This window comes from Pseudomonas sp. NFX15 (assembly GCF_049132105.1).
GTDB lineage: Bacteria > Pseudomonadota > Gammaproteobacteria > Pseudomonadales > Pseudomonadaceae > Aquipseudomonas.
Map to the genome: position 1 here is coordinate 57,672 of NZ_JAFMPV010000004.1, position 114,846 is coordinate 172,517.

The 114,846-nt window shown below is 61.8% G+C and carries 106 protein-coding genes and 1 riboswitch (1 of these 107 cut by a window edge); of the genes, 56 read left to right on the plus strand and 50 right to left on the minus strand.

What is annotated here, in order from left to right; genetic code table 11:
* Positions 1-289 precede the first annotated feature (289 nt).
* Entirely contained in the window at positions 290-1,666 is a 1,377-nt protein-coding gene (locus tag J1D76_RS05630) for an L-serine ammonia-lyase (protein ID WP_421137416.1), read from the minus strand.
* Positions 1,667-2,101: 435 nt separating this feature from the next.
* Between J1D76_RS05630 and J1D76_RS05635 the strand changes: the two genes are divergently transcribed.
* From J1D76_RS05635 to choV, 3 genes are all read left to right on the plus strand, one after another.
* Positions 2,102-3,049: a choline ABC transporter substrate-binding protein gene (locus J1D76_RS05635; protein ID WP_421137417.1), complete on the plus strand. Its 948-nt coding sequence runs from the start codon at positions 2,102-2,104 to the stop codon at positions 3,047-3,049.
* A gap of 64 nt (positions 3,050-3,113) precedes the next feature.
* A complete protein-coding gene (gene choW, locus J1D76_RS05640; protein WP_421137418.1) occupies positions 3,114-3,959 on the plus strand; it encodes a choline ABC transporter permease subunit in 846 nt (281 codons plus the stop codon).
* Entirely contained in the window at positions 3,956-5,134 is a 1,179-nt protein-coding gene (gene choV / locus J1D76_RS05645; protein ID WP_421137419.1) for a choline ABC transporter ATP-binding protein, read from the plus strand. Before choW ends, choV begins: the two co-directional genes overlap by 4 nt.
* Before the next feature lie 307 nt (positions 5,135-5,441).
* On the opposite strand, the gene J1D76_RS05650 is transcribed toward choV, so the two are convergent.
* The gene (locus tag J1D76_RS05650; RefSeq protein WP_421137638.1) at positions 5,442-7,382 is read right to left on the minus strand and encodes a BCCT family transporter; all 1,941 of its coding nucleotides are present in this window, start codon (positions 7,380-7,382) and stop codon (positions 5,442-5,444) included.
* 381 nt (positions 7,383-7,763) lie between these two features.
* On the opposite strand from J1D76_RS05650, the gene betI reads away from it, so the two are divergent.
* From betI to yccS, 9 genes are all read left to right on the plus strand, one after another.
* Entirely contained in the window at positions 7,764-8,357 is a 594-nt protein-coding gene (betI, locus tag J1D76_RS05655) for a transcriptional regulator BetI (protein WP_421137420.1), read from the plus strand.
* 62 nt (positions 8,358-8,419) lie between these two features.
* A complete protein-coding gene (gene betB, locus J1D76_RS05660) occupies positions 8,420-9,892 on the plus strand; it encodes a betaine-aldehyde dehydrogenase (RefSeq protein ID WP_421137421.1) in 1,473 nt (490 codons plus the stop codon).
* Positions 9,893-9,977: 85 nt separating this feature from the next.
* On the plus strand, positions 9,978-11,678 hold the full coding sequence (betA, locus tag J1D76_RS05665; protein WP_421137422.1) for a choline dehydrogenase: 1,701 nt from the start codon (positions 9,978-9,980) through the stop codon (positions 11,676-11,678).
* 266 nt (positions 11,679-11,944) lie between these two features.
* On the plus strand, positions 11,945-13,387 hold the full coding sequence (locus tag J1D76_RS05670; protein WP_421137423.1) for a TldD/PmbA family protein: 1,443 nt from the start codon (positions 11,945-11,947) through the stop codon (positions 13,385-13,387).
* The gene (locus J1D76_RS05675; protein ID WP_421137424.1) at positions 13,387-14,724 is read left to right on the plus strand and encodes a TldD/PmbA family protein; all 1,338 of its coding nucleotides are present in this window, start codon (positions 13,387-13,389) and stop codon (positions 14,722-14,724) included. Before J1D76_RS05670 ends, J1D76_RS05675 begins: the two co-directional genes overlap by 1 nt.
* Before the next feature lie 115 nt (positions 14,725-14,839).
* Complete coding sequence (gene mdtD, locus J1D76_RS05680) at positions 14,840-16,267, plus strand: multidrug transporter subunit MdtD (RefSeq protein ID WP_421137425.1); 1,428 nt, start codon at positions 14,840-14,842, stop codon at positions 16,265-16,267.
* Positions 16,268-16,372: 105 nt separating this feature from the next.
* On the plus strand, positions 16,373-17,710 hold the full coding sequence (dbpA, locus tag J1D76_RS05685; RefSeq protein ID WP_421137639.1) for an ATP-dependent RNA helicase DbpA: 1,338 nt from the start codon (positions 16,373-16,375) through the stop codon (positions 17,708-17,710).
* A 129-nt stretch (positions 17,711-17,839) separates the two neighbouring features.
* Complete coding sequence (locus tag J1D76_RS05690; RefSeq protein ID WP_421137426.1) at positions 17,840-19,018, plus strand: NAD(P)/FAD-dependent oxidoreductase; 1,179 nt, start codon at positions 17,840-17,842, stop codon at positions 19,016-19,018.
* Between the two features lie 220 nt (positions 19,019-19,238).
* A complete protein-coding gene (gene yccS / locus J1D76_RS05695; protein WP_421137427.1) occupies positions 19,239-21,422 on the plus strand; it encodes a YccS family putative transporter in 2,184 nt (727 codons plus the stop codon).
* 127 nt (positions 21,423-21,549) lie between these two features.
* Here the strand turns inward: yccS and J1D76_RS05700 are convergent, their stop codons facing one another.
* Positions 21,550-22,287 (minus strand): substrate-binding periplasmic protein, encoded by a 738-nt coding sequence (locus J1D76_RS05700; RefSeq protein WP_421137428.1) that lies wholly within the window; start codon positions 22,285-22,287, stop codon positions 21,550-21,552.
* Between the two features lie 257 nt (positions 22,288-22,544).
* On the opposite strand from J1D76_RS05700, the gene J1D76_RS05705 reads away from it, so the two are divergent.
* On the plus strand, positions 22,545-22,997 hold the full coding sequence (locus tag J1D76_RS05705; RefSeq protein ID WP_421137429.1) for a GNAT family N-acetyltransferase: 453 nt from the start codon (positions 22,545-22,547) through the stop codon (positions 22,995-22,997).
* Positions 22,998-23,092: 95 nt separating this feature from the next.
* Here the strand turns inward: J1D76_RS05705 and J1D76_RS05710 are convergent, their stop codons facing one another.
* The 3 genes from J1D76_RS05710 to J1D76_RS05720 are packed head-to-tail and all read right to left on the minus strand — an operon-like array spanning position 23,093 to position 26,064.
* Positions 23,093-23,392: a winged helix-turn-helix domain-containing protein gene (locus J1D76_RS05710; RefSeq protein WP_421137430.1), complete on the minus strand. Its 300-nt coding sequence runs from the start codon at positions 23,390-23,392 to the stop codon at positions 23,093-23,095.
* On the minus strand, positions 23,389-23,895 hold the full coding sequence (locus J1D76_RS05715) for a YgjP-like metallopeptidase domain-containing protein (RefSeq protein ID WP_421137431.1): 507 nt from the start codon (positions 23,893-23,895) through the stop codon (positions 23,389-23,391). The genes J1D76_RS05710 and J1D76_RS05715 overlap by 4 nt, the downstream gene beginning before the upstream one ends.
* 45 nt (positions 23,896-23,940) lie before the next feature.
* Positions 23,941-26,064 carry a putative bifunctional diguanylate cyclase/phosphodiesterase gene (locus J1D76_RS05720; protein WP_421137432.1) on the minus strand — a complete coding sequence of 708 codons (2,124 nt, stop codon included), beginning with the start codon at positions 26,062-26,064 and terminating at the stop codon, positions 23,941-23,943.
* A 322-nt stretch (positions 26,065-26,386) separates the two neighbouring features.
* Here J1D76_RS05720 and J1D76_RS05725 point away from each other — a divergent pair, with 322 nt between their 5' ends.
* The gene (locus tag J1D76_RS05725) at positions 26,387-27,055 is read left to right on the plus strand and encodes a polysaccharide lyase family 7 protein (protein ID WP_421137433.1); all 669 of its coding nucleotides are present in this window, start codon (positions 26,387-26,389) and stop codon (positions 27,053-27,055) included.
* A gap of 190 nt (positions 27,056-27,245) precedes the next feature.
* On the opposite strand, the gene fba is transcribed toward J1D76_RS05725, so the two are convergent.
* The 6 genes from fba to tkt form a co-directional block, all read right to left on the minus strand.
* On the minus strand, positions 27,246-28,310 hold the full coding sequence (gene fba, locus J1D76_RS05730) for a class II fructose-bisphosphate aldolase (protein WP_019694035.1): 1,065 nt from the start codon (positions 28,308-28,310) through the stop codon (positions 27,246-27,248).
* Positions 28,311-28,534: 224 nt separating this feature from the next.
* The gene (locus J1D76_RS05735) at positions 28,535-28,876 is read right to left on the minus strand and encodes an MliC family protein (RefSeq protein ID WP_421137434.1); all 342 of its coding nucleotides are present in this window, start codon (positions 28,874-28,876) and stop codon (positions 28,535-28,537) included.
* A 56-nt stretch (positions 28,877-28,932) separates the two neighbouring features.
* Positions 28,933-29,154 (minus strand): hypothetical protein, encoded by a 222-nt coding sequence (locus J1D76_RS05740; RefSeq protein ID WP_110658732.1) that lies wholly within the window; start codon positions 29,152-29,154, stop codon positions 28,933-28,935.
* A gap of 35 nt (positions 29,155-29,189) precedes the next feature.
* Complete coding sequence (locus tag J1D76_RS05745) at positions 29,190-30,353, minus strand: phosphoglycerate kinase (protein ID WP_421137435.1); 1,164 nt, start codon at positions 30,351-30,353, stop codon at positions 29,190-29,192.
* A gap of 24 nt (positions 30,354-30,377) precedes the next feature.
* Positions 30,378-31,436: an erythrose-4-phosphate dehydrogenase gene (epd, locus tag J1D76_RS05750; RefSeq protein ID WP_421137436.1), complete on the minus strand. Its 1,059-nt coding sequence runs from the start codon at positions 31,434-31,436 to the stop codon at positions 30,378-30,380.
* Positions 31,437-31,600: 164 nt separating this feature from the next.
* Positions 31,601-33,598 carry a transketolase gene (gene tkt / locus J1D76_RS05755; RefSeq protein ID WP_421137437.1) on the minus strand — a complete coding sequence of 666 codons (1,998 nt, stop codon included), beginning with the start codon at positions 33,596-33,598 and terminating at the stop codon, positions 31,601-31,603.
* 273 nt (positions 33,599-33,871) lie between these two features.
* On the opposite strand from tkt, the gene J1D76_RS05760 reads away from it, so the two are divergent.
* The 4 genes from J1D76_RS05760 to J1D76_RS05775 all read left to right on the plus strand — a co-directional run bounded on the left by J1D76_RS05760 (position 33,872) and on the right by J1D76_RS05775 (position 38,516).
* Positions 33,872-34,867 (plus strand): ArsR/SmtB family transcription factor, encoded by a 996-nt coding sequence (locus J1D76_RS05760; RefSeq protein ID WP_421137438.1) that lies wholly within the window; start codon positions 33,872-33,874, stop codon positions 34,865-34,867.
* A gap of 18 nt (positions 34,868-34,885) precedes the next feature.
* Positions 34,886-36,076: a methionine adenosyltransferase gene (gene metK / locus J1D76_RS05765; RefSeq protein WP_421137439.1), complete on the plus strand. Its 1,191-nt coding sequence runs from the start codon at positions 34,886-34,888 to the stop codon at positions 36,074-36,076.
* Between the two features lie 268 nt (positions 36,077-36,344).
* Complete coding sequence (ligB, locus tag J1D76_RS05770) at positions 36,345-38,024, plus strand: NAD-dependent DNA ligase LigB (protein ID WP_421137440.1); 1,680 nt, start codon at positions 36,345-36,347, stop codon at positions 38,022-38,024.
* Positions 38,025-38,120: 96 nt separating this feature from the next.
* The gene (locus J1D76_RS05775; RefSeq protein WP_421137441.1) at positions 38,121-38,516 is read left to right on the plus strand and encodes a DUF1090 domain-containing protein; all 396 of its coding nucleotides are present in this window, start codon (positions 38,121-38,123) and stop codon (positions 38,514-38,516) included.
* 90 nt (positions 38,517-38,606) lie between these two features.
* Here the strand turns inward: J1D76_RS05775 and J1D76_RS05780 are convergent, their stop codons facing one another.
* The gene (locus J1D76_RS05780) at positions 38,607-39,056 is read right to left on the minus strand and encodes a c-type cytochrome (protein WP_421137442.1); all 450 of its coding nucleotides are present in this window, start codon (positions 39,054-39,056) and stop codon (positions 38,607-38,609) included.
* 127 nt (positions 39,057-39,183) lie between these two features.
* On the opposite strand from J1D76_RS05780, the gene J1D76_RS05785 reads away from it, so the two are divergent.
* Positions 39,184-40,362: a murein transglycosylase A gene (locus tag J1D76_RS05785; RefSeq protein WP_421137443.1), complete on the plus strand. Its 1,179-nt coding sequence runs from the start codon at positions 39,184-39,186 to the stop codon at positions 40,360-40,362.
* A gap of 146 nt (positions 40,363-40,508) precedes the next feature.
* Here the strand turns inward: J1D76_RS05785 and J1D76_RS05790 are convergent, their stop codons facing one another.
* Together J1D76_RS05790 and J1D76_RS05795 are read right to left on the minus strand one after the other, a co-directional pair.
* On the minus strand, positions 40,509-40,892 hold the full coding sequence (locus J1D76_RS05790) for an MAPEG family protein (RefSeq protein ID WP_421137444.1): 384 nt from the start codon (positions 40,890-40,892) through the stop codon (positions 40,509-40,511).
* 50 nt (positions 40,893-40,942) lie between these two features.
* On the minus strand, positions 40,943-41,776 hold the full coding sequence (locus tag J1D76_RS05795; RefSeq protein WP_421137445.1) for an EamA family transporter: 834 nt from the start codon (positions 41,774-41,776) through the stop codon (positions 40,943-40,945).
* Between the two features lie 314 nt (positions 41,777-42,090).
* Here J1D76_RS05795 and J1D76_RS05800 point away from each other — a divergent pair, with 314 nt between their 5' ends.
* Positions 42,091-43,260, plus strand: a complete 1,170-nt coding sequence (locus J1D76_RS05800) for an MFS transporter (RefSeq protein WP_421137446.1) — start codon at positions 42,091-42,093, stop codon at positions 43,258-43,260.
* A 3-nt stretch (positions 43,261-43,263) separates the two neighbouring features.
* Here the strand turns inward: J1D76_RS05800 and J1D76_RS05805 are convergent, their stop codons facing one another.
* Positions 43,264-44,160: a formate/nitrite transporter family protein gene (locus J1D76_RS05805; RefSeq protein ID WP_421137447.1), complete on the minus strand. Its 897-nt coding sequence runs from the start codon at positions 44,158-44,160 to the stop codon at positions 43,264-43,266.
* 223 nt (positions 44,161-44,383) lie between these two features.
* Positions 44,384-44,773, minus strand: coding sequence for an acyl-CoA thioesterase (locus tag J1D76_RS05810; RefSeq protein ID WP_317851657.1), 390 nt, complete (start codon positions 44,771-44,773; stop codon positions 44,384-44,386).
* 198 nt (positions 44,774-44,971) lie between these two features.
* Positions 44,972-45,071: riboswitch (S-adenosyl-L-homocysteine riboswitch) on the plus strand.
* Positions 45,072-45,094: 23 nt separating this feature from the next.
* Here J1D76_RS05810 and ahcY point away from each other — a divergent pair.
* The 4 genes from ahcY (at position 45,095) to J1D76_RS05830 (ending at position 50,633) form a co-directional block, all read left to right on the plus strand.
* Positions 45,095-46,504, plus strand: a complete 1,410-nt coding sequence (gene ahcY, locus J1D76_RS05815; RefSeq protein WP_421137448.1) for an adenosylhomocysteinase — start codon at positions 45,095-45,097, stop codon at positions 46,502-46,504.
* Positions 46,505-46,687: 183 nt separating this feature from the next.
* Complete coding sequence (metF, locus tag J1D76_RS05820; protein WP_421137449.1) at positions 46,688-47,533, plus strand: methylenetetrahydrofolate reductase [NAD(P)H]; 846 nt, start codon at positions 46,688-46,690, stop codon at positions 47,531-47,533.
* A gap of 193 nt (positions 47,534-47,726) precedes the next feature.
* Positions 47,727-48,542, plus strand: coding sequence for a substrate-binding periplasmic protein (locus J1D76_RS05825; protein WP_421137450.1), 816 nt, complete (start codon positions 47,727-47,729; stop codon positions 48,540-48,542).
* A gap of 222 nt (positions 48,543-48,764) precedes the next feature.
* Positions 48,765-50,633: a DEAD/DEAH box helicase gene (locus tag J1D76_RS05830; protein WP_421137451.1), complete on the plus strand. Its 1,869-nt coding sequence runs from the start codon at positions 48,765-48,767 to the stop codon at positions 50,631-50,633.
* A 627-nt stretch (positions 50,634-51,260) separates the two neighbouring features.
* Here J1D76_RS05830 and J1D76_RS05835 read toward each other — a convergent pair.
* From J1D76_RS05835 to J1D76_RS05845, 3 genes are all read right to left on the minus strand, one after another.
* On the minus strand, positions 51,261-51,854 hold the full coding sequence (locus J1D76_RS05835; RefSeq protein WP_421137452.1) for a YceI family protein: 594 nt from the start codon (positions 51,852-51,854) through the stop codon (positions 51,261-51,263).
* 32 nt (positions 51,855-51,886) lie between these two features.
* Positions 51,887-52,438, minus strand: coding sequence for a cytochrome b (locus tag J1D76_RS05840; RefSeq protein WP_421137453.1), 552 nt, complete (start codon positions 52,436-52,438; stop codon positions 51,887-51,889).
* A gap of 264 nt (positions 52,439-52,702) precedes the next feature.
* On the minus strand, positions 52,703-54,457 hold the full coding sequence (locus J1D76_RS05845; protein WP_421137454.1) for a flavin monoamine oxidase family protein: 1,755 nt from the start codon (positions 54,455-54,457) through the stop codon (positions 52,703-52,705).
* Between the two features lie 224 nt (positions 54,458-54,681).
* Here J1D76_RS05845 and J1D76_RS05850 point away from each other — a divergent pair, with 224 nt between their 5' ends.
* Together J1D76_RS05850 and J1D76_RS05855 are read left to right on the plus strand one after the other, a co-directional pair.
* A complete protein-coding gene (locus J1D76_RS05850; RefSeq protein ID WP_421137455.1) occupies positions 54,682-56,088 on the plus strand; it encodes an adenosylmethionine--8-amino-7-oxononanoate transaminase in 1,407 nt (468 codons plus the stop codon).
* Between the two features lie 169 nt (positions 56,089-56,257).
* Complete coding sequence (locus J1D76_RS05855; RefSeq protein ID WP_421137456.1) at positions 56,258-56,977, plus strand: 16S rRNA (uracil(1498)-N(3))-methyltransferase; 720 nt, start codon at positions 56,258-56,260, stop codon at positions 56,975-56,977.
* A 75-nt stretch (positions 56,978-57,052) separates the two neighbouring features.
* On the opposite strand, the gene trhA is transcribed toward J1D76_RS05855, so the two are convergent.
* Complete coding sequence (trhA, locus tag J1D76_RS05860) at positions 57,053-57,670, minus strand: PAQR family membrane homeostasis protein TrhA (protein WP_421137457.1); 618 nt, start codon at positions 57,668-57,670, stop codon at positions 57,053-57,055.
* Positions 57,671-57,853: 183 nt separating this feature from the next.
* Between trhA and J1D76_RS05865 the strand changes: the two genes are divergently transcribed.
* Positions 57,854-58,768 carry a LysR substrate-binding domain-containing protein gene (locus tag J1D76_RS05865; RefSeq protein WP_421137458.1) on the plus strand — a complete coding sequence of 305 codons (915 nt, stop codon included), beginning with the start codon at positions 57,854-57,856 and terminating at the stop codon, positions 58,766-58,768.
* 102 nt (positions 58,769-58,870) lie between these two features.
* Here the strand turns inward: J1D76_RS05865 and madM are convergent, their stop codons facing one another.
* The 15 genes from madM to pilG form a co-directional block, all read right to left on the minus strand.
* On the minus strand, positions 58,871-59,635 hold the full coding sequence (madM, locus tag J1D76_RS05870; protein WP_421137459.1) for a malonate transporter subunit MadM: 765 nt from the start codon (positions 59,633-59,635) through the stop codon (positions 58,871-58,873).
* Positions 59,636-59,640: 5 nt separating this feature from the next.
* On the minus strand, positions 59,641-60,033 hold the full coding sequence (gene madL / locus J1D76_RS05875; RefSeq protein WP_421137460.1) for a malonate transporter subunit MadL: 393 nt from the start codon (positions 60,031-60,033) through the stop codon (positions 59,641-59,643).
* A 63-nt stretch (positions 60,034-60,096) separates the two neighbouring features.
* Complete coding sequence (mdcH, locus tag J1D76_RS05880; protein WP_421137461.1) at positions 60,097-61,008, minus strand: malonate decarboxylase subunit epsilon; 912 nt, start codon at positions 61,006-61,008, stop codon at positions 60,097-60,099.
* A complete protein-coding gene (locus J1D76_RS05885; protein ID WP_421137462.1) occupies positions 61,005-61,625 on the minus strand; it encodes a malonate decarboxylase holo-ACP synthase in 621 nt (206 codons plus the stop codon). The genes mdcH and J1D76_RS05885 overlap by 4 nt, the downstream gene beginning before the upstream one ends.
* Entirely contained in the window at positions 61,619-62,422 is an 804-nt protein-coding gene (gene mdcE / locus J1D76_RS05890) for a biotin-independent malonate decarboxylase subunit gamma (protein WP_421137463.1), read from the minus strand. The genes J1D76_RS05885 and mdcE overlap by 7 nt, the downstream gene beginning before the upstream one ends.
* Positions 62,419-63,270, minus strand: coding sequence for a biotin-independent malonate decarboxylase subunit beta (locus J1D76_RS05895; protein WP_421137464.1), 852 nt, complete (start codon positions 63,268-63,270; stop codon positions 62,419-62,421). Before J1D76_RS05895 ends, mdcE begins: the two co-directional genes overlap by 4 nt.
* Entirely contained in the window at positions 63,263-63,562 is a 300-nt protein-coding gene (locus J1D76_RS05900) for a malonate decarboxylase subunit delta (RefSeq protein ID WP_421137465.1), read from the minus strand. Before J1D76_RS05900 ends, J1D76_RS05895 begins: the two co-directional genes overlap by 8 nt.
* A complete protein-coding gene (locus J1D76_RS05905; protein WP_421137466.1) occupies positions 63,562-64,434 on the minus strand; it encodes a triphosphoribosyl-dephospho-CoA synthase in 873 nt (290 codons plus the stop codon). Before J1D76_RS05905 ends, J1D76_RS05900 begins: the two co-directional genes overlap by 1 nt.
* Positions 64,434-66,104 carry a malonate decarboxylase subunit alpha gene (gene mdcA, locus J1D76_RS05910; RefSeq protein ID WP_421137467.1) on the minus strand — a complete coding sequence of 557 codons (1,671 nt, stop codon included), beginning with the start codon at positions 66,102-66,104 and terminating at the stop codon, positions 64,434-64,436. Before mdcA ends, J1D76_RS05905 begins: the two co-directional genes overlap by 1 nt.
* A gap of 221 nt (positions 66,105-66,325) precedes the next feature.
* Complete coding sequence (locus J1D76_RS05915) at positions 66,326-66,787, minus strand: chemotaxis protein CheW (protein WP_421137468.1); 462 nt, start codon at positions 66,785-66,787, stop codon at positions 66,326-66,328.
* Entirely contained in the window at positions 66,780-72,797 is a 6,018-nt protein-coding gene (locus J1D76_RS05920) for an Hpt domain-containing protein (protein WP_421137469.1), read from the minus strand. The genes J1D76_RS05915 and J1D76_RS05920 overlap by 8 nt, the downstream gene beginning before the upstream one ends.
* Before the next feature lie 37 nt (positions 72,798-72,834).
* Positions 72,835-74,895 (minus strand): methyl-accepting chemotaxis protein, encoded by a 2,061-nt coding sequence (locus tag J1D76_RS05925; protein ID WP_421137470.1) that lies wholly within the window; start codon positions 74,893-74,895, stop codon positions 72,835-72,837.
* Positions 74,896-75,044: 149 nt separating this feature from the next.
* On the minus strand, positions 75,045-75,584 hold the full coding sequence (locus tag J1D76_RS05930) for a chemotaxis protein CheW (RefSeq protein ID WP_421137471.1): 540 nt from the start codon (positions 75,582-75,584) through the stop codon (positions 75,045-75,047).
* Between the two features lie 10 nt (positions 75,585-75,594).
* Positions 75,595-75,960 (minus strand): twitching motility response regulator PilH, encoded by a 366-nt coding sequence (gene pilH / locus J1D76_RS05935; protein ID WP_008068134.1) that lies wholly within the window; start codon positions 75,958-75,960, stop codon positions 75,595-75,597.
* Between the two features lie 57 nt (positions 75,961-76,017).
* Complete coding sequence (gene pilG, locus J1D76_RS05940; protein ID WP_421137472.1) at positions 76,018-76,422, minus strand: twitching motility response regulator PilG; 405 nt, start codon at positions 76,420-76,422, stop codon at positions 76,018-76,020.
* Positions 76,423-76,714: 292 nt separating this feature from the next.
* Here pilG and gshB point away from each other — a divergent pair, with 292 nt between their 5' ends.
* From gshB to J1D76_RS05975, 7 genes are all read left to right on the plus strand, one after another.
* A complete protein-coding gene (gene gshB, locus J1D76_RS05945; RefSeq protein ID WP_421137473.1) occupies positions 76,715-77,668 on the plus strand; it encodes a glutathione synthase in 954 nt (317 codons plus the stop codon).
* 64 nt (positions 77,669-77,732) lie between these two features.
* Positions 77,733-78,632 (plus strand): energy transducer TonB, encoded by a 900-nt coding sequence (locus J1D76_RS05950; protein WP_421137474.1) that lies wholly within the window; start codon positions 77,733-77,735, stop codon positions 78,630-78,632.
* 151 nt (positions 78,633-78,783) lie between these two features.
* Positions 78,784-79,356 (plus strand): YqgE/AlgH family protein, encoded by a 573-nt coding sequence (locus tag J1D76_RS05955; RefSeq protein WP_421137475.1) that lies wholly within the window; start codon positions 78,784-78,786, stop codon positions 79,354-79,356.
* Positions 79,356-79,793 (plus strand): Holliday junction resolvase RuvX, encoded by a 438-nt coding sequence (ruvX, locus tag J1D76_RS05960; protein ID WP_421137476.1) that lies wholly within the window; start codon positions 79,356-79,358, stop codon positions 79,791-79,793. Before J1D76_RS05955 ends, ruvX begins: the two co-directional genes overlap by 1 nt.
* Before the next feature lie 80 nt (positions 79,794-79,873).
* The gene (gene pyrR, locus J1D76_RS05965) at positions 79,874-80,377 is read left to right on the plus strand and encodes a bifunctional pyr operon transcriptional regulator/uracil phosphoribosyltransferase PyrR (protein ID WP_421137477.1); all 504 of its coding nucleotides are present in this window, start codon (positions 79,874-79,876) and stop codon (positions 80,375-80,377) included.
* 27 nt (positions 80,378-80,404) lie between these two features.
* The gene (locus J1D76_RS05970; protein WP_007913665.1) at positions 80,405-81,409 is read left to right on the plus strand and encodes an aspartate carbamoyltransferase catalytic subunit; all 1,005 of its coding nucleotides are present in this window, start codon (positions 80,405-80,407) and stop codon (positions 81,407-81,409) included.
* Complete coding sequence (locus tag J1D76_RS05975) at positions 81,406-82,677, plus strand: dihydroorotase (RefSeq protein ID WP_421137478.1); 1,272 nt, start codon at positions 81,406-81,408, stop codon at positions 82,675-82,677. The genes J1D76_RS05970 and J1D76_RS05975 overlap by 4 nt, the downstream gene beginning before the upstream one ends.
* A 74-nt stretch (positions 82,678-82,751) precedes the next feature.
* Here J1D76_RS05975 and J1D76_RS05980 read toward each other — a convergent pair whose 3' ends face one another.
* Positions 82,752-83,183 carry an NINE protein gene (locus J1D76_RS05980; RefSeq protein WP_421137479.1) on the minus strand — a complete coding sequence of 144 codons (432 nt, stop codon included), beginning with the start codon at positions 83,181-83,183 and terminating at the stop codon, positions 82,752-82,754.
* Positions 83,184-83,434: 251 nt separating this feature from the next.
* On the opposite strand from J1D76_RS05980, the gene J1D76_RS05985 reads away from it, so the two are divergent.
* Positions 83,435-84,055, plus strand: a complete 621-nt coding sequence (locus tag J1D76_RS05985; RefSeq protein ID WP_421137480.1) for a C40 family peptidase — start codon at positions 83,435-83,437, stop codon at positions 84,053-84,055.
* Positions 84,056-84,214: 159 nt separating this feature from the next.
* Here the strand turns inward: J1D76_RS05985 and J1D76_RS05990 are convergent, their stop codons facing one another.
* Entirely contained in the window at positions 84,215-85,249 is a 1,035-nt protein-coding gene (locus tag J1D76_RS05990) for a type IV pilus twitching motility protein PilT (protein ID WP_421137481.1), read from the minus strand.
* Positions 85,250-85,305: 56 nt separating this feature from the next.
* Between J1D76_RS05990 and J1D76_RS05995 the strand changes: the two genes are divergently transcribed.
* The 9 genes from J1D76_RS05995 (at position 85,306) to J1D76_RS06035 (ending at position 92,003) form a co-directional block, all read left to right on the plus strand.
* Positions 85,306-86,004 (plus strand): YggS family pyridoxal phosphate-dependent enzyme, encoded by a 699-nt coding sequence (locus J1D76_RS05995; RefSeq protein WP_421137482.1) that lies wholly within the window; start codon positions 85,306-85,308, stop codon positions 86,002-86,004.
* A 35-nt stretch (positions 86,005-86,039) separates the two neighbouring features.
* Positions 86,040-86,858 carry a pyrroline-5-carboxylate reductase gene (proC, locus tag J1D76_RS06000; RefSeq protein ID WP_421137483.1) on the plus strand — a complete coding sequence of 273 codons (819 nt, stop codon included), beginning with the start codon at positions 86,040-86,042 and terminating at the stop codon, positions 86,856-86,858.
* 10 nt (positions 86,859-86,868) lie between these two features.
* Positions 86,869-87,459, plus strand: coding sequence for a YggT family protein (locus tag J1D76_RS06005; protein WP_421137484.1), 591 nt, complete (start codon positions 86,869-86,871; stop codon positions 87,457-87,459).
* A gap of 187 nt (positions 87,460-87,646) precedes the next feature.
* A complete protein-coding gene (gene metX / locus J1D76_RS06010; protein WP_421137485.1) occupies positions 87,647-88,786 on the plus strand; it encodes a homoserine O-succinyltransferase MetX in 1,140 nt (379 codons plus the stop codon).
* A gap of 7 nt (positions 88,787-88,793) precedes the next feature.
* Positions 88,794-89,414, plus strand: coding sequence for a methionine biosynthesis protein MetW (gene metW, locus J1D76_RS06015; protein ID WP_007987819.1), 621 nt, complete (start codon positions 88,794-88,796; stop codon positions 89,412-89,414).
* Between the two features lie 26 nt (positions 89,415-89,440).
* Positions 89,441-89,875 (plus strand): DUF4426 domain-containing protein, encoded by a 435-nt coding sequence (locus J1D76_RS06020; RefSeq protein ID WP_421137486.1) that lies wholly within the window; start codon positions 89,441-89,443, stop codon positions 89,873-89,875.
* Positions 89,872-90,468: an RdgB/HAM1 family non-canonical purine NTP pyrophosphatase gene (rdgB, locus tag J1D76_RS06025; protein WP_421137487.1), complete on the plus strand. Its 597-nt coding sequence runs from the start codon at positions 89,872-89,874 to the stop codon at positions 90,466-90,468. The genes J1D76_RS06020 and rdgB overlap by 4 nt, the downstream gene beginning before the upstream one ends.
* Positions 90,465-91,670 carry a radical SAM family heme chaperone HemW gene (hemW, locus tag J1D76_RS06030; RefSeq protein WP_421137488.1) on the plus strand — a complete coding sequence of 402 codons (1,206 nt, stop codon included), beginning with the start codon at positions 90,465-90,467 and terminating at the stop codon, positions 91,668-91,670. The genes rdgB and hemW overlap by 4 nt, the downstream gene beginning before the upstream one ends.
* A 9-nt stretch (positions 91,671-91,679) precedes the next feature.
* A complete protein-coding gene (locus tag J1D76_RS06035; protein WP_104450143.1) occupies positions 91,680-92,003 on the plus strand; it encodes a DUF3392 domain-containing protein in 324 nt (107 codons plus the stop codon).
* Between the two features lie 124 nt (positions 92,004-92,127).
* On the opposite strand, the gene trmB is transcribed toward J1D76_RS06035, so the two are convergent.
* From trmB to J1D76_RS06055, 4 genes are all read right to left on the minus strand, one after another.
* A complete protein-coding gene (gene trmB, locus J1D76_RS06040; RefSeq protein ID WP_421137489.1) occupies positions 92,128-92,853 on the minus strand; it encodes a tRNA (guanosine(46)-N7)-methyltransferase TrmB in 726 nt (241 codons plus the stop codon).
* Between the two features lie 9 nt (positions 92,854-92,862).
* The gene (locus tag J1D76_RS06045) at positions 92,863-93,657 is read right to left on the minus strand and encodes a thiazole synthase (RefSeq protein WP_421137490.1); all 795 of its coding nucleotides are present in this window, start codon (positions 93,655-93,657) and stop codon (positions 92,863-92,865) included.
* Positions 93,658-93,717: 60 nt separating this feature from the next.
* Positions 93,718-93,918: a sulfur carrier protein ThiS gene (gene thiS, locus J1D76_RS06050; RefSeq protein ID WP_160386128.1), complete on the minus strand. Its 201-nt coding sequence runs from the start codon at positions 93,916-93,918 to the stop codon at positions 93,718-93,720.
* A 71-nt stretch (positions 93,919-93,989) separates the two neighbouring features.
* Positions 93,990-94,370 carry a DUF423 domain-containing protein gene (locus tag J1D76_RS06055; protein ID WP_421137491.1) on the minus strand — a complete coding sequence of 127 codons (381 nt, stop codon included), beginning with the start codon at positions 94,368-94,370 and terminating at the stop codon, positions 93,990-93,992.
* A gap of 72 nt (positions 94,371-94,442) precedes the next feature.
* Between J1D76_RS06055 and mtgA the strand changes: the two genes are divergently transcribed.
* On the plus strand, positions 94,443-95,165 hold the full coding sequence (gene mtgA / locus J1D76_RS06060) for a monofunctional biosynthetic peptidoglycan transglycosylase (RefSeq protein WP_421137640.1): 723 nt from the start codon (positions 94,443-94,445) through the stop codon (positions 95,163-95,165).
* A gap of 169 nt (positions 95,166-95,334) precedes the next feature.
* Here the strand turns inward: mtgA and rpoH are convergent, their stop codons facing one another.
* The 4 genes from rpoH to ftsY form a co-directional block, all read right to left on the minus strand.
* Positions 95,335-96,189, minus strand: a complete 855-nt coding sequence (gene rpoH, locus J1D76_RS06065) for an RNA polymerase sigma factor RpoH (protein ID WP_007975386.1) — start codon at positions 96,187-96,189, stop codon at positions 95,335-95,337.
* 120 nt (positions 96,190-96,309) lie between these two features.
* On the minus strand, positions 96,310-97,332 hold the full coding sequence (ftsX, locus tag J1D76_RS06070; RefSeq protein WP_421137492.1) for a permease-like cell division protein FtsX: 1,023 nt from the start codon (positions 97,330-97,332) through the stop codon (positions 96,310-96,312).
* A complete protein-coding gene (ftsE, locus tag J1D76_RS06075; protein WP_095057385.1) occupies positions 97,329-98,000 on the minus strand; it encodes a cell division ATP-binding protein FtsE in 672 nt (223 codons plus the stop codon). Before ftsE ends, ftsX begins: the two co-directional genes overlap by 4 nt.
* Complete coding sequence (ftsY, locus tag J1D76_RS06080) at positions 97,997-99,481, minus strand: signal recognition particle-docking protein FtsY (protein WP_421137493.1); 1,485 nt, start codon at positions 99,479-99,481, stop codon at positions 97,997-97,999. The genes ftsE and ftsY overlap by 4 nt, the downstream gene beginning before the upstream one ends.
* A gap of 343 nt (positions 99,482-99,824) precedes the next feature.
* Between ftsY and J1D76_RS06085 the strand changes: the two genes are divergently transcribed.
* From J1D76_RS06085 to J1D76_RS06105, 5 genes are read left to right on the plus strand one after another with little or no spacing between them, the layout of a single operon-like run.
* Positions 99,825-101,180 (plus strand): M16 family metallopeptidase, encoded by a 1,356-nt coding sequence (locus tag J1D76_RS06085; RefSeq protein ID WP_421137494.1) that lies wholly within the window; start codon positions 99,825-99,827, stop codon positions 101,178-101,180.
* Positions 101,173-102,663 (plus strand): M16 family metallopeptidase, encoded by a 1,491-nt coding sequence (locus tag J1D76_RS06090; protein ID WP_421137495.1) that lies wholly within the window; start codon positions 101,173-101,175, stop codon positions 102,661-102,663. Before J1D76_RS06085 ends, J1D76_RS06090 begins: the two co-directional genes overlap by 8 nt.
* Positions 102,663-103,271 carry a 16S rRNA (guanine(966)-N(2))-methyltransferase RsmD gene (gene rsmD, locus J1D76_RS06095; RefSeq protein WP_421137496.1) on the plus strand — a complete coding sequence of 203 codons (609 nt, stop codon included), beginning with the start codon at positions 102,663-102,665 and terminating at the stop codon, positions 103,269-103,271. The genes J1D76_RS06090 and rsmD overlap by 1 nt, the downstream gene beginning before the upstream one ends.
* Positions 103,272-103,327: 56 nt before the next feature.
* Positions 103,328-104,326 (plus strand): hydrolase, encoded by a 999-nt coding sequence (locus J1D76_RS06100; protein ID WP_421137497.1) that lies wholly within the window; start codon positions 103,328-103,330, stop codon positions 104,324-104,326.
* Between the two features lie 3 nt (positions 104,327-104,329).
* Complete coding sequence (locus tag J1D76_RS06105) at positions 104,330-105,169, plus strand: AraC family ligand binding domain-containing protein (protein ID WP_421137498.1); 840 nt, start codon at positions 104,330-104,332, stop codon at positions 105,167-105,169.
* 114 nt (positions 105,170-105,283) lie between these two features.
* Here the strand turns inward: J1D76_RS06105 and J1D76_RS06110 are convergent, their stop codons facing one another.
* Positions 105,284-106,138: a sulfurtransferase gene (locus J1D76_RS06110; RefSeq protein ID WP_421137499.1), complete on the minus strand. Its 855-nt coding sequence runs from the start codon at positions 106,136-106,138 to the stop codon at positions 105,284-105,286.
* A 33-nt stretch (positions 106,139-106,171) separates the two neighbouring features.
* Positions 106,172-106,843, minus strand: coding sequence for a TetR/AcrR family transcriptional regulator (locus tag J1D76_RS06115; RefSeq protein WP_421137500.1), 672 nt, complete (start codon positions 106,841-106,843; stop codon positions 106,172-106,174).
* 145 nt (positions 106,844-106,988) lie between these two features.
* Here J1D76_RS06115 and J1D76_RS06120 point away from each other — a divergent pair, with 145 nt between their 5' ends.
* From J1D76_RS06120 to J1D76_RS06140, 5 genes are all read left to right on the plus strand, one after another.
* Positions 106,989-108,419: a coniferyl aldehyde dehydrogenase gene (locus J1D76_RS06120; protein WP_421137501.1), complete on the plus strand. Its 1,431-nt coding sequence runs from the start codon at positions 106,989-106,991 to the stop codon at positions 108,417-108,419.
* 28 nt (positions 108,420-108,447) lie between these two features.
* Positions 108,448-108,993 (plus strand): twin-arginine translocation pathway signal protein, encoded by a 546-nt coding sequence (locus tag J1D76_RS06125; RefSeq protein ID WP_421137502.1) that lies wholly within the window; start codon positions 108,448-108,450, stop codon positions 108,991-108,993.
* Between the two features lie 150 nt (positions 108,994-109,143).
* Entirely contained in the window at positions 109,144-110,739 is a 1,596-nt protein-coding gene (locus tag J1D76_RS06130) for a GMC family oxidoreductase N-terminal domain-containing protein (protein WP_421137503.1), read from the plus strand.
* Between the two features lie 115 nt (positions 110,740-110,854).
* Positions 110,855-111,334 (plus strand): pantetheine-phosphate adenylyltransferase, encoded by a 480-nt coding sequence (gene coaD / locus J1D76_RS06135; protein WP_007975368.1) that lies wholly within the window; start codon positions 110,855-110,857, stop codon positions 111,332-111,334.
* 180 nt (positions 111,335-111,514) lie between these two features.
* A complete protein-coding gene (locus tag J1D76_RS06140; RefSeq protein WP_003195146.1) occupies positions 111,515-111,766 on the plus strand; it encodes a YfhL family 4Fe-4S dicluster ferredoxin in 252 nt (83 codons plus the stop codon).
* A gap of 93 nt (positions 111,767-111,859) precedes the next feature.
* On the opposite strand, the gene mutM is transcribed toward J1D76_RS06140, so the two are convergent.
* Together mutM and J1D76_RS06150 are read right to left on the minus strand one after the other, a co-directional pair.
* Positions 111,860-112,672 (minus strand): bifunctional DNA-formamidopyrimidine glycosylase/DNA-(apurinic or apyrimidinic site) lyase, encoded by an 813-nt coding sequence (gene mutM / locus J1D76_RS06145; protein WP_421137504.1) that lies wholly within the window; start codon positions 112,670-112,672, stop codon positions 111,860-111,862.
* Between the two features lie 42 nt (positions 112,673-112,714).
* On the minus strand, positions 112,715-113,584 hold the full coding sequence (locus J1D76_RS06150) for an HDOD domain-containing protein (protein ID WP_421137505.1): 870 nt from the start codon (positions 113,582-113,584) through the stop codon (positions 112,715-112,717).
* Positions 113,585-113,824: 240 nt separating this feature from the next.
* Here J1D76_RS06150 and J1D76_RS06155 point away from each other — a divergent pair, with 240 nt between their 5' ends.
* Positions 113,825-114,846, plus strand: partial view of a class I SAM-dependent rRNA methyltransferase gene (locus tag J1D76_RS06155; protein WP_421137506.1) — the 5' portion only. It continues 175 nt past the right edge of the window; the window shows 1,022 of its 1,197 coding nt (coding positions 1-1,022); it begins with the start codon at positions 113,825-113,827; its stop codon lies beyond the right edge, outside the window.

Consider the following 114,846-nt stretch of genomic DNA (forward strand, 5'->3'; position numbering starts at 1 on the left):
TGGGAACGGCGTTGCGCGGTGCTGGAAAGGAGTGTCACCGCAGGCACGGGTGACGGGTGGTCGAAGGCGGGTTTTCAGCCGATCACTGGTCAGGCGAGTTATCTGAGAGCGACGCTCTAAAAGGTGGCGCGTATTGAACCGGGTGTGCACTTAGCGCGCAGTTTTGACTGGTCCCGCACCCTGTAGGAGCTGGCTTGCCAGCGAAGAGGCCAGTTCATCCGGCACATCTTCAGCGGTAGAACCATCGCTTTCGCTGGCAAGCCAGCTCCTACAAAGATGTGTGTGGGTGTCAGCATTCAACCGCGCTGACCGCCAACCCACCCCGCGATGTTTCCTTATATTTGTCATGCATGTCGGCACCGGTATCGCGCATGGTGCGAATCACCCGGTCCAGCGAAATGAAGTGCTGGCCATCACCGCGCAACGCCATTTGCGCGGCATTGATCGCCTTCACCGCGGCAATCGCGTTGCGCTCGATGCACGGCACTTGTACCAGCCCGCCCACCGGGTCGCAGGTCAGGCCAAGGTTGTGTTCCAGGCCGATCTCCGCCGCATTGCACAACTGCTCGGGCGTGGCGCCGAGGATTTGCGCGAGCCCGGCCGCTGCCATGGCGCAGGCTGAACCGACTTCGCCTTGGCAGCCAACTTCGGCACCGGAGATCGAGGCGTTCTTCTTGCACAGGATGCCCACCGCCGCCGCCCCGAGGAAATAATCGACGACATTGGCGTCGGTCACCGCCTCGCTGAATTTCATGAAGTAATGAAGCACCGCCGGAATGATCCCCGCCGCACCGTTGGTCGGTGCCGTGACCATGCGCCCACCGGCGGCGTTTTCTTCGTTGACCGCCAGGGCGAACAGGTTGACCCACTCCATGGCGCTCAGGGTCGAGCCGATGACATTGGGTTTGTTCAGTTCCTGCAAGCTGCGATGCAGTTTGGCCGCACGACGACGCACATTCAGGCCACCGGGCAAGATGCCTTCGTGCTTTAGGCCTTGCTCGACGCAATCCTGCATGGCGCGCCAGAGCTTCATCAGGCCGCCGCGGATTTCCTCTTCGCTGCGCCAGACCTTTTCGTTGGCCATCATTAACTGCGCGACGCTAAGGTCGTGGCGCTTGCACAACGCCAGCAACTCCACGGCACTGGAAAAATCGTAGGGCAACACCGTGCGATCCAGGTCCATCACGCCGCTGGAGGCCTGCGCCTGATCGACGACAAAACCGCCGCCGACCGAATAGTAGGTGTCGCGATGAAACTCGCCGCGCTCGTCTTCGACGATCAGGGTCATGGCATTGGGGTGGTACGCCAGGTTTTCGTCGATCAGTTGCATGTCCCGGGCCCAGATGAACGGTACCGACAGGCGACCGTCGAGCAGCAAGGTGTGGGTTTCGCGCAAGGTGGCGATACGGATGCCGATTTGCGACGGATCAATTGCGTCGGGCCACTCGCCCATCAGGCCCATGATCACCGCATTGTCGCTGCCGTGGCCGATGCCGGTGGCGGACAACGAACCGAACAGCTGGACCTCGACACGTCGCACCTGCTCAAGCTGACCCCGCTCACGCAGGCCCTGCACGAACAGCGCCGCCGCCCGCATGGGCCCCACGGTGTGCGAACTGGAAGGGCCGATGCCGATTTTGAACAGGTCGAAAACGCTGATAGCCATGACTGCCGAACTCCTGGATAGGCCAACTCCAGGCGCAAAAGCGCCCGGCGACGGAGCTGCTACGCTCAAGCTGCAATCCGTCGAGGTGGCCGCATCATCAAGCTTTTATCCCGTTGTTCGACGTCTCTAACCGACGCATTCATGCCCACGAACGCCGCGTGTCTTTTACGCAGCGTTTTCGCCGTTTTCTTGCGGTCCTGACGGCCAAAACAGGCTGAAAAAATCTGTAAACGACGTCACCGACACTGGATGCGACCATCCCTGTACTGGATACGACGCGCCCTGTAGGCGTCAGATTTTCACTGGTACATGATCGTATCGACTCGATTGCAAGGCGCCGTGGTAGAGCTGTCTTAAAAACGCCATCCAACCGCAACCTATAAGTGCGGTGGTCCAGTCGGAACACTGCCAAAAAAAACACCAAGGAGTCCATCCATGAAAGGTTCCCCGTCGTTGTTGTTGGCCGCCATGCTTAGTCTGCCGGTTCTGGCGCAAGCCGCAGAACCGGCCCAATGCAGTACCGTAAACTTCTCCGATGTCGGCTGGACCGACATCACCGCGACAACCGCGACCACCAGCGTCGTGCTCGATGCCCTCGGCTACAAGACCAAGACCACCATGATTTCCGTGCCCGTGACCTACAAGTCGCTGGCCGACGGCAAGAACATGGACGTGTTCCTTGGCAACTGGATGCCGACCATGGAAAACGACATCAAGGCCTATCGCGACGCGGGCACCGTGGAAGTCGTGCGCACCAACCTCAAGGGCGCCAAGTACACCCTCGCCGTTCCGCAGGCGCTGTACGACAAGGGCCTGCATGACTTCTCCGACATCGCCAAATTCAAGAAGGAACTCGATGGCAAGATTTACGGCATCGAGCCCGGCAACGACGGCAACCGCCTGATCCAGACGATGATCGACAAGAACGCCTTCGGCCTCAAGGACGCCGGCTTCAAGGTCGTCGAGTCCAGCGAAGCCGGCATGTTGTCGCAGGTCGACCGCGCACAGAAACGCGACACCGCCGTGGTGTTCCTCGGCTGGGCGCCGCACCCGATGAACAAGCGCTTCAAGATTCAATACCTGACCGGTGGTGATGATTTCTTCGGCCCGGATTTCGGTGCCGCCACCGTGGCGACCAACACTCGCAAGGGCTACACGCAGGAGTGCAGCAACGTCGGCCAGTTGCTGAAAAACCTGGAGTTCACCGTCGACATGGAAAGCACCCTGATGGGCAACATCCTGGACGACAAGATGAAGCCTGACGCGGCCGCCAAGGCCTGGCTGAAAAAGAATCCACAGGTACTCGATACCTGGCTCGCTGGCGTGACCACCATTGACGGTAAACCTGGCCTGGAAGCCGTGAAAGCCAAGCTCGCGCAGTAATGTTTACGCCGGGCGGGTTCGCTCGCCCGGGCTGTTTTTTCCTTGCATGCGGACGTTCACTACCATGCTGATTGATCAGAAAATCCCTTTAGGCCAGTACATCGCAGGCTTCGTTGAATGGTTGACGCAACACGGCGCCAGCACCTTCGACGCAATCGCTGTGACACTGGAAACGATGATCCACGGCGTGACGTTTGCGCTGACCTGGTTCAACCCGCTGGCATTGATCGGCCTAATCGCACTCCTTGCACACTTCATCCAACGCAAATGGGGCCTGACCGTTTTCGTCATCGCCTCCTTCCTGCTGATCCTCAACCTGGGGTACTGGCAGGAAACCATGGAAACCCTCGCCCAGGTGCTGTTCGCCACCCTGGTCTGCGTGGTCATCGGCGTGCCGCTGGGCATCGTCGCGGCGCATAAGCCGATGTTCTACACTTTAATGCGTCCGGTACTCGATCTGATGCAGACCGTACCGACCTTCGTTTACCTCATTCCTACCCTGACCCTCTTCGGGCTGGGCGTGGTCCCGGGCCTGATCTCCACGGTGGTGTTCGCGATTGCCGCGCCCATCCGCCTGACCTACCTGGGTATCCGCGATGTTCCGGAAGAATTGATGGACGCCGGCAAAGCCTTTGGCTGCTCGCGACGTCAGTTGCTCTCACGAATCGAACTGCCCCACGCCATGCCAAGCATCGCGGCCGGCATCACCCAGTGCATCATGCTGTCGCTGTCGATGGTGGTGATCGCGGCACTGGTGGGCGCCGATGGCCTGGGCAAACCGGTGGTCAACGCACTGAACACTGCTGATATCGCCCTGGGCTTCGAAGCAGGCCTGGCGATCGTACTGCTGGCGATCATGCTCGACCGTATCTGCAAACAACCCGACGCCAAAGCAGGGGGTGACGCATGAGCATTATTCGCTTCGAAAACGTTGACGTTATCTTCTCCAGGGATCCACGCGAGGCGCTCAAGCTGCTGGATCAGGGCATGACCCGCAACGAAATCCTGAAGAAAACCGGGCAGATCGTAGGCGTTGAAAAAGCCAGCCTGGACATCGAAAAAGGTGAAATCTGCGTACTGATGGGCTTGTCCGGCTCCGGCAAGTCCAGCCTGTTGCGCTGCATCAACGGCCTCAATACCGTCAGTCGTGGCAAGTTGTTCGTCGAGCACGAAGGCAAGCAGATCGACATTGCTTCGTGCACACCGGCCGAACTGAAAATGATGCGCACCAAGCGCATTGCGATGGTGTTCCAGAAGTTCGCCCTGATGCCCTGGCTGACCGTTCGCGAGAACATCAGCTTTGGCCTGGAAATGCAGGGTCGCCCGGAAAAGGAACGTCGCAAACTGGTAGACGACAAGCTTGAGCTGGTGGGCCTGACCCAGTGGCGCAACAAGAAACCCAACGAGCTGTCCGGCGGCATGCAGCAGCGTGTGGGCCTGGCCCGTGCGCTGGCGATGGACGCCGACATCCTGCTGATGGACGAACCGTTCTCGGCCCTCGACCCGCTGATCCGCCAGGGTCTGCAGGACGAACTGCTGGAGCTGCAACGCAAGCTGAGCAAGACCATCGTGTTCGTCAGTCACGACCTCGACGAGGCCCTGAAACTGGGCAGCCGCATCGCGATCATGAAAGACGGCCGGATCATCCAGTACAGCAAGCCTGAAGAGATCGTCCTCAACCCGGCGGATGACTATGTGCGCACCTTCGTCGCCCACACCAACCCGCTGAACGTATTGTGTGGCCGCAGCCTGATGCGCACCTTGGACAACTGCAAGCGCATCAACGGTTCGGTGTGCCTCGATCCGGGCGGCGATTCGTGGCTGGACCTGGCCGAAGGCAACACCATCAAGGGTGCGCGCCAGAACGGTTCGGTGCTGGACCTGCAGAACTGGGTGCCAGGGCAAGCTGTCGAAGGCCTGGGCCGTCGCCCGACCCTGGTGGACTCCAACATCGGCATGCGCGACGCGCTGCAGATTCGTTATCAGACCGGCAACAAACTGGTGCTGCACGACAACAACCATGTGGTGGGGATTCTCGGCGACAGCGAGCTGTATCACGCACTGCTCGGCAAGAACCTGGGGTAAGACGCCAGACACGAAAACGCCGCGAGAAGATCGCGGCGTTTTTTGTTCAGCAGAGTCGACGCATACCCTGTAGGAGCTGGCTTGCCAGCGAAGGCGACGCATCAGGTACACCGTGGTGAATCATTCGCTGGCAAGCCAGCTCCTACAAAGATTCGGTGCATCAGGTACACCGAGGTGAATCATTCGCTGGCAAGCCAGCTCCTACAAAGATTGCGGCGCATCAGGTACACCGCGGTGAATCATTCGCTGGCAAGCCAGCTCCTACAAAGGCTGTGCGGTGCATTCGATGCACCGCAGGCCTCACACCTCAGCTGTAAACCCGGCCAAGGAGCTGCCGATGGCTTTCAAACTGGTCGAGCACGTCACGGGTGATCTGATCCTGGGTGAAACCCATCAAGTCGTAGTCCTGGCTGCCGTTGTGCAGGTACACCTCGGCACGGTAGTAACGCTGGCGGGCCTCGTCGGACTGGGCCGATTCGGTCGGCGTGGCGAGGTAACCGTCCAGGCTCACTTCGTAGACAAACGGGTTGCCCTCTTCCATCTCGGTGCGCAGGCCCATGCAGCGCTTGGACTTGCCCAGCAGCGTTTGCACCTCCAGGCCTTGTGCGCGCATTTGCACGGCGGCATCTTCCAGCGCCGGGCTGACGTGCTTGTCCATGAAGCGCTGAACCACCGACTGGCTCGGTTGCAGGTCCAGCTGGGTCAGGCGCTCGGTGAAGCCACGACGACCGCGTGCGGCCAGCTCCGCTTGCTCCTGTTCGATCTGCACATCCTGGCGCATGGCCTTGTGCAAGCCGAACATGAAGAACACCAGCACCACCGAGAACGGCAGGCCGGCCAGCACCACCATGGTTTGCATGGCTTCGAAGTTGCCGGCAAACAACAGGCCGATGGTCACCAGGGTGATCACCGCCGACCAGAAGATTCGCAGCCAGTGCGGCGCATCTTCATCGACAGTGCCGCCCTTGCACGACAGGTTGGCCATCATCACCGCGCCGGAGTCGGCCGGGGTCAGGAACAGCACGAAACCGACGAAAATCGACACGCCGATGACAACTTTCGACGCCGGGTAGTGCTCAAGCAATTGGTAGATCGCCATGGACGGCTGTTCCAGCGCCGTCTTCCCAAGCGCCACCGCCCCATGGTTCATCACCAGGTCCAGGGCCGAGTTACCGAAGATCGACAGCCACGCCAGGGTGAAACCCAGCGGAATCAGCAACACGCCAGCCACCAGTTCACGCACCGTGCGGCCACGGGAAATACGCGCGATAAACATGCCCACGAATGGTGCCCAGGAAATCCACCAGGCCCAGTAGAACAGGGTCCACAGGCCCAACCAGCGGTCGGACTTCTCACTGTCGCCTTCGTACACGTACAGGTCGAAGGTCTTCAGCACCACACCGTTCAGGTAGTCGCCAACGTTCTGCACGAAGCTGTTGAGCAGGTGCAGGGTCGGGCCGAACAACAGCACGAAAATCAACAGGCCGCTGAACAGCACGATGTTCAGGTTGGACAGGCGGCGAATGCCGTTTTCCACGCCCGACACCGCGGCGATGGTTGCCACCGTGCTCATCACGATGATCACGATCAGCAGGTTGGTGTTGCTGTGCTCCATGCCGAACAGGTTTTCCAACCCCGACGACACTTGCAGCGAACCAATCCCCAGGTTGGTCACCAGCCCCAGCAGGGTCACGAACATGCCGAAGCCGTCCACCGCATGCCCGGCCGCGCCTTTTACCCAACGCTCACCCACCAGCGGGTACAGCGCCGAACGCAACGCCAGCGGCTGGTTGTGCCGGTAGGCAAAGTAAGCCACGGCCAAGCCGACCAAGGCGTAGATCGCCCAGCCATGCAGGCCCCAATGCAGGAAAGTCAACTGCACCGCCTGACGTGCCGCCAGGTTGCTGCCAGCCACGCCTTCCGGCGGGTTGAAGTAATGGTCCAGCGGCTCGGACGCGCCGAAATACAGCAGCGAGATGCCGATGCCCGAGGAGAACAGCATCCCCGCCCAGGCGCCGTAGCTGAAGTCCGGGGTATCGTCCTTGCTGCCCAGTTTCAATTTGCCGTAGGACGAGAACGCCAGGCCGACGACGAAAATCAGGTAGGCGGCAATCACCACCATGTAGTACCAGCCGAAGCTGCGGGACAACCAGGCTTGCGCCATACCGAGCAGTCTGCCGGCCTCTTGCGGGGCGATGATCAGAATGGCGGTCAACAACAGAATCAACGCGGTAGAGGTGTAGAACACCCAACCGTTGACCGTCACCTTCTCCGGTGGGGTCTTTATTAGCGAGGCAGAACTCATGGCACAGATGCTCCGGGCAGTGCGAGAGAAGAACGCAAGGCAAACGCGTTACCCGACCAATCGGTTAGTGGGCAGCCGACCGGCGGGTGATATAAAGACACCCCGAAAAAAGCCCGAAACCCCAGGAACGCCGTGGCGCGTAGGTTTCGAGCAGTTTGTGATGTCGTTTTTCCGCCAACTACAAGTAGGAAAAACCTGTAGGCAGCGACGATTTGTCGCAGATCTTATTCTTTGTTGATTGAACGTTCAATCAAAACAAAATAGACTGGCCCTCAATCCGGTAGCCGTTCTACGTCTGCCGGAAGGCCTAAGGAGATGTGCAAGATGCCCAAGGTCGGTATGCAACCCATCCGTCGCCAGCAATTGATCGAAGCCACTTTGCAGGCCGTCGATCAGGTCGGAATGGGGGACGCCAGCATTGCGCTGATCGCCCGTTTGGCCGGTGTCTCGAATGGCATCATCAGTCATTACTTTCAGGACAAGAACGGCCTGATCGCCGCCACGATGCGGTACCTGATGACCGCCCTCAGCGAGAGCGTCACCGCGCGCCGTCAGGCGCTGGCAGATGACAGCCCACGGGCGCATCTGCAGGTGATCATCGAAGGCAACTTCGACGCCAGCCAGGTCAATGGCCCGGCAATGAAAACCTGGCTGGCCTTCTGGGCCACCAGCATGCACCAGCCGTCTTTGCACCGGTTGCAGCGGATCAACGATCACCGTCTGTATTCCAACCTGTGCTGTGAGTTCCGGCGTGCGCTGCCGCTCGAAGATGCGCGCAACGCCGCCCGTGGCCTGGCAGCACTGATTGACGGCTTGTGGTTGCGCGGCGCGCTGTCGGGAGACGCTTTCGACACCGAGCAGGCGCAACAGATCGCTTACGAATACATGGATTTCCAATTGGCCAAGCAGGTGAGTTAGAGCCCACATAAACGCTCGACCCCTGTCTCGCGCCAACCACTTAATGCTCTTGCGAGGACTTTATGGCCCGTTTCGAACTGCAAAAACTCTACATCGATGGCGCGTACAGCTCTGCCCTCAGCGACGCCACTTTCGAAGCCATCAACCCGGCTAACGGCGAAGTCCTCGCACAGGTTCAGCGTGCGACAAAAGAAGACGTAGAGCGTGCTGTAGTCAGCGCCGAAAAGGGCCAGAAAATCTGGGCAGCCATGACCGCCATGGAGCGTTCGCGCATCCTGCGTCGCGCCGTGGAAATCCTCCGTGAGCGCAACGACGAACTGGCCGCCCTGGAAACCCTGGACACCGGCAAGTCGTACTCCGAAACCCGCCACGTCGACATCGTCACCGGCGCTGACGTGCTGGAATACTACGCTGGCCTGGTACCGGCCATCGAAGGCGAGCAGATTCCGCTGCGCACCACCTCGTTCGTCTACACCCGTCGCGAGCCGCTGGGCGTCGTGGCCGGCATCGGCGCGTGGAACTACCCGATCCAGATCGCCCTGTGGAAATCCGCACCGGCCCTGGCCGCGGGTAACGCGATGATCTTCAAGCCGAGCGAAGTCACCTCGCTGACCACCCTGAAACTGGCCGAGATCTACACCGAAGCCGGCGTGCCAAACGGCGTGTTCAACGTCCTGACCGGCAGCGGCCGTGAAGTCGGCACCTGGCTGACCGAACACCCGCGCATCGAGAAAGTCTCGTTCACCGGCGGCACCGACACCGGCAAGAAAGTCATGGCCAGCGCTTCGAGCTCATCGCTCAAGGAAGTGACCATGGAACTGGGCGGCAAGTCGCCGCTGATCATCTGCGACGACGCCGACCTCGATCGCGCCGCCGACACCGCGATGATGGCCAACTTCTACAGCTCCGGCCAGGTCTGCACCAACGGCACCCGCGTGTTCGTACCGGCTCATCTGAAGGCCGTTTTCGAAGCCAAGATCGTTGAGCGCGTTGCCCGCATCCGCGTCGGCAACCCGGAAGACGAAAACACCAACTTCGGCCCGCTGGTCAGCTTCGCCCACATGGAAAACGTGCTGGGCTACATCGCCAAGGGCAAAGAAGAAGGTGCTCGCGTCCTGTGCGGCGGCGAACGCCTGACCGCCGGCGAATTCGCCAAGGGCGCGTTCGTGGCCCCGACCGTGTTCACCGACTGCACCGACGACATGACCATCGTGCGTGAAGAGATCTTTGGCCCGGTGATGGCGATCCTCACCTACGAAACCGAAGAAGAAGTGATCCGCCGCGCCAACGACACCGATTTCGGCCTGGCTGCCGGTATCGTCACCAAGGACCTGAACCGCGCCCACCGTGTGATTCATCAGCTGGAAGCCGGTATCTGCTGGATCAACGCCTGGGGCGAGTCCGACGCGAAGATGCCGGTCGGTGGCTACAAGCAGTCGGGTGTCGGCCGTGAGAACGGCATCAGCTCGCTGAACAACTTTACCCGCATCAAATCGGTACAGGTCGAGCTGGGCGATTACGTCTCGGTGTTCTAAAGCTCCGAGTTCTGTATTGCCAGCGAATCGAGTGCGCAGCACTCGCCAAGGCCCGACCTGACCAACTTCAAAGAGGGTGCATTCAATGTCCCAAGAATTCGATTACATCATCATCGGTGCCGGCTCGGCCGGTAATACCCTGGCAACCCGTCTGACCGAAGACGCCGGCGTCACCGTCCTGCTGCTCGAAGCCGGCGGCCCGGACTACCGTTTTGACTTCCGCACGCAGATGCCGGCCGCGCTGGCGTTCCCGCTGCAAGGCCGTCGCTACAACTGGGCCTACGAAACCGATCCAGAGCCACACATGGACGGTCGTCGCATGGAGTGCGGTCGTGGCAAGGGCCTGGGCGGTTCCTCGCTGATCAACGGCATGTGCTACATCCGCGGCAACGCCATGGACTACGACGGCTGGGCCAAGCTGCCAGGTCTTGAGGACTGGTCGTACCTGGACTGCCTGCCCTATTTTAGAAAGGCGGAAACACGGGACATCGGCCCCAACGACTACCACGGTGGCGAAGGCCCGGTCAGCGTGACCACGCCCAAAGCCGGCAACAACCCGCTGTTCCACGCCATGGTCGAAGCCGGCGTCCAGGCCGGTTACCCGCGCACCGAAGACTTGAACGGCTACCAGCAGGAAGGCTTCGGCCCGATGGACCGCACCGTGACGCCGAAGGGCCGTCGTGCTTCCACTGCTCGCGGTTACCTGGACGTCGCCAAAAAGCGCTCGACCCTGACCATCGTCACCCACGCCCTGACCGACAAGATCCTGTTCGAAGGCAAGCGTGCGGTCGGCGTACGTTACCTGGTCGGCGCCGCTGAAGAGCGTGTTGAAGTCAAGGCGCGCAAGGAAGTGCTGCTGTGCTCCGGCGCCATCGCTTCGCCGCAGATCCTGCAACGCTCCGGCGTCGGCCCGGCCCAATTGCTCAATTCGCTCGACATTCCGGTGGTCCACGACCTGCCGGGCGTTGGTGAAAACCTGCAGGATCACCTTGAGCTGTACCTGCAATACGCCTGCACCCAACCGGTTTCGCTGTACCCGTCGCTGCTTTGGTACAACCAGCCGGCCATCGGTGCGCAGTGGCTGTTCAACGGCACCGGCATCGGCGCCAGCAACCAGTTCGAGGCCGGCGGATTCATTCGTACCCGTCCGGAATTCGAGTGGCCGAACATCCAGTATCACTTCCTGCCGGTGGCGATTAACTACAACGGCAGCAACGGTGTGAAAGAGCACGGTTTCCAGGCGCACATGGGCTCCATGCGTTCGCCAAGCCGTGGTCGCATCCAGGCCAAGTCCAAGGACCCACGCCAGCACCCGAGCATCCTGTTCAACTACATGGCCACCGAGCAGGACTGGCAGGAATTCCGCGACGGCATCCGCCTGACCCGTGAAATCATGCAACAGCCTGCGCTTGACGCTTTCCGTGGTCGCGAGATCAGCCCCGGCATCGAGGTGCAAACCGACGAGCAGCTGGACCAGTTCATCCGCGAACACGCCGAAACCGCGTTCCACCCGTCCTGCTCGTGCAAGATGGGCACCGACGAGATGGCCGTGGTCGATGGCGAAGGTCGCGTGCATGGCATGCAAGGCCTGCGCGTGGTCGATGCCTCGATCATGCCGATCATCACCACCGGCAACCTGAACGCGCCGACGATCATGATGGCCGAGAAAATCGCCGACAAGATCCGTGGCCGCAAGCCGTTGCCGCGCAGCACCGCCACTTACTATGTGGCGGGTGAAGCGCCGGTGAAGGGCAAGCCGGTGCGGGAAGTGAGCCGGACGGCGTAAGGCGTTACACCGCGTCACGGCTAATCGCGAGCAGGCTCGCTCCTACAGTTGATCGCGCTCCCTCATGGGAATGCGGTTGAATGTAGGAGCGAGCCTGCTCGCGATGAGGCCCGACCAGACACCACCCCCTCCCAAAGTATCCCCGCGCCAGACTGTTCCACCCTTGATCCGCCCCCCTCGCAGGCCTAATCTAGCGCCACGCAAACGTTTCACCCCTCCCCTCGCAACACCGCTCTACCGCCGCTCCCCACCAAGGAGGTTCACGAATGTTCGATTTCCATCCCCAGCTCAAGCAGCGCTTCGCTGCCTTGCGCACGGGTGCCGAATTCTTTTCCCTGCGTTATGTGCGCGAATCCGGGCAGCACCTGGCGGTGCGCAAGAACGTCGCCGAACCGCCGAGCCTGAGCCGTGACGAAGGGGCAATGCTGACCGTGCGGGTCAATGGCGTAGAAGCCTATGCGGCCACCAACGACTTGTCGCAGCAAGGCCTGCAAGCCGCCCTCGAACGCGCCGAAAGCCAGGCTCGCCTCCTCAAGCCGTACGCCTTGCTGGACCTGCGCGAGCAGGCGGTGTCGAGCGATCGCGCCGACTACTTTTCGCCGAACCTCGACCAGGCCTTCCCTTCCCTGAGTGAGTGCTACCAACTGCTCGGCGCCGAGTCCGCCGCCGTACCGAAGGACGAGCGCCTGGTGAGCTGGCAGGTCAGCCTCGGCATCACCCACGTCGAGCAGATCTACCTCAACAGCGCCGGCGCCGAACTGCGTCAGGCCCAACGTTTTGTCTATCCCGGCCTGGATGTGACGGCCTACGACGGCAACGACAGCCAGACCCGCAGCCTGGGCCGCGAGAACTTCGGCCAGCAAGGCGCCGCGGACGTCATCGGCCGATGCGGCCTGATCGGTGCCGGCGCGCTGGTGGCCGACCAGGCCCTGCAATTGCTGCTGGCGCCGAACACGCCTCAGGGCAAGCGCGACCTGCTGCTGATGCCCGACCAGATGATGCTGCAAATCCATGAGTCCATCGGCCACCCCCTGGAGCTGGACCGCATCCTCGGCGACGAGCGCAATTACGCCGGCACCAGTTTCGTCAAGACAGAAGATTTCGGCCGCCTGCAATATGGTTCCGGCCTGCTCAACGTGACCTTCGACCCGGACATCCCCGAAGAACTCGCCAGCTACGGCCATGACGACGACGGCACGCCCGCCAGCAAGCAGTTCCTGATCCGTGAAGGCCTGCTACTGCGCCCGTTGGGCGGTGCACTTTCGCAATTTCGTGCGGGCATGGACGGCGTCGCCAATAGCCGCGCCTGTGGCTGGAACCGCCCGCCCATCGACCGCATGGCCAACCTCAATATCGAACCCGGCGAGCGTTCCATCGAGCAGTTGATCGGCGGCATCGAACACGGCGTGCTGATGTCGACCAACCGCTCATGGTCGATCGACGATGCGCGCAATAAATTCCAGTTCGGCTGCGAATGGGGCCAACTGATCGAACACGGCGAACTCAAAGGTGTGGTGAAAAACCCCAACTACCGCGGTATTTCCGCGCAGTTCTGGAAGAGCCTCAGCGCCGTCGGCGATGCCAGCACCTTCAAGGTCCTCGGCACGCCGAACTGCGGCAAGGGTGAACCGAACCAGGTGATCCGCGTCGGCCATGCGTCACCGGCCTGCGTGTTCAGCCATATTGATGTATTCGGGGGAGATGCCTGATGAACCCTTCAAACAGCCAGGCCGCCTCGTTCAAGACCTTGGTCGACAGCCTGCGTGACGCCCTTCGCGAGCCCGAACAGTTCACCCTCAGCTACGCCGCCGAGTCGTCGGCCTTCGTGCGTTTCAACCACGCCAAGGTGCGTCAGGCCGGCCAGGTGCAGCAAGCAAGCGTCGGCCTGAAACTGATCAACGAAGGCCGGCATGCCGACCTCGACATTACCCTGGCCGGCGACCCCGAGGTTGATCTGCAACGCTTGCACGAAGGCCTGCAACAACTGCGTGAAACCTTGCCGCTGCTGCCGGCGGACCCGTACCTGCTGCTCAATCACAATGGTTGGCAAAGCAACAACGTACAGGCCCATCCACTGCCGGACACCGAGCAGGTCGTCGGCGAAATCACCCGGGCGGCCGAAGGCCTCGACCTGGTCGGCTTTTATGCCGCCGGGCCCATCAGTCGTGGTTTTGCCAGTTCTTCGGGGGCCTTCGGCTGGCACCAAGCCAACAGCTTCAATTTCGATTTCAGCCTGTTCCACGAAAACGGCCAGGCCGTGAAAGCCAGCTACGCCGGTCACGATTGGAACAGTGATGGGTTTGCCAAGCGCTTCCAGCAGGCCCGCGAGCAATTGGCGTTCCTGGGCCGGCCGCTGCGCACCCTGGCGCCCGGCCAATATCGCGCCTACCTCGCCCCGGCCGCGCTGGAAGAAATCATGGGCATGCTGTGCTGGGGCGGGTTCTCGGCGCAGTCGATTGCCAGCAAAAGCAGCCCGTTGCAGAAACTCTACGGCGGCGACAGTACGTTCAGCCCGCTATTCTCGCTGGACGAAAAAGTCAGCGGTTCGTTGAGCCCGGCGTTTTCCGACGAGGGTTACCCGCGCAGCGACCTGGGCTTGATCGTCGACGGCAAGGCCGGGGCGCAACTGGTCGGCTCACGCAGCGCCGCCGAATACGGTTTGACCGCCAACGGCGCCAGCGGCGGTGAATCACCCAACGCACTGAACATGAAGGGCGGAACCTTGCCCGATGCCGAGATTCTCAAACAACTGGGCACGGGGCTGTACATCAGCAACCTGTGGTACCTGAACTTCTCCGACCAACCGGCCGCGCGCCTGACCGGCATGACCCGGTTTGCCACGTTCTGGGTCGAGAACGGCGAGATCCAGGCACCGGTCAGCACCATGCGCTTCGACGACAGCGCCTTCAGCCTGCTGGGTTCGCAGCTGGAAGCGCTGACGTCCGAGCGCGAGATGCTGTTGTCGGCGAGTACCTACAGCCAGCGGGCGACGGCTTCGGCGCTGTTGCCGGGCGCGCTGGTAAAACGCCTGACCCTGACCCTGTAAACACACAACACCCTGTAGGCGCTGGCTTGCCAGCGAAGGGGCCATCAAGGCCTCCAAAAAGCTTCGCTGGCAAGCCAGCTCCTACATTTTTGCGTCTCCACACAATAGAGGTCCCATGCCCAATCGCCTGCCTCTCGACGCTGTCACCGCCCGCTGGGTGCCGTGGGTCGTCGCCATTGCGTTCTTCATGCAGTCCCTCGACGGGACCATTCTCAACACCGCCCTGCCGGCGATGGCCCGTGACCTGGCCGAAGACCCGTTGCGCATGCAGGGCGTGATCATCGCCTACATGCTCACCGTCGCATTGCTGATCCCGGCCTCGGGCTGGATCGCCGACCGCTTCGGCACCAAGAAGATCTTCTTCAGTGCGATTTTGCTGTTCAGCCTCGGCTCGTTGCTCTGCGCCTTGTCGACCACCCTGACCCAGTTGGTCGGCGCACGGGTGATCCAGGGCCTGGGTGGCGCGTTGATGCTGCCGGTCGGGCGGCTGGTGGTGCTGCGTGCCTACCCGCGTTCGGAACTGGTGCGGATCATGGGCTTCATCACCATTCCCGGGCTTCTCGGCCCGCTGATCGGCCCGACCATGGGCGGCTGGATGGTGCAATACCTGACCTGGCACTGGATCTTCCTGATCAACCTGCCCGTGGGGCTGCTCGGTTGCTACGCCGTGTGGAAATTCATTCCGGACCTGCGCGGCTCCGAACGCACCCGCTTCGATAGCCTGGGCTTCCTGCTGTTCGGCGCGGCGATGATCCTGATCACTATCGCGATGGAAGGCCTGGGCGAATTGCACCTGCCGCACCTGCGGGTGATGTTGCTGCTGTTCGGCGGAATGGCGTGCCTGGCGGCGTACTGGCTGCGCGCCGGGCATATCGAAAACCCGCTATTTGCGCCGTCTTTGTTCAGAACCCGGACCTTTGCCGTGGGCATTCTCGGCAACCTGTTCGCCCGCCTCGGCAGCGGCGCCCTGCCGTTTCTGGTGCCGTTGCTGCTGCAAGTGGCGCTGGGCTACTCGCCGTCCCAGGCCGGGATGAGCATGCTGCCGCTGGCGGCGGCGGCGATGATTGCCAAGTGGGTCGCGCGGCCGCTGATCGAGCGTCTGGGCTACCGCATCGTGCTCACCGGCAACACCTTGGCGCTGGGCATCATGCTGGCGAGCATGGGCCTGGTCAGCGAGCAGACGCCGTACTGGCTGCTGCTGTGCCTGTTGGCGATCCTCGGTGCGATCAACTCCTTGCAGTTCACCGCGATGAACACGGTGACCCTGATCGACCTCGACGACGCCAGTGCCAGCAGCGGCAACAGCCTGCTGTCGGTGGTCGCGCAGTTGTCCCTGAGCCTGGGCGTGGCCTGTGCTGGTGCATTGCTCGGCGGGTTCACGGCGGAGATCGGCAACGATGGCGTGGAAACGGTTTTGGGCGCGTTCCAACTGACCTTTGTAACAGTGGGAATCATGGCCATGCTCGCTGCTACGATCTTTTCCCAGCTCTCTCGGGAAGACGGACGGCGCGTCAAGCGTCCGGAAGAACACATAGAGCCTTAGGGCGAATGGCCACTGGGCTGGTACACTGCGCGACATTTTGTTTTGCAGGCCAGTCCCGTGACCACCATCGCCACCGAATTTAATACTTTGCCGCTGTCCGCCGCCATGCTGGCTAACCTCGACTCCCTCGGTTATGCCCAGATGACGCCGATCCAGGCGCAAAGCTTGCCGGTGATCCTCAAGGGGATGGACCTGATCGCCCAGGCCAAGACCGGCAGCGGCAAGACTGCCGCCTTCGGCATCGGCCTGCTGAACCCGATCAACCCGCGTTACTTCGGTTGCCAGGCGCTGATCCTGTGCCCGACCCGCGAGCTGGCCGACCAGGTCGCCAAGGAAATCCGTCGCCTGGCCCGTGCCGAAGACAACATCAAGGTCCTGACCCTGTGCGGCGGCGTGTCCCTCGGCCCGCAGATCGCTTCGCTGGAACACGGCGCGCACATCATCGTCGGCACCCCGGGTCGTATCCAGCAGCACCTGCGCAAAGGTTCGCTGGTGTTGCACGGCCTGAACACCCTGATCCTCGACGAAGCCGACCGCATGCTCGACATGGGTTTCTACGATTCCATCGAAGAAATCATCATGCAGGCCCCGGAGCGTCGCCAGACCTTGCTGTTCTCCGCGACTTATCCGGTGGGTATCAAGCAACTGGCCTCCAAGTTCATGCGCAACCCGCAGCAAGTGAAGGCCGAAGCGTTCCACGACGACACGCAGATCGAGCAGCGCTTCTACGAAATTTCCCCGGAAGACCGCATGAGTGCGGTGACCAAGGTCCTCGGCCACTTCCGCCCAGCCTCCTGCGTCGCCTTCTGCTACACCAAGCAGCAGGTTCAGGAAACCGTCGATCACCTGACCGCCAAAGGCATCTCCGCCGTCGGCCTGCACGGCGATCTGGAACAGCGTGACCGCGACCAGGTACTGGCGATGTTCGCCAACCGCAGTACGTCGGTACTGGTCGCCACTGACGTCGCGGCCCGTGGCCTGGACATTGACTCGCTGGACATGGTGATCAACGTCGAACTGGCCCGCGATTCGGAAATCCACATCCACCGCGTCGGCCGTACTGGTCGCGCGGGCGAAAAAGGCCTGGCCATCAGCCTGGTCGCGCCGTCCGAAGCGCAACGTGCACAAGCCATCGAACAGTTGCAGAAAACGCCGTTGACCTGGGATCAGGTGGACAACCTGACCTCCAAGGGCGGCGGCCCGCTGCTGCCGCAGATGAGCACCCTGTGCATCGCGGCCGGCCGCAAGGACAAGGTTCGCCCGGGTGACATTCTCGGCGCACTGACCGGTGACGCCGGCATCCCCGGTGCCCAGGTCGGCAAGATCGCGATCTTCGACTTCCAGGCCTACGTGGCCGTGGAACGAGGCGTCGCCAAGCAGGCCTTGCAGCGCCTGAACGACGGCAAGATCAAGGGCCGCTCGTTGCGCGTTCGCATTTTGTAAACAGTCACTGTGTAGGAGCCGGCTTGCCGGCGAAAGCGGTGTGCCTGGCACACCGCATTGCCCGATTCGCTGGCAAGCCAGCTCCTACAGGGTTTGTGCCTGTACTGGAACTTGTAAGAGGACACCGTTTTGCGCTCTACCGAAGTCGTGATCATTGGCGCTGGCGCCGCAGGGTTGATGTGTGCACTGACCGCCGCCGGGCGCGGGCGCAAGGTGATGTTGCTCGACCATGCCAACAAGGCTGGCAAGAAAATCCTGATGTCGGGCGGTGGCCGCTGCAATTTCACCAACATGTACACCGAGCCGAGCAATTTCCTCTCGCAGAACGCGCACTTCTGCAAATCCGCCCTGGCCCGCTACACCCAGTGGGATTTCATTGGATTGGTGGCCAAGCACGGCGTGCCATACCACGAGAAAAAGCTCGGCCAATTGTTCTGCGATAACAAATCCAGCGACATCCTCGAAATGCTGCTCAACGAGTGCGATCAGATCGGCGTCAGCCTGCACCTGGACACCTCGATCCAGACCATCGAGAAACTCGAAAAAGGCTATTTGCTCGACACCACGCTGGGCCAGATCACCTGCGAATCCCTGGTGATCGCCACCGGCGGCCTGTCGATCCCGACCCTGGGTGCCACCGGTTTCGGCTACCAAGTGGCCAAGCAATTTGGCCACGACCTGCTGCCGACCCGCGCCGGCCTGGTGCCATTCACCATCACCGACCAGCTCAAGGCCTTGTGCACCGAGTTGTCCGGCACGTCGGTGGATTGCCTGGTCAGCTGCAACGATCAGAGTTTTCGCGAGAACATCCTGTTCACCCACCGCGGCCTCAGCGGCCCGGCGATATTGCAGATTTCGTCGTTCTGGGCATCCGGCGACACCGTCGAGATCAACCTGATGCCGGATCACGACGTGCCGGACTGGTTGCAGCAGCAACAGGCCGAACGCCCCAATAGCGAATTGAAAACCCTGCTGGGTGAAATCTTCACCAAGAAGATGGCCAACCTGCTGGCGGACAACTGGTTCGTCTCCAAACCGATGAAGCAGTACACCCATGCCGAACTGGCGGACATCGCCGAGAAACTGGCGAGCTGGAAAGTGGTGCCGGCCGGCACCGAAGGCTACCGCACCGCCGAGGTGACCCTGGGCGGCGTCAACACCCATGAGGTGTCGTCCAAGACCATGGAATCGCTGAAAAGCCCGGGGCTGTACTTCATCGGCGAAGTGCTCGACGTGACCGGGCATCTGGGCGGCTTCAACTTCCAGTGGGCCTGGGCGTCCGGATATGCAGCCGCGCAGTACGTCTGATCCAACCCAAAACCTGTAGGAGCGAGCCTGCTCGCGATAGCGGCCTAACAGTCGACATCAATATTGAATGTACCGGCCTCATCGCGAGCAGGCTCGCTCCTACATTGAATACGTGTGGTATCAAGGAACAGATTTTGCTGTCTGATGTGATCGACGCCATTGCGTCGGCGTCATTAGTGGCTCAATTTAGCGTCATTGCCTCGGAAGGCCTTCGCACTTCATGTCATCGACTTCGTTCCGCCAGTCTCTGCGTCGCCTTTGGGCGCTGGATAAGTTCAGCTACAGCGTGCGGGTATTCATTGCCCTGACCGGTACCATGGCGCTGTGCTGGTACCAGGACGAAATGGGCCTGCTGATCCCGTTGTTCCTGGGAATTATCGCCAGCGCCCTGGCCGAGACCGACGACAGTTGGCAGGGCCGCCTCAACGCGCTGGCGGTGACGCTGGTGTGTTTCGCGGTGGCCTCCCTGTCCGTCGAACTGCTGTTCCCCTACCCCTCATTGTTTATCGTCGCCTTCGCTCTCGCGGCGTTCTGCCTGACCATGCTCGGCGCCCTCGGCGAACGCTATGGTGCGATTGCCTCGGCGACGCTGATCCTGTCGGTCTACACCATGATCGGCGTCGACCAGCGCGGCGGCGCGGTCACCGATGTCTGGCACGAGCCGTTGCTGCTGGTGGCCGGCGCAGCCTGGTACGGCGTGCTCTCGGTGTTGTGGCAGGCGCTGTTTTCCAATCAGCCGGTGCAACAAAGCCTGGCGCGGTTGTTCCGCGAGCTGGGCTTTTACCTGAAGCTGAAATCGTCGTTGTTCGAGCCGATCCGGCAGATGGACGTGGAAGCGCGACGCCTGGAACTGGCCCGACAGAATGGCCGCGTCGTCGCCGCATTGAACGCCGCCAAGGAGATCATCCTGCACCGTGTCGGCAACGGTCGCCCGGGCTCGAAAGTCAGCCGCTACCTCAAACTGTATTTCCTCGCCCAGGACATCCACGAACGCGCCAGCTCTTCGCACTACCCCTACAACGCCTTGGCCGAGGCGTTTTTCCACAGCGACGTGCTGTTCCGCTGCCAGCGCCTGCTGCGCCAGCAGGGCAAGGCCTGCCGGGCGCTGGCCGAATCGATCCAGATGCGCCAGCCGTTCACCTACGACGCCAGTTTTGCCGAAGCCCTGAGCGACCTCGATGCCTCCCTCGAACACCTGCGCATCCAGAGCAACCCGGCTTGGCGCGGCTTGCTCCGTTCGCTGCGCGCACTGGCGGCCAACCTCGGCACCCTCGACCGCTTGCTCAGCGACGCCAGCAACCCCGACGCCCTGGCCGATGCCACCGACAGCAGCCTGCTCGACCGTTCGCCACGCAACCTCAAGGACGTGTGGCTGCGCTTGCGTACGCAGCTGACGCCGACCTCGTTACTGTTTCGCCACGCCCTGCGATTGCCCCTGGCGCTAAGCATCGGCTACGCCATGGTGCATTTGATCCACCCGTCCCAGGGTTACTGGATCATCCTCACCACCCTGTTCGTCTGCCAGCCGAATTACGGTGCCACCCGGCGCAAACTCGGCCAGCGGATCATCGGCACGGCGATTGGCCTGACCCTGGCGTGGGCACTGTTCGACCTGTTCCCGAACCCGTTGATCCAGGCCTGTTTCGCCATCGCCGCCGGGGTGGTGTTCTTTATCAACCGAACCACCCGCTACACCCTGGCGACGGCCGCGATCACCCTGATGGTGCTGTTCTGCTTCAACCAGGTGGGCGACAGTTACGGGCTGTTCCTGCCACGGCTGTTCGACACCTTGCTTGGCAGCCTGATCGCCGGGCTGGCGGTGTTCCTGTTCCTGCCGGACTGGCAGGGTCGGCGGCTGAACAAAGTGCTGGCCAACACCCTGACCTGCAACAGCATTTACCTGCGCCAGATCATGCAGCAATACGCTGCGGGCAAAAGCGACGACCTGGCCTATCGCCTGGCCCGGCGCAACGCGCACAACGCCGACGCGGCGCTGTCGACGACGCTGGCCAACATGCTGATGGAACCGGGGCATTTCCGAAAGGAGGCGGACGTGGGTTTTCGCTTCCTGGTGCTGTCGCACACGCTGCTCAGTTACCTGTCGGGCCTGGGTGCACACCGCGAAACACCGTTACCGGCCGATGTGCGCGAGCAGTTGATCGAAGGCGCAGGCGTGAAACTGGCCACGAGCATCGATGAGATCGCCCAGGGGCTGGCGAGCAAAACCTCGGTTGCCATTCAGAGCGATGAGGAAGAGGCGCTGGCCAATGAACTGGAACAGATGCCGGATGAGATCGATGAGGGGCAGCGGTTGGTACAGACGCAGTTGGCGTTAATCTGTCGGCAGTTGGGGCCATTGCGGACCTTGGCGGCGCATCTGATCAAGGATACCCGTGAGGATTGAGATCCCGGGTGTCTGGGCGGGCCTCTTCGCTGGCAAGCCAGCGCCTACAGGGTTACGCGCCTACTGTAGGAGCTGGCTTGCCAGCGAAGGGGCCGGCAAAAACACCACAAATGCCGGATCAGCCTATTTACATCCCATGCTGTCGCATCAACCTGTCATAACTCCCGTCTGCCTTCATCGCCGCAATCTCCCGGTCAAAACCGGCAACGATCTGTTCATGCTCGGGGTTCTTCAGGCTGACCAGTATGTGCAGGGCGTTCTCGCTCAAGGGCTTGGGCAGGAACTCCACGGCGTTGCGCACCTTGGGTGACTCGCGGGCCAGGTAGTAGCGAGCGACGTATTCATCTTCCAGCGTCAGTTTGACCCGGTCGGCCGCCAGCATGCGCACGGCCATGGCGAAGCTGTGCACGGGAATCTTCTGCAATGAATCGTCGTTGTCGAACGCCGGCGAATACGCGTAGCCACGCACGATGGCGATCGGATACGTGTGCAATTGTTCCAGGTTGTTGAATTCGATGGGCGCGTCTTTGCGCTTGATGAAGCGCACGCGATTGATCAGGTAGGCGCCGGAAAACTGTCCGAATTGTGTGCGGTCGTCGGTGTACCAGGCATTCACCAACACGTCGTAGCGCCCCTCGCCCACGCCCATCAGCGCACGCGCCCAAGGCACCTGTTCGAAGTCACTGCCATAACCGGCCCTGGCGAGCGCGGTGCTGACAATGTCGGTGGCCAGGCCACCGTTGACGAGCGTGGCGTCGGTAAAGGGTGGCCAGGCGTCGGCGACCAACCGCAGTTTTTCTGCCGCGGCTCCCTGAACCAGCAACAGCAATCCGATCAAGGCAAAAGCTCGATGCAATCGCGGCATGCTAGAAAATCCTTAGCGGGCGGGTTGCCCGGCGTGTTTTCAGCCAAAACCCCAAGACCCCATACCGGCAAGACCCGGGTACTAAACATTAGCTCATCGAGGCCACAGCGCAGTGCTTGAATCCAGATTACACAAACAAGTCACCCGTGCGAGAATTGAATGATGGCATTTTGGCCTTTGTCACAGATTCTTGCGCCATAAAGACTTATGGCGTGAGTGCGCTTAGTATCGCAACGACGTTTTCAGGGAACCACCACATGACAGTCGATTGGATCTGCAAGCACCACAGTGACCTGGGCAAGGAGCAGCTGTACGCCATATTGCAACTGCGTGCCGAAGTGTTCGTCGTCGAGCAGCAATGCGCTTATCAAGACGTGGATGGCCAGGACCTGGAAGGTGACACTTGTCACTTGATGGCCTGGGACGGCAATCAACTGGTGGCCTATCTGCGGCTGCTCGACCCGGAACTACAAGGCGGGGACGTAGTGATCGGTCGGGTGGTCATTGCGCCACACGCACGAGGCGCCGGGCTTGGACATGCGTTGATGGAGCAGGCATTGAAGCAGATTGAAGAACGCTGGCCGCAAACGCCGATCTATCTTTCGGCCCAGACGCATTTGCAGGGGTATTACGGGGGGTACGGGTTTGTCGTGACGGGCGAGGAGTTTGTCGAGGATGGCATTCCGCATATCGGGATGCGTCGTCCCTGAAGGCCCCTTCGCTGGCAAGCCAGCTCCTACAAGGACAGTGCAAGCCTGTAGGAGCTGGCTTGCCAGCGAAGGCGTCGGCTCACTCAATACTGGAATCAGGGGTACTCCAGCACCGCCTTGATCTGCCGCAGGTTACGCTCGATCCACCCGCGATCAATCGCTCCCCATTCGCGGATCCGATAGCGGCCCGCATGGTTGCGTGCGCCCTCTTCCTGCTCGAATTCGCAAACGATATCCAGGTCCGCCAACGCCGCGATGGTGTCCTGCGCAGTACGCCGCGGCATGCCGGTCACGTCGGTCAGTGCCGGGACACTGCTGGCCAGCCCACTGTCGATCAGGTACGCCACGTACAAGCGGCGATAAAAGCTGCTCTTGGTCTTGCTTACGTCCGTCACGATTGCTCCTTGTTATCCAGATCCCGCCACGTCAGGTACACCCGCACGTCGAACTCCACCTGGTGATAACCGGGCAGCATGTGCTCGCACAGTTTATAGAACGCCTTGTTGTGGTCCGATTCCTTGAAGTGCGCCAGCTCGTGCACCACGATCATCTTCAGGAACTCGCATGGCGCTTCCTTGAACAGCGAAGCAATGCGGATTTCCTTCTTGGCCTTGAGCTTGCCGCCCTGCACCCGGGAGATCGTCGTGTGCAAGCCAAGGGCACGGTGGGTCAGGTCCAGACGGTTGTCGAACAACACCTTGTCGATCGCCGGGGCATTTCGCAGGTATTGCTGCTTGAGGTCCAGAGCATAGGTGTACAGCGCCTTGTCGCTCTGCACCCCGTGTTTTTCCGGGTAGCGCTTGTCCAGGTATTCGCCCAGCCGACCGTCGGCGATCAGCTGGTGCACCTGATTCTGCAAGGTGGCGGGATAAGCCTGGAGATATTTCAACACGGTCATCGGGGCGGCAATACAGGTCACTGAAAGGTCGCCAGTGTAGCGAATTCAGCGCGGCAGCGCGCTCCAGTCAAACGGCTGGACAAAGGCGCCGGCATCTTCGGCGATCATCGGCCGGGCCACCAGGAAACCTTGCACGTACTCGCAGCCGTTGGCTTGCAGCCATTCGTACTGTGCGACGGTTTCCACCCCTTCGGCAATCACCAGCATCCCGAACTGGCGGCACAGGTCGATGACACTGCGCACCAGCGCCGCGTCCCGGGGAGAGTCCGGTAACCGGGCGATCACATGCCGGTCAAGCTTGAGGGTGTCCAGTGCCAGGTCGCGCAAGTGCGACAGGGAACATGACCCGGCGCCGAAATCATCCAGCGCCACCCGCACGCCCAGGTTGCGCAACAGGCGCAGTTGTTTGCGGGTTTCGTCGGGGTTATGCATCAAGGCCTCTTCCGTCACCTCGACTTCCAGATGACGCGGCTGCAAGCCGTGCCGCTCCAGCACCTGGCGCAATTCGGTGGCAAGGTTCGGCATGCCGAACTGGGTGCCGCTCAAACTGACGCCCAGCACCAGGTCCTCGGCGAACAGGGTTTCCCAGGCTTTGCGTTGTCCGGCACCACGATGGTAAATCCAGCTGCCCAGACGACTGATCAGCCGGGCTTCTTCCAGCAATGGCAGGAACAGCCCCGGCGACACGTCGCCGACGCTCGGATGCTGCCAGCGCAGCAAGGCCTCGAAGCCACGAATCCGTCCGTCGGCAATCGCTACCTGAGGCTGGTACACCAGTGTGAAATCGCGGTTTTCGATGGCCGTGCGCACGCTTTCTTCCAGCATCAGCCGCGAGCGCGCCCGACCGTTCATTTCATGATCATAGAAGCGGTATTGCTGACGCCCGGCACGCTTGGCCTCGTACATGGCGATGTCGGCGGCGCGCAATAAACCATCGAGATTGACGCCGCAGTCCGGGAACGTGGCAATGCCAATACTGGCGCCCAAGGCGATATCCAGGCCATCGATCTGCTGACAGATCGACACCCGCTCGATGAGTTTCTCGGCGATCTTCGCTGCCTGCTCGGGAAACTCCAGGTCCAGCAGCGCGGTGAACTCGTCACCGCCCATCCGCGCCAGGATATCGAAGGGCCGCAAGCACGACTTGAGCTGTTCCGAGACCCAACGCAGGACCCGGTCCCCGGCATCGTGCCCGAGGGAATCGTTGACCCGCTTGAAGCCGTCGAGGTCCAGGTACAACAGCACCCAGGCGCTGTCCGAACGCTCGCCTCGCAGCAGCAAGTTCTCGACGGTCTGGTAGAAACCGCGGCGGTTGAGCAAGCCGGTCAGCGGATCGCTGACCGCCTGGAACTCCAGTTGCTGATGCAGATGACGCACCACCGACATGTCCAGCACGGTCACGACCATCGCATGCTGCTCGGCCGGCAATGGCGCACAGGACAAGGCCACCGGTACCTGCTGGCCGGGCGCAGTACGCAAAAGGGCATCATGCAAGCGCAGGGTTTCGCCGCGTTTGTAGCCGCTGGAAAAATCGGAATCAGCCCACACCGGCACGTGCGGCTTTTGCAGGTAATCGGCAAACTCTTTGCCTTGCAGTTCCTGCACGGGGGCGTTGAGCAGCCGCGAGATGGCCGGGTTGGCGAAACGGATCACGCCGTCCTCGCCCACGACCAGAATGCCTTCGGCGGCGTTGTCGAGCACCGAGGCATTGAAGGCACGCGCCGCTTCCAGGTCCAGGCTCAGGCGTTGCAGTGCCCGGCGATTGCGTTGGTGTTCAAGCAACGCCTGGACCTTGGGCTTGAAGATTTGCGGGTCGAACGGCTTGAACAGATAATCCACCGCCCCGCTGGCATAGCCCTTGATCACAGCGTCCTGGGACTGCTCGTTCGCGGTCAGGAAAATGATCGGCGTGAGGCGGGTGCGCTGGCTGCCGCGCATCAGGCGCGCCACTTCATAGCCGTCCATGCCCGGCATCTGCACGTCCAGCAGCACCAGGTCGACGTCATGTTCAAGCAGCATGCCAAGGGCTTCGAAGCCTGAGGCTGCGGTGATGACCCGCCAGTCCTGGCGCTGCAATAACGCGCACATACTGATCAGGTTTTCAGGGTAATCGTCGACGACCAACAGTGTTGAGCCGCCTTCTGCTGGCGTGGGTTGCGCGCATTCCATGCTGCTTCTCTTCATTCGGGAGTCAGGCCGGCTTCTCGTGAAAACCGGACAAATACTAAGCCTTCACTCTAGACCTGGATCCAAGAAAGCAGAAGCTGTCAGTACGCCACCATCTAACCAATGAGTTAATTCGCCGACTAACGGTCACGTCTTGCACGCCGCTAAAACCGGGAAAGATGGCGTTTCGACAGGATCTTGACGTCACCCACCCGTCAGGCGAGCGTTAACAAAATCCCCCGCTACGCTTATAAAGACCGCCCCAAAGGGGCGGGCTAGAGCTTCTGGCACGTGCATGCAGCATGAATCGAGTGGAACCCCCGACATGATCGATCTCGCAACCTGGAACCTCAGTGTTCCCGTCGGCAATCCGCCGTACACCGTTGAAACCTCAAAGCTGGTGAATGGCTTCAAGGATCAATACTTCCATGGCGATACGGGCACCTTGTTCTTCTGGGCGCCGGTCACCGGCTCAAAAACCGAAAACGCGATCTATCCCCGGACCGAACTGCGTGAAACCTACAGCAACGGCACGCTGCACAATTGGTACTACCCGGACGCCGACAATTTGCTACACGCTACTCTGGCAGTGAACCAGGTGCCGAGTTCCGGAAAAATCGTCATCGGCCAGATCCACGCTTATAACAGCCAGAAACCGCTGGTGAAGGTCGAGTACCAATACAAGACCCAGACCGCCACCGGCAACATCGTCGCCAAGGTGCGGATGCACCCCGATGACGACGAGGGCCGGGTGATCATCATTGCCACGGGGGTGAAACTCGACCGCGAGTTTTCCTACCTCATCCACCTGAGCCCCGGCGGCGCACTGGGCATCAGTGCGGCGGGTTACCAGTGGGATACCGACATCAGCGCGACGTGGCGCGACAAGCCGCTGTACTTCAAGGCCGGGGTCTATGTGCAGGACAACACCGGGTACACCAGCGAAGGCGGGAAAGTGACGTTCAGCAAGCTGGATATCGATCACAACAAATAAGCGCGGCCGACACCCTACCCATTGTAGGAGCGAGCCTGCTCGCGATGGCGATGTATCAGGCGACATCGATGTCGACTGACCTACCGTCATCGCGAGCAGGCTCACTCCTACAATGAGGCGACCGCAATTCTTTCGCCCATAAAAAACCCGCCTCTCGGCGGGTTTTTCATGAAGCTCAAACGCTGAAGGCTTAGTTGACCTTGGCGTTCAGCTCACCTTTCAAGTAACGCTGGAACATCGCTTCCAGGGAGATCGGCTTGATCTTCGAAGCGTTGCCGGCAGTGCCGAAGGCTTCGTAGCGAGCGATGCACACGTCGCGCATGGCAGTGACGGTGGCGCCGAAGAATTTCCGTGGGTCGAATTCGCTCGGGTTGGTGGCCATCAGGCGACGCATCGCACCGGTGGACGCCAGGCGCAGGTCAGTGTCGATGTTGACCTTGCGCACGCCGTGCTTGATGCCTTCGACGATTTCTTCAACCGGTACGCCGTAGGTTTCCTTGATGTCGCCGCCGTACTGGTTGATGATCGCCAGCCACTCTTGCGGAACCGAAGACGACCCGTGCATCACCAGGTGAGTGTTCGGAATGCGTTTGTGGATTTCCTTGATGCGGTCGATCGCCAGCACGTCGCCGGTAGGTGGCTTGGTGAACTTGTAGGCGCCGTGGCTGGTGCCGATGGCGATGGCCAGGGCATCGACCTGAGTGCGCTTGACGAAGTCAGCCGCTTCTTCCGGATCGGTCAGCATCTGGCTGTGATCCAGGACGCCTTCGGCGCCAATACCGTCTTCTTCACCGGCCATGCCGGTTTCCAGCGAACCCAGGCAGCCCAGTTCGCCTTCTACCGAAACGCCGCAGGCGTGAGCCATGGCTACGGTCTGCTGGGTAACACGGACGTTGTAGTCGTAGTCGGTCGGGGTCTTGCCGTCTTCGCCCAGGGAACCGTCCATCATCACCGAGCTGAAGCCCAGTTGGATGGAGCGCTGGCAGACGTCAGGGCTGGTGCCGTGGTCCTGGTGCATGCACACCGGGATGTGCGGGAATTCTTCGATGGCGGCCAGGATCAGGTGACGCAGGAACGGCGCGCCGGCGTATTTGCGAGCACCGGCCGAAGCCTGGACGATCACCGGGGAGTCAGTCTTGTCAGCGGCTTCCATGATGGCGCGCATCTGTTCAAGGTTGTTGACGTTGAAGGCTGGAACGCCGTAGCCGAACTCGGCTGCGTGGTCCAGCATCTGGCGCATGCTGATAAGTGCCATTGTGTGTGTCTCTCCCGGTTGAGGGTCGTTAATCGTGTCAGCCTGCCGCAGCGGCGGTGGCTATTCAAGTTATTGCAGATCGGGGGTTGGCCCGGGCTGCCAATTTAGTCAGAGCTCATCCATCCCCTGCAGGAGCCGGCTTGCCGGCGAAGGCGTCATCCAAGGCACCCTATGCCTCAAGGGCCTCTTCGCTGGCAAGCCAGCTCCTACAGGGGGTACATCTGTTATTCGGCCTTGCAGCCACGGCCGATCAAATCGTTGGTGGCGACCCAGTAAACCAGGCCTTCCTCACCTTTTATGTGAAACGCCAGCATGTCATTGCTGTACAGCGAACCCGAGGCGCCCGGCTCCTGCTTCAAGCGGTAGACCTGATCGGCACCACCCAGGCGCACGTCGACTTCCCTGAGGCTGTCGTCGGTATAGCGCCACAGCACCCTGGCCTGGCTGTCGCAGGTCCAGGTGGTCCAGTTATCCACAGGCGCGGACGACTGGAACGGGTTCAACTGATCCAGCTGAGCACAACCGGCCAACAGGGCCAGCGCCGTAACGGCGATAAAACCTTTCATCCGTGTCCCTCGACTGGCGGCGTACGCCGCCAGTCCTGAGTAATGTGTCAGACCCATCAAGGGCAACCATGTTCCTTGGCGGGCGTCCTGGTCTCGTATTTGTCCAGGCCTTCGGGCCCGGAACGCTTGTTGAGCACCGGGTTGGTCTCGGCCTGCCAGTCAGCCTGGTAACAGCCCTTGTCCGACTCGGACGGCGCAGGTTCCGGGGTGGCCTTGGGGTTACTCCCGCATGCCACCAGCGAACCTGCGACGATCAACAGCGCTAGCGTCTTGACCATTTCAACACTCCCTTGCCTGGTCAAACAGGCGACCCTCAGGCCTTGGCCCGGCTTTCCAGGACTTCAACGGCTGGCAGCACCTTGCCTTCGACGAATTCAAGGAACGCGCCGCCACCGGTAGAAATGTAGGAGATCTGCTCGGCCACACCATACTTGTCGATGGCGGCCAGGGTGTCACCACCGCCGGCGATAGAGAACGCGGCGCTGTCGGCGATGGCCTTGGCCAGCACTTTGGTGCCGTTGCCGAACTGGTCGAATTCAAAAACACCGACCGGGCCGTTCCACAGGATGGTCTTGGACGACTTCAGCAATTGGGCGAAGTTGGCCGCGGTTTGCGGGCCGATGTCCAGGATCATGTCGTCGGCAGCCACGTCCGCGATCAGCTTGACGGTGGCCGCAGCGCTTTCAGCGAATTCCTTGGCAACCACGACGTCCACTGGCAGCGGTACGCTGACTTTGGCGGCGATGGCGCGGGCGGTGTCCAGCAGGTCCGGTTCGTACAGCGACTTGCCAACCGGGTGACCGGCCGCGGCCAGGAAGGTGTTGGCGATGCCGCCGCCGACGATCAGTTGGTCGCAGATCTCGCTCAGGCTGTTCAGTACGTCGAGCTTGGTCGAGACCTTGGAGCCGGCAACGATGGCGGCCATCGGTTGGGCCGGAGCGCCCAGGGCCTTGCCCAGTGCATCCAGTTCGGCGGCCAGCAAGGGACCTGCAGCAGCGACCTTGGCGAACTTGGCCACGCCGTGGGTCGAACCCTCGGCACGGTGCGCGGTGCCGAAGGCGTCCATCACAAACACGTCGCACAGGGCGGCGTATTGCTGGGCCAGTTCGTCAGCGTTCTTTTTCTCGCCTTTGTTGAAGCGCACGTTTTCAAACAGCACGATGTCGCCGGCCTTGACGTCAACGCCGCCCAGGTAGTCGGCCACCAGCGGCACTTCACGGCCCAGAGCCTTGCTCAGGTACTCAGCAACTGGCTTGAGGCTGTTCTCGGCCGAGAACTCGCCTTCGGTCGGACGGCCAAGGTGCGAGCAGACCATCACGGCCGCGCCTTTTTCCAGGGCCAGCTTGATGGTCGGCAGCGAAGCCAGGATTCGCGCGTCGCTGGTGACAACACCGTCCTTGACTGGGACGTTGAGGTCTTCGCGGATCAATACGCGCTTACCTTGCAGATCGAGGTCGGACATCTTCAACACGGTCATGGGTCGCATTTCCTGGGTAGCTGTTTAGAGAGCAGTTTTTTTGGATGAAGCTATTTGCAGGTAGTGATCTGCAACGTCCAGCATTCGATTGGCAAACCCCCATTCGTTGTCGAACCAGGCCAGGATGTTCACCAGCCGGGGGCCGGAAACGCGGGTCTGGCTGGCATCGACAATCGCCGAATGTGGGTCGTGGTTGAAATCACAACTGGCGTGCGGCAACTCGGTGTAGGCCAACAGGCCCTTGAGCGGGCCGCTGGTAGCGGCTTCGCGAAGAATCCGGTTGACCTCGGTGGCGTCGGTCGCAGTCGCGGTCTGCATCGTGATATCGAGGCAGGACACATTGACCGTCGGCACCCGTACGGCTTTGGCCTGGATTCGCCCGGCAAGTTCCGGCAACAGCCGTTCGATGCCGCGCGCCAGACCGGTGGACACCGGGATCACCGACTGGAACGCCGAACGGGTGCGGCGCAGGTCTTCGTGGTGATAGGCATCGATGACCGGCTGATCGTTCATCGCCGAGTGAATAGTGGTGATCGACACATAGTCCAGGCCAATCGCCTGGTTGAGCAGGCGCAACAGCGGCACGCCGCAGTTGGTGGTGCAGGACGCATTGGACACCAACAGTTCGTCGCCGGTCAGGCAATCCTGGTTCACGCCGTAGACGATGGTGGCGTCGACGTCCGTCTCGCTGGCCATCGGCTGGGAAAACAGCACCCGCGGCGCACCGGCGTCGAGAAAACGCTGGCCGTCTTCGCGGGTGTGGTAAGCGCCGGAGCACTCCAGCACCAGATCGACGCCAAGGGACGCCCAATCGATGCCTTCGGGGGTGGCACTGCGCAGGACCTTCACGCAGTCGCCATTAATATGCAGACAATCGCCGTCGACCTTCACTTCCCCGGGAAAACGCCCGTGGGTGGAGTCGAAGCGTGTCAGGTATTCGATGCTGGCCATGTCGGCCAGATCGTTGATCGCGACAATCTCGAACCCGGCCTTGTCGCCTCGCTCGAACAACGCACGCAAGACGCAACGACCAATCCGGCCGTAGCCGTTGAGTGCAACTTTGTAGGGACGCGGTTGAGGCATGGGGGTTCTCGATTAAGGCGCAAGTACGACACAACCCTTGTAGGAGCTGGCTTGCCAGCGAAGAGGCCATCAGCTCAACATAACTGTCGACCGAACGGACGCCTTCGCTGGCAAGCCAGCTCCTACAGGGGAACGCGGTGATCGTGAAATCACCGCTTTCGTGCTTAGTCTTCCAGCAGCTCTTCAGCCTGACCCAGGATGTTTTCCAGGGTGAAGCCGAACTCTTCGAACAAGGCCGGCGCAGGGGCCGACTCGCCGTAGGTGGTCATGCCGATCACGCGGCCTTCCAGGCCCACGTACTTGTACCAGTAGTCCGCGTGAGCGGCCTCGATGGCGATACGGGCGCTGACCTGCAACGGCAGGACCGCTTGCTTGTAGCCGGCGTCCTGAGCATCGAACACGCTGGTGCAAGGCATGGAAACCACACGGACCTTGCGGCCCTGCTCGGTCAGTTTGTCGAAGGCTTGAACCGCCAGGCCGACTTCGGAACCTGTGGCGATCAGGATCAGCTCAGGCTCGCCTGCGCAGTCCTTGAGCACATAACCACCACGGCTGATGTCGGCGATCTGGCCGGCGTCACGGGTTTGGTGCTGCAGGTTCTGACGCGAGAAGATCAGGGCCGAAGGTCCGTCCTTGCGCTCCAGTGCGTACTTCCAGCACACCGCCGATTCCACCGCGTCACCTGGACGCCAGGTGTCGAGGTTCGGCGTGCAGCGCAGGCTGGCCAGTTGCTCGATTGGCTGGTGAGTCGGGCCGTCTTCGCCCAGACCAATGGAGTCGTGGGTGTAGACGTGGATCACGCGCTGCTTCATCAGCGCCGACATGCGGACCGCGTTGCGGGCGTATTCCATGAACATCAGGAAGGTTGCACCGTAAGGCACCAGGCCGCCGTGCAGGGCAACGCCGTTCATGATCGCGGTCATGCCGAACTCGCGCACGCCGTAGTACATGTAGTTGCCGCTGGCGTCTTCGGCGGTCACGCCTTTGCAGCCTTTCCACAGGGTCAGGTTGGAACCGGCCAGGTCCGCCGAACCGCCGAGGAACTCAGGCAGCAGTGGGCCGAACGCGTTCAGCGCGTTCTGGCTGGCTTTACGGCTGGCGATGGTTTCGCCCTTGGCCGCGACTTCGGCGATGTAGGCCGAGGCTTTTTCGCTGAAGTCAGCTGGCAGCTCACCGCTCAGGCGACGAATCAGCTCGTTGGCTTCGGTCGGGAATGCAGCGGAGTAGGCAGCAAAACGCTGGTCCCACTCGGCTTCGGCAGCACGACCTGCTTCCTTGGCGTCCCACTCGGCGTAGATGTCTGCCGGGATTTCGAACGGACCGTGGTTCCACTTCAGCGCAGCGCGGGTCAGGGCGATTTCCGCGTCACCCAGTGGGGCGCCGTGGCAGTCTTCCTTGCCCTGCTTGTTCGGCGAACCGAAACCGATGGTGGTCTTGCAGCAGATCAGGGTCGGCTGCGCGCTCTTGCGGGCAGTCTCGATGGCGGTCTTGATCTCTTCCGGATCGTGACCGTCAACGTTGCGGATCACTTGCCAGTTGTAGGCTTCGAAGCGCTTCGGGGTGTCGTCGGTGAACCAGCCTTCGACTTCGCCGTCGATGGAGATGCCATTGTCATCGTAGAAGGCGATCAGCTTGCCCAGGCCCAGGGTTCCGGCCAGGGAAGAGACTTCGTGGGAAATGCCTTCCATCATGCAGCCATCACCCAGGAACACATAGGTGTGGTGATCGACGATGTTGTGGCCGGGACGGTTGAACTGCGCCGCCATGACTTTTTCAGCCAGGGCGAAGCCCACGGCGTTGGCCAGGCCCTGGCCCAGTGGGCCGGTGGTGGTTTCCACGCCCGGGGTGTAGCCGAATTCCGGGTGGCCCGGGGTGCGGCTGTGCAGTTGACGGAACTGCTTGAGATCGTCAATCGACAGGTCGTAGCCGGTCAGGTGCAGCAGCGAGTAGATCAACATCGAGCCGTGGCCGTTGGACAGCACGAAGCGGTCACGGTCGGCGAACGATGGATTGCTCGGGTTGTGCTTCAGGTAGTCACGCCAAAGAACTTCGGCGATATCCGCCATACCCATGGGGGCACCTGGGTGGCCGCTGTTGGCTTTTTGCACGGCATCCATGCTGAGGGCACGAATGGCGTTGGCACGCTCACGACGGCTAGGCATCGCTGATCTCCTGGAGGTTCTGAATCAAGTGTGAATAAAACGAAACGGAAAAAAGGCGAGCATTTTCCCTCACCCGGTCGCCTCGGGGCAATGACAGATAGTCATCTGGAGGCGTTTTTCCAACGGATTACGGCGCTTTCAGTTGGTGAAACCTTTCCGCCGTTCGTTTGTAGAGTTAACCAGCCGGTGAGAAGTGCCATCTATCGAGCAATATCAAAACTTTTTGATATTGCCCTTGCGGTGCATCCGACCCGTGACTAGACTGCCGGCCTTATGAATTTACGCGTGCCCTCCATTCAACATGACGATTGCGATGAGCTGGCAGCCTTGTGCAAGGCTGGCGGCGATCCTCTGCGGCTGAATGTTTTGCGCGCACTGGCCAACGACTCGTTCGGCGTGCTGGAACTGGCGCAGATATTCGGCATCGGCCAGTCAGGCATGAGCCACCACCTCAAGGTCCTGGCCCAGGCTGAGTTGGTGGCGACGCGCCGCGAAGGCAACGCGATTTTCTACCGTCGCGCCCTGCCCCACACCGAGCTGCTGGGCGGCAAGCTGCATGCCGCGCTGCTCGACGAAGTGGACAACCTGGCGTTGCCGGCCGATGTACAGGCGCGCATCGGCCAGGTCCACGGGCAGCGTGCGGCGGCCAGCCAGGACTTTTTCTCACGGGTCGCGGAGAAATTTCGCGCCCAGCAAGACTTGATCGCCGGCCTGCCGCAATACCGCGAAAGCGTGGTGGCCCTGCTCGACAAGCTGAGCTTCGGCAAAGACGCCACGGCCATCGAAGTCGGCCCCGGTGACGGCGCCTTCCTGCCCGAACTGGCACGCCGCTTCTCGCAGGTCACGGCGCTGGACAACAGCACGGCGATGCTCGAACTGGCACGCCAGGTCTGCGAACGCGAACAGCTGACTAACGTTAGCCTGCAACTGGCCGATGCATTGAACGGCGTCAGCCTCAAGGCCGACTGCGTGGTACTGAACATGGTGCTGCACCATTTTGCCGCGCCAGCCGATGCGCTCAAGCACATGGCCCACTTGCTGCAACCAGGCGGTAGCCTGTTGGTGACAGAGTTATGTAGCCACAACCAGAGTTGGGCCAAGGAGGCCTGCGGTGATCTCTGGCTGGGGTTTGAACAGGACGATTTGGCCCGTTGGGCCACCGCTGCGGGACTCGCTCCCGGGGAAAGCCTCTACGTAGGCTTACGCAATGGTTTCCAGATCCAGGTCCGCCATTTTCAGCGACCGGCTGGCGACACTCACCATCGGTAAATTCAGGAAAACATCGAGATGAGCGAATACTCCCTCTTCACCTCCGAGTCCGTGTCTGAAGGGCATCCGGACAAAATCGCCGACCAGATTTCCGATGCGGTGCTGGACGCCATCATTGCCCAGGACAAACACGCTCGCGTAGCCGTGGAAACCCTGGTCAAGACCGGCGTGGCCATCGTTGCCGGTGAAGTGACCACCAGCGCCTGGGTCGACCTGGAGCAGATCGTTCGTGACGTGATCAGCGACATCGGCTACACCAGCTCCGACGTCGGCTTCGACGGCGCTACCTGCGGCGTGATGAACATCATCGGCAAGCAGTCCCCGGACATCAACCAAGGTGTCGACCGTGCCAAGCCTGAAGATCAGGGCGCCGGCGACCAGGGCCTGATGTTCGGCTACGCCAGCAACGAAACCGACGTGCTGATGCCTGCACCGATCACCTTCTCGCACCAACTCGTACAGCGCCAGGCCGAAGCCCGTAAATCCGGCCTGCTACCTTGGCTGCGTCCGGACGCCAAGTCCCAGGTCACCTGCCGTTACGAAGGTGGCAAGGTTGTCGGTATCGACGCCGTTGTCCTGTCGACCCAGCACAACCCTGAAGTGTCGTACAAAGACCTGCGCGAAGGCGTGATGGAGCTGATCGTCAAGCACGTACTGCCTGCCGAACTGCTGAGCAAAGACACCCAGTTCCACATCAACCCGACCGGCCAGTTCATCATTGGCGGCCCGGTAGGTGACTGCGGCCTGACCGGTCGCAAGATCATCGTCGACAGCTACGGCGGCATGGCCCGTCACGGCGGCGGCGCGTTCTCCGGCAAGGATCCATCGAAGGTTGACCGTTCGGCCGCCTACGCCGGGCGTTATGTGGCCAAGAACATCGTTGCCGCCGGCCTGGCCGAGCGCTGCGAGATTCAGGTGTCCTACGCCATCGGTGTCGCCCAGCCGACTTCCATCTCGCTGAACACCTTCGGCACCGGCAAGATCAGCGATGACAAGATCGTCAAACTGGTCCGCGAAGTGTTCGACCTGCGTCCATACGCGATCACCACCATGCTCGACCTGCTGCACCCGATGTATCAGGAAACGGCTGCGTACGGCCACTTCGGTCGCACCCCGCAGACCAAGACCGTTGGCGAAGACACCTTCACCACGTTCACCTGGGAAAAAACCGACCGCGCCGACGCCCTGCGTTCTGCTGCTGGCCTGTAAGACCCGCCCGCAACACCCGAAAGCCCCGCACGGTTTGCGCCCTGCGGGGCTTTTGTTGGCATGGCTTTACACCGTGTTGCGGCCTTCGCGAGCAAGCTCGCTCCTACAGGGCTGTGAACGAGTCAGAACACCACCGCCTACCGTAGGAGCTGGCTTGCCAGCGAAGAGGCCCGCCATGCCACCAGAAACACCCGGCAAAACACCCCCTCGTCGCGCCACCCCACACTGACCTAGCCTTCATGCATCCCCTTGAGCAAGGACGCTCACGATGCTCCCCAACCTGCGCCTGTTTTTCGCCCACCTACTGACCATTGCCTGCCTGACCGCCAACGCCGCCGAGTGCCCGAACTGGCCACCCGAGCAAGCCCTCAATGAAGTCGGTAACCTGCAAAAACAAATCGACCACTGGGACGACAGCTACCACCGCCAGGGTCGCTCGCTGGTCGCCGACGAACTCTACGACCAGTCCCGCAAGCGCCTCGCCCAATGGCAACAATGCTTCAACCTCGCGCCACCGGCAGACTCCTTGCGCATCGCGCGCGGAACGATCCCCCACCCCGTTGTCCACACCGGCCTGGACAAACTGCACGATCAGCCAGCGGTGGAAAAATGGCTGCGTGAGCGCGCCGACGTTTGGGCCCAACCAAAAGTCGACGGCGTGGCGGTCACGCTGGTTTACCAACGCGGCTTGCTGACTCAGGCCATCAGCCGCGGCGACGGCGTGAATGGCCAGGACTGGACGATTGCGGCGCGGCAGATTCCTGCCATCCCCCAACAACTGTCGCAGCCGCTGGATCTGCTCGTACAAGGTGAACTGTACTGGCGCTTGAGCGACCATGTGCAAGCCCGGTCCGGCAGCGTCAACGCCCGCGCGACCGTGGCCGGCCTGATGGCGCGCAAGGTTTTGAGCGCCGAGCAAACTGCCGGCATAGACCTGTTTGTCTGGGACTGGCCACAAGGCCCGGCCAGTCTGCCTGCCCGTGCTGCGGCACTGCGGATGCTGGGCTTCCCTGACACCACGGCCCACAGCCAGCCCGTCGGCAACATTGCCGACGCCGAGCGCTGGCGCGAACACTGGTATCGCTCGCCCCTGCCCTTTGCCAGCGATGGCATCGTCCTGCGCCAGAACCGCCGCCCGGCCGCCGAACGCTGGCAGGCCAAGCCACCCTATTGGGCCATCGCCTGGAAATACCCGTTCGCCCAGGCACTGGCCGAAGTCCGCCAGATTCACTTCAAGGTCGGCCGAACCGGGCGCATCACCCCGGTACTGGAATTGGTCCCGGTGAGGCTCGATGACCGGCAGATCAAACGGGTCAGCGTCAGCTCCCTGCAACGCTGGCAGGCGCTGGACATTCGTCCGGGGGATCAGGTCGCCATCAGTCTGGCCGGGCTGACCATTCCCAGGCTCGACAGCGTCGTACTGCGCAGCAGCGAACGCATCGAATTGAGCGAGCCACAGGTAGCAGACTTTCACTTTTTGAGCTGCTGGCAACCGAGCCCGGGCTGCGCAAGCCAGTTTCTCGCACGCCTGGCCTGGCTCAGCGGCAAGCAGGGATTGGCGATGCCGCACGTGGGGCCGGGCACCTGGGAAAAACTTCTTGCAACAGGTCGCTTGAACGACCTGCTGGATTGGTTGACCCTCGATGCCCAAGAGCTTGCTAACATTGACGGTTTCGGCGAGCGCAGTGCCGCTCGTGTTGCAGACAGTTTCAACCAGGCCCGGCAACGCCCGTTCGCGCACTGGCTCAAAGCCCTGGGATTGCCGCCGACCGGCCAGGCACCTCTCGGCGGCTCATGGCAGGCGCTGGCGCAGCGAGACATCGAACAATGGCAGGCCGAGACGGGTATCGGGCCGGGGCGCGCGGCACAGCTGAACGCTTTTTTCCGCGATCCGCACGTCCTGGCCTTGAGTGAAACACTACGTGATGCAGGGATTGACGGCTTTTAGCGGCCAGCCCTGCGCCCGACGGGAACCCCAACGGACCGTCGGGCTCCAACAAGCCATCGCCACACCGGCACGCTTGCTTTCCTACATGGAGCTTTTATGAAATTTCTTTCACCGCTCGTCCTGTTGACCCTTTGCAGCGTGCTGGCCACCCCGTTGATGGCCGACGAGGAAGCGCCGGGGCTGACCGGTTGCGCCGCCAAGAAGCAAGGCATCGTCAACCAGATCGAGCTGGCCAAGTCCCACGGCAACGCCGACCAGCAGGCGGGCCTGGAAAAAGCCCTGAGCGAAGTCGAAGCGAACTGCACCGACGCCTCGCTGAAGAAAGAACGGGAAAACAAGGTGCTCGACGCCAAGCACGAAGTCAGCAAGCGTCAGGCCGACCTCGACAAGGCCATGAGCAAAGGCGACCCCGACAAGATCAACAAGCGCAAAGACAAACTCGCCGAAGCCCGCAAGGAATTGCAGGATGCCCTGGATGAGCTGGATAAGTAATCTGCAGGAGCTGGCTTGCCAGCGAAAGGGGCCTGGAGGCCGCCAAGAGCTTCGCTGGCAAGCCAGCTCCTACACGATCTGCAGCTTCGCTCAATGATCCCGAAACGCCTTATGACACGCACTGCAAGCGTCTTCGACTTTCTGCACCGCCGGCCCCAGGTTGCTGGCCTTGTAGGGTTGAACCTGGCTGGCGATTACCAGTTCACCGGTGGCGGCTTCAAGGTCGCGAGCCATGCCCTGAAAGCGTGCCTGCTGTTCCCAGACGTCGCTCTTGGCGCTGGTGTGATCTTCCTCGCGCACCTGCGGGAAATGTTTCCACGGCTCATGGGCCAGCGCATCGAGTTTCACCGCACCCTCGGCAAACTTCGGGCCGTCGAACGGGATGCGTCCACGCAACATGCCGCCCAGGTCTTCGCCGGTCTTGAGCATCTGCTTGAAAATGGCCTTGCGCTGGCCGAGCGGCGAGTTGGGGTCGACACCGCCACACGCGGACAACGTCAGGCAGGCCAGCAATACAACAGAAAGTCTTTTAAGAGTCATGGTGGCTTCAGGTCACGGGAAACGGCGGCCAGTATCCTCGCGTCATCGGCAAAGACCAATCCCCCTACTATCAATACGGGTTGCTAATTACATGAAACTTTCAGGCAACCCAGAAAGGAACACTTTGATGAACAGCCGTTTCAAGGCATGGCGACAGCGCCTGGCCTGGACCCTGCCGATGGTAGCCCTGCTCGCAGGCTGCACCGGTGGCGAAAACAAGCAACCGAAAACCCACGCCCTGGCCACTTACGCCAGCGCCACGTGGGAAGCGCTGCCGGCGGTGTCCGACAGCGACCTCGTGGCCGGCTTCGGTTCGTGGCGCAGCGCCTGCACGCGCCTGAAGGCCGACCCGGTGTGGGGCGGTACCTGCGCGGCGGCGGCCAACGTGCCGCAAACCGCCGGCGACATCCGCGGCTTTCTCAAGCAGAACCTCGATGTCTATGGCCTGCGCGCCGCCAATGACAACCCGAACGGCCTGATCACCGGCTACTACGAACCGGTCTATCCCGGCAGCCTGACCCAGACCGACGTGGCGAACGTGCCGGTGTACGGCGTACCCGACGACATGATCATCGTTGCCCTCGACAGCCTTTACCCGGAACTCAAGGGCAAGCGCTTGCGCGGTCGTCTCGAAGGTCGCGTGCTCAAGCCGTACGACGACGCGGCCACCATCGAAAGCAAAGGGGTCAAGGCGCCGGTCGTGGCCTGGCTGACCGACCCGATGAACCTGCAATTCCTGCAGATCCAGGGCTCGGGTCGAATCCAGCTCGATAACGGTCGGCAGTTGCGCATCGCCTACGCCGACCAGAACGGCCACCCGTATCGGCCAATCGGCCGCTGGCTGGTGGAGCAAGGCGAGTTGAAAAAAGAAGACGTGACCATGGGTGCGATCAGCACCTGGGCCAAGGCCAATCCGTCGCGGATTCCCGAGCTGCTCGGCAGCAACCCGAGCTATGTGTTCTTCACCCGCAACCCCGACAGCAACGAAGGCCCACGCGGCTCGTTGAACGTGCCATTGACTGCCGGTTACAGCGCGGCGGTGGATCGCAAGGTGATTCCGTTGGGCAGCCTGCTGTGGCTATCCACCACCAAGCCGGACGGCACGGCACTGGTACGCCCCGTAGCGGCACAGGACACCGGTGGCGCGATTGCCGGCGAAGTGCGGGCGGATCTGTTCTGGGGCACTGGCGAGACGGCCGGGCAACTGGCCGGGGACATGAAACAGCAGGGGCAGATCTGGATGCTTTGGCCCAAAGGTGCGGCGTTGCCGCAAGTGCCTCAGGTGGCGGATGCCGTGAAAAACTGACGTATTTTGTAAGAGCCGGCTTGCTGGCGAAAGCGGTGTTTCAGTCGACACCGCCTTCGCCGGCAAGCCGGCTCCTACAGGTTTTGCGCAGTCCTTGCAGGAGCGAGCCTGCTCGCGATGGGGCCGGCAAAAACCCTGAGGATTTCTTAGACCGACACCACAAAGAAACTCGCAATCAACCCCATCCCCACGAACCATACCAGCGACCGCAATATGGCCCAGTCCGCCAGGTAGCAAATGATGTAGAGCAGGCGACTGGTGATGAACAACACCGCCAGCACATTGACCGTGACCAGTTCGGCATTGCCGGCCAGGTGCGCCACGATGACCGCCGCGGCGAACGCCGGGGTCACTTCGAAGCTGTTCAACTGCGCCGCATGCGCCCGCCGGCCCAAGCCTTCCAGGGAATCGAGAAAATCCCGGGGGTCATGATTGTCTTTGAGCCTGTACCCGCCACTGGCCTTGGCCACCCCCGTACACACGTACGGCAGGAAAATCGCGATCAAGATGCACCACAGAGCCACCGTCATAACACCGTCCTTTCTTTCAAGTTATAGAGAAACCCATTGCATCGGGGTGATCAAAATTTCATCACCAATATGCCGATCATTACCAGGCTACAGGCGAGCAACCGCGGCCCGCCAAAAGGTTCTTTCAAGTAGCGCATGCCAAACAGCACCACCAGAATCACACTGATCTCGCGCAGTGCCGCGGCTTCGGCAATCGACCCCATCTGCATCGCCCACAGCACCAGAGCGTAGCTGAACAACACGCAAAACCCGACCGCCAGGCCCAGTCGCCACTGCTCGCGCCAAAACAATTTGAAGGCCGCACGCTTGCTCACCCAGGCCAGCAACGGAAACGGCCAGGCACTGAGCAATGTAACCCAGACCAGGTAATCGAGCGGGTGCGACCAGCGCCGCAACGCCTGCCCGTCAATGTAGGTGTAGCTGCCGATGCACAGGCCGATCAGCGCCACCACCGGCAGCATCGACCACGGTAAACGCGCGCCGCCACCGCCCTGCCAGAGCAGGCACAACATGCCGAACGGGATCAGCAGGATTCCGAAAATCTGCTGGTGGGTCAGCACTTCCCCGGCAAAAATCAGGGTCAGCGCAAGCACCACCAGCGGTGACAGACCGCGCATCAATGGATAGACCAGCCCGAGGTCGCCGACCCGATAGGCCTGGATCAGCAAATAGCGATAGAGCAACTCGAACGCCGCGGACGCCAAAATCCATGGCCAGATTTCCAGCGGCGGCACGTTCAGGAACGGCACCATCAACGCGACAAACAGCAACGCCACGGTGTCCATGCAGGCTACCACCAGCAGCCGCTCGGCACTGAATTTGATCAGGGTATTCCACGCCGCGTGCAACAGCGCCGCCACCAACACTAACGCCGTCGCAAGCACGGCCCACTCCTTATTTTGTCCCGCCCCCTGTAGGAGCGAGCTTGCTCGCGAAGGTCGTCAACGATGACGCGCGCACCTTGGACAAACGCGTCATGTTTGAGTTTTTCGCGAGCAGGCTCACTCCTACAGGGTTCGGGTAGAGAATTGATTCGCCATATTTCAGTGGCTGTTTATACTGCAAGCGACCACGCCGCACTCAGTTGCGCACAGACTAATTCCAATAAAAATCCTGCCCGGCCCGCCCTCATCGAGAACGGTCGTCGGCCTGCGTATGCCTGATCACAGCGTCAAGACTACCGACAGAGACCTTGCGCATGCCACTCGCTTTGCTTGCACTGGCTGTTGCCGCCTTCGGCATCGGCACCACCGAATTCGTCATCATGGGCCTGTTGCCCGACGTCGCCCGCGACCTCAGCGTGAGCATTCCAGATGCCGGACTGCTGATCACCGGCTATGCCCTGGGCGTGGTGTTCGGCGCACCGATCCTCGCCATCGGCACCGCCAACATGCCGCGCAAAGCCACGCTGCTGGGCATGACGCTGATGTTCATCCTCGGCAACATGCTCTGCGCGCTGGCGCCAAACTACGCCACGCTGATGGCCGCGCGAGTGATCACCGCCCTGTGCCACGGCGCATTTTTCGGCATCGGTTCAGTCGTGGCCGCAGGCCTGGTCGCACCCAACAAACGGGCCCAGGCGATTGCCATGATGTTCACCGGTCTGACCCTGGCGAACGTGCTCGGCGTGCCATTGGGCACGGCACTTGGGCAATACGCCGGCTGGCGCTCGACCTTCTGGGCGGTGTCGGTGATCGGGGTACTCGCGGCGATGGCGCAGTGGGTCTGGCTGCCGAAGAACATCGCGATGGATAAAGCCAACCTGGCCAGCGAGTTCAAAGTACTGGGCAAGCTCAATGTGCTGCTGGCCCTGGGCATGAGCGTGTTGGCCTCGACCAGCCTGTTCAGCGTGTTCACTTATATCGCACCGATCCTGCAGGACATCACCGGCGTCAGCCCCCACGGCGTGACCCTTATGCTGCTGTTATTCGGCGTCGGCCTGACCGCCGGCAGCATGCTCGGTGGACGCCTGGCAGACAGCCGCTTGTTGCCGTCGCTGGTGGGCATGGCGCTGGCCGTACTGGTGGTGTTGGCAGCGTTCACGCAAACCAGCCATTCGGTCATTCCGGCAGCCATCACACTGGTGTTGTGGGGGACTTTCGCCTTTGCGTTGTGCCCGATCCTGCAACTGCTGATCATCGATCAGGCTCACGAGGCACCGAACCTGGGGTCGACCTTGAACCAGAGCGCCTTCAATCTCGGCAACGCGGCCGGGGCCTGGATCGGCGGCCTGGTGGTGGCCAGCGGTGCGGACCTGGCGGATTTGCCGTGGACCGGCGCGCTGGTCAGCGGGCTGACCGTGTTGACAGCGCTGTACTTCATTTATCGCCAGCGGCGCACCGCCGTCGCGCTGGACGTGGCGGGCTAAGCATCATTTGGGTTGTTTTTTGATCGCCTGCGGATCGGGCGCCTCGCCCTGATCCGCTGCCTCCTTCGGCGGACCGCTTTCGCTGCGAATCTGTGCATGGCTGATCAGGGCAAAAATAAAACTGCCACCGATGATGTTCCCCGCCAGTGTCGGCCCGGCGAACACCAGCCAGAAGTCCTTCCATGGCAACTCGCCGGCAAACACCAGGTACGACACTTCGGCCGAACCCACCACGATGTGCGTGAAATCTCCCAGCGCCATGAGGTAGGTGATCAGGATGATGGTCCACATCTTGGCGTTCTCCATGGACGGAATCATCCAGACCATGGTGGCGATCATCCACCCGGAAATGACGCCCTTGGCGAACATCTGGCTGGCGTGGTTTTCCATGACTTTGCGTCCGATATCGAGGAAGGCAATGTCGGTCTTGCTGTCGAAAATCGGCAGCTTCAGCATCACATAGGCCACCAGCAAAGTGCCGCAGAGGTTGCCGACCAGCACCACCGTCCATAGCCGCAACAAGCGGCCGAAGTTGGCCAGCGTCGGCTTGGTCATCACCGGCAGTACGGCGGTCAGGGTGTTTTCGGTGAACAATTGCTGACGGGCGAGGATCACCGCGAGAAAACCGGCGCAGTAGCCGAAACTGGCGATCACCTTGAACCCTTCGCCCTGCGGCAAGCGCGAGTTGAGCAGCCCCATGGCCATCAGGGACAAGCCCATGGTCAACCCCGCCGCCAGCGCCGACCACCATAACGCGGCAATGCTGCGCTCCAGTTCCTGATCACCTTGGGTGCGGATGATTTCGTGCAGCACCGCGGCACGGTGCGGCTGGCTCTTTTCGACTTCGTGCTCTTCTTGCGCCGAAAGATTCGGGGTCTTGCCTTTTTGTGCCGAGTTCATGAGGTGCGCAACCGGTGGCGGGCTATTTAGCTACGACACGCGGGGTTCATGGCTGTTCATTTGTTGGGGTGAAACCGAGTCTTGCAGGAGCCGGCATGCCGGCGAAGGGCTCACCCTGGTTTAAAAGGTGACGCTGAGGACGCCTTCGCTGGCAAGCCAGCGCCTACAAGGGATCGCAGTCCAATGTGGGAGCGAGCCTGCTCGCGAAGGAAGAGCGGCGTGGTCAATCCTGGAACTGGTCCTTGACGTACTTGATCTCGGTCCGGCCGTGCGGTGCCGGCAGGCCGTCTTCACCGAGGTTCACGAAGACCATTTTTTCCACGGTGAGGATGCTCTTGCGGGTGATTTTGTTGCGCACCTCACAAGTCAGGGTGATCGAGGTGCGGCCGAACTCGGTGGCGGTGATGCCCAGTTCGATGATGTCGCCCTGGCGCGAGGCGCTGACGAAGTTTATTTCGGAAATGTACTTGGTGACGACGCGCTGGTTGCCCAACTGGACGATGGCGTAGATCGCCGCTTCTTCGTCGATCCAGCGCAACAGGCTGCCACCGAACAGCGTGCCGTTGGGGTTGAGGTCTTCGGGTTTTACCCATTTGCGGGTGTGGAAATTCATATGCACTCCTGACCATCTTGCCGATTGATGCCCGGCATCATGGCAGAGCCCGGGCTAGAGCTCTATTAAGCTTCGACTATGGTCTCGATTACCGTTCGGACATTGACTGACAGAAACGCTTTGGAAGATCAGCATAGCCCGCTATAATCGCCCCCGTTTCAAAACGGTCATCATCGCTTGATACCGTTTTCCCGCCACCTGTCCGAGGGGCGCTGCAGCAGGTTCGACCTGTCAGGCTCGGATGGGGCGTTGCCAGGCCTCAGGTTGGGCACTAAACGCACAACGGCGCCCATTCGCATACATTACGAATGGAGGCTCTTCATGAGCGCTGTCAACACGCCTGCAGATTTTACCGACTACAAAGTCGCCGACATGTCCCTGGCTGCCTGGGGTCGTCGCGAAACCATCATCGCCGAATCCGAAATGCCAGCCCTGATGGGTCTGCGCCGCAAGTACTCCGAAGAGCAACCGCTCAAGGGCGCGAAGATCCTCGGCTGCATCCACATGACCATTCAGACTGCCGTGCTGATCGAAACCCTGGTTGCCCTGGGTGCCGAAGTGCGCTGGTCGTCCTGCAACATTTTCTCGACTCAAGACCAGGCCGCTGCGTCCATCGCCGCTGCCGGCATCCCGGTTTTCGCCTGGAAAGGTGAAACCGAGCAAGAGTACGAGTGGTGCCTGGAGCAAACCATCCTGAAAGATGGCCAGCCATGGGACGCCAACATGATCCTCGACGACGGCGGCGACCTGACTCAGTTGCTGCACGACAAGTACCCACAGGTACTGGATCGCGTCCACGGTGTGACCGAAGAGACCACCACTGGCGTTCATCGCCTGCTGGACATGCTGGCCAAGGGCGAGCTGAAAATCCCGGCCATCAACGTCAACGACTCGGTGACCAAGAGCAAGAACGACAACAAGTACGGCTGCCGTCACAGCCTGAACGACGCGATCAAGCGCGGCACCGACCACCTGCTGTCCGGCAAGCAAGCGCTGGTCATTGGCTACGGCGACGTGGGCAAGGGTTCGGCCCAGTCCCTGCGTCAGGAAGGCATGATCGTTAAGGTTTCCGAAGTCGACCCGATCTGCGCCATGCAAGCCTGCATGGACGGTTTCGAACTGGTTTCGCCGTTCATCGACGGTATCAACACCGGCACTGAAGCCAGCATCGACAAGGCCCTGTTGGGCAAGATCGACCTGATCGTGACCACCACCGGTAACGTCAATGTTTGCGACGCAAACATGCTCAAGGCCCTGAAGAAGCGCGCTGTTGTCTGCAACATCGGCCACTTCGACAACGAAATCGACACCGCTTTCATGCGCAAGAACTGGGCATGGGAAGAAGTGAAGCCACAGGTGCACAAGATCCACCGCACCGGCGCTGGTGATTTCGACCCACAGAACGACGACTACCTGATCCTGCTGGCCGAAGGCCGCCTGGTTAACCTGGGCAACGCCACTGGCCACCCAAGTCGCATCATGGACGGTTCCTTCGCCAACCAGGTGTTGGCGCAGATCTTCCTGTTCGGCCAGAAGTACGCCGACCTGTCGCCAGCCCAGAAAGCCGAGCGCCTGACCGTTGAAGTACTGCCGAAGAAACTCGACGAAGAAGTGGCCCTGGAAATGGTCCGCGGCTTCGGCGGCGTCGTGACCCAGCTGACCAAGACCCAGGCCGAGTACATCGGCGTGACCGTAGAAGGTCCGTTCAAGCCGCACGCTTACCGCTACTGATACGCTGATCGGCAATAGCGGTGTTCTGATACACCGCGTTGCCTGCATCGCCAGCAAGCCGGCTCCTACAAGTGAGTAGTCGTACGCAACATGACGGTACGACGTAAATCCTGTAGGAGCCCGCTTGCTGGCGAATGCGGACAAACCGGCCCCTCAGGCTTACGCGTTTCCAAGGATCTGACCATGTCCCAAGATCGTCGCTACAGCTTCGAGTTCTTCCCGACGAAGACCGATGCTGGGCATGAAAAGCTGCTCGCCACTGCTCGCCAGTTGGCCACCTATAACCCCGATTTCTTCTCCTGCACCTACGGCGCCGGCGGTTCGACACGTGATCGCACGCTCAACACCGTGTTGCAGCTCGAGAGCGAAGTCAAAGTCCCTGCCGCGCCGCACTTGTCCTGCGTCGGCGACAGCAAGGACGACCTGCGCGGTCTGCTGGCCCAGTACAAGACCGCCGGCATCAAGCGCATCGTTGCCCTGCGCGGTGACCTGCCTTCGGGCATGGGCATGGCCAGCGGCGAAATGCGCCACGCCAATGACCTGGTGGAATTCATTCGTGAAGAAACCGGTGATCACTTCCACATCGAAGTCGCCGCCTACCCGGAAATGCACCCGCAAGCGCGCAACTTCGAAGACGATATCGCCAACTTCGTGCGCAAGGCCAACGCCGGCGCCGACAGCGCGATCACCCAGTACTTCTTCAACGCCGACTGCTACTTCTACTTCGTGGAACGCGTACGGGCGCTGGGCGTGAACATCCCGATCGTGCCGGGCATCATGCCGATCACCAACTACAGCAAGCTCGCGCGCTTCTCCGATGCCTGCGGTGCGCAAATCCCGCGCTGGATCCGCAAGCAACTGGAAGCCTACGGCGACGACACCCAGAGCATTCAACGCTTTGGTGAACAGGTCATCACCGAGATGTGCGAACAACTGCTGCAGGGCGGTGCGCCAGGGCTGCACTTCTACACACTGAACCAGGCTGACGCGAGCCTGGCGGTGTGGAACAACCTGAAGTTGCCGCGCTAAAAGTCGTAAAAGCACGATCAAAAGATCGCAGCCTGTGCCAGCTCCTACAGAGATTAAACATCCGCCTGTAGGCGCTTTCGCAGACTGCGATCTTTTGCTTTCAACGCACTATAAATGTGCGGCAATCCACGGAGTTAGAGCATCTGCGGTCAGTTTCTGGCTCTTTCCGGTTTCTCGTCGTAATCTCAAGCCCATGCCTTTGATCACGCAGTTAATCGCCGCGCTTGTCTGCACTTGCCTGAGCTTTGCCGCCTGGGGCGAGAAGCTGCGCATTGTCACGGAACCGTGGGCGCCCTACGTCTACGAAGACAACGGCAAAGCCCTGGGCCTGGACTATGAAACCACCGCGATTGTCTTCAAGCGCCTGGGCATCGAAGTGGAGTGGCAGTTCCTGCCCTGGAAACGCTGCCTGTCGATGCTTGAAACCGGCCAGGCCGACGGCGCGCTGGACATTTTTCACAGCGACGAGCGCGACGCAACCCTGCTCTACCCCGGCGAACCGCTGTCGGACGTGCAGTTCGTGATGTTCTACGCCAATGCCCACCCCCATCCGTTTCGCACCCTCGATGACTTGCGCGGCCTGACGGTCGGCACCTCGCCGGGTTACCTGTACAGCAAGGACTTCAGCCATTCGACGCTGTTTACCCGCGAGCCGGCGCCCACCCATGAAGCCAACTTCGGCAAGCTGCTGCGCGGGCGGATCGACCTGCTGATTACCGACCGCCGGGTGGGCCAGCATCTGCTCGATGAACTGGGCATCCGCGACAAGATCACCGAGAACCCCATTGTCATCAGCCAGCAAAGCCAATACCTCGCGGTGCGCCGCAATGCGGGCATGGACTTGCTGGTGCAGCGTTTCGGGGCCGAACTCAAGCGTTTCAAGCGCGAGCCCGCCTACGCCGAACTGAGCGCCCGCTACGGCGCGGAACCGGCCGCCAGCATGGCCGCCGAAAAAACCACGGCCTGGGCAGAAAAAACCGTTGAGCAGCAGGAAAGCAGCGCACAGTGATTGCTCTGTTATACTCCGGCCTTCCCGCCAGGCTCACGCCCGGACGCTCGGAATCGTTCAAGGCATCTCGACCCCGCTACTGCGCAGCTTTCAGCCCGCGCGAGCGCCGGCAGACGAGCCTTCGAAACCCAGCAGGACCGGACGGGATAGCGTCTCCTTAAACGCCATTCGCGCCAGGCAAGACTCCCATTGGGCCAAGCCCTAACTAAAACAGGATTTCTCATGTCCTTTGCTTCCCTCGGTCTCTCCGAGGCTTTAGTCCGCGCCATCGAGGCGGCGGGCTATACCGAGCCTACTCCGGTGCAACAGCGGGCCATTCCCGCCGTGTTGCAAGGTCGCGACCTGATGGTCGCGGCACAGACAGGTACTGGTAAAACCGGCGGTTTCGCCCTTCCGATCCTGGAGCGGTTGTTCCCCAACGGTCACCCGGACAAATCCCAGCGTCACGGCCCGCGCCAACCGCGCGTGCTGGTCCTGACCCCGACCCGCGAACTCGCAGCCCAAGTGCATGAAAGCTTCAAGGTCTATGCCCGTGACCTGAAGTTCGTCAGCGCCTGCATCTTCGGCGGTGTCGGCATGAACCCGCAGGTCCAGGCCATGTCCCGTGGCGTCGACGTGCTGGTGGCCTGCCCTGGCCGCCTGCTCGACCTCGCCGGCCAAGGCAGCGTCGACCTGTCCCACGTGGAAATCCTCGTGCTGGACGAAGCCGACCGCATGCTCGACATGGGTTTTGTCCATGACGTGAAGAAAGTGCTGGCACGCCTGCCGGCCAAGCGCCAGAACCTGCTGTTCTCGGCGACCTTCTCCAAGGACATCACCGACCTCGCCGGCAAGCTGCTGCACAACCCGGAACGCATCGAAGTCACGCCGCCGAACACCACGGTCGAGCGTATCGAACAACGCGTGTTCCGCCTGCCGGCCAGCCACAAGCGTTCGCTGCTGGCACACCTGATCACCGCCGGCGCCTGGGAACAGGTGCTGGTGTTCACCCGCACCAAGCACGGCGCCAACCGTCTGGCCGAGTACCTGGACAAGCACGGCCTGAGCGCCGTCGCGATCCACGGCAACAAGAGCCAGAACGCCCGCACCAAAGCCCTGGCGGACTTCAAGGCCGGCACCGTGCGCATCCTGGTCGCCACCGACATCGCCGCCCGCGGCTTGGACATCGACCAGTTGCCACACGTGGTCAACTTCGAACTGCCGAACGTCGATGAAGACTACGTGCACCGTATCGGTCGTACCGGCCGTGCCGGTCGCTCGGGCGAGGCGATTTCGTTGGTCGCCCCGGACGAAGAGAAACTGCTGAAAAGCATCGAGCGCATGACCAAGCAGAAAATCGCCGACGGCGACCTGATGGGCTTCGATGCCAGCGCCGTGGAAGCTGAAAAGCCTGAAGTGCGCGAGCGTCCGGACATGCGTAACCCGCGCAATCCACGTGGCCCACGCGGCGATGGCCCGAACGGTGGCGGTGGCGGCGGTGGTCGCAAGGACAAAGGCAAGGACAAGGGCAAGGAAAAACCGGCCGCCGAACGTGGCGAGCGCCCTGCCCGCCAGCAAAAGCCACGTGAAGGTACCCCGGCCCGCGAACAGCGTCCGAGCCAACCGCCACGCGCTGCCGCTGACCGTGCCCCGGACGAGTTCCTCGACGACGATGTGGATAACTTCGGTAACCGCGTCGACTACGTGCCGCAGCACAAGCCTGCCCAAGGCCGTGGTCGTCGTCCGGGTGCTCCGGCACAAGGCACGGCTGCCGGTTCAGGTGCACCGCGTGGCGGCAAGCCACAGGGTCGCCAGAGCGGTCCGCGCAGCAGCGATGGCGCCAGCACCGGCACCCCGCCGGCCAAGCGCAGCGGCCCGCGTAGCGGTGCACCGCGTGACGGCCAGGCCCGCCGCGAAGACTCACGCAACCGCCGCCCGGCCCGTGACGACCAGCCGCGCGCCGAGCCGGCCGTGCAGAACCCGCGCGGCCCAGCGCCGAAGATCATGCACAAGGAATCGAAGGCTGACCGCTTCCCGACGCCTGAGCAGCTCGATCAATTGCCGAGCCGTCCTCGTGGTGAAAAACCGGCATTGCTGACCCGCAATCGCTGAGTTATCCCCGCCACAAAAAAATGCCCCGGCTCGAAAGACCGGGGCATTTTTCATGGACCTACACAAACCCATGTAGGAGCCGGCTTGCCGGCGAAGGCGTCCGTACAGACAACATCGCCGCTAATTGTTCCGGCCCCTTCGCTGGCAAGCCAGCTTCTACAGGTTCAGCTGTATTCACGGATTTTGTGCACGACTCAGACACTGTGGGAGCCGGCTTGCCGGCGAAGGCGTCCGCACAGACAACATCGCCGCTAATTGTTCCGGCCCCTTCGCTGGCAAGCCAGCTCCTACAGGTTCAGCTGTGTTCACGGATTTTGTGCACGACTCAGACACTGTGGGAGCCGGCTTGCCGGCGAAGGCGTCCGTACAGACAACATCGCCGCTAATTGTTCCGGCCCCTTCGCTGGCAAGCCAGCTCCTACAGGTTCAGCTGTGCTCACGGATTTTGTGCACGACTCAGACACTGTGGGAGCCGGCTTGCCGGCGAAGGCTTACGCACAGACAACATCGCCGTTGAATGCGATGGCCTTTTCGCGAGCAGGCTCGCTCCTACAGGGGATTTGCGTTCAGCCATAAAAAAACGCCCCTGACCTTTCGATCAGGGGCGTTTTTGTGTCGGGGCGAAAATTACTTCGCCTGGACACCTTCAAACGTTACATACAGATCCACGGCGTCGGACTGTGGACCCAGGTCCATCATCTTGCCGAAATCAGAACGCTTGATGCTGGTGGTGCCTTCGAAGCCGGCACGGTAGCCGCCCCATGGATCCTTGCCTTCACCCAGGAAAGTAGCCTTGACCACAACCGGCTTGGTCACGCCAGCGATGGTCAGGTTGCCAGCCACGTCGGCAGTGACTTTACCGTCGGCGTTTTTGCCGGTGGTTTTAACGCTGGTCGACACGAAGGTGGCTTTAGGGAAGTCAGCCACTTTCAGGAAATCTTTGCTGGAGATGTGCTTGTCGCGCTCAGCATTGTTGGTGAAGACGCTGGCGGTGTTGACGTTGAACTCGATCTTGCTGTCTTCAGGCTTGGCCGCGTCGAAGCTGAACTTGCCGTCGATGTCCTTGAAAGTACCGGTGATGTAGCTGTAGCCCAGGTGGCTGATCTTGAAGTCGACGAAGGCGTGCTGGCCTGTTTTGTCGACGGTGTAGTCAGCAGCCATCACGTTGGCGGACAGCACGGCAGAGCCGATTGCCAGAGCGGCGAGAGTCTTTTTCAACATGCTTTGTTTTCCTTGGGAGTCGAGGTTGAACTTCAGGCTTTGCGACCGAGCATTCGCTTGAGGGTCACATCACGGTCGATAAAGTGGTGCTTCAATGCTGCCAACGCATGGAGGCCGGAAAAAATGACCAGCGCCCACGCCAGGTAGAGGTGAATCGCACCGGCGGTATCTGCCTGGTCCGGCAGTCCGGAGATCAGGGCAGGCACTTCAAACCAGTCAAACACCGGAATCCCGACACCCTCTGCGGTGGAAATCAGGTAACCGGCAATCATCACAGCGAACAGACAGAGATACAGAAAGGCATGGCCGAATTTTGCACCGAGACGCGTCATGCGGCTGTAGCTGTCCAGGGTGGGCGGCGGTGGGCTGATGAAGCGCCACAGCACACGAAACACCATGAACGCCAGCAACGTCAGGCCGATGCTCTTGTGCAGGTCCGGGCCCGCCTTGCGCCACGGGTCGTAGTAACCGAGATCAACCATCCACAGGCCCAGGGCGAACAGACCGAAGACGGCCAGCGCCACGCCCCAGTGCAGGAAGATGCTGACCCAGCCGTAGCGGGAGGTAGAGTTTCGTAGCTGCATTGCCTAGATCCCTGTAAGTGCTGGCCCAAGACTATCGAGTTATCTATCGAATTAAAGCGGAAAATTTCGCTTTGAAATATCGAAAAATACGATCAAGAGTCTGAAATGTGCGAGTTAAGAAAAGATTAAAGGCCAAATTTGTGTACAAGAATGTTGCCCAACTCATGAACACTTCCGGCAAACGCTTTATTCGACAAGTGATGCGGTTTTTCTTTGGGCATAAAAAAACGCGGCATTTCTGCCGCGTTTTTTTAGTTCTACGCCTTACTGCGCCTTGGCATCCGTTGCCGGTGCGTCAGCCGCTTTAGCCGCAGGTTTCTTGGCCGGCTCGGCTTTCTTGGCAGGCGCCTTGGCCGGGGCTTTTTTCGTCTCGGTCTTGGCGGCTGGCTTCTTCGCCGGGGCTTTCTTGGCTGGCTCGGTTTTGGCCGGTGCCGCCGCAGGCTTCGGTGCTTCGACCGGAGCCGGAGCAGCCACCGGGGCAGGTGCCGGCGCGGGTGGTGCTACCGGCTCTGGTGCCTTGACCGGCTCTGGCTTCTTCTCGTCATCCGAGCCACCGAACAGGTTGCTGAAGAAGTTGCCCTTCTTCGCCGCTGCTGCGCCAGCACCTGCTGCCGCGGCTGCCGGAAGCACTTTGGCCGGTTCAAACGACTTGCCCGCCGCCAGGTCTGCAACCTGGTTGGCCGCACGCTGACCGGTGCGCAGCGCACCTTCCAGAGTGCCTGGGTACAAGGTGTCGGTGTGTTCGCCCGCGAAGGTGACGCGCTGGATCGGACGTTCCCACAAGCGCCAGTATTTGCTGATCTGACCCGGGCCGTAGGCCAGGTAGGCGCCGCCGGTGGACGGATCGGTGCTGTAGCGACGGATTTCATAGCCGGTGAACGAACCGCGAGCCTGTGGAAAGAACGCGTGCAGGCGGATCAACACCTGGTCGACCATCTGCTTGTCACCGAACGCCTGCATCACCCGGGCGTTGTCGCCGGACAGGTTGATGACCACGTTGGCACCGCCCTTCAGGGCCGGTTCGATCCACAACATGCCCAGGCCGGCGTTGCTGAAGATTTCACCGGACATGCGCGCCTTCGGTTCCCATACCGGCGTCTTGAACTTGAGCATGATCTGGTCGCGCCAGCCGTAGTTGGTGCCCTTGATCGCCGCCAGGTGTTGGGCGTCCAGTGCCGGGGTCATCTGGATCTTGTTCAGTGCGCGCAACGGCACGGCCAGCACGACGTAGTCTGCCTGGTAGCCGACGTTGTCGACTTTGACGGTCACGCCGTCCTTGTCCTGGATAATCGCCGAGACCGGGGAACTGGTCTTGATGGTTTTCAGTTGTTTGACGAACGCCTGGGCCAGCACGGTGCTGCCACCGACCAGGCGCGAAGCGCGCAGGTCACGATCGGAGACGCCACGGTAAACGCGGCTTTGCTGTGCGTAGTACAGCAGCGACAGGCGCGAAGGTTCGTCGTAGTGAGTACGAATTTCCTGGTTGATCAACTGACGGGCGGTGGCCGGCAGGTTCTGCTTGTCGAGCCAGCTCGACACGTTGATCTGGTCCAGCGCGTGCAACGTGTTGTTGGCAGCTGGATTCTCTGGATCGTCGATCGAGCGTGCCAGGTCGTCCACGGTCTTGTCGAAGCGCTTGAGCGCCTCGGCGGTGGCCGGTTGCTTGGTTGCCAGGTCAGCGGCGGAAAAATACTCGCCATCGATCAGGTAGCCCGGGGTCCGCACGAACTCAGGGGCCGGCGTGGCGCTCAGCTTGAAGCTCGAAACGTATTTGTTCAGCACCGGCTGGGTCTTGTCGTTGCCGATCCACTCGCTGGTGGCCATGCCCGAGCGACCGCCCAGGCTCGACTTGGCTTCCAGCAGCGTGACCTGCCAGCCCTTGCTTTGCAGTTCGTAAGCGGCTGTCAGGCCCGACAGGCCGCCGCCGATCACGATCGCGGTTTTATCCTTGGCCAGCGCAGACACGCTGAACAGCCCCAACATTACCAGCGCACAGGCGCGCAGCCAACCGACAGACATTCAGCGAACTCCGGAATTACACGAGGAAAAACAGCAGTTTTTACGAGCCAGACGGCTCAAGAATCGCGAAGAATACGTCAGCCATCAAAACGCCGCCAGCGACGTCTATCGGCCTATACAAAGTAGCTCATTCCACACAATGGGTTGTTCCGGTGACACGCATTGCATAGGCTTGCGCGATTGTTAGTCCGCGCGCGTCACGGACCACCGCCAGGAGAGTGAAAATGGGCCTGAATAATCAGTGGATGCAGCGCGATCTCGCCGTGTTGTGGCACCCGTGCACCCAGATGAAAGATCACGAACAACTGCCGCTGATCCCGATCAAGCGCGGTGAAGGCGTGTGGCTGGAAGACTTCGAAGGCAAACGCTACCTCGATGCGGTCAGTTCCTGGTGGGTCAACGTGTTCGGCCACGCCAACCCGCGGATCAACCAGCGCATCAAGGATCAGGTCGATCAGTTGGAGCACGTGATCCTTGCCGGTTTCAGCCATCAACCAGTGATCGAGTTGTCCGAGCGCCTGGTGAAGATGACCCCGGAAGGCCTGACGCGATGCTTCTACGCCGATAACGGCTCGTCCTGCATCGAAGTCGCGCTGAAAATGAGCTTTCACTACTGGCTCAACCGCGGCCAACCGAACAAGAAGCGCTTCGTCACCCTGACCAACAGCTACCACGGCGAAACCATGGCGGCGATGTCGGTGGGCGACGTGCCGCTGTTCACCGAAACCTACAAAGCACTGTTGATGGACACCATCAAGGTGCCAAGCCCGGATTGCTACCTGCGGCCCGAGGGCGTGAGTTGGGAAGCACACTCGCGCACGATGTTCGCGGCCATGGAACAGACCCTGGCCGAACACCATGACACGGTGGCGGCGGTGATTGTCGAGCCGCTGATCCAGGGCGCCGGTGGCATGCGCATGTATCACCCGCTGTACCTCAAGCTGTTGCGCGAAGCCTGCGACCGCTACGGCGTGCACCTGATCCACGACGAAATCGCCGTCGGCTTCGGCCGTACCGGGACGATGTTCGCCTGCGAACAGGCCGGCATCCGCCCTGATTTCCTGTGCCTGTCCAAGGCCCTGACCGGCGGTTACCTGCCGCTGGCGGCGTGCATCACCACCGATGAGGTCTACAGCGCCTTCTACGACGACTATCCGACCCTGCGCGCCTTCCTGCATTCGCACAGCTACACCGGCAACCCGCTGGCCTGCGCGGCGGCCCTGGCGACCCTGGATATCTTCGAAGAAGACAACATCATCGAGAACAACAAGGCCCTGGCGCAGCGCATGGCTTCCTCCACCGCACACCTGGTCGATCACCCGAACGTGTCCGAAGTGCGCCAGACCGGCATGGTACTGGCCATCGAGATGGTCAAGGACAAGGCGAGCAAAGAGGCGTATCCGTGGCAGGAACGCCGTGGCCTGAAGGTGTTCCAGCATGCGCTGGAGCGCGGCGCCCTGCTGCGCCCGTTGGGCAGCGTGGTGTATTTCCTGCCGCCTTATGTGATCACGCCCGAGCAGATCGCCTTCCTGGCCGAAGTGGCCAGCGAAGGCATCGACATCGCGACCCGTGACAGCGTCAGCGTGGCGGTGCCGAAGGATTTCCACCCGGGGTTCCGTGATCCGGGCTGATTGATTTCAAGCTTAATCCTGTGGGATCTGGCCGATCGCTTTCGCTGGCAAGCCAGCGCCTACAGTGATTGGTGTTTGCCACAAATTTGTATGGGGTCCCTGACCTGTAGGAGCTGGCTTGCCAGCGAAGGCGCCCCAAAGACCTGCACAAGAATTACAGAGACCCAGCATGAGACTGTCCCGCTTCTTCGTCGACACCCCCCTGAGCACCGGCGAGCACGAGTTGCCCGAAGCCCAGGCCCACTACATCAGCCGCGTGCTGCGCATGGCCGAGGGCGATGCGTTGCAGTTGTTCGACGGTTCGGGGCATGAGTTTCTTGCTCGGCTGGTCGAGGTCGGCAAGAAGCGCGTGGTGGTGCAGGTCGACGAACAATTCGACGGCCAGGTCGAGTCGCCGTTGCAGATCCATCTCGGCCAGGGTTTGTCCCGGGGCGAACGCATGGACTGGGCGATCCAGAAAGCCACGGAACTGGGCGTGACTGAAATCACCCCGATCTTCAGCGACCGCTGTGAAGTGCGGCTCAAGGACGAACGCGCCGACAAACGCCTGCTGCACTGGCGCCAGGTGGCGATCAGCGCCTGCGAGCAGTGCGGGCGCTCACGGGTGCCGGTGATTCACCCGCCGCTGTTGCTGGCCGATTGGTTGAAGCAGACGCAGGCCGAGTTGAAGCTGGTGCTGCACCCGGTGGCCGAGCCGCTGGTGAGCCACGCCAAGCCTGCGACGCTGGCGTTCTTGATCGGGCCGGAGGGTGGACTGTCGGATGCCGAGGTGGATCAGGCCAAGGGCGCCGGTTTCCATGCGGCGCGACTGGGGCCGCGGGTGTTGCGCACCGAGACGGCGCCAGTTGTAGCGTTGGCGGTGGCCCAGCAGCTTTGGGGTGATTTCTAGTCCGCCTTCGCTGGCAAGCCAGCTCCTATAGAAGTTTCGCATTCCTTGTAGGAGCCGGCTTGCCGGCGAATCGGCCTACAAGACATAAAAAAATATCGCCACAAAGTGCAGCAAACTCCCGGCAATCACGAACAAATGCCAGATCCCGTGGGCATGGCGCAGGCGATGATCGAGGGCGAAAAAAATGATCCCCACGGTGTACATCACCCCGCCCGACGCCAGCCAGGCAAACCCGGCATTGCCCAGCGCCGCCCGCAACGGCTTGACCGCCACCAGCACGATCCAGCCCATCACCGCATAAATCACGATCGACAGGATCCGCGCTTCCGAGCGTGGCTTGATCTCCTGCAGGATGCCGATCAGCGCCAGCCCCCAGACGATCCCGAACAAGGTCCAACCCCACGGCCCGCGCAGAGTCACCAGGCAGAACGGCGTGTAGCTACCGGCGATCAGCAGGTAGATCGAAAAGTGATCGACTTTCTGCATGATCGCTTTCTTGCGCCCGCGCACGCTGTGATACACGGTCGACGCGCTGTAGAGCACCAGCAAGGTAAAGGCGTAGATCGCCATGCTGACTATTTTCCACGGACTGCCGTCGAGACTGGCCAGCACAATCAGCCACACCCCACCAACAAACGCCGCCGCTGCCCCGACCAAATGCGTCCAGGCGTTCAGTCTTTCCCCGTGATACATGTGTCGCTCACCTCGAATGTCATCAACGCACCGCGCAAGGCTCAGGCCTGAAGCGTAAAAGCGCAATGTTTCAGAACAAAAATGCCCCCTGTAGGCGCCGGCTTGCCGGCGAAGGGGTCATGGAGTTCAGCGTGGACTTATGGAATTAGGCACAATCGAGGCATTCGAATAAGAGCCCACCCCATGCTGATCGATGAAGAGTTGACCCTGAAAAAACTCGAGGTGTTCCTGGCCTTCATGCGCACCGGCAACCTGGCACGGGCCGCCGCCGAGTTGCAGACCAGCAACGTCAGCGTGCACCGCGCCATCCATTCCCTGGAAAGCGCCCTGCGCTGCCCGCTGTTCAAGCATGAAGGGCGCAACCTGACGCCGCTGGAAAGTGCATTCGTGCTCGAAGAACGGGCGCAGAAGCTGGTGCAGGACGTGGTCGAAAGCGTGCGCCTGACTCGCGAGGCCGCCGGGTTCTCCGCCGAGCGCTTCAAGCTGGGCTCGCTGTATTCGCTGACTGTGAAGACCGTGCCGCAATTGATCATGGGTTTGAAGATCCGCCGCAGCGAACTCAACATCGACCTGATCCTGGGCTCCAATATCGACTTGCTCTACAAGCTGAAAAACATGGAAGTCGACGCCATCCTGGTGTCGCTGGACGACAGCGTCAGCGACCCGGACTGCGAGCACATTGCGCTGTTCTCCGACGACATCTTCCTCGCCACGCCCGCCGACTCGACGTTCGCCCAGCGCCGCGAAGTCGACCTGGCCGAGGTCCGTGACGAGACCTTCATCACCCTGACCCAGGGCTTCGCCACCCACCAGGATGGCAAGCGCGTGTTCGAGCAGGCCGGGTTCGAGCCGAAGGTGGCGATGCAGGTCAACGACATTTTCACCCTGCTGAGCATGGTCAGCTCGGGCGTGGGTTATGCGTTACTGCCCGGGCGGATTGCGGCGGTGTACGAGAACCGGGTGAAACTGATCCCGTTGCAGGAAAAGTACCGTTTGCAGCAGCACATTGGCGTGGTGTTCCTCAAGGCCAAGGAGCGCGATCCGAATTTGCTGGCGTTGTTGGCGGAGTGCCGGATGTATGCCAATCGGCAGGTTTGAAACCTTGTGGCACCCTTCGCTGGCAAGCCAGCTCCTACGCTGTCCTTGTAGGAGCCGGCTTGCCGGCGAAGACGTCGGTACAGTCAACCCGAAACCAACGCCCTACCCCAACAACCCACGCATGATCAAAAACAACACCGATGGACCGAGCAGGCAGCCCAGCGCGGTATAGAACGCTGCGGTGAGGCAACCATAAGGCACCAGTTTCGGATCGGTCGCCGCCAGCCCGCCGGCAACACCACTGGAAGTGCCCATCAAACCGCCGAAGATCACCGCACTGCGCGGGTTGTTCAAACCGATCATCGGTGCCACGAACGGCGTCATGACCATCACCAGGATCGCCTTGATCAGCCCCGCCGCAATCGACAGTGCCATGACCTCGGAGCTGGCACCGATGGCGGCGCCGGTCACAGGGCCGACGATGTAGGTGACAGCGCCGGCACCGATGGTGGTCAGGCTCACGGCATCGGTGTAACCGAAGGCCATGGCCACGGCAACGCCGGCAACGAACGAAGTCCCCACGCCGACAAACAGTGCCAGCACGCCGACAAACCCGGCACGCTTGAGCTCCTCGATACTCACGCCAAACGCCGTCGCGACAATGGCGAAGTCCCGCAACATGGCGCCACCCAGCAATCCGATCCCGGACAACAACGGAATATCCACCACGCCCTTCTGGCCACCGGTCAGCGCACCGCCAACATAGGACAGCAGCAGCCCGAGAATAATGGCAATGGCCGAGCCGTGCAGGCGACCTTTGGTGAATGTATTGGAGATCCAGTAGGACACCCACATGGTCACGCCCACAATCAGAAAGCCGCTGATCAGGCCGTAACCGGTAATCGCCTTCATCATCGATTCGTACATGGCAATTACCCCAGTGTCTTCGCAGGATTGATCGGCGCCGGCGCTTTGTTACCGATACGCACCAGCACCGGTACCAGGGCAAACGCGATCACCACCGCCGCTGTCCCCGCCAGGATCGCCATTGGCCCACCCTTGAGGGCGCCATACACGTTCTGCTGTGCGGCCATGGCCACCACAATCGGGATATAGACCGCGCTCCAGAACTCCACGCCCTGCTCGGTCTTGCCCTTGAACCAACCGTTTTTATTCAGGTAGCTGCCGAGGCCGATCAACAGCAGCATCGCAATCCCGACACCACCGACGTTGGCCGGCACGCCAATCAACTTGCCGAGCAGCTCGCCGATGAAAATGCCCACCAGGGTACAAAAGGCGAGAAACGCCACACCGTAGATAATCATTGTTGTAGTCCTCATAGTGCATTTCGAATGTTGTTTTTGTTGTTCGAAGCCTGAGTCGGTGATTTAAGAGTGGCGGCTGCCCTCCTCACGCATCAGCGCCTGCAAGGTATCGATCCGAGCGCCGTCGAAAGCCATCACGGTGCCCTGCTCGAACACCCGGCGCGCCAGCCCGGTCAGCACCGCACCGGGCGGCAGTTCGATTTGTAGCCGTACGCCGCGCTCATAGGCGCTTTGAACCGTGCCTCGCCAATCGACGACGCGGCACATGTTGAAAGCCAGGTCGTCGCGCAAGGCTTCTGGTTTGAGCAGCGGACGTGCGCGGCTGCCACTCAGGTAGCCGATCTTCGGTGTCTGTATCGCTACGTTGGCGAAAGCGTCGGCGAGAGCGTGTGCAGGTGCCTCCAGCAACGGACAGTGCGAAGGCACGCTGACCGCCAGACGTTTCGCCAACCCGGCCCCGCACGCTTTTGCCAACTCGGCCACCGCTTGCATCGCCACATCGCTACCGGCAATCACCACTTGGTTATCGGCGTTGATGTTGGCCAGATAAACCGGCATTTCTGCGCAATGCACCTGCGCCAACAAAGACTCCACCGTGACCAGGTCCAGGCCGATGATTGCCGTCATGCCGTAGCCCTGTGGATAAGCCTGTTGCATCAACTCACCGCGCAAGCTGACCAGATGCAACGCATCGCTGAAGCTCAGGGCGCCAGCCACCACCGCTGCCGGGTAGGCACCAATCGACAAGCCGGCCACGTAGTCCGGGGCCATCACCAACTGGCGTGCAGCGGCGACACCGGCAATCAACAGGCACAGTTGAACGGCCCTCGTCGACTGCAATGCCTCGGCAGAATCAAGCAACCTCACCGCTTCACCGAGCAAATCGCTCGCCTCGTCCAGCGTTTCCCCAGGCGAGCGCTGGAGCATGCCCGGCTGCTGCGCGCCTTGTCCCGGAAACACCAGCAAGCTGCTCACGCTGCTTGCTCCCGCGGGTCCCACGGATCCGTCACCAGGCAAGCTTCGACGGCATTTTTCAGCAACACGCGATGCGAACTGCCCGCCCACTCGCGCAAGGCAACCGCGCCCAGCGGTGTCTGCAATTGCATGTCCACCGCGCAAGGCGCCGCATCGAGCATCGCCACCAGTTCTCGCGCCTGCTCACGCGCCAGAAGCTGTGGCGTGCGCAGAATCAGGTCCAGGTCGCTGCCCTCATGCAGCGCGGCAAAGCCGCTGGCCAGTTCAAACCCGGCGCTGCCGCTGACCCCCCAGGTCCAGCCACCCGCATCGAGGACGGGGCGCAATTGAGCCAAGGCAGCCAGTGCCGGCAGATCGCGGGCGCTGTCGACATGGCAGAGTTCTTCCGGCGCGACGCGGCGGGAAATCGCTGCGATCGCCATCGAGGTCGCGAAGCGTTGCTCACGCAAACGACCCCGCACACCGACGGCGATCCGATCCGGCGCCGACACCGCGCGCCGTACCACCACCGGCTGCCCGGCGTCGAGCGACTCGACCGCCCAGGCAGGCGCATCCGCCGGCAGCTGCTGCGCGGTCATGCCCCACAGCAGGTCGTGGGCCAGCAGCCTATTCACCACTGCGCTCTCAGCAATTGGCGAACCTGGCTCGACGCCGCACGATTGCCGGCACCGAGGCGGCCGCTCAGATCACGAGCACCGGCGCCGACATCGGCGATCGCCTGAGCCAGGCACTCGGTCACCCGCGCCTGGTCCGCTGCTGTTGGCTGCTCGATCTGCTCCACCGACAAGGTTTCCCAGAGCAAGCCAAGGCTGGCATAGCTGTCGATGTCATAGGCCATCGGCGGCACGCTGGCCGCCAGGGCTTCGAGTTCTTCGACGCTGCGCAAGGTCACCCGCGCCGCCGAGGCCTTGCCCATGGCGTGCACCATCACCCCCGGATCGCGCAGGGCGATCAAGCGGTTGGACTGATAACCGTGGGCCAGAAACGCCCCGGACATCGCCTTGCCCACCAGTAAACCGATCACCGCATGACCGGCCAGGCGAGCACGAGCATAACTGTCCGCCGCCGCGGCCAGCGCCTGATGAATGCCGAGGGCTTCTTCGCGCCGGCCGTAAGCCTGGCTCGGCACGTCGACAATGGCGATCAACGCGCGCTTGTGCGCGTTGTCGGCATCGGCAGCGATCACCTCATCCACCGCTTTCGCCAGGCCCCAGCCTTCGAGCAGGCCGACCTCGCCATTGCGGGCACGGACAAAGCGGTTGTCCGGATCGGCCACCACTGCAATGAAACGCACCGGCTGGTCGCCCAGCACGCCATCGGCGACCTTCAGCGATGCGGGCAAACCTCCGACCGTTTTCGCCCCGGCACTCAAGGCGTTGAACCAGTGCAAGCCGCGCAGGGAATAGGCACTCATGGTCGTTCTCCTTGATACAGGTCGCGAACCACCGACGGCTCGATTTGCGGTTCGGCGTTCAGCCGGGCCAAGCGTTGCAGGAACACATCGACCTGACGGCTGCGCGGTTGTGCCGGCAAACCTTGCCCGAACAATTCGCCGACTTGCTGGCGAATCTGCGCCACGTCGTCGGCAACATAGCGATCCACCAGGCCACTGGCGAAACGCTGCTCGCCACCGGTCAGGCTCCAGATGAAGGGCCGGTCGCGGGAGTCGTATTCCTCAAGCCCGGCCTCCTGTTCGATCACCTGCGGGCCGTTCAGGCCGAGGCGCGCTTCCTGGGTCACCAACAGATAGCTGCACAAGCCGGCGGCAATCGACATGCCGCCAAAGCAACCGACGCTGCCCGCCACCACACCGACCACGGGTTGGTACTGCTGCAAATCGACAATCGCGGCGTGGATGTCGGCAATCGCCGCCAGGCCGAGGTTGGCTTCCTGCAGGCGCACGCCACCGGTTTCCAGCAGCAGCATGGCGCGGGTCGGGATGCCGTTGCGGTTGTCCTCGGCGGCCAGTTCCAGTGCACCGGCAATCTTTGCCCCGCCGACTTCACCAAGGCTGCCACCCTGGAATGCGCCTTCGATGGCCGCGATCACCACCGGCAACCCATCGAGGCTGCCCTTGGCGATCACCACGCCGTCGTCGGCTTGCGGCACCACGCCCTGACGCGAGAGCCACGGTGACATGATTCGTTGAAACGGGTCGAGCAACTCGCGAAAGGTGCCGGCGTCGAGCAAGGCCTTGGCCCGCTGCCGGGCACCGAGTTCGACGAAGCTGTGTTTGTTGAGCAAGGCTGCGCTATCAGTCATGGCCGATCTCCTCGAAGCCTTGTTCCAGGCGCAGGCGCACCACGCCGGGGGTGGCGCCGAAATCGTGGATGTCGATGGCCATGGCCGGGGGTGTTTGCCCGTCGAACATGCGTGCGAACAGATGCTGCCAGCGCTGTTCACTGCCGTTGACCGAGGTCTGCACGTTGATCGTCAGCTTGCCGGCCTTACCTGGCTCGATCAGCACTTCCAGGTCGCCTGAGCCGACACAGCCGACCAGGGTGCGTCCGCGTGGCGGCTGCCCGGCGGGGAATTCAAACGATAAGGTTTCCATCAAAAGGCTCCCTGAAGGATGCCGTCGCGCTCGATACGGTCGAGCAACAGGGTGGCGGCGAGCAAGTCGGCGGCACCACCGGGCGAGGCATTCAAAGCGATGAGTTGTTGATCCAGTTCATGCAGGCGGCGACGGCCCGCGAGGCTGGCACTGCCGCCCGCGTCGAGCACCGCGCGGGCGCCGGATTGCATGGCGTGCAGGCCATGCTCACCGGCGCGGTACAACACGCAGGTGTCGGCCAGCCCGGTCATGATCGCCAGCAAGGCATCGAGCCGGGCGTTCTGCTCGCCATGGCCGGCAGCACGGCTGCGCAGCAGTTGCGGCAACCCGCGCTGGGTGACCGCCGGGAAACCGAACTGCGCTTCTTCACGGGCACCGCGAGCGCCGTAGCGCTGGGCGACTTGCGCGCCGTGGCTGAGCGGGCGCGGTGCAAAACAGTCGTCGAGCAAGGCCAACCGTGCTGCACGCAACGTCACGCTGTTGGCGTCGCAGGCTTTCGGTTCCAACGCAGCGGCGGTGACCAGCAAGCCCAAGGCCCAGATCGCCCCGCGATGGGTGTTCACGCCGGCCGTGGTGTCGAGCATTGACTGCTCGCCTTCGCGGCCGATCCGCCCCAGCGCCTCGCGCAACGGCAAGCCGACTTCGCCGAACTCAGTGGCGGCTTCCACCATTTCCTTGAACGCCGGCCACAAGCTCAGTGCCGAAGCGTGCATCAGCCCCAGGTGCAAATCGGTGTGGGCGCCATTGCCACGACGGTCGACCAGCGCCGGTTTCGGCGACAAGTCAGCCTCGTCGATCAGCGCGTCCACCGCCAGGTCCGCCAGCCGCTCGGCCAGGCTCAGGGTTTTTGGTTGCAGGTTGAGTGCGTGCATTACCAGCTCCTGAACTTGGCGGGCGGGTTGTAGAGGCCACCGGACCATTCCACCAGGTCGGCCACGCTTTTCGCCGCGAGCAGTTCCCGGGTGGCGTCAGTGCGGCGGATGCCGAGGTCTTCGGGCAAGGCGATCAGGCCTTCGCGGCGCATACGTGCGGTGTCTTTCGGGTTGTGGCGCAGGCCGATGGCAGTCACCCCGGCGACGGCGGCGATCATCGCCTGGCGTTCTTGCAGCGAGCGGGCCTTGTACAGGTAGGCGATGCCTTCTTCGGTCAACAGGTGGGTCACGTCGTCGCCGTAGACCATGATCGGCGCCAGCGGCATGCCGCTTTTCTTCGCCACCTCCACCGCATCGAGGGTTTCGACGAAGGTCGGTTTGCCGCCCTCCTGGAAGGTCTCGACCATCTGCACCACCAGTTTCTTGCCGCGTTCGAGCATCGGCTCGGCGACGTCAGTATTGCGCATGTCGAGCCAGGCCGGCGTGCCGTGGCGACGACCGCGCGGGTCGTGGCCCATGTTCGGTGCGCCGCCGAAACCGGCCAGGCGCCCACGGGTCACGGTGGAAGAATGACCGTCGCCATCGACCTGCAGCGTCGCGCCGATGAACAGGTCCACGGCGTATTGACCGGCCAGTTGGCTGAACATTCGATTGGAACGCAGGGAGCCATCGCGCCCGGTGAAGAACACGTCCGGGCGCGCCGCAATGTAGTTCTCCATGCCCAATTCGGTGCCGAAGCAATGCACGCTTTCGACCCAGCCGCTTTCAATCGCCGGGATCAGCGTCGGGTGCGGGTTGAGGGTCCAGTTGCGGCAGATCTTGCCTTTGAGGCCGAGGGATTCGCCGTAGGTCGGCAGGATCAATTCGATGGCGGCGGTGTTGAAACCGATACCGTGGTTGAGCGACTGCACGTTGTGTTTTTCGTAGATGCCACGGATCGCCATCATCGCCATCAACACGTGCACCGGCTTGATGTGCCGTGGGTCACGGGTGAACAGCGGTTCGATGTAGAACGGCTTGTCGGCCACCACCACGAAGTCGACCCAGGAGGCGGGAATATCGACGCGTGGCAGATCGCTGACGTCGTCGACCAACTGGTTGACCTGGACGATGACGATGCCGTCGCTGAACGCCGCGGGTTCGATCAGCGCCGGAGTGTCTTCGGTGCTGGGACCTGTGTAGATATTGCCGGCGCGGTCGGCCATGAACCCGGCCGAGAGCACGACGTTGGGAATCAGGTCCACCACCAGCCGGGCGTAGAGTTCGATGTAGGTGTGGATGGCGCCGATTTCCAGCAGGCCGTCTTCGAGCAACTGGCTGATGCGCAGGCTCTGGGTGCCGGCAAAGGAAAAATCGAGCTTGCGGGCGATGCCGCGTTCGAACAGGTCCAGGTGCTCGGCGCGGCCGACACTGGGCATGATCATGTGCAGGTCATGCAGCTTCGCGGGGTCAGCCTTGGCCAGGGAGCGCGAGAGGAAATCCGCCTGCTTCTGGTTGTTGCCTTCGAGCACCACGCGGTCGCCGGGCAGGATCAACGCTTCAAGCGCCGCGACAATGTTGTCGGTGGGCAGCACCACTCCGTCGGCCAGGCCCCGCACCAGCTCGAGACGCCGTTGCTTTTCGCTGCGCCGCCGCGTCCATCGCGAGTCGGGGGATATTGTTGTTGTCATGACCACTCCACGGGTTCGCTGTCGTGGGGGTCACCTTAGGAGGGTTGAGTGGGGGCATCAATCAACCAGAGAGGTGGATCGTTACGCTTAGGGTAATGGTTGCCCGGGCTGACGCCTTCGCTGGCAAGCCAGCTCCTACAGGGTTTTGTGTCCACCGCAGGCCCACTGTAGGAGCTGGCTTGCCAGCGAAGAGGCCAGCACCCTCAACACAAAAGCAGGGATCAATCGACCAATCCGGCATCCACCAACAACGCCTCCAACGCCAACAAATCCGGCACCTTGGCCACCTGTTCCCCCACTTGCACCGCCGCCTGCTCCAGCGCACACAACGGCACGTCGACATAGCTCAATTGACTGTCGAGCTTGCAGGACCGCGGAATCCCCTGCACCAGTACGGCGATGAATTTCAGTTCGGGACGCCCGCCCAGGGCATTGAGGATGACGATCCGCGCACGCTCGCCGATGACGATTTTCTGCCCGCAGGCCGATTCGAAACTCAGCAGCGGAATCTGCCGGTCGCGCCATGTCACCAGGCCCAGGTACCACGGTGGCGTGTCGAGGTCGAAGGTCCCCGGTGGCTGGTAATCGATCAACTCGGCCACGGCGACGTTGGGCAGGATCAGGTTGCGGTCGGCCAACGGCAACAGCAGGCCAGTGAGGTTGCTGGTGCGGTGTTCAAGCATGGATCTTGCTCCACAAGGCGATGCTTTCGAGCAGCACCGATTCCTGGTACGGCTTGCCGAGGTAGTCGTTGACGCCGATGGCCATGGCGCGGTCGCGGTGTTTCTGCCCGGTGCGCGAGGTGATCATGATGATCGGCAGGTGTTGCAGGCGTTCATCGTTGCGCACCTGGGTCGCGACTTCGAAGCCGTCCATGCGCGGCATCTCGATGTCCAGCAGCATCAGGTCGGGTACGTGCTCTTCGAGCAGCAGCATGGCATCGACCCCGTCTTTGGCGGTCAGCACGTTCATGCCGTGGCGTTCGAGCAAACGGCTGGTGACCTTGCGCACGGTGACCGAGTCGTCGACTACCATCACCAGCAGCGGGCGCTGCGGCTCGGCCTCGACCTCTTGCCCCGCCGGACGCTGCGGCACACGGGCCTGCATGGCACGGATCGGCGCCAGCAAATCGACAATCAGCACCACCCGGCCATCGCCGAGAATCGTCGCCCCGGACACCCCCTGCACCGCCGCGAATTGAGGCCCGAGGCTCTTGACCACGATCTCGCGGGTGCCGGCCATCGCATCCACTTGCACCGCGATGTGCCGCTCGTTGCATTGCACCAGCAACACCGGCAACGGCAGGCTCTGGCCCAACAGTTTCGGACGTGGACTGGTTTTCAGCAGCTCACCCAGATAGCACAACTCGTAACATTGCCCGGCGTATTCGTACGTCGGCGGATCGAGACGGTAATGCCCTTCCAGCTCGTTGGGCAGCACGCGGACGATGCCGTCGATGGTATTGAGCGGGATCGCGTATTGGTCTTCACCGCAATGCACCATCAGCGCCCGGTTGACCGACACGGTAAACGGCAAGCGGATGCGAAAGTGCACGCCCTGCCCCGGCACCGAGTCGATGCTCATGGTGCCGCCCAGTTGCCGCACCTCTTCATGCACCACGTCCATGCCGACGCCGCGCCCGGAAATCTGGGTGACTTTCTCGGCGGTGGAAAAGCCCGGTTGCAAGATGAACTGCAACACGTCGTGATCGCTGATGATGCTGTCCGCGGCGAGCAAACCACGCTTGATCGCCTTGCGCCGCACCGCCTCCAGCGGCACACCGGCGCCGTCATCGCGGATGTCGAAAATAATGTCGCCGCCCTCGCGCAGCAGGTCGAGGGTGATCTTGCCCTTGGCCGGTTTTCCCGCTGCCAGTCGCGCCTCAACCGACTCCAGACCATGGTCGACGGCGTTGCGCAGCATGTGTTCGAGCGGCGCGGCCATGCGTTCGAGAACGTTGCGATCCATCTCGCCTTCGGCGTTGTCGACGATGAAATCCACGTCCTTGCCCAGCTCGCTGGACACCTGGCGAACGATGCGCTGCAAACGCGGGAGCATGCGTTCGAACGGCACCATGCGCGTGCGCATCAGGCCTTCTTGCAACTCGGTGTTGATGCGGCCCTGCTGCTGCAGCAGGTTTTGCGCATCGAGGTTGCGCCGGTCGAGGGTTTCCTTGAGGTCGAGCAAGTCGGAAGCCGATTCGAACAAGGCCCGGGACAGTTGCTGCAACTGTGAATGGCGATCCATTTCCAGCGGGTCGAATTCCTCGTAGCCGAGGCGTTCGGCATCGACTTGCTGCCGGCTGAGAATCCGCCCCTGGGTTTCGGTGTCGAGGCGACGCAACTGGTCGCGCATCCGCTCGATGGTGGTTTCCATCTCGCTCAGGGCCGTGTGCGCATCGTTGACCTGTTGTTCGATACGGCCACGGAAAATCGAGGTTTCGCCCGCCAGGTTGACCAGGTCGTCAAGCAACTCCGCCGAGACCTTGACCATGTCGGCGCCGGCCTCGGGCGCCGGCGCCAACGGTTCGGCCTTGATCGTGGGCGGTGCGGCGACCGGCGCGGGCGCCTCAGGTACGCCCGGGTGGCTGAAGTTCTTGATCGCATCGATCAAACGGTCGGCCGGTGGCATCGGCTCGCCGGCGCGGGCCGCGTCGAGCATCTGCGCCAGCCGGTCGTGGCTGCGTTGCAACAATTCGAACAACGGCGGTGTCGGTTGCAACACGCCGGCGGACAGGCCTTCGTAGAGGAATTCCAGTTCATGGGCCAGATCGCCAATCGCGGCGATTTCCACCATGCGCGCCCCGCCCTTGAGGGTGTGCAGGTCACGCAGGAGGGTTTCCACTTCCTGGCGATTCGACGGCTGCGCCTGCCAGCGCTCCAGCGCGGCGCCGGAGCTTTCGATGATGTCGAAGCCCTCCTCGAGGAAGATCTCGAGCAATTCCGGATCATGCCCCGCCGAGCCATTGTCGGTGCCTGGTTGGACAGCCTCGGCGATGCCCGCATGACCTTGGCGGTACGCACGAATCGCCTCGATCAGCTCATTGGCATCGTCCAGTGGCTGCTTGCGTTGCAATTGTTCGAGGTACAACGCCAGCCGCTCATGGCTTTGTTGCAGCAGCAACGCCAGTGGTTCACTGAACGCGTAGCGACGGTCCACCAGGCCCTGGTAAAGGATTTCCAGTTCATGGGCCAGGTCGCCGACCGGCCCCACTTCGGCCATCCGCGCACCGCCCTTGAGGGTGTGCAAATCCCGTTGCAGCGACGACAGCGGTGCGGCGTTGTCCGAATCGCGCATCCAGCGCTGCAAGGCCTGGCCGGCGCTTTCGAGGATATCCACCGCCTCTTCGAGGAAGATCGCGACGATCTCATCGTCCACGCCGACGACACGACTCTCTGTAGGAGCTGGCTTGCCAGCGATGGGCTCACCGGCGCCGCGTTTATCCAATGACAACGCGTCATCGTTAGCGTCCATCGCGAGCGGGCTCGCTCCTACAGGGGGTAGCGTGTGCGCTAGTTCGACGGTGGCGGCGCCCAGCTCGTGGATGCTCAGGGTGCGGCTGCCATCGCTGCGGATCAGGCCCATGGCCGACGGGTCGAGGCCCTCATCGAGCAGTTCGCGCAAGGCCCTGATCCGTTGCGGTTGCGGGCTGACTTCCTGGCCGGCGGCCAGTTCGTCGAGCATGTTGATCAGTGCTTCGTGGGCGCCCTGCGCCTCGTGGAAAAACCGCTCGCTGACCGCCAGGCTGCTTTCCTCCACGGCACCATAAAGATCGAGCAACGCCTCGCACAGTTCATCCACCGGGTGCAGGTCGGCCAGGTGTGCGCCTTCGCCGAGGGTGGTCAATTCGTCCAGCAGCGCACTGAGTTCCTGGCGTTCGCCAGGATGCTGCTGCCAACGCTGCAACAGGCTTTCGGCGTCCAGCAGGATGTCCATGCCCTGGGCGAGGAAGTTGTTGATCAGTTGCGGGTCGCGCTTGATGCGCAGCCCGGTATTCGGGGTGCTCAGCAGATGTTCCAGGCGTTCGGCCAGCAGCGCCTTGGCGCGTTCGATCAAAGCCAGCGCGCCGGGAATCTCGGCCAGCGGATCGCGCTTGAGCTGGCGCAAGCCGAGACGGAACAACCCCTCGGCCTCCAGCAGCAATTCGACTTCGTCCAGATCCAGTGCGATCAGGTGCGCCTTGTATTCCCGGGCCAGCTGATCCAGTGGCGCCGCCAGTTCGGCAATCGGCAACACGCCGGCCATGGAGGCACTGCCCTTGAGCGTATGCAGGGCACGCTGCAACTCGTCGCTGGCCTGCAACGGTACATGTTCAGCGGCCTGATCGAGAAAACGATTGAGACTGCCCAAATGGGTTTGCGCCTCTTTGCGGAAGATCTCCAGCAACAGCGGGTCGAGGGCCGAGACATCCCGCGTGTCCTCATCCGACACCGGCTCATCGCCCTTGGCCAAAGCATGGGCGCGGGCGGCCAACAGGTCGACATCGTTACGCTGACGCTGGGCATTGGCGGCGTATTCCGCCACCAGTTCGGGCAACAGGTGCAGCACGTCGCCGATCAGTTGCTGCACCGTGGCGCCCGGTTCCACGCTGTTTTCCAGGACGCGGTTGAGCAAGTTCTCCACGGCCCAGGCCAGCTCGCCCAGCACCAGGGCGCGCACCATGCGGCCACTGCCCTTGAGCGTGTGGAAGGCGCGACGCAGTTCACTCAGGGCCGATTGGTTGTCGGGGTTGATCGACCAGCGCGGCAAATACTCGCGCAGGATTTCCAGGACTTCGTCGGTCTCCTCAAGGAACACTTCGCGCAGTTCTTCATCCACCGGCTCTTCGCCAGTGGGCGGCGGCAACAGGCTACCGGGGGTGTTCAGCGCTGGCGGGTTCAGGGCCGAAACCGGGCTGGCCAACACATCGGCCAAGGTCTGGACGATCTGCGGATCATCCAGTTCCTGCATCAACTGCATGACCTGCGCTTCGTTCGGGCTCAGCACGTCCTCCAGCACCGGGACGTGTTGTTCGCTGGGGAAAAAACCCAGGGCCGCGAGGCTTTTTTCCGCGACGTCGAGCAGGTTTTCGCCCGGGGCCTCGGGGTCGTCGCTCAGGCGTTCAAGGTAATACTCGATGCTGGTGATCGCGTCGGCCAGGTTGTCGAGTTCCTGCCAGCCCGGTTGACCGGGTTCGAGCAACAGGTGCTCGCGGATGAAATGGTTGCAGGTCTCGACCAGGCTCGCCGCCCGGCCCAGCGGAATCATCGCCAGTGCACCGCGCACCTGGGTCAGCAAGGCCGGGAGTGCCTGCAAGTGCTGGCGGTCCCAGTCGGCGTCGATGTAGTCGACGATCATGTCCTTGGCCTGCTGCAAGCAGATGCGCGTTTCCTTGATCACGATCTGATGGATCTGCGTCAGGTCGGTGGTCGGCAGGCGGCTGTCTTCCTGGCTTTCCGGCTCGACGGTGCCGACCATCCCGGCCAGCGTCGCTTCGACGTACAGCAGGGCGCCGGCGACATCCATCAGGATCGCGTCGTTGGGTTCGCGCTGGCCCTGGGCGAGGCTGAGCACCACCGCCAGTTGGTCGATGATCACCTTGCGCGGCTGACCAAAACCCAGCACTGCCAGGGTGTCGGCGATTTGCCGCAGCGGCGCCAGCAGGCTGTCGAGGTCGGAGGTGTGTTGGCGATCGCTGCGCACGAACAGGTCCAGGCGTTCCTTGACCCGCACCAGTTCTTCGCACAGCGCCGCCAGTACCGAACGCATCGCGTCACGGTCAGGGCCGGCCAGCCGCGCACGTTCTTCATCGACCATCGCGCTGTCGGGCAACGCGTCGTCCAGTGAGTAGCGGTCTTTCATGGTCAGCATCTGCCCCGTGGGATGTTCGGCCTTGGCCATGTAGAACAGCAAACTCTTGAGCAGCTCCGGCGGTGCCGGTTGATTGATGCCGGGCATGCCCTGTTCGAGCAGGCGCTTGAGTTCCTTGTCGGCGTCCTTGAACAGACTGCGCAGCGCCGGGCTGTTGGCAATCGCGCCGCCCTGCATGCCTTCGACCAGCGCCGAGGCCACTTGCCACAACGGGCTCAAGGGCGCGTCGCCACACAGGGCTTCGAGGCGGGCGAAGACCTTGGCCAGGTAATCGAGGTTAGTGTCGCTGTCCTGTTCACGCAGGAACCCGACCAGCGCCATTTGCAGCATTTGCCGCAACTTGCGCAGCACATTCGGCAGTTCGGGTGGTTCCAGTTGCGCCAGGGTGGCGTCGTCCAGCGCTGGCAACACGGGTAGCTGAGGGCTGAACAGGCTGGTTTCCGAGAGCAGGCTTTCGCCACGGGCACTGCGCAGGTCATTGATCAGCGGCAACACCACCAACGGCAAATCACGGCGCGCGCCTTGCACCCGGTCGAGGTAGATCGGCAACTGCCCGAGGGCCTGCAGCAACAGGTGCAACGCTTCGTCGCGATGGCTGACACGGTTGTCTTGCAAGGCCAGGACCAGCTGTTCCATCTCCTCGGCGAGCAACGCCGCGCCGTAGAACTCGACCATCTGCAAACTGCCGTGGACCTGATGGATGCACGACAGGCACACGTCCAGCGCCTGCGTTGCCTGCGGGTCATCGAGCAGGTTTTCAATGGCGTGATGCGCCTGTTTCAGCGTTTCGGCAATTTCGCCCTTGACCCATTCGAGGGCCACGTAGTCGTGCCGATCACCCATAACCACTCCAGTTACCATTCATACACCTGTGGGCGGTTCAAGCCTTGTCCACAACCTGTGCCTTGGCGGCCGGCAAGGTGAAACCGGACACCGAGCGCCGCAACTGACTGGCCATTTTCGCCAGGTTACCGATGCTCTCGGCGGTGGCGGTGGAACCCGACGACGTCTGCGAGGTGATCTGCTGGATCACGTTCATCGTCAGGGAAATCTGCCCCGCCGACGAGGTCTGTTGCTGCGCTGCATTGGAAATGCTCTGGATCAGCGCCGCGAGGGTCTTGGAGACACCCTCGATTTCTTCCAGGGCCACACCGGCATCCTGCGCCAGGCGGGCGCCGCGCACCACTTCGGTGGTCGTCTGCTCCATGGAGATGACCGCTTCGTTGGTGTCGGTCTGGATCGCCCGCACCAGGGTTTCGATCTGTCGGGTGGCGGCGGAAGAACGCTCGGCCAGGCGCTGCACTTCATCGGCGACTACGGCGAAACCGCGACCGGCATCACCGGCCATGGACGCCTGGATCGCAGCATTGAGGGCGAGGATGTTGGTCTGGTCGGCGATGTCATCGATCAGGCTGACGATGTCGCCGATTTCCTGGGACGACTCACCCAAACGCTTGATGCGCTTGGCGGTGTCCTGGATCTGCTCGCGAATGTTGTCCATACCGTGGATGGTGTTGTGCACCACCTCGTTACCCTTGTTGGCGATTTCCACCGAACGCTCGGCCACCGCCGACGATTCTGCCGCGTTGGCCGAGACCTGGTCGATGGATTCGGCCATGTCGTTGATCGCCGTGGACGCTTCGCAAATCTGCTGGGCCTGATGCTCGGAGGCCTGGGCCAGGTGCATGGCCGTGGCCTGGGTTTCCTGCACGGCAGCGGCGACCTGGCCGGCGGTGAGGTTGATGGTCGCGACCAGGTCGCGCAGTTGGTCGACGGAGTAGTTGATCGAGTCGGCGATGGTGCCGGTGAAGTCTTCGGTCACCGAGGCAGTCACGGTCAGGTCGCCGTCGGCCAGGTCCTCGATTTCGTCGAGCAGGCGCATGATCGCGTTCTGGTTGCGTTCGTTTTTCTCGGCGGTTTCGCGTAACTGGCGATTGGTTTCGCGCACCATCACCATGCCGATCAGGATGATCGAGGCCAGCGCCAGCAAGCCCAGCACATAACCGCCAATGGTGTCGGTGGAACGACTGCCGACCAGGTTCTCGAAACCGTTGGCCAGGTGCGAGGCTTCGTCGAGCAGGGTTTGCGACAGGTTGAAGATGTTCGAGGCCGACTCGCGGACCTTGAACAGCTCCGGCGAGGTTTCGAGGATCTCGTCCACCGAGCCCGACACGAACTCGAACAGTTCGGAAATTTCCGCGAGACGCGCCCGAGCGTCGTGGTCTTCGACCTGGCTGACCTTGAGCGCCGCGTCGCCCTGGAGCATGCCGTTGAGCACCTTGCCGAACTGCGTGGCGTCACGTCCGAAGGCATCGGCGGCCTGCTGCGAATTTTCGTCGCCGGCCAATACCGTGTTGACCGCGCCGAGGATCCGCTCGGCCAGCAGCGATTGACGCTGGGCCATCGCCACCTGGGCCGCCGGAGCGCCGCGTTGCAGAAGGATCTCGACGACTTTTTCGTACTCGACTTGCAACTGCGGTACGGTTTCGGCCAGGGTCGCGGCCACCTGATGGAGCGACAGCACGGTTTGCTCGCTGGAGAGAATCGCGTCGGTGTTTTTCAGCAGGCGTTCCCAGTCCTGCTGCACAGCGTGCATTTCCGGGCGCACGGTGGCGGGCGCCGGTGGCAGGCCGGTGGCCGGGTCACCTTTTTTCAGGTAGCCCCAGCGCAAGGCAAAGTCGTTGCGCGCATCGCTGAGCAACTTGAACGCGGCGGCCTTGCCGGCAGCGGCTTCGGTGGCGTTCTTGGCAATGCGCTGGGACAGCACGCGCAATTCGCCCGCGTGGCCGATGTACTGTTTGTCGTAGGTCGCCTGGGTGTTGAGGTACGCGAAGTTGGCAAACAGCAGCATGATGAAGACAATCAGCGCGATGAACAGCACGATGATCTGCGACCGGCTGCGCGACCCTTCCATTGGCTTGCCTGTTTTTGCTTTTATCATCGGTCCTCGCCTGTTAACCAACACCCTGTTCAGTCTGCCTGAAAACCCTGTAGGAGCGAGCCTGCTCGCGATGAGGCCGTATCAGTCGACATCAATATCGCCTGACCCACCGCTATCGCGAGCAGGCTCGCTCCTACAAGGGTCCGCGGTTACACAGCGACGTTCATGAACCCCTGGGACTGCGCCAACGCAAACGGGCTGAACACCTGCCAGCACTGCTCGCGCTGGAACTGGCCGGTGACGAACGCCGCCACCGGCCCGTGCAACAGGTCTACCGCCACGGGCTCGAGGCTGTCCTGTGCAAAGTGCTGGAGGCCGAAGACTTCATCGACCAGCAACCCGGCAAATACCTCTTCATGCTCGACCACCAACACCCGCCGCTGGCGGCGTACCGGCGAGAGCTCGTGCCCGAAGAAGCCGCACAGGTCCATCACCGGCAACAAGCGCCCGCGCAGGTTGGCGACGCCCTTGACCCAGGGCTTGACCCCCGGCAGCTGGGTAAACCGCGGCTCGTGCAAGACTTCGCTGACTTCGCTCATGGGCGCCACATACCAGTGCTCGCCCAAGCGAAAGCCGATGCCGCTCCAGCTGTCGTGCCGCACCGGTTGCGACGGCAAGTCCGCCGCCAGCAAGCGACAGCGCTGGTCGATGTGCAGCAGCAGCTCAAACGCCGTCAGCGACTCGTTCATGACCTGACGATCAACCGGCCAGCACGTTGTTGAGGGTCTTGATCAGTGTCTCTTCATCGACCGGCTTGGTCAGGTAATCCTTGGCGCCCTGGCGCGTGCCCCAGACCTTGTCGGTTTCCTGATCCTTGGTGGTGATGATGATCACCGGGATGTGCCCGGTTTCCGGGTCCTTGGTCAGCTGGCGGGTGGCCTGGAAGCCATTGAGGCCGGGCATGACGATGTCCATCAGGACCGCGTCGGGTTTTTCCTGGCGGGCCAGGGCTACACCGTCGGCGCCGTTTTCGGCTTTCAACACTTCATGACCGTGCTTTTCCAGCATGCCGGTCAGTTTGTACATTTCGGTCGGCGAATCATCGACGATCAGAATACGAGCCATGGTCTTCCCCATTCTTGTCGACGCCGGGCCCGATGGCCGAGCGTCACTGTGCGTGTCCTACTGCGGCAATACGGCGGCGAAACCAGGCACATGGGCCTGGATCGCATCCAGCAATTCTTCCTTGCTGAAAGGCTTGGTCAAGAACTGGTCGGAGCCGACGATGCGCCCCTTGGCTTTGTCGAACAGGCCATCCTTGGAGGACAGCATAATCACCGGCGTCGACTTGAACGCACTGTTGCTCTTGATCAGGGCGCAGGTCTGGTAGCCGTCGAGGCGCGGCATCATGATGTCGACGAAGATGATGCCGGGGTGGTTGTCGACAATCTTGGCCAGGGCATCGAAGCCGTCGATGGCGGTAATGACCTCGCACCCGACGCTTTTCAACAACGTTTCGGCGGTGCGCCGAATTGTCTTCGAATCGTCGATCACCATGACCTTCAAGGCGCTGGGGTGCTGATCCATAAAATGCTCTACCGTCGCCTTTGCGAAACAATTTGTCCGTTTGCCGCCAAACGGCAGCTCGAAACCCTTGATGTTCAAGGGCCAGTACCACTTGGCAGCCTTTTTAGCACAGTCTCCAGAACCAATCTATCGGCCGACCGGGACGATGGTTTTTCCTTGACCGGGAACACACTCAGCGCCACTCTGACGCCACTTTTATACGGCCCTTTGGCCTGATCGTTTTTTGTGGGAGCGAGCCTGCTCGCTCCTACAGTAAATCGACATTCGGCCCCCCATTTTCGAGGAAAACCCAATGAGCGTTCGCGTCGGGATTGTCATGGACCCTATCGCCAGCATTTCCTATAAAAAGGATAGCTCGCTGGCCATGCTGCTGGCCGCACAGAAACGCGGCTGGGAGCTGTTCTATATGGAGCAGCGCGACCTGTACCAGGCTGAAGGCCAGGCGCGGGCGCGGATGCGTCCGTTGCAGGTGTTCGCCAACCCGGAAAAATGGTTCGAACTGGGCGCCGAAAGCGACGCGCTGCTGAGCGACCTGGACGTGATCCTGATGCGCAAGGATCCGCCGTTCGACATGGAATTCGTCTATTCCACCTACCTGCTGGAACAGGCCGAGCGCGCCGGCGTGCTGGTGGTCAACAAGCCGCAGAGCCTGCGCGACTGCAACGAAAAGCTGTTCGCCACGCTGTTCCCGCAGTGCACACCGCCGACCATTGTCAGCCGTCGCCCTGACGTGCTGCGCGAATTCGCCGACCATCATGGCGATGTGATCCTCAAGCCCCTGGACGGCATGGGCGGTTCTTCGATCTTCCGCCACACCGCCGGGCACCCGAACCTGTCAGTGATTCTCGAAACCCTGACCCTGCATGGTCAGCAGCAAATCATGATCCAGGGTTACCTGCCGGCCATCGTCGATGGCGACAAGCGCATCCTGATGATCGACGGCGAGCCTGTGGATTACTGCCTGGCGCGAATTCCCGCGGCGGGCGAAACCCGTGGCAACCTCGCTGCCGGTGGCCGTGGCGAAGCCCGCCCGCTGACCGACAAGGACCGCTGGATCGCCGCGCAAGTCGGCCCGACCCTGCGCGAAAAAGGCCTGCTATTTGTTGGCCTGGACGTGATCGGCGAGCACCTGACCGAGATCAACGTCACCAGCCCGACCTGCATTCGCGAAATTGACAACGCCTTTGGCACTGATATCGGCGGCCTGCTCATGGATGCCATCGATCAGAAGCTCAAGGCACGTTGATTTGCCAAACCAACATTGCGTTATCATGCGCGGCCTGTAAAAACGCGATGTTGGTTGCCTTGCCATGACACTCCCGTCCGATCTGCCTGCCGAACTCGCCCACCGTCGCGTGCGCCCGGCCGATCGTCTCGGTTTTACCCTGTTCCTGGCGGCGCTGATCCATTTGGCGCTGCTGTTGGGTGTCGGTTTTGCGGTGGTCGAGCCCAAGCAGATCAGCAAGACCCTGGAAATCACCCTCGCCACCTTCAAAAGCGAAAAGAAGCCCGAGAAGGCCGATTTCCTCGCCCAGGAGAACCAGCAAGGCAGCGGCACCCTGGATAAAAAGGCCGTTCCCAAGACCACCGAGGTCGCGCCGTTCCAGGACAACAAGGTGCAGAAAGTCACGCCACCGCCGGCCGCCAAGCCTGAAGTTCAGGAAGCCCCGCCGAAAGCCGCCGTGACCACCGTGGCGCCGAAACCGAAAAAAGCCCCGGCCAAGACCGAAGAACCCAAGGCCACGGTCAAGCCTCAGGTGCAGGCGCCGACGTTCGACAGTGAACAACTGTCCAGCGACATCGCCAGCCTCGAAGCGGAACTGGCCACCGAACAACAGCTCTACGCCAAGCGCCCGCGCATCCACCGCCTGAGTGCGGCCTCGACCATGCGCGACAAGGGTGCCTGGTACAAGGATGAATGGCGCAAGAAGGTCGAGCGTATCGGCAACCTCAACTACCCCGATGAAGCCCGGCGCAAGCAGATTTACGGCAATTTGCGCTTGATGGTGTCGATCAATAGCGACGGCTCATTGTATGAAGTGCTGGTGCTGGAATCTTCCGGCCAGCCGCTGCTGGATCAGGCTGCGCAACGTATCGTGCGCCTGGCGGCGCCGTTTGCACCGTTTACCGGCGACTTGTCGGACGTCGACCGCCTGGAAATCATCCGCACCTGGAAATTCGCCCGCGGCGACCGCCTCCAAAGCAATTGACCGCACTTGCCCCCTGTAGGAGCTGGCTTGCCAGCGAAGGCAATCTCAGGGACGCCTTCGCTGGCAAGCCAGCTCCTACAGGTGATCAAACTCAAGCAAACATCGCTTCCCCAGCTTGTCAGTTCGCCCCTCGAACGCCACACTAGCGCACATGAAAAACGTCAGCCCCAGCTACCTCAAGCATCAATTCCTGATCGCCATGCCACACATGGCCGACCCGAACTTTGCGCACACCTTGACCTACATCGTCGAGCACACGGCCAATGGGGCCATGGGGCTGGTGGTCAACCGCCCGCAAGAGCTGAGCCTGGCCGATATCCTTGAGCAATTACGCCCGGAGATCGAACCGCCAGCGCTGTGCCAGCATGTGCCGATCTTCATCGGCGGCCCGGTACAAACCGACCGCGGCTTCGTCCTGCATCCCAAAGGGCTGAGTTTCCAGGCGACCGTTGATCTGGAAGGCGACTTGTCGTTGTCGACCTCCCAGGACGTCCTGTTTGCCATCGCTGATGGCGTCGGCCCGGCGAAAAGCCTGATTGCCCTCGGTTATGCCGGGTGGGAAGCCGGGCAACTGGAGGCCGAACTGGCCGACAACGCCTGGCTGACCTGCCCGTTCGACGCCGACATCCTGTTCAACACCCGCAGCGAACTGCGCCTGGAAGCGGCGGCCAAACACCTGGGCGTCAACCTCAGCCTGTTGACTAGCCAGGCGGGGCACGCCTGATGGCCCTGCGGTTGATCCTCGGCTTCGACTACGGCACCAAACAGATCGGCGTAGCGGTCGGCCAGGTGATTACCGGCCAGGCCCGCGAGCTGTGCACCCTGAAGGCGCAGAACGGCATTCCCGACTGGGATCAGGTCGAAGCCTTGATCAGAGAGTGGAAGCCCGATGCCGTGGTGGTGGGCCTGCCGCTGAACATGGACGGCACGCCCAGCGACATGTGCGCCCGCGCGGAAAAATTCGCCCGGCGCCTGAACGGCCGCTTCAACCTGCCCTTCTACACCCACGATGAACGCCTGACCACCTACGAGGCCAAGGGCGAACGCCTGGCCCGTGGCGGCCAGAAAGGCAGTTACCGCGACAACCCGGTCGATGCCATCGCCGCCGCCCTGCTGCTGCAAGGCTGGCTCGACGAGAACGGCGCACTGTTCGAATCCTGAAGAGCCGCGATGCGTCTCTCTATCGCTACAACCCGAGCCACCTGCACCACGACCCGGCTCGGGCCCAAGAAGGAGCAACCATGAGCCTGCCCAATCCCGCCGAACTGATCAGCCAGATGGCCACGCGCCTCAAGGCCCATCTGGAACACCGTGGCATCACTGACCCGCGTTTCATCGGCATTCGCACTGGCGGTGTCTGGGTGGCCCAGGCGCTGCTCAAGGCACTGGGCAGCGATGAGCCCTTGGGCACCCTCGACGTGTCCTTCTACCGCGACGATTTCAGCCAGAACGGCCTGCACCCGCAGGTTCGTCCTTCGGCCTTGCCGTTCGAGATCGAAGGTCAGCACCTGGTGCTGATCGACGACGTACTGATGAGCGGCCGTACCATCCGCGCCGCCCTGAACGAACTGTTCGACTACGGCCGCCCGGCCAGCGTGACGCTGGTGTGCCTGCTGGACCTGGACGCCGGCGAGCTGCCGATCCGGCCGAACGTGGTCGGCGCGACCCTGTCGCTGGCAGCCCACGAACGGGTGAAGCTGTCCGGCCCGGAGCTGGCGCTCGAACTGCAAGACCTCGCCTTTTAATCCGCCCTATTGAGAGTCCCCATTGCGATGACGCCTCTAGACACCAAGCGCCCGCTGCAGCTCAATGACCAGGGCCAGCTGCGCCACTTCCTCTCGCTCGACGGCTTGCGCCGCGAGTTGCTGACGGAAATCCTCGACACCGCCGACTCCTTCCTCGAAGTCGGTGCCCGGGCCGTGAAGAAGGTCCCGTTGCTGCGCGGCAAGACCGTCTGCAACGTGTTCTTCGAGAACTCGACTCGCACCCGCACTACCTTCGAACTGGCAGCCCAGCGCCTGTCGGCGGACGTGATCACCCTCAACGTGTCGACGTCGTCGGCGAGCAAGGGCGAAACCCTGCTCGATACCCTGCGCAACCTGGAAGCCATGGCCGCCGACATGTTCGTGGTGCGCCACGGCGATTCCGGTGCCGCGCATTTCATCGCCGAGCATGTCTGCCCGCAGGTGGCGATCATCAACGGCGGCGACGGCCGGCACGCGCACCCGACCCAGGGCATGCTCGACATGCTGACCATCCGCCGGCACAAGGGCGGTTTCGAAAACCTCTCGGTGGCCATCGTCGGTGACATCCTGCACTCGCGGGTGGCGCGCTCGAACATGCTGGCCCTGAAAACCCTCGGTTGCCCGGACATCCGCGTGATCGCGCCAAAAACCCTGTTGCCAATCGGCATCGAGCAATACGGCGTGAAGGTCTATACCGACATGACCGAAGGCCTGAAGGATGTCGACGTGGTGATCATGCTGCGCCTGCAACGGGAACGCATGACCGGCGGCCTGCTGCCGAGCGAGGGCGAGTTCTACCGCCTGTTCGGCCTGACCACCGCGCGCCTGGCCGGCGCCAAGCCGGACTGCATCGTCATGCACCCGGGGCCGATCAACCGCGGTGTGGAGATCGAGTCGGCGGTGGCCGACGGCCCGCACTCGGTGATCCTCAACCAGGTGACCTACGGGATCGCCATTCGTATGGCCGTGCTGTCCATGGCCATGAGCGGGCAGACAGCCCAGCGCCAATTCGAGCAGGAGAACGCCCAGTGAAGCTCAGCATTCTCGGCGCCCGCGTCATTGATCCGGCCAGCGGCCTGGATCAAGTCACCGATATCCACATCGAAGCCTGCAAGGTCGTCGCCCTTGGCGCGGCGCCTGCCGGTTTCGTCGCCGTCGACACGATCGACGCCAAGGGCCTGGTGGCCGCCCCGGGCCTGGTTGACCTCAACGTCGCCCTGCGCGAGCCGGGCTACAGTCGCAAAGGCTCGATTGTCAGCGAGACCCGCGCGGCAGCCGCCGGCGGCGTCACCAGCCTGTGCTGCCCGCCGAAGACCAAACCGGTGCTGGACACCTCGGCCGTGGCCGAACTGATCCTCGACCGCGCTCGTGAGGCCGGCAACACCAAGGTGTTCCCGATTGGCGCCCTGAGCAAAGGCCTGGACGGCGAACAGCTGGCCGAACTCGTGGCCCTGCGCGATGCCGGTTGCGTGGCCTTCGGCAACGGCCTGGAGAGTTTCCGCAACACCCGCACGCTGTGCCGGGCACTGGACTACGCCGCGACGTTCGACCTGACGGTGATTTTCAACTCCCAGGACTACGACCTGGCCGAGGGTGGCCTGGCCCACGAAGGCCCGACCGCCAGTTTCCTGGGCTTGCCGGGCATTCCGGAAAGTGCCGAGACCGTGGCCCTGGCGCGGGACCTGCTGCTGGTCGAACAGACTGGCGTGCGTGCGCACTTCAGCCAGCTGACCAGCGCCCGCGGCGTGGAACTGATCGCTCAGGCTCAGGCCCGCGGCTTGAAGGTGACCGCGGATGTGGCGCTGTACCAGTTGATCCTGACCGATGAAGCCCTGATCGGCTTTAGCAGCCTGTACCACGTCCAGCCGCCGCTGCGCACAGCCGCCGACCGCGATGGCCTGCGTGCAGCAGTTAAATCGGGGGTAATCTCGGCCATTTCCAGCCATCACCAACCCCACGAGCGTGACGCCAAGCTGGCACCGTTCGGCGCGACCGAGCCGGGCATCAGCAGCGTCGAACTGTTGTTGCCGCTGGCACTGACGCTGGTGGAAGACGGCTTGCTCGACTTGCCGACGCTGCTCGCACGCCTGGGCACCGGACCTGCCGAAGCTTTGCGCCTGCCGGCGGGCAAACTGGCGGTGGGCGGGGCGGCGGACATCGTGCTGTTCGACCCGGCGAGCTCGACCGTGGCAGGTGAAAGCTGGCTGTCGAAAGGCGAAAACTGCCCGTTCATTGGCCACAGCCTGCCGGGTGTGGTGCGTTATACGCTGGTGGATGGCCGGATCAGCCACCAGGCGTAAAACCGAGTAGCTGCCATTCGCTGGCAAGCCAGCTCCTACACGTCCCTGTAGGAGCCGGCTTGCCAGCGAAGCTTTTACTGGAATGCGCCGCGGTTCTGGGCGTTACGCACCGACACCTGGTCGTTCAGCGTCCAGAAGTCATACAGCACGCCAATAAAGAACAATCCACCCGTCAGCAGGTAGAGCAATCCGCTGATCCATTTCCCCTGATACATCCGGTGCACGCCGAACACCCCGAGAAACGTCAGCAGGATCCACGCCACGTTGTATTCGATGGGGCCAGCGGTAAAGCGCAAGTCAGCCTCACGATCCATGGCAGGGATCAGGAACACGTCGATCAGCCAGCCAATACCCAGCAATCCAAAGGTGAAGAACCAGATCGTCCCGGTCACCGGCTTGCCGTAATAGAACCGGTGAGCGCCGGTAAAACCGAAAATCCACAGCAGATAGCCGATCACCTTGCTGTGGGTGTCTTGATGCGGGAGTGCTTGTTGATAGGGGTTCATGAATGACCTCGATTCACACGATAGATAAATATTCTTTAATTCTTTGTGACTTTTTTACAGGCACCCGACGTATGGCAAATGCTACCTTCGCTCCCGTCAAAGCCTTATAGCACCTGACTTCTGTCCGACAATTGCGTCCATTTGCCGCTTGTTTGGTTCCGTTGACCTCCGGGTTGAATCGACCAACGGCCTCGGAAGGTCAAAAAAAGCTGTTATAAAGTTGCGCGCTAACTTATTAAGAGCCTTGCCTAATGCGTTCATTTTTCAAGACATGGCTAACCATTTGCCTTTTGATGCCACTGGCCGCCCACGCCACCAATCGTGAGCAACGTCTTCCAAACGTTAATGGTTACACCCCAAAATCCCACGTTTCTGCTCCTTCGAGCAAAAACAAGAAAAACGCCAAACACGCTCCAACCCTGGCTAGCAACAAAAGCGGCCTGGTACCACCGATGGGGCCCAAGGAAAGCAGCAACGTGCTCAGTCGCGCGGTGAACGTCCTCGGTACACCTTATCGTTGGGGCGGCAGCAGCCCAAGCAAAGGCTTCGACTGCAGCGGCCTGGTCAAGTACGCGTTCAACGATGCCACCTTCGACCTGCCACGCACCTCCAACGCCATGGCCAGCGGCCACGGGGAGAAAGTCGAGCGCGGCGACCTGAAGCCGGGCGACCTGATTTTCTTCAACATCAAGAGCCGTCGGGTCAATCATGTTGCCATTTACCTGGGTAACGACCGCTTCATCCACGCGCCACGTCGTGGCAAATCGGTGAGCATCGACACTCTGAAGAAACCGTACTGGGAAAGCCACTACGTGGTTGCCAAGCGGGTTCTGCCGAAAGAGCCGCATCAGATGCGTGTGGTACAGCGCTGATTGGCCTCACTCGGTCAATTGTGGCGAGGGGGCTTGCCCCCGTTCGGCTGCGGAGCAGACGCAAAGCAGGCAACACATTTAATCTGATCAGATTGATCTAGGGTCGCTACGCGACCCAACGGGGGCAAGCCCCCTCGCCACAGAGCCCCGCGCAACCTTTCAAATCCCCTCCGGCGACCGCGCCTTCTCCCGCGCATGCTCGCGGCTGATCACCCCCCTGTTCACCAGGCTTTTCAGGCTCATGTCCAGCGTCTGCATGCCCAGCGCTCCGCCCGACTGAATTGCCGAGTACATCTGCGCCACCTTGTCCTCGCGGATCAGGTTACGGATCGCCGCCGTCCCCAGCATGATTTCGTGGGCCGCGACGCGCCCGCCGCCCACCTTCTTCACCAGCGTTTGCGAGACCACTGCCAGTAGCGACTCGGAAAGCATCGAGCGCACCATCGATTTTTCATCTCCCGGGAACACGTCCACCACCCGGTCGATGGTCTTCGCCGCCGACGTGGTGTGCAGCGTGCCGAACACCAGATGGCCGGTTTCGGCAGCGGTCAGCGCCAGGCGAATGGTTTCCAGGTCACGCATCTCGCCCACCAGGATTACGTCCGGGTCTTCGCGCAGCGCCGAGCGCAGGGCCGTGGCGAAACTGCGGGTATCACGATGGACTTCACGCTGGTTGATCAGGCATTTGCGTGATTCGTGGACAAACTCGATGGGGTCTTCGATGGTGAGGATGTGGTGATGCCGATGGCTGTTGAGGTAATCGATCATCGCCGCCAGCGTGGTGGATTTACCGGAACCGGTCGGGCCGGTCACCAACACCAGGCCACGGGGCGCGTCGGTCACTTTGCGGAACACTTCACCCATGCCGAGTTCTTCCATGCGCTGCACGTTCGCCGGGATGGTGCGAAACACCGCGCCGGCGCCACGGTGCTGGTGGAAGGCATTGACGCGAAAACGCGCCAAGCCGGGCACTGCGAAGGAAAAGTCCGTTTCCAGCTGCGCCTCGAACCCCCTGCGCTGGGTGTCATTCATGACGGCATGGATCAGCGCCAGCACCTGCGTGTTATCAAGCGCTGGCAGATTGATCCGCCGCACATCGCCATCGACCCGGATCATCGGCGGCAGGCCGGCCGACAAGTGCAGGTCAGAGGCCCCCTGTTTAGCGCTGAATGACAGCAGTTCAGTGATATCCATAGCGCCTCTCAATTCCAGTAGAATGCCGCGAACCTTCTGACCGCTGGCGCCTCTTGATGTCCAACATAGCAGACAACATTCTTCAGCTTAGTTCGCGCATACATGCCGCAACACTTGCCGCCAACCGTGCAGAAAACAGCGTCCAGCTGCTGGCCGTGAGCAAGACAAAACCCGCCGCCGACCTGCGTGAAGCCTACGCTGCCGGCCTGCGCGACTTTGGCGAGAACTACCTGCAAGAAGCCCTGGGCAAACAGCTGGAACTGGCGGACCTGCCCTTGATCTGGCACTTCATCGGCCCCATTCAATCGAACAAGACTCGTGCCATCGCCGAGCACTTCGACTGGGTGCATTCCGTGGATCGCCTGAAAATCGCACAACGCTTGTCCGAGCAACGTCCTGCCGATTTGCCGCCCCTGAACATCTGCATCCAGGTCAACGTCAGCGGTGAAGCCAGCAAGTCCGGATGCACCCCGGCAGACCTGCCGGCCCTGGCCAATGCCATCAGCGCCCTGCCGCACTTGAAACTGCGTGGATTGATGGCGATCCCCGAGCCGACCGAAGATCGCGCCGCCCAGGATGCCGCGTTTGCTGCCGTGCAGCGCCTGCAAGCGAGCTTGAACCTGCCACTCGACACACTTTCCATGGGCATGAGCCATGACCTTGAGTCAGCCATTGCCCAGGGCGCCACTTGGGTGCGAATCGGTACGGCCCTGTTTGGCGCTCGCGGCTCTTCACAAATGCACGGTCAGCCATAACCCATGCTGACGCTCTTCTTTTATAAGGACCTGACATGAGCAAGACACGTATTGCCTTTATCGGTGCCGGCAACATGGCCGCCAGCCTGATCGGCGGCCTGCGGGCCAAGGGTCTGGAAGCCGCACAGATCCGCGCCAGCGATCCGGGCGAAGCAACCCGTGCCCGCGTAAGCGCCGAGCACGGCATCGAAACCTTCGCCGACAACGCCCAGGCCATTGACGGCGCCGACGTCGTCGTTCTCGCCGTCAAGCCACAAGCCATGAAAGCCGTGTGCGAAGCGATTCGTCCGAGCCTAAAGCCCCATCAACTGGTGGTTTCGATTGCCGCGGGCATTACCTGCGCCAGCATGCACAACTGGCTCGGCGCTCAACCGATCGTACGCTGTATGCCCAACACCCCGGCGTTGCTGCGTCAGGGCGTGAGCGGCTTGTTCGCCACCGCCGAAGTCAGCACCGAGCAACGCCAACAGGCCCAGGACCTGCTGTCGGCCGTCGGCATCGCTTTGTGGCTGAACGAGGAGCAGCAACTGGACGCGGTCACCGCGGTGTCAGGTTCCGGCCCGGCGTATTTCTTCCTGCTGATCGAAGCGATGACCGCCGCCGGGGTCAAACTTGGCCTGCCGGCCGACATCGCCGCGCAACTGACCCTGCAAACCGCCCTGGGCGCCGCGCACATGGCCGTCGCAAGCGATGTCGACGCTGCCGAGTTGCGCCGCCGCGTCACGTCGCCAGCGGGTACCACGGAAGCAGCCATCAAGTCGTTCCAGGCCAATGGTTTCGAAGCCCTGGTCGAAAAAGCACTCGGCGCTGCCGCGCACCGCTCGGCCGAGATGGCCGAACAACTGGGTCAATAAGGAGCTTTTCATGATTGGATTGAACACCGCAGCGGTCTATGTGCTGCAAACCCTCGGCAGCCTGTACCTGCTGATCGTGCTGATGCGCTTCGTGCTGCAACTGGTTCGGGCGAACTTCTACAACCCGCTCTGCCAGTTCATCGTCAAGGCCACCCAACCACTGCTCAAGCCACTGCGCCGGATCATCCCGAGCATCTTCGGCCTGGACATGTCCTCGCTGGTGCTGGCGATCATCGTGCAACTGGTGTTGATGGCCCTGACCCTGCTGTTGACCTACGGCACCACGGGCAATCCGCTGCAATTGCTGATCTGGTCGATCATCGGGGTGACGGCGCTGTTCCTGAAGATTTTCTTCTTCGCCCTGATCATCAGCGTGATCCTGTCGTGGGTCGCCCCGGGCAGCCACAACCCGGGTGCCGAACTGGTCAATGACGTCTGCGAACCGGCGCTGGCGCCGTTCCGCAAGATCCTGCCGAACCTGGGCGGCCTGGACATCTCGCCGATCCTGGCGTTCATGGTGCTCAAGCTGCTCGACATGCTGGTGATCAACAACCTCGCCGCCATGACCATGATGCCGGAGATCCTGCGCATCCTGATCTGACCTGTTCGGCAGGCTGGTCGCGTCACCGTTCTTCGCTGGCAAGCCAGCGCCTACAGGGGTATGCGATCCCTTGTAGGCGCTGGCTTGCCAGCGAAGGCGGCATGACTGACACACAGAGACGCCCTTCGCTTGCCGCTAACCCCAGCGGTCTTTAGACTTACGCCTCATTTCAATGAGAGCAGGGTCGATGCCAGCTGCCTTTCCCCCCGATTCTGTTGGTCTGGTGACGCCGCAAGTGGCGCACTTCAGCGAACCCCTGGCCCTGGCCTGCGGTCGCTCGCTCGCGGCCTATGACCTGATTTTCGAGACCTACGGCACGCTGAACGCCACGGCGAGCAACGCCGTGCTGATCTGCCACGCCTTGTCCGGGCACCACCACGCCGCCGGCTACCACAGCGCCGACGACCGCAAACCCGGTTGGTGGGACAGCTGCATCGGCCCCGGCAAGCCCATCGACACCCGCAAGTTCTTCGTGGTCAGCCTGAACAACCTTGGCGGCTGCAATGGCTCCACCGGCCCGAGCAGCATCAACCCGGACACCGGCAAGCCGTTCGGCGCCGACTTCCCGGTGTTGACCGTCGAGGATTGGGTGCACAGCCAGGCACGCCTGGCCGATCGTCTCGGCATCGCCCAGTTCGCAGCTGTGATCGGCGGCAGCCTCGGCGGCATGCAGGCGATGCAATGGAGCATCACCTACCCCGATCGCATCCGTCATTGCCTGGCCATCGCCTCGGCGCCCAAGCTGTCGGCGCAGAACATCGCGTTCAACGAAGTGGCGCGCCAGGCGATCCTCACCGACCCGGAATTCCACGGTGGTTCGTTCCAGGAACAGGGCGTGATCCCCAAGCGTGGATTGATGCTGGCGCGCATGGTCGGCCACATCACCTACCTGTCCGACGACTCCATGGGCGAGAAATTCGGCCGCGGCCTGAAGAGCGAAAAGCTCAACTACGACTTCCACAGCGTCGAGTTCCAGGTCGAAAGTTACCTGCGTTATCAGGGCGAAGAGTTCTCCGGGCGCTTCGATGCCAACACCTATCTGTTGATGACCAAGGCGCTCGATTACTTCGATCCGGCGGCGAACTTCGACGATAACCTGGCGAAAACCTTCGAAGGCGCCAAGGCCCAGTTCTGCGTGATGTCGTTCACCACCGACTGGCGCTTCTCCCCGGCCCGCTCGCGGGAACTGGTGGACGCGCTGATGGCGGCGCGCAAGGACGTCTGCTACCTCGAGATCGACGCACCGCAAGGCCACGACGCCTTCCTGATTCCGATCCCGCGCTACCTGCAGGCGTTCGGCAACTACATGAACCGCATTTCGTTGTGAGAAAGCCATGAGAGCTGATCTGGAAATCATCCAGGAATGGATCCCCGCCGGCAGCCGCGTGCTCGACCTTGGCTGCGGCGATGGCGAACTGCTGACCTGGCTGCGCGATAACAAGCAAGTCACCGGCTATGGCCTGGAAAACGACGCCGACAACATCGCCGAATGCGTGGCCAAGGGCATCAACGTCATCGAACAGGACCTGGACAAGGGCCTGGGCAACTTTGCCAGCAACAGCTTCGACATCGTCGTCATGACCCAGGCACTGCAAGCGGTGCACTACCCGGACAAGATCCTCGACGAGATGCTGCGCGTCGGGCGCCAGTGCATCATCACCTTCCCCAACTTCGGTCACTGGCGCTGCCGCTGGTACCTGGCGAGCAAGGGCCGGATGCCGGTGTCCGAGTTCCTGCCGTACACCTGGTACAACACGCCGAACATCCACTTCTGCACCTTCGCGGACTTTGAAGCGTTGTGTCGCGAACGTGAAGCGAAGGTCATTGATCGGCTGGCCGTGGATCAACAGCACCGCCACGGGTGGGCCAGCAAGCTATGGCCTAATCTGTTAGGTGAGATCGGCATCTACCGGGTCAGCAGCCCGGGACTTTCCGACCACAAGGTCGCAGTCTGATCCACCCTATTGCAAGGAGAACGATCATGGGTCGTCTAGCGTTGTTTCTACTCACCGCCTGCCTGAGCGTCAGCGCCATGGCGGCCGACGCCATCAAGAGCGAGCGCCAGGAAACCTTCGGCGACGTGACGGTGCACTACAACACCTTCAACTCCACCTACCTGCTGCCGGACGTGGCCAAGGCCGCCCAACTGACGCGCAGCAAGGAGCAGGGCGTGATCAACATTTCGGTGATCAAGGCCGGCACCCCCCTGGTGGCGGACGTCAGCGGCACCGTCAAGGACCTGACCAGCCAAAGCTACGTGCTGAACTTCAAGCAGGTCACCGAACAGGGCGCGGTCTACTACATCGCCCAATACCCGGTCCCGCAGCAGGAAGTGCGCACCTTCGAGATCAAGGTGCAGACCGGTGACAAGATCAACACCATTAATTTCAACCAAGAGCTTTTCCCCGGCGAATGATGAACCTTACCCAACTCGTACTGGCCAGCCATAACGCCGGCAAACTCAAGGAACTCCAGGCCATGCTCGGCGAATCGGTGCAACTGCGCTCGATCGGCGAGTTCAGCAACATTGAGCCTGAAGAAACCGGCCTGTCGTTCGTCGAGAACGCCATCCTCAAGGCGCGCAATGCCGCACGTATTTCCGGCTTGCCGGCGCTGGCCGACGATTCCGGGCTGGCAGTGGACTTCCTCGGCGGTGCGCCTGGCATTTATTCGGCGCGTTATGCCGACGGCAAGGGCGACGCGGCGAACAACGCCAAGTTGCTCGACGTGTTGAAAGATGTGCCGGAAGCTGAACGCGGCGCGCAGTTCGTGTGCGTGCTGGCACTGGTGCGCCACGCCGACGATCCACTGCCGATCCTTTGCGAAGGCTTGTGGCACGGGCGCATCCTGACCCAGGCCAGTGGCGAACACGGCTTTGGCTACGACCCGCTGTTTTGGGTGCCGGAGCGCGATTGCTCCAGCGCCGAGTTGAGCCCGGCCGACAAGAACCAGATCAGCCACCGCGCCCGTGCAATGGAACTGCTGCGCCAGCGTCTGGGCTTGAAATGACCGGTGAATCATCCGCGTCGCCGCTGATCTTCGGCGGCGACGCTCAATCACCTCGGGGGGCCCTGCCTGTATTGCCGCCCCTGGCGCTGTACATCCATATCCCGTGGTGCGTGCGCAAATGCCCGTATTGCGACTTCAACTCCCATACCGCCAGCCCGGTACTGCCGGAAGAAGAGTACGTCGACGCGTTGCTGGCCGATCTCGACCAGGACCTGCATGCCGTTTATGGGCGTGAACTGAGCTCGATCTTCTTTGGTGGCGGCACGCCCAGCCTGTTCAGCGCTGACGCGCTGGGTCGCCTGCTCAAAGGCGTCGAACAACGCATCCCGTTTGCCAGCGACATCGAAATCACCCTGGAAGCCAATCCGGGGACGTTCGAGCAAGACAAGTTCGTCGCCTACCGCAAGCTGGGGATCAATCGCCTGTCGATCGGCATCCAGAGCTTCCAGCAAGAAAAACTCCAGGCCCTGGGCCGTATCCACAACGGTGACGAAGCCGTGCGTGCCGCCGGCATGGCGCGCCAGGCCGGGTTCGATAACTTCAACCTGGACTTGATGCATGGCTTGCCGAACCAGTCCCTGGACGATGCCCTGGACGACCTGCGCACTGCCATTGCCCTGAAACCGACCCACTTGTCGTGGTATCAACTGACCCTTGAACCGAACACGGTGTTCTGGAACCAGCCGCCGACGCTGCCCGAAGACGACACGCTGTGGGACATTCAGGAGGCCGGGCAAGCACTGCTGGCCGAACACGGCTACGCGCAATACGAAGTCTCGGCCTATGCCCTGCCCGGTCGCCCGGCACGGCATAACCTCAATTACTGGAGTTTTGGCGACTTCATCGGCATCGGCGCCGGCGCCCACGGCAAGCTCAGTCACCCGGACGGGCGCATCGTGCGCACCTGGAAGACACGCTTGCCGAAGGACTACCTGAACCCGGCGAAAAGCTTCAAGGCCGGCGAAAAAGCGCTGGGCAACGACGAAATGCCGTTCGAGTTCCTGATGAACGCGCTGCGCCTGACGGCTGGGGTCGAATCGCGGCTGTATCCGGAACGTACCGGGCTCAGCCTGGAAAGCCTGGCTGAAGGTCGCCGTGAGGCCGAACAAAGCGGCCTGTTGCAGGTCGAACCGTCACGCCTGGCGGCCACCGAGCGCGGGCAGCTGTTTCTCAATGACTTGTTGCAGACTTTTCTGACCTAAGGAAATCGAATGGATCTGATACTCGACCTGCTGGCCACGGTATCGCGCTGGAGTCGCAGCAACCTCTCGGAAATCGCCCTGGCCCTGGTGGGCTGCCTGCTGGTGCTGTTTGGTGCGGATTTCAAAGGCTGGGTCGAGCAGCGCCTGGGCAGCATCGCCGGCGCCTTGCGCGTACCGCTGATGGCCCTGCTGTGCATGATCGGCAGCGGCGCGGCACTGATCTACGCCACACCCTGGGTGGTGCGCGGCTTGAGCCAATTCAACAACTACAGCCTGGCGCCGGTGTTGTTGGTGGTGCTGGTGCTGATTGGCGTCGTGGCCGACCGCCGCTGATTTCAGCCACCCCCTAAAACAACTGTAGGAGCCGGCTTGCCGGCGATGGAGTGTCAGTCAACATTGATGTGTCTGACACTCCATCGCCAGCAAGCCGGCTCCTACAAGCTTGTAGCGTTGCGGTTTAGGACTGCTTCTCGAACTTCAAATCCCACACGCCATGCCCAAGCCGTTCGCCACGACGTTCGAACTTGGTGATCGGCCGTTCGGCCGGGCGCGGTACGCACTTGCCGTCTTCGGCGAGGTTGCGGAAACCCGGCGCGACGTTCATCACTTCCAGCATGTACTCGGCATACGGTTCCCAGTCGGTGGCCATGTGCAGAATGCCGCCGACTTTCAACTTGCTGCGCACCAGCTCAGCGAAGGACGCCTGGACGATACGGCGCTTGTGGTGACGGCTCTTGTGCCACGGATCCGGGAAAAACAGCATCAGGCGATCAAGGCTGTTGTCGGCCACGCAGCGGTTGAGCACTTCGATCGCATCGCAATCGTAGACCCGCAGGTTGGTCAGGCCTTGCGTCAGCACGCCATTGAGCAACGCACCGACACCCGGACGGTGAACCTCGACGCCGATGAAATCCTGATCCGGCGAAGCCGCTGCCATTTCCAGCAGCGAATGGCCCATGCCGAAACCGATTTCCAGCGAACGCGGTGCCGAGCGACCGAACACCTGGTCGAAGTCCACCGGCGCATCGGCCAGCGGCAACACGAACAGCGGGGTGCCCTGCTCCAGGCCCTTTTGCTGGCCTTCGGTCATGCGCCCGGCGCGCATCACGAAACTCTTGATGCGGCGGTGTTGGCGCTCGTCGCCTTCTTCCGTCTGGATTGGCGTGTCGTTTGATTCAGTCATCAATGGCTCTTACTTGATCAGACCATCCAGCGGCGAAGAGGCGCTGGCATAGAGTTTTTTCGGCATACGGCCGGCGAGGTAGGCCAGGCGGCCTGCGACGATGGCGTGCTTCATGGCTTCGGCCATCATCACCGGCTGCTGGGCGTGAGCGATGGCCGAGTTCATCAGCACGGCGTCACAACCCAGCTCCATGGCGATGGTGGCGTCGGAAGCAGTACCGACACCGGCATCCACCAGCACCGGGATCTTGGCTTCCTCAAGAATGATCTGCAGGTTGTACGGGTTGCAGATCCCCAGACCAGAGCCGATCAGGCCAGCCAGCGGCATCACCGCGATGCAGCCGATTTCCGCCAACTGACGAGCAATGATCGGGTCATCACTGGTGTAGACCATCACGTCGAAGCCTTCCTTGACCAGCGTTTCAGCGGCCTTGAGGGTTTCGATCACGTTGGGGAACAGGGTTTTCTGGTCCGCCAGCACTTCCAGCTTCACCAGGTTGTGACCATCGAGCAGCTCACGGGCCAGGCGGCAGGTGCGCACGGCCTCGATAGCGTCGTAGCAACCGGCGGTGTTTGGCAGGAAGGTGTAGCGGTCTGGCGACAGGACTTCGAGCAGGTTCGGCTCGCCTTCCATCTGGCCCAGGTTGGTGCGGCGCACGGCGAAGGTGACGATCTCGGCACCCGAGGCCTCGATGGCCGAACGGGTTTCTTCCATGTCACGGTACTTGCCGGTACCGACCAGCAAACGCGACTGGTAAGTACGACCGGCCAGGACGAAAGGCTTGTCGCTACGAACGATGCTCATGGGGAATCCTCTGTAGGGGTGAGGGACTTGCAGAATTCTGTCGACCGCGGGGCCAGGCGACTAACCGCCGCCGATGGCGTGCACGACTTCGACGTTGTCGCCGTCGTTCAGCGTGGTGTCTGCATGCTGGCTGCGCGGGACGATATCCAGATTGAGTTCGACTGCCACCCGGCGCCCGGTAAGGTCCAGACGGGTGATCAGGGCCGCAACGGTTTCACCGTCGGGCAGTTCAAAGGATTCGCCGTTCAACTGAATGCGCATGCCGAATGCCGCCATCATTTTTTGGGGCTGGCATTCTAGCCCGATCATGACCTAAAGGTCAGCAACAAGCGTCAGGCGGTCATTGGCAAACGCCAGGCGGCGAGCCCCAGGCACAACCAGCCCAACAGGAAAGCCAGGCCACCGAACGGGGTGATGATGCCGAGTTTGCTGATGCCAGTCAGCGTCAGTCCATACAGGCTGCCGGAGAACAGCAGGATACCGATGGCGAACGAGGCGCCGGCCCAGGTAACGAGGCGACCGGGAATCTGCGTTGCCAGCAGCGCGACGCCCAGCAATGCCAGGGTGTGCACCAGTTGGTAGGTAACGCCGGTGTGGAAAATCGCCAGGTATTCGGGTGTCAGGCGGTTTTTCAAGCCGTGGGCGGCAAACGCGCCGAGGCCAACACCGGTAAAACCGAAAAAAGCGGCCAGCAACAGAAAGCCACGCAGCATGCAGAACTCCAGTCAGACTCGAACAACAGGGTCTGTATAATGGCCCGCTCAACGGGTTCGGCCAAGCCATCTATGCTGCGTATCTATTTCCGTCGTTTCACCAAGGCCGTGCTCTGGTTCATGGCTGGCAGCGTATTACTGGTGCTGATCTTTCGCGTGGTGCCGCCACCGGGGACGGCGTTGATGGTCGAGCGCAAGGTCCAATCCTGGTTCGATGGCGAACCGATTGACCTGCAACGCACCTGGAAACCCTGGGACGAGATCTCCGACGACCTGAAAGTGGCTGTGATTGCCGGTGAAGACCAGAAATTCTCCGAACACTGGGGCTTCGATATCGGCGCGATCCAGGCAGCGTTTGCCCACAACGAGCGCGGCGGTTCGATCCGTGGCGCCAGCACCCTGAGCCAGCAAGTGTCGAAAAACCTGTTCCTGTGGTCTGGCCGCAGCTACCTGCGCAAAGGCCTGGAAGCCTGGTTTACCGCGCTGATCGAAGTGTTCTGGCCCAAGCAGCGAATTCTCGAGGTGTACCTCAACAGCGTTGAGTGGGATGAGGGCGTGTTTGGCGCGGAAGCGGCGGCCCGGCATCACTTTGGTACCAGCGCGAAAAACCTCAGCCGCCAGCAATCGAGCCTTCTGGCCGCCGTACTGCCGAACCCGCGGGTCTGGAGTGCGAGCCATCCGACTTCCTACGTTTCACGGCGTGCGGGGTGGATTCGGCAGCAGATGAGCCAATTGGGAGGGGACAGTTATCTGGTGGGCCTCAACGATTCACGCCGTGCCCCGTGGAGAGACTGACCGGACTTCTGTAGGCGCTGGCTTGCCAGCGAAAGCGGTATGCCTGACACACCGAGTTGCCCGGTTCGCCGGCAAGCCAGCTCCTACAAAGACAGCATCGGCTTCAAGATGTGCACAAAAAAAACGCCCCGATCAATGATCGGGGCGTTTTTTATTGCCTGCTTGCCGGTTACGCGGCAATCGACAACTTGAGCTTGTTCATCGCGCTCTTCTCGAGCTGACGAATTCGCTCGGCTGACACGTTGTACTTCTGCGCCAGGTCATGCAGCGTGGCTTTTTCTTCTGCCAGCCAACGCTGGTAGAGGATGTCACGGCTGCGGTCGTCCAGCACTTCCAGCGCCTCGTGCAGGTTGTGGTTGGAGTTGTCGCTCCAGTCGGCGTCTTCCAGCTGACGGGCCGGGTCGTACCGGTGGTCTTCCAGATAGTTGGCCGGCGACTGGAATGCACTGTCGTCGTCCGCTTCGGCAGCCGGGTCGAAGGCCATGTCATGGCCGGTCAGGCGGCTTTCCATCTCGCGCACTTCCCGAGGCTCAACGCCCAGGCTTTCGGCTACGCGATGGACTTCCTCATTGTTCAACCAGGCCAGACGCTTCTTCTGGCTGCGCAGGTTGAAGAACAACTTGCGCTGGGCCTTGGTGGTCGCGACTTTCACGATGCGCCAGTTGCGCAGGATGAACTCGTGGATTTCCGCCTTGATCCAGTGCACGGCGAAGGACACCAGGCGCACGCCCATTTCCGGGTTGAAGCGCTTTACAGCCTTCATCAGGCCGACGTTGCCTTCCTGGATCAGGTCAGCCTGAGCCAGGCCGTAGCCGGAATAGCTACGGGCGATATGTACGACAAAACGCAGGTGGGCGAGCACCATCTGCCGAGCCGCCCCCAAATCCTGCTCATAATAGAGACTCTCGGCCAGTTCACGCTCCTGCTCCGGCGACAGCAATGGAATGCTGTTGACGGTGTGCACATAGGCTTCCAGGTTCGCACCCGGGACCAGCGCATAGGCAGGTTGCAAAGAATTGGTCATACGAAAAAACCTCCGACTTACAAACTCGTGCAGTTCAGCACTGCGAAAATTGACCGGAAACTGAAAGACAAGTTCCCTAAAACCCATAAACGCTGAAAGGTCAATACGAGCAAAATGATACTACTTAGGCGCAAGCTCCCTCAGGTGGCGTGCGACTGCAATCCATGCACCGATATACCCCAACAGCACCGCGCCAAGCAAGAGAGACAGACCGTCGGCAACTGGCACACCGGCCAGCGCAAAATTACTGCCATACAAACCGGCCAGCCCTACCACGGCATCGTTCAGCCAATCGAGGCCAAACGCCAGTACGCCCCAAGACAATATCCCCGCACCGAAGCCATACAGCGCGCCCATGTATAGAAAGGGCCTGCGTACATAGCTGTCCGTGCCGCCAACCAGTTTAATCACTTCTATCTCTGTGCGGCGGTTTTCAATATGAAGACGAATGGTATTGCCTATCACCAAAAGTAATGCAGAAACCAGCAGCACGGTCAGGCCAAAGACAAAACGGTCACCCAGCTTGAGGATGGCTGCCAGACGCTCGACCCAGACTAGATCAAGTTGCGCCTGTTGTACCTTGGGCAGCTCGGATAGTTTTTGTCTTAATGCTTCAAGCGCGGGCTTGTCGACTTCGTTCGGGGTCACCAGAACCACGCCCGGCAGCGGGTTCTCCGGCAACTCCTTGAGCGCCTCGCCCAGCCCGGACTGTTGCTGGAACTCTTCCAGCGCCTGTTCGCGGCTGACATATTCGGCGTCGGCGACGCCCGGCATGCCTTTGATCTGATCGCGCAGTGCTTCGCCTTCCGCCGGCTTGGCCTCAAGCTCCAGATACAAGGAAATCTGCGCCGCACGCTGCCAGGAACCGCCCAGGCGCTCGACGTTATTGAGCAAAAGTGACAGGCCCATCGGCAAGCTCAGGGCCACCGCCATCACCATGCAGGTGAAAAAGCTGCCGATGGGCTGCTTGCCCAGGCGGCGCAGGCTGTCGACCATGCTTGCGCGATGGCTTTCGATCCAGGCCCGGAACAACGTGGCGAAGTCCGGCCCATCGTCATCGTCGTGTTTTTTCTTCTTCGGCTGCGGGTCGGCGGCTTTCGGGGCCACGCGCTCGGAAACCTTGGGGCTACGTGTTGCGCTCATTCTGCAGCCTCCCCGTCGCCGATCAATCGACCGCGCTGCAGCGTCAACATGCGGTGGCGCATGCGGGCGATCAGGGCCAGGTCGTGACTGGCGATCAGCACGCTGGTGCCCAGCCGGTTGATGTCTTCGAATACGCCCATGATTTCAGCGGCCAGACGCGGGTCGAGGTTACCGGTCGGTTCGTCCGCCAGCAGCAAGGCCGGGCGATGGACGATGGCGCGGGCGATGCCGACGCGTTGTTGCTGACCGGTGGACAGGTCGCCCGGGTACAGATCGGTTTTATCCGACAGCGCCACACGCTCCAGGGCCGAATCCACGCGCTTGGCGATCTCGGCCTTGGACAGGCCGAGGATCTGCAACGGCAGCGCGACGTTATTGAATACGGTGCGATCGAACAGCAGCTGGTGATTCTGGAACACCACGCCAATCTGCCGGCGCAGGAAGGGAATCTGCGCGTTACTGATGGTGCTCAGGTCTTGCCCGGCGAGCAGCAATTTGCCGCTGGTTGGGCGCTCCATCGCCAGCAACAGGCGCAACAGAGTGGATTTACCGGCGCCGGAATGGCCGGTCACAAACAAGAACTCGCCACGACGGACTCGAAAGCTCAGCTCATGCAAGCCGACGTGACCGTTCGGGTAGCGTTTACCGACCTGTTCGAAACGAATCATGAACGCTCCCGCTCGGCAAACAAGGCCTGGACAAAGGGTTCTGCTTCAAAGGTACGCAAATCATCGATGCCTTCGCCGACACCGATGTAGCGGATCGGCAAGCCGAACTGCTTGGCCAGGGCGAAAATCACCCCGCCCTTGGCGGTGCCGTCGAGTTTAGTCAATGCCAGGCCGGTCAGTTCGACGGTCTGGTTGAATTGCTTGGCCTGGTTGATGGCGTTCTGGCCGGTACCGGCGTCGAGCACCAGTAACACTTCGTGTGGCGCGTCGGCATCGAGCTTGCCGATTACCCGGCGAACCTTTTTCAGTTCTTCCATCAGGTTGTCTTTGGTGTGCAGCCGACCGGCGGTGTCGGCGATCAGCACATCGATGCCACGCGCCTTGGCGGCTTGCACAGCGTCGAAGATCACCGAGGCCGAGTCGGCGCCAGTGTGCTGGGCGATCACCGGGATCTTGTTGCGCTCACCCCAGACCTGCAATTGCTCAACAGCGGCGGCGCGGAAGGTGTCGCCGGCGGCGAGCATGACTTTTTTGCCATCGAGCTGCAGCTTCTTAGCCAGTTTGCCGATGGTCGTGGTCTTGCCGGCGCCGTTGACGCCGACCACCAGAATCACGAACGGCTTGTTCTGCGAGTTGATTTTCAGCGGCTGCTCAACGGGCTTGAGCATCGCGGCCAGCTCGGCTTGCAAGGACTTGTACAACGCATCGGAATCGGCCAGCTCCTTGCGGGCGACCTTTTGCGTCAGGCGCTGAATGATCACCGACGTGGCTTCGACCCCGACGTCGGCGGTCAGCAAACGGGTTTCGAGGTCTTCGAGCAGTTCGTCATCGATGGCCTTCTTGCCCAGGAACAGGCTGGCCATGCCTTCGCCGATACTGGCGCTGGTTTTGGACAGGCCCTGCTTGAGGCGGGCGAAGAAACCGGCTTTGGTTTCTTCGCTGCGCACTGGCTCGACCGGGGTTTCGAGGGGAGTGACGACCGGTGCAGCAACAGGAGTGGGTACTGGCGCAGGTGCCTGGACCACGGGAGCAACCGGAGCAACCGGCTCAGGCTCGGCCACTACGACTGGCGCAACAACCGGCTCGACCGCTGGCACTTCAACCGGCCCAGGCGTAAACGCACTCGGTGCCGGAATCGCTGGCGTCACATGCGGCGCCAAATCGTTTTCGACCAGCGCCACCGGCTCTTCCGCGACCGGCAAGGTCAACCACGGCTCGCTCGCCGGGGTCAGCGGCTGCTCGGTGGCAACTTCAGCGACGGGTTCAGAAACAACTTCAGCTGTCGGTTGCAGTACCGGCTCGGCAATCGGCAGGACCACCGGCGCAGGCGCTTCTTCTATAACAGCTGCCGGCTCAGGCTCGGGAATCGGTTGTGGCTGTTCGACGGCGGGTTCCTGCGGTTTTTTGCGCAGCCATCCGAACAGGCTTTTTTTCTCGCCAGCCGCAGCTGGGGTCTTCTTGTCGTCGTTGGAACCAAACATGGAGGACGGCTATCTCACGGTAGCGACGCGCCAATGGCGCCCCGGCAAATAAATATTCGATGCAGAACAGACTGCGATTGACCCAGCTTGTTCACGCGCAACATTTTGTCGAGGTACTGCTGGTACCCCAAAGGTCGACTAATACGAAGGACTGGAACGGCATCGTCGGCGAAAACACAGAGTTTAGCTGACAAACTCAAAGCTTCTGCCGGTAACCCATGCAACCCGCAGGCCGATCAAAGGCCTGATAGGCGTGGCCGCCAGTAAAACGGATCAGTATCCTAGCACCTCCTCGCCCGCCTAGGCTAAGACCATGCGGACAGCCCCAAAGGTTTAAAAACGAATGAATGCTCTAGCCCGCCGCGCCGCAGGCCTGCTGCTCAGCACAGTTTGCCTGCCCCTTTCGGCCCTGGCTGCCGACCCGCAACCCACCCACGAATTCACCCTGGACAACGGTCTGAAGGTAATCGTGCGCGAAGACCATCGAGCGCCCGTGGTGGTGTCCCAGGTCTGGTACAAGGTCGGCTCCAGCTACGAAACGCCCGGCCAGACCGGCCTGTCCCACGCCCTGGAACACATGATGTTCAAGGGCAGCGAGAAAGTCGGCCCCGGCGAAGCGTCGTTGATCCTGCGCGACCTCGGCGCTGAAGAGAACGCCTTCACCAGCGATGACTTCACGGCTTATTACCAAGTGCTGGCCCGCGACCGCCTGGGCGTGGCCTTCGAACTGGAAGCCGACCGCATGGCCAGCCTGCGTCTGCCGGCCGACGAGTTCGCCAAGGAAATCGAAGTCATCAAGGAAGAACGGCGCCTGCGCACCGACGACAAGCCGATGTCCAAGGCCTACGAGCGCTTCAAGGCCATGGCCTACCCGGCCAGCGGCTACCACACGCCGACCATTGGCTGGATGGCAGACCTCGACCGGATGAGCGTCGAAGAGCTGCGTCACTGGTACCAGTCCTGGTACGTACCGAACAACGCCACGCTGGTGGTGGTCGGCGATGTCACCCCGGACGAAGTGAAATCCCTCGCCCAGCGCTATTTCGGGCCGATCCCGAAACGCGATGTGCCACCGGCGAAACAACCGTTGGAACTGGCCGAGCCCGGTGAACGCCAAATCACCCTGCACGTGCAGACCCAACTGCCGAGCCTGATGCTGGGCTTCAATGTGCCGAGCATTGCCACGGCTGATGACAAACGGCTGGTCAACGCCCTGCGCTTGATCTCGGCGCTGCTCGACGGCGGCTACAGCGGGCGTATTCCGACCCAGCTGGAGCGTGGCGAAGAGCTGGTGTCCGGCGGTTCGTCGAGCTACGACGCCTATACCCGTGGCGACAGCCTGTTCACCCTGTCGGCCTCGCCAAACTCGCAGAAGCACAAGACCATCGCCCAGGCCGAAGCCGGTTTGTGGAAGCTGCTCGACCAGTTGAAAACCACCGCCCCGACGGCCGAAGAACTCGAGCGGGTGCGGGCGCAGGTAATTGCTGGCCTGGTCTACGAGCGCGACTCGATCACCAGCCAGGCTACCGCCATTGGCCAACTGGAAACCGTCGGCCTGTCGTGGAAGCTGATGGACACCGAACTTGCTGACCTTGAAAGCGTGACCCCGGAAGATATTCAGAAAGCCGCCAAGCTGTATTTCACCCGCGAACGTCTCAGCGTCGCCCATGTACTGCCCCTGGAGACGCCTCATGAGTGAGCGTAAAAAATCCCGTCTGGCCGTGATCGGCCTGGTCGCCGTGGCCGTCTTCGGTTCTGCCGCGTTCTATCTGTCGCGCCCTGGCGAAACCAATGCCAGCGAAGCCCTCGACAAGGCCAAGGCCAGCCAGAAACTGCAATCGCTGGCCGAACTCAATGGCAAGGCACCGGACCATCGCAAACTGGATGTGCAAACCTGGAACACCGCTGACGGCACCAAAGTGCTGTTCGTCGAAGCCCATGAGTTGCCGATGTTCGACATGCGTCTGATCTTTGCCGCCGGTAGCAGCCAGGACGGCAATGCACCGGGCCTGGCCGTCCTGACCAACGCCATGCTCAATGAAGGCGTGGCCGGCAAGGATGTCGGCGCCATCGCCCAGGGCTTCGAAGGCCTGGGTGCGGATTTCGGTAACGGTGCCTACAAGGACATGGCCGTCGCTTCGCTGCGCAGCCTCAGCGCCAAGGACAAACGCGAACCGGCCCTGAAGCTGTTCGCCGAAGTCATCGGCAAGCCGACCTTCCCGGCCGACTCACTGGCCCGCATCAAGAACCAGATCCTCGCCGGTTTCGAATACCAGAAGCAGAACCCCGGAAAACTGGCGAGCCTGGAATTGATGAACCGCTTGTACGGCGATCACCCGTACGCGCACTCCAGCGAGGGTACGGCGAAAACCGTGCCGGCGATCACCGTGGCCCAGTTGCGTGCCTTTCACCAGAAAGCCTATGCCGCCGGCAACGTGGTGATCGCGCTGGTCGGCGACCTGTCCCGCGCAGAAGCCGAGGCGATTGCCGCTCAGGTTTCCAGCGCCCTGCCCAAAGGCCCGGCCTTGCCGAAGATCGCGCAACCGGTCGAGCCCAAGGCCAGCGTCGGCCACATCGAGTTCCCGTCCAAGCAGACCACCCTGATGCTTTCGCAATTGGGCATCGACCGCGACGACCCGGACTACGCGGCGCTGTCCATGGGCAACCAGATCCTCGGTGGCGGTGGTTTCGGCACCCGCTTGATGAGCGAAGTGCGCGAGAAACGTGGCCTGACCTACGGCGTGTATTCGGGCTTCACCCCGATGCAGGCGCGTGGCCCGTTCATGATCAACCTGCAAACCCGCGCCGAAATGAGCGAAGGCACGCTGAAACTGGTGCAGGATGTACTGGCCGACTACCTTAAAACCGGCCCGACCGAAAAAGAACTCGACGACGCCAAACGCGAACTGGCCGGCAGCTTCCCGCTGTCCACCGCCAGCAACGCCGACATCGTCGGGCAGCTCGGCGCCATCGGCTTCTACGATTTGCCGTTGAGCCACCTGGAAGACTTCATGCAGCAGTCCCAGGCCCTGACCGTCGAGCAGGTCAAAGCGGCGATGACCAAACACCTGAGCACGGACAAAATGGTCATCGTCAGCGCTGGCCCGACCGTGCCGCAAAAGCCGTTACCGGCCCCCACTGATAAACCTTCCGAGCAGCCGCTCGGGGTTCCGGAGCATTAATGGCCCACCCTAAAAAACCCGCCAAGAACGTCCATAACGGCGTCAACCAGTTGCGCATCATCGGCGGCGAATGGCGCAGCCGCAAGTTGAGCTTCCCCGACGCCCCGGGCCTGCGCCCGACGCCGGACCGGGTGCGCGAAACCCTGTTCAACTGGCTCGCGCCGTATGTGCCGGGCGCCAAGGTGCTCGACCCGTTCACCGGCAGCGGCGCACTGTTCCTCGAAGCCTTGTCCCGTGGCGCGGCCATGGGCCAGGCGCTGGACGCCAGCAGTATCGCGGTGTCCAGCCTGAAGGAACACCTGGGCACGCTGCGTTGCAGCAACGGCCAGGTGCAGACCGCCGATGCCCTGCGCTACCTGGAAACCCAGACCGCCACGGCCTACGACCTGGTGTTCCTCGACCCGCCGTTCAACCAGAACCTGCTGCCCGCCGTTTGCAAGTTGCTCGAAGAGCGCCAATGGCTGGCCGAAGATGCCTGGGTGTACACCGAAAGCGAGTCCGCGCCGTCGACCCTGGGACTGCCGCAGAACTGGCGCTTGCACCGCGAGCAGAAATCCGGGCGCGTCTACTACTCGTTGTGGCAACGTATGGCAGAGATCGCCGGGTAACCGTCCGGCCTGAACAAGGTGCGTACCCGCTACGCACCGCTGCCTCGAGAAAGAACGTGCCCCATCCGCCAGAACGCTTCACCCCCGCCTTCGGCCTCGGCAACCCGCACTTGCAAACCTTGTGGGGGCCGCTGTGGCGTAAAACCGTGCACATCGAGCGTGAACGCGAGCGCCTGTGGCTTGAAGATGGCGATTTTCTCGACCTCGACTGGCACGGCCCGCACAGCGCCGATGCACCCTTGGTGCTGGTGTTGCACGGGCTCACCGGATCGTCGAATTCGCCTTATGTCGCCGGCATGCAAAAAGCCTTGGCCGACCAAGGCTGGGCCAGTGTTGCGTTGAACTGGCGCGGTTGCTCGGGCGAACCCAACCTATTGCCGCGCAGCTACCACTCGGGCGCCAGCGAAGACCTGGCCGAAACCATCCGGCACCTGCGGGCCAAGCGCCCGCTCGCGCCGCTGTATGCCGTCGGCTACTCATTGGGCGGCAACGTCTTGCTCAAACACTTGGGCGAGACCGGCAACGACAGTGGCGTGACGGGCGCCGTGGCGGTGTCGGTGCCGTTTCGCCTGGACCAGTGCGCGGACCGCATCGGCCAAGGCTTCTCCAAGGTTTACCAGGCGCATTTCATGCGCGAGATGGTCGCCTACATCAAGAACAAGCAGCGCCAGTTCCAACACGATGGGCGCGAAGATGGCCTGGCCGCGCTGGCGGCCCTCGGCTCGCTGGAAAACATGCGCACCTTCTGGGACTTCGACGGTCGCGTCACCGCGCCGTTGCACGGCTTCGCCGATGCCGAGGACTATTACCGCCGCGCTTCCAGCCGTTACTTCCTCGGCGAAATTCGTACGCCGACCCTGATGATTCAGGCCGCCGACGACCCCTTTGTGTTTCCCCACAGCCTGCCGCAGGCCGATGAGTTGTCGGCCTGCACGCAATTCGAACTGCAAGCCAGGGGCGGGCATGTCGGCTTCGTCGACGGCACGCTCAGGCAACCGGGTTACTACCTGGAACGGCGCATCCCCGCATGGCTGGCCGCCGCAGGGCGTGTGTGAGTCATGAACACGCAGCCCGGCGAGTCGATCCATTTCTGGCAAACCCCGCCTCTGGCCGGGGTCGAATTGCTGTCTGCCCGCTACATCGATCAACGCTTCGCGCCCCACGTGCATGACGGCTATGTGATCGGCATGATCATGGCCGGCGCCCAACGTTATCGCTATCGCGGCGCTGAACATCTGGCGGGCAGCGGCACGCTGGTGTTGATCAATCCCGATGAATTGCACACCGGCCACAAAGGCACCGATGACGGCTGGCTGTACCGGGCGTTTTATCCGGACAGCGGACAAATCACCTCGCTGCTGGCCGAACTCGAACTGCCGACTCAGCACCTGCCGGCTTTCGGCGCCACGCTGTACCGCGATCACGATCTGGTGAACGGCTTCTGCCAACTCCACCGCCTGCTGGAAAGCCCGGCCACCGCTTTGCAGCAACAAACTGCATGGCGCGAACTGGTGCTGTCGCTATTGCAACGCCACGCCGCGGTGCCTGATGCGGGCAAACCCGGCAAGGAACACCGCGCCGTCGGTCTGGCCAAGGACTTGTTGCACGCGCAATTGGCCGCGCCGCCATCGCTGGAAGAACTGGCCGCTGCGGTGAATCTCTCGCCCTTTCATTTCGCCCGGGTGTTCCGCCACGCCACCGGCATGCCGCCGCACACATGGCTGATGCAACAGCGCATCGCCCGGGCGCGGGCGTTATTGCAGAGCGGTTGTCTGCCGCTGGAAGTGGCGATGCAACTGGGGTTTGCCGACCAGAGTCACCTGAGCCGGCAGTTCAAGCAGGTGTATGGCGTGGGGCCAGCGGCGTATCGCACGGCCCGGCAATCACCTGGATCCTGATAGCAACACCCCCCCTGTAGGAGCTGGCTTGCCAGCGAAGCGGTGGGTCAGCTACACGAGTGCTGACTGACACGGCCTCTTCGCTGGCAAGCCAGCTCCTACGGGGACTTGTGTTTATTCGCCGGTGGCGATGCCGTGTGCGGGGTCGTTGATCCACTCGCTCCACGAGCCGGCATACAACGAACCCAGCGGATAACCGGCCAGGCACAGCGCGAACAGGTTGTGGCACGCCGTCACGCCGGAGCCGCAGTACGCCACCAATTCAGTCGGCGAGCGCCCGCCCAATTTCGCGGCGAAACGCTGTTTGAGCTGATCGGCCGGCAGGAAGCGACCGTCTGCGCCCAGGTTGTCGGTAAACGCCGCACACTGGGCACCGGGAATGTGCCCGGCGACCGGATCAATTGGCTCGACTTCACCTTTGAAACGCGGCAGTGCACGCGCATCGAGCAGGGTCAGGTCTGGCCTGGCGAGGCGCTTTTGCAGTTGTTCGGCATCGATCAGCAATGCAGCGTCGGGTGTGCCGGTGAAGGTGCCACGGGCAATCGCCGGCGCATCCAGGCTCAGCGGCAAACCCGCCGCGTGCCAGGCCTTGAGCCCGCCATCAAGGATAGACACGCCGTCGCGCTTGCCCAGCCAGGCCAGCAACCACCACGCCCGCGCCGCAAAGGCACCCGGACCGTCGTCGTACAGCACCACTTCGCTGTCGGCGTCGATGCCCCAGGCTTGCAGGCGCTCGATCAACTGCGCCGGCTCAGGCAATGGATGACGCCCGGTCACACCCTTGACCACCGCGCCACTCAAGTCACGCTCAAGGTCGGCGTAGCGGGAGCCTGCGATGTGCCCTTCGGCGTAGCTGCGCTGGCCGTAATCCGGGTCCTCGAGGGCAAAACGACAATCCAGAATCACCAGCCCCGGCTGGTCCTTTTTCAGGTCCAGTGCTTGCGGGCTGATCAGTTGCGCAATGGGCATAACGGGCTCCTGTGATGGTTTTCGAATTCGATCCTACGACACTTCCTCGAGCGCCTGGGCCAAGGGCACGTAAAACTCTTCGAACAGGGCGTTGACCGCATCGCGGGCCTCATCGGTGACGAACCCGGCTTCCAGCACCAGCACCTGGTAAACCCCACGCTTGATGGCCTGCTCGCTGAGATGGTTGGAGTTCTCCCGCGTGGTGCACAGGAAACGTACCCAGGAGGTGAGGATGATCCAGGCATTGAGGGTCAGCGACTCGATCTGCACCTTGTCCATCTTCAGGATGCCGGCGGCGACAAAACCTTCGTAGATCGCCGCACCCTGGATCAGGCAACGCTGAGAAAATCGTCGATAACGGTCGGCCAGGACAGGGTCGCTGTCGAGCAAGTGTTCGAGGTCACGGTGCAGGAAGCGGTAGCGCCACATCGCCGCCAGCAGCTCCTTGAGGTAGAAGCGCTTGTCTTCGACCGTGGCGGCCCGACCCTGGGGCGGGCGCAGGAAGCTGTCCACCAGGCTTTCGTATTCGCTGAACAGCACGGCGATGATCGCCTGCTTGTTAGGGAAGTGGTAATACAGGTTGCCCGGGGAAATTTCCATGTGGGCAGCGATGTGGTTGGTGCTGATGCTGCGCTCGCCCTGTTGATTGAACAGCTCCAGGCTGTTCTGCACGATGCGCTCGCTGGTTTTGATCCGTGGGGCCATGGCTTGAGCTTTAATTCAGAGTGCGTTGACGGGCATCTTAGTTCTATCCGCGGGCGGATAAAACAAAGCTGTTGCTGGATGTCATTTGACTTTCTAGAGCATAGACTCTAAAAAGTGCCTCATTACAATAAATCCGGAGCCGACCATGACTGCTGACATTTCCTACCTGCAGAACCTTCAGCAGCCGCTGGAAGCGCTTCAGGCGCTGTTCGATGGCCAGCGCGCCGCGTACGCCGCCAACCCGATGCCGCCCGCTGCGCAGCGTCAACAATGGCTCAAGGCACTGAAGGACTTATTGAACAGAGAACGCCAGGCCCTGATCGATGCGATCAGCCAGGACTTCAGCCATCGCAGCGCCGATGAAACCCTGCTCGCCGAACTGATGCCCAGCCTGCATGGCATCCATTACGCCAGCAAACACCTCAATGGCTGGATGAAACCCTCCCGGCGCAAGGTCGGCGCAGCCTTCCAGCCGGCCTCGGCGAAAGTGGTGTATCAGCCACTGGGCGTGATCGGGGTCATCGTGCCGTGGAACTATCCGCTGTACCTGGCCATCGGGCCGTTGGTCGGCGCACTGTCGGCGGGCAACCGGGTGATGCTCAAGCTCAGCGAGTCGACCCCCGCGACCGGCCTGCTGATGAAGCGTCTGCTGGCGCAAGTCTTCCCCGAAGACCTGGTATGCGTAGTCCTGGGCGAGGCCGACATGGGCGTGGCGTTTTCACGCCTGCCGTTCGATCACCTGCTGTTCACCGGCGCCACCAGCATCGGCAAGCACGTGATGCGTGCCGCGGCAGAAAACCTGACCCCGGTGACCCTGGAACTGGGCGGCAAGTCCCCGGCCATCGTCTCCAACGATGTGCCGCTCAAGGACGCCGCCGAGCGCATCGCCTTCGGCAAGACCCTGAACGCCGGCCAGACCTGTGTGGCCCCGGACTATGTGCTGGTGCCGCAGGAGCGTGTCGGTGGTTTCGTCGAAGCCTATCGCACCGCCGTCCGCAATTTTTATCCGACACTGGCCGATAACCCGGACTACACGGCGATCATCAACGAGCGACAACTGGCGCGTCTCAATGGCTATGTCAGCGACGCCACCAGCAAGGGTGCGCTGCTGATGCCGCTGTTCGAGCAGGGCCAGGGTCGCCGCATGAGCCATAGCCTTTTGCTCAATGTCACTGACGACATGACGGTGATGCAGGACGAGATCTTCGGGCCGCTGCTGCCGATCGTGCCGTACAAGGACCTCGACCAGGCGTTTGCCTACATCAACCAGCGCCCTCGCCCACTGGCGCTGTATTACTTCGGCTACGACAAGCGTGAACAACAACGCGTGTTGCACGAAACCCACTCCGGCGGCGTGTGCCTGAACGACACGCTGCTGCACGTGGCCCAGGACGACATGCCGTTCGGCGGCATCGGTGCCTCGGGTATGGGCCATTACCACGGCCACGAAGGCTTCCTGACCTTCAGCAAGGCCAAGGGTGTCCTGATCAAACAGCGGTTCAACGCGGCGAAACTGATTTATCCGCCGTATGGCAAATCGATCCAGAAGTTGATCCAGAAGCTGTTCATCCGCTAACGATCGTCACCGTCGGGTAATAACAATAATGAACCCCAGTCTGTCCGATACACCCGCGCTGTCACGGCGCGGGCTGCTCAAATTCAGCCTCGGCGCCAGCGCGTTTCTCGCCACCGCCGGGCTCGGGGCCAGCCTCAGCGGCTGTTCGTCGAGCGTCCCGGCCAACGGTTTCTCCGCGTTGCGCAGCGGCGATCTGGCGTTTCTGCGGGCGTTGATCCCGGTGATGCTCGACGGCGCCGTGGCCGCCGACCGCCTGCCTGCTGCCGTCGATGGCACGTTGAAAAGCCTGGACTACAACCTCGCTCACCTGTCGCCAGAAATGCTCAAGCTGACCCGGCAACTGTTCGATGTGCTGGGCATGGCCGTGACCCGCGGACCGTTGACCGGGATCTGGGGCAGCTGGGAAAACGCCAGCGCCAACGATATCCGGCTGTTTCTCAAGCGCTGGGAAAACAGCTCGTTGAGCCTGTTGCGTATGGGCCGTAGCTCATTGCTGCAACTGGTGATGATGGCCTGGTACGGGCGCAAGGAGTCGTGGGCGCATTGCGGGTATCCCGGACCGCCCACTGTCTGAGACCGCGCGCCCATCGCGGGCAAGCCACGCTCCCACAGGTTTGGGGTGGCCACCCTTTTTGTGAACGACTCGACCCTGTGGGAGCGTGGCTTGCCCGCGATGGTGTCAGCCGCCACAACACATTTCCAAAAATAAAAAGAGAACCTGAAGATGCCCGTACCCGATCCGTTCCGCGAAGGCATGGCCCGAGGCTGGAAAACCTACAACGGCTCGCAACTGACCCAGAACCTGATCCTCGAAGCGGACGTGGCGATCATCGGCAGCGGTGCCGGCGGTGGCACCACCGCCGAAATCCTCAGCGCGGCCGGCTACAAAGTGCTGCTTATCGAAGAGGGCCCGCTCAAGACCAGCAGCGACTTCAAGATGCTCGAAGACCAGGCCTACAGCAGCCTCTATCAGGAAGGCATCGGCCGCATGAGCAAGGACGGAGCGATCACCATCCTCCAGGGCCGAGCGGTGGGCGGCACCACGTTGATCAACTGGACGTCCAGTTTTCGTACCCCGGAGCCGACCCTGGAACACTGGGCCAAAGAGCACAACGTCAAGGGCCACAGCGCAGCGGAAATGGCGCCGTGGTTCGAGAAAATGGAGCAACGCCTGGGTGTCGCGCCGTGGAGGGTCCCGCCCAACGCCAACAACGACGTGATCCGCAAGGGTTGTGAAGCGCTGAATTACGCCTGGCACGTCATCCCGCGCAACGTCCGCGGCTGCTGGAACCTCGGCTACTGCGGCATGGGCTGCCCGACCAACGCCAAGCAATCGATGATGGTCACCACCATTCCGGCGACCCTGGAACAAGGTGGCGAGTTGCTGTACCTGGCCCGCGCCGAAAAACTCATGATCAGCGGCGACAAGATCACCGGCCTGCAATGCTCGGCGATGGATGAGCGCTGCGTCGCCCCCACCGGCCGCATCATCACGGTCAAGGCGCGGCATTTCGTGCTGGCTGGTGGCGGTATCAACAGCCCGGCATTGCTGATGCGTTCCGCTGCGCCTGACCCGCACAAGTGCCTGGGTAAACGCACGTTCCTGCACCCGGTGAACATGTCGGCGGCGCTATTCGACGAAGTGGTCAACCCGTTCTACGGCGCGCCGCAATCAATCTATTCCGACCATTTCCAATGGCAGGACGGCACCACCGGCAAGATGTCCTTCAAACTGGAAGTGCCGCCCCTGCACCCGGCACTCGCCACGACGCTGCTCGGCGGTTTCGGCCAGGAAAATTCGCAACACATGACCAACCTGCCGCATACCCACGCCATGCTGGCGTTGCTGCGCGACGGCTTTCACCCGGACAGCCCCGGTGGCAGCGTCGAGTTGCGCAGCGATGACACGCCGGTCTTGGACTACCAGCTCTCGCCGTACGCCTGGGATGGTTTGCGCCGGGCGTTCCACACCATGGCCGAGATCCAGTTTGCTGGCGGCGCCAAGGCTGTGATGCCGATGCATGCCGACGCCCGCTACGTGAAGAGCCTGGCCGAAGCGCGCACGCTGATCGACGGCCTGAGCCTGGAGCTGTATCGCACACGCCTGGGCAGTGCCCATGTGATGGGCGGTTGCGCCATGGGCGAAGACCCGACAAACGCGGTGACCGACAGCCTCGGCCGGCACCATCAACTGGGCAATTTGTCGATTCACGACGGCTCGCTGTTCCCTACCAGTATCGGCGCCAATCCGCAGTTGTCGGTCTACGGACTGACGGCACAATTGGCGACTTCCCTGGCCGAGCGTTTAAAAAACCCATGAACATGACGATTATTCCCGTCGTCTATAGTGCTTTCTTACCCAACAGGCGACTTGGCCGACCGGGAAGGCTGCGATACCATCCGACTCCCCAACGGATTCCCGCCAGGACGACGCGATGAACCGAGTGTTGTACCCAGGTACCTTCGACCCTATTACCAAGGGCCATGGCGATCTGGTCGAACGCGCCTCGCGCCTGTTCGATCACGTGATCATCGCCGTCGCCGCCAGCCCGAAGAAAAACCCGTTGTTTCCCCTGGAACAACGTGTGGAGCTGGCGCGCGAGGTCACTAAACATCTGCCCAACGTGGAAGTCGTCGGCTTCTCGACGCTGCTGGCGCACTTCGCCAAAGAGCAGAATGCCAATGTGTTCCTGCGTGGTTTGCGCGCGGTGTCGGACTTCGAATATGAATTCCAGCTGGCCAACATGAACCGCCAACTGGCACCGGACGTGGAAAGCCTGTTCCTGACCCCGTCCGAACGTTACTCATTCATATCTTCGACGCTGGTTCGTGAAATTGCAGCCCTGGGCGGCGATATCACCAAGTTCGTGCACCCTGCGGTGGCGGATGCCCTGACTGAGCGCTTCAAGAAGTAATACACGACTGTAGGAACCGGCTTGCTGGCGATCAATACAACGCGGTGCACCTGACACACCGCCATCGCCAGCAAGCCGGCTCCTACAGAACGTCGCGCCCGCGTGCATAGCGCCCACCAATGCGGCACAATTGCGCATTGATTTATTGCGCCCGGGCCTGCCGCCCCGGCTGGAGTTAGCATGTCCCTGATCATCACCGACGATTGCATCAACTGCGACGTCTGCGAACCCGAGTGCCCAAACGCCGCCATTTCCCAGGGTGAAGAGATCTACGTGATCGACCCGAACCTGTGCACCCAGTGCGTCGGCCACTACGACGAACCTCAGTGCCAGCAGGTTTGCCCGGTCGATTGCATTCCGTTGGACGAAGCCCATCCAGAGACTGAAGAGCAGTTGATGGAGAAGTACCGCAAGATTACCGGCAAGGCTTGAGCCCTTCAGCGCCTGTCAAGCCGCCATCGCTGGCAAGCCAGCGCCTACAGATGCTCGCGCCCCCTGTAGGAGCCGGCTTGCCGGCGAAGCCCTTCAGCGCTGACACCGCGGGCAAAAAACGCTGGCACGCTGCCCAAGCTTCACTTCCCGCAGCGCTGTGCCACAGACCTTGCAGGGCTCGCCCCCGCGCCCGTACACGAACAGTTCCTGCTGGAAATACCCAGGCTGCCCATCACCGCCGATAAAGTCGCGCAACGTGGTACCGCCGCGCTCGATGGCGGCCGCGAGGATGCGCTTGATCTCGACCGCCAGTTTCAAATACCGCGCCCGGGAAATGCTGTTGGCCTCGCGGCGTGGGTCGATCCCGGCGGCGAACAACGCTTCGGTCGCGTAGATATTGCCGACGCCCACCACCACCGCGTTGTCCATGATGAACGGCTTGACCGCCATCGAGCGGCCACGGGACAGCTGGAACAGGCGCTCGCCGTCGAACAGGTCGGTCAGCGGCTCCGGCCCCAGGCGAATCAACAGCTCGTGATTGAGCGGGTCGAGGCTCCAGAGCATCGCGCCAAAGCGTCTTGGGTCGGTGTAGCGCAACGCCAGTCCCGACTCCAACTCGATGTCCACATGCTCATGCTTGGCTGCCGGCAACCCGGCCTCCACCAGACGCAAATTGCCCGACATGCCCAAATGGCTGATCAAGGTACCGACTTCGGCGTTGATCAACAGGTATTTGGCGCGCCGCTCCACCAGCACGATACGCTGCCCCGACAACCGCACATCGAGGTCTTCGGGGATCGGCCAGCGCAAGCGCCGGTCACGCACAATCACCCGGCTGACACGCTGGCCTTCCAGGTGCGGCGCGATGCCGCGACGGGTGGTTTCGACTTCCGGCAGTTCAGGCATGGTGTTCTCGAATCAGGCCCGCGGCCTGGAAAGGTCCGACGCTCAGCGATGAGCGCCGAGGTCGCGAATCGTCTGCTTCAGCGTTTCGAAGTCATAGTCCGAGAGGCCGACATAATCGAGCACCAGCGGTGCGATGCTGTTCCACTCGCGATCTTCGCTCTGATTACCCAGCACCCGGTAGGACGCACAAATGTGCTCGGCCATCTTCAGGATCGCCAGCAAGTTCTTCAACGAACTGTTGCGCGAAGTCTCGTCGCTGAAAATCGCCAGCGCATTGTGGTGATTGGCAATCGCCGCGCTCACATGCTCCGGCAGGCGCCACGACTTGGCCGTGTAATAGCCCACCACCGAGTGATTGGTATTAAACGCCTGGTTTTCGGTGTCCGCCACCCGGCATTCGGCGCTGGCGTTGGCATAGGCCTGCTCCAGAACACCCATGTAGTCGGGGAACCGCTGGAGCATCAACGGCACGCCACAGTCGTGGAACAGGCCCAGGGCGTAGGCTTCGTCGCCATTTTCAACGCCGATGCGCTTGGCCAGGGTCAGGCAGGTCATGGCCACGTCCTGGGCGGTGTCCCAGAAACGGTTCAACGTGACGATGGTGTCGTCGTTCATTTCGCCCTTGATCGACTGCGCGTTGATCAGGTTGATGATCGAGCGGCTGCCCAGCAAATTCACCGCGCGCTGGATCGAGGCAATCTTGTTGCTCAGGCCGTAGTACGGGGAGTTGACGATTTTCAGCAAGGAACCGGAAAGGCCCGGGTCCTGGGAAATCAGCTTGGCAATGACTTCCAGATCCGGGTCGGGCATGTACTGCTCCATCTGCAAATCCACCATGATTTGCGGCTGGGCCGGTACGCTGATGCCCTGCAGGGCTTGTTGGATCTGTTCGGAAGTCAGCTCTTGGGACATAAGTACACACTCTGGGTCAGGCGGCGATTCTAACCTTTATAAAGTTGGATCCGACATCCCCAATCTCCAGAACAAGCCGTTGTGGCGAGGGGGCTTGCCCCCGTTGGACTGCGTAGCAGGCCCATTTGTGGCGCCGCTTCGTGCCCCAACGTGGGCAAGCCCCCTCGCCACATGTCCATTCGCAGGGCAATCCGGGGGCTCAACACGCTATACTCCCGCTCTTTTTTCCGGAGCGACGACATGTCCCTGCCTAGCCTGCGCCTCAAAGCCAACGCCGACCGTCGTCTGCGCAACGGTCACTTGTGGGTCTACAGCAACGAAATCGATGTAGCCGCCACACCTTTGCACGGTTTCAAGGCCGGCGACCAGGCGATCCTGGAAGCCGCCGGCGGCAAGCCGCTGGGCATCGTTGCCATGAGCCCGAACAACCTGATCTGCGCCCGCGTGCTGTCGCGCGACATCAAGTTGCCGCTGGACAAGTCGCTACTGGTACACCGCCTGAACGTCGCCCTGTCGCTGCGTGATCGACTGTTCGACAAGCCGTTCTATCGCCTGGTCTACGGCGATTCCGACCTGCTGCCAGGCCTGGTGGTCGACCGCTTCGGCGACATCCTGGTGGTGCAGATCGCCTCGGCGACCATGGAAGCTCATAAAGAAGACGTGATCGCGGCGCTGACACAAGTGCTCAAGCCAAGCGGCATCCTGTTCAAGAACGACTCCGCCGCCCGTGACGCCGAAGGCCTCACCCGCTACGTCGAAACCGTGTTCGGCCTGGTGCCGGAGTGGGTTGCGCTGGAAGAGAACGGCGTGAAGTTCGAAGCCCCGGTCATTCAGGGCCAGAAAACCGGCTGGTTCTACGACCACCGCATGAACCGCGCACGCCTGGCGCCCTACGCCAAGGGCAAACGCGTCCTCGACCTGTACAGCTACATCGGCGGCTGGGGTGTACAAGCCGCTGCATTCGGCGCCAGCGAAGTGTTCTGCGTCGACGCCTCGGCCTTCGCCCTCGACGGTGTTGAGCGCAACGCCGCGCTGAACGGTTTCGCCGAGAAAATGACCTGCATCGAAGGCGACGTGTTCGAAGCCCTCAAAGAGCTGAAAGCCAGCGAAGAGCGTTTCGACGTGATCGTGGCCGACCCGCCGGCGTTCATCAAACGCAAAAAGGACATGAAAAACGGCGAAGGCGCCTACCGCCGCCTGAACGAGCAAGCCATGCGCCTGCTGACCAAGGACGGCATTCTGTTCAGCGCCTCCTGCTCGAT

Coding starts and splice junctions, on each gene's coding strand:
- mdcA (WP_421137467.1), bottom strand. CDS start 66,104: ATGACAACAACAATATCCCCCGACTCGCGATGGACGCGGCGGCGCAGC.
- ligB (WP_421137440.1), top strand. CDS start 36,345: ATGCTCCCCAACCTGCGCCTGTTTTTCGCCCACCTACTGACCATTGCC.
- J1D76_RS05800 (WP_421137446.1), top strand. CDS start 42,091: ATGCCACTCGCTTTGCTTGCACTGGCTGTTGCCGCCTTCGGCATCGGC.
- mutM (WP_421137504.1), bottom strand. CDS start 112,672: ATGCCTGAACTGCCGGAAGTCGAAACCACCCGTCGCGGCATCGCGCCG.
- J1D76_RS05920 (WP_421137469.1), bottom strand. CDS start 72,797: ATGGGTGATCGGCACGACTACGTGGCCCTCGAATGGGTCAAGGGCGAA.
- J1D76_RS05855 (WP_421137456.1), top strand. CDS start 56,258: ATGAGACTGTCCCGCTTCTTCGTCGACACCCCCCTGAGCACCGGCGAG.
- metW (WP_007987819.1), top strand. CDS start 88,794: ATGAGAGCTGATCTGGAAATCATCCAGGAATGGATCCCCGCCGGCAGC.
- pilG (WP_421137472.1), bottom strand. CDS start 76,422: ATGGATCAGCACCCCAGCGCCTTGAAGGTCATGGTGATCGACGATTCG.
- J1D76_RS06120 (WP_421137501.1), top strand. CDS start 106,989: ATGACTGCTGACATTTCCTACCTGCAGAACCTTCAGCAGCCGCTGGAA.
- J1D76_RS05980 (WP_421137479.1), bottom strand. CDS start 83,183: ATGAACCCCTATCAACAAGCACTCCCGCATCAAGACACCCACAGCAAG.
- yccS (WP_421137427.1), top strand. CDS start 19,239: ATGTCATCGACTTCGTTCCGCCAGTCTCTGCGTCGCCTTTGGGCGCTG.
- J1D76_RS06150 (WP_421137505.1), bottom strand. CDS start 113,584: ATGTCCCAAGAGCTGACTTCCGAACAGATCCAACAAGCCCTGCAGGGC.
- rsmD (WP_421137496.1), top strand. CDS start 102,663: ATGGCCCACCCTAAAAAACCCGCCAAGAACGTCCATAACGGCGTCAAC.
- J1D76_RS05720 (WP_421137432.1), bottom strand. CDS start 26,064: ATGGAATGCGCGCAACCCACGCCAGCAGAAGGCGGCTCAACACTGTTG.
- ftsX (WP_421137492.1), bottom strand. CDS start 97,332: ATGAGCGCAACACGTAGCCCCAAGGTTTCCGAGCGCGTGGCCCCGAAA.
- J1D76_RS05735 (WP_421137434.1), bottom strand. CDS start 28,876: ATGAAAGGTTTTATCGCCGTTACGGCGCTGGCCCTGTTGGCCGGTTGT.
- hemW (WP_421137488.1), top strand. CDS start 90,465: ATGACCGGTGAATCATCCGCGTCGCCGCTGATCTTCGGCGGCGACGCT.
- J1D76_RS06110 (WP_421137499.1), bottom strand. CDS start 106,138: ATGCCCATTGCGCAACTGATCAGCCCGCAAGCACTGGACCTGAAAAAG.
- mdcE (WP_421137463.1), bottom strand. CDS start 62,422: ATGAGTGCCTATTCCCTGCGCGGCTTGCACTGGTTCAACGCCTTGAGT.
- J1D76_RS05675 (WP_421137424.1), top strand. CDS start 13,387: ATGAACCCTTCAAACAGCCAGGCCGCCTCGTTCAAGACCTTGGTCGAC.
- rdgB (WP_421137487.1), top strand. CDS start 89,872: ATGATGAACCTTACCCAACTCGTACTGGCCAGCCATAACGCCGGCAAA.
- trhA (WP_421137457.1), bottom strand. CDS start 57,670: ATGTATCACGGGGAAAGACTGAACGCCTGGACGCATTTGGTCGGGGCA.
- J1D76_RS05715 (WP_421137431.1), bottom strand. CDS start 23,895: ATGACCGTGTTGAAATATCTCCAGGCTTATCCCGCCACCTTGCAGAAT.
- thiS (WP_160386128.1), bottom strand. CDS start 93,918: ATGCGCATTCAGTTGAACGGCGAATCCTTTGAACTGCCCGACGGTGAA.
- J1D76_RS05630 (WP_421137416.1), bottom strand. CDS start 1,666: ATGGCTATCAGCGTTTTCGACCTGTTCAAAATCGGCATCGGCCCTTCC.
- pyrR (WP_421137477.1), top strand. CDS start 79,874: ATGAGCCTGCCCAATCCCGCCGAACTGATCAGCCAGATGGCCACGCGC.
- J1D76_RS05700 (WP_421137428.1), bottom strand. CDS start 22,287: ATGCCGCGATTGCATCGAGCTTTTGCCTTGATCGGATTGCTGTTGCTG.
- ruvX (WP_421137476.1), top strand. CDS start 79,356: ATGGCCCTGCGGTTGATCCTCGGCTTCGACTACGGCACCAAACAGATC.
- gshB (WP_421137473.1), top strand. CDS start 76,715: ATGAGCGTTCGCGTCGGGATTGTCATGGACCCTATCGCCAGCATTTCC.
- madM (WP_421137459.1), bottom strand. CDS start 59,635: ATGTACGAATCGATGATGAAGGCGATTACCGGTTACGGCCTGATCAGC.
- J1D76_RS05785 (WP_421137443.1), top strand. CDS start 39,184: ATGAACAGCCGTTTCAAGGCATGGCGACAGCGCCTGGCCTGGACCCTG.
- metK (WP_421137439.1), top strand. CDS start 34,886: ATGAGCGAATACTCCCTCTTCACCTCCGAGTCCGTGTCTGAAGGGCAT.
- mdtD (WP_421137425.1), top strand. CDS start 14,840: ATGCCCAATCGCCTGCCTCTCGACGCTGTCACCGCCCGCTGGGTGCCG.
- J1D76_RS06115 (WP_421137500.1), bottom strand. CDS start 106,843: ATGGCCCCACGGATCAAAACCAGCGAGCGCATCGTGCAGAACAGCCTG.
- J1D76_RS05805 (WP_421137447.1), bottom strand. CDS start 44,160: ATGAACTCGGCACAAAAAGGCAAGACCCCGAATCTTTCGGCGCAAGAA.
- metF (WP_421137449.1), top strand. CDS start 46,688: ATGTCCCAAGATCGTCGCTACAGCTTCGAGTTCTTCCCGACGAAGACC.
- J1D76_RS05895 (WP_421137464.1), bottom strand. CDS start 63,270: ATGACTGATAGCGCAGCCTTGCTCAACAAACACAGCTTCGTCGAACTC.
- J1D76_RS05955 (WP_421137475.1), top strand. CDS start 78,784: ATGAAAAACGTCAGCCCCAGCTACCTCAAGCATCAATTCCTGATCGCC.
- madL (WP_421137460.1), bottom strand. CDS start 60,033: ATGATTATCTACGGTGTGGCGTTTCTCGCCTTTTGTACCCTGGTGGGC.
- J1D76_RS05900 (WP_421137465.1), bottom strand. CDS start 63,562: ATGGAAACCTTATCGTTTGAATTCCCCGCCGGGCAGCCGCCACGCGGA.
- betI (WP_421137420.1), top strand. CDS start 7,764: ATGCCCAAGGTCGGTATGCAACCCATCCGTCGCCAGCAATTGATCGAA.
- J1D76_RS06045 (WP_421137490.1), bottom strand. CDS start 93,657: ATGAGCATCGTTCGTAGCGACAAGCCTTTCGTCCTGGCCGGTCGTACT.
- ftsY (WP_421137493.1), bottom strand. CDS start 99,481: ATGTTTGGTTCCAACGACGACAAGAAGACCCCAGCTGCGGCTGGCGAG.
- J1D76_RS05635 (WP_421137417.1), top strand. CDS start 2,102: ATGAAAGGTTCCCCGTCGTTGTTGTTGGCCGCCATGCTTAGTCTGCCG.
- J1D76_RS06105 (WP_421137498.1), top strand. CDS start 104,330: ATGAACACGCAGCCCGGCGAGTCGATCCATTTCTGGCAAACCCCGCCT.
- betA (WP_421137422.1), top strand. CDS start 9,978: ATGTCCCAAGAATTCGATTACATCATCATCGGTGCCGGCTCGGCCGGT.
- betB (WP_421137421.1), top strand. CDS start 8,420: ATGGCCCGTTTCGAACTGCAAAAACTCTACATCGATGGCGCGTACAGC.
- J1D76_RS06090 (WP_421137495.1), top strand. CDS start 101,173: ATGAGTGAGCGTAAAAAATCCCGTCTGGCCGTGATCGGCCTGGTCGCC.
- J1D76_RS06125 (WP_421137502.1), top strand. CDS start 108,448: ATGAACCCCAGTCTGTCCGATACACCCGCGCTGTCACGGCGCGGGCTG.
- J1D76_RS05850 (WP_421137455.1), top strand. CDS start 54,682: ATGGGCCTGAATAATCAGTGGATGCAGCGCGATCTCGCCGTGTTGTGG.
- J1D76_RS05905 (WP_421137466.1), bottom strand. CDS start 64,434: ATGCACGCACTCAACCTGCAACCAAAAACCCTGAGCCTGGCCGAGCGG.
- pilH (WP_008068134.1), bottom strand. CDS start 75,960: ATGGCTCGTATTCTGATCGTCGATGATTCGCCGACCGAAATGTACAAA.
- trmB (WP_421137489.1), bottom strand. CDS start 92,853: ATGACTGAATCAAACGACACGCCAATCCAGACGGAAGAAGGCGACGAG.
- J1D76_RS06130 (WP_421137503.1), top strand. CDS start 109,144: ATGCCCGTACCCGATCCGTTCCGCGAAGGCATGGCCCGAGGCTGGAAA.
- J1D76_RS05930 (WP_421137471.1), bottom strand. CDS start 75,584: ATGAACGAGTCGCTGACGGCGTTTGAGCTGCTGCTGCACATCGACCAG.
- J1D76_RS05780 (WP_421137442.1), bottom strand. CDS start 39,056: ATGACTCTTAAAAGACTTTCTGTTGTATTGCTGGCCTGCCTGACGTTG.
- J1D76_RS05840 (WP_421137453.1), bottom strand. CDS start 52,438: ATGCAGCTACGAAACTCTACCTCCCGCTACGGCTGGGTCAGCATCTTC.
- choW (WP_421137418.1), top strand. CDS start 3,114: ATGCTGATTGATCAGAAAATCCCTTTAGGCCAGTACATCGCAGGCTTC.
- J1D76_RS05995 (WP_421137482.1), top strand. CDS start 85,306: ATGTCCAACATAGCAGACAACATTCTTCAGCTTAGTTCGCGCATACAT.
- J1D76_RS06035 (WP_104450143.1), top strand. CDS start 91,680: ATGGATCTGATACTCGACCTGCTGGCCACGGTATCGCGCTGGAGTCGC.
- metX (WP_421137485.1), top strand. CDS start 87,647: ATGCCAGCTGCCTTTCCCCCCGATTCTGTTGGTCTGGTGACGCCGCAA.
- J1D76_RS05865 (WP_421137458.1), top strand. CDS start 57,854: ATGCTGATCGATGAAGAGTTGACCCTGAAAAAACTCGAGGTGTTCCTG.
- ftsE (WP_095057385.1), bottom strand. CDS start 98,000: ATGATTCGTTTCGAACAGGTCGGTAAACGCTACCCGAACGGTCACGTC.
- J1D76_RS05740 (WP_110658732.1), bottom strand. CDS start 29,154: ATGGTCAAGACGCTAGCGCTGTTGATCGTCGCAGGTTCGCTGGTGGCA.
- J1D76_RS06085 (WP_421137494.1), top strand. CDS start 99,825: ATGAATGCTCTAGCCCGCCGCGCCGCAGGCCTGCTGCTCAGCACAGTT.
- J1D76_RS06055 (WP_421137491.1), bottom strand. CDS start 94,370: ATGCTGCGTGGCTTTCTGTTGCTGGCCGCTTTTTTCGGTTTTACCGGT.
- J1D76_RS05970 (WP_007913665.1), top strand. CDS start 80,405: ATGACGCCTCTAGACACCAAGCGCCCGCTGCAGCTCAATGACCAGGGC.
- J1D76_RS05950 (WP_421137474.1), top strand. CDS start 77,733: ATGACACTCCCGTCCGATCTGCCTGCCGAACTCGCCCACCGTCGCGTG.
- J1D76_RS05810 (WP_317851657.1), bottom strand. CDS start 44,773: ATGAATTTCCACACCCGCAAATGGGTAAAACCCGAAGACCTCAACCCC.
- J1D76_RS05775 (WP_421137441.1), top strand. CDS start 38,121: ATGAAATTTCTTTCACCGCTCGTCCTGTTGACCCTTTGCAGCGTGCTG.
- J1D76_RS05990 (WP_421137481.1), bottom strand. CDS start 85,249: ATGGATATCACTGAACTGCTGTCATTCAGCGCTAAACAGGGGGCCTCT.
- J1D76_RS05745 (WP_421137435.1), bottom strand. CDS start 30,353: ATGACCGTGTTGAAGATGTCCGACCTCGATCTGCAAGGTAAGCGCGTA.
- J1D76_RS05705 (WP_421137429.1), top strand. CDS start 22,545: ATGACAGTCGATTGGATCTGCAAGCACCACAGTGACCTGGGCAAGGAG.
- J1D76_RS05915 (WP_421137468.1), bottom strand. CDS start 66,787: ATGCTTGAACACCGCACCAGCAACCTCACTGGCCTGCTGTTGCCGTTG.
- epd (WP_421137436.1), bottom strand. CDS start 31,436: ATGCCTCAACCGCGTCCCTACAAAGTTGCACTCAACGGCTACGGCCGG.
- J1D76_RS05830 (WP_421137451.1), top strand. CDS start 48,765: ATGTCCTTTGCTTCCCTCGGTCTCTCCGAGGCTTTAGTCCGCGCCATC.
- J1D76_RS05670 (WP_421137423.1), top strand. CDS start 11,945: ATGTTCGATTTCCATCCCCAGCTCAAGCAGCGCTTCGCTGCCTTGCGC.
- J1D76_RS05925 (WP_421137470.1), bottom strand. CDS start 74,895: ATGATAAAAGCAAAAACAGGCAAGCCAATGGAAGGGTCGCGCAGCCGG.
- J1D76_RS06140 (WP_003195146.1), top strand. CDS start 111,515: ATGTCCCTGATCATCACCGACGATTGCATCAACTGCGACGTCTGCGAA.
- choV (WP_421137419.1), top strand. CDS start 3,956: ATGAGCATTATTCGCTTCGAAAACGTTGACGTTATCTTCTCCAGGGAT.
- J1D76_RS05825 (WP_421137450.1), top strand. CDS start 47,727: ATGCCTTTGATCACGCAGTTAATCGCCGCGCTTGTCTGCACTTGCCTG.
- J1D76_RS05790 (WP_421137444.1), bottom strand. CDS start 40,892: ATGACGGTGGCTCTGTGGTGCATCTTGATCGCGATTTTCCTGCCGTAC.
- J1D76_RS05760 (WP_421137438.1), top strand. CDS start 33,872: ATGAATTTACGCGTGCCCTCCATTCAACATGACGATTGCGATGAGCTG.
- rpoH (WP_007975386.1), bottom strand. CDS start 96,189: ATGACCAATTCTTTGCAACCTGCCTATGCGCTGGTCCCGGGTGCGAAC.
- J1D76_RS06005 (WP_421137484.1), top strand. CDS start 86,869: ATGATTGGATTGAACACCGCAGCGGTCTATGTGCTGCAAACCCTCGGC.
- J1D76_RS05835 (WP_421137452.1), bottom strand. CDS start 51,854: ATGTTGAAAAAGACTCTCGCCGCTCTGGCAATCGGCTCTGCCGTGCTG.
- dbpA (WP_421137639.1), top strand. CDS start 16,373: ATGCTGGCTAACCTCGACTCCCTCGGTTATGCCCAGATGACGCCGATC.
- J1D76_RS06020 (WP_421137486.1), top strand. CDS start 89,441: ATGGGTCGTCTAGCGTTGTTTCTACTCACCGCCTGCCTGAGCGTCAGC.
- coaD (WP_007975368.1), top strand. CDS start 110,855: ATGAACCGAGTGTTGTACCCAGGTACCTTCGACCCTATTACCAAGGGC.
- J1D76_RS05985 (WP_421137480.1), top strand. CDS start 83,435: ATGCGTTCATTTTTCAAGACATGGCTAACCATTTGCCTTTTGATGCCA.
- J1D76_RS05725 (WP_421137433.1), top strand. CDS start 26,387: ATGATCGATCTCGCAACCTGGAACCTCAGTGTTCCCGTCGGCAATCCG.
- ahcY (WP_421137448.1), top strand. CDS start 45,095: ATGAGCGCTGTCAACACGCCTGCAGATTTTACCGACTACAAAGTCGCC.
- proC (WP_421137483.1), top strand. CDS start 86,040: ATGAGCAAGACACGTATTGCCTTTATCGGTGCCGGCAACATGGCCGCC.
- mtgA (WP_421137640.1), top strand. CDS start 94,443: ATGCTGCGTATCTATTTCCGTCGTTTCACCAAGGCCGTGCTCTGGTTC.
- tkt (WP_421137437.1), bottom strand. CDS start 33,598: ATGCCTAGCCGTCGTGAGCGTGCCAACGCCATTCGTGCCCTCAGCATG.
- fba (WP_019694035.1), bottom strand. CDS start 28,310: ATGGCACTTATCAGCATGCGCCAGATGCTGGACCACGCAGCCGAGTTC.
- J1D76_RS05845 (WP_421137454.1), bottom strand. CDS start 54,457: ATGTCTGTCGGTTGGCTGCGCGCCTGTGCGCTGGTAATGTTGGGGCTG.